Annotated in this window: 104 protein-coding genes, 8 tRNA genes and 1 pseudogene (2 of these 113 only partly in view); 59 read left to right on the plus strand and 54 right to left on the minus strand. The window is 27.9% G+C overall.

Annotated features, from left to right (window positions below):
* The 7 genes in view from ACNI3D_RS03800 to ACNI3D_RS03830 are tightly spaced (at most 14 nt apart) and all read left to right on the plus strand, a layout consistent with a single transcriptional unit that may run on beyond the window.
* Nucleotides 1–281, plus strand: partial view of an NADH-quinone oxidoreductase subunit D-related protein gene (locus ACNI3D_RS03800; protein ID WP_419768307.1) — the 3' end only. The gene continues 1459 nt to the left of window position 1, outside the view; 281 of the gene's 1740 nt are visible here — the last part of the coding sequence; its start codon lies off the left edge, out of view; its stop codon occupies nucleotides 279–281.
* A 9-nt stretch (nucleotides 282–290) separates the two neighbouring features.
* The gene (locus ACNI3D_RS03805) at nucleotides 291–827 is read left to right on the plus strand and encodes a formate hydrogenlyase complex iron-sulfur subunit (RefSeq protein ID WP_419768308.1); all 537 of its coding nucleotides are present in this window, start codon (nucleotides 291–293) and stop codon (nucleotides 825–827) included.
* A complete protein-coding gene (locus ACNI3D_RS03810; RefSeq protein ID WP_129100054.1) occupies nucleotides 824–1639 on the plus strand; it encodes an NADH-quinone oxidoreductase subunit B family protein in 816 nt (271 codons plus the stop codon). The genes ACNI3D_RS03805 and ACNI3D_RS03810 overlap by 4 nt, the downstream gene beginning before the upstream one ends.
* A 10-nt stretch (nucleotides 1640–1649) precedes the next feature.
* Nucleotides 1650–1997, plus strand: a complete 348-nt coding sequence (locus ACNI3D_RS03815; protein ID WP_013134548.1) for a formate hydrogenlyase maturation HycH family protein — start codon at nucleotides 1650–1652, stop codon at nucleotides 1995–1997.
* Entirely contained in the window at nucleotides 1994–2446 is a 453-nt protein-coding gene (locus ACNI3D_RS03820) for a hydrogenase maturation protease (RefSeq protein WP_419768309.1), read from the plus strand. The genes ACNI3D_RS03815 and ACNI3D_RS03820 overlap by 4 nt, the downstream gene beginning before the upstream one ends.
* 14 nt (nucleotides 2447–2460) lie before the next feature.
* Complete coding sequence (locus ACNI3D_RS03825) at nucleotides 2461–3315, plus strand: formate/nitrite transporter family protein (RefSeq protein WP_129100056.1); 855 nt, start codon at nucleotides 2461–2463, stop codon at nucleotides 3313–3315.
* Nucleotides 3316–3328: 13 nt separating this feature from the next.
* Nucleotides 3329–5578 (plus strand): molybdopterin oxidoreductase family protein, encoded by a 2250-nt coding sequence (locus ACNI3D_RS03830; protein ID WP_419768310.1) that lies wholly within the window; start codon nucleotides 3329–3331, stop codon nucleotides 5576–5578.
* A gap of 113 nt (nucleotides 5579–5691) precedes the next feature.
* Here ACNI3D_RS03830 and ACNI3D_RS03835 read toward each other — a convergent pair whose 3' ends face one another.
* Entirely contained in the window at nucleotides 5692–5865 is a 174-nt protein-coding gene (locus ACNI3D_RS03835) for a hypothetical protein (protein WP_164969735.1), read from the minus strand.
* A gap of 224 nt (nucleotides 5866–6089) precedes the next feature.
* On the opposite strand from ACNI3D_RS03835, the gene ACNI3D_RS03840 reads away from it, so the two are divergent.
* Complete coding sequence (locus ACNI3D_RS03840; RefSeq protein WP_419768311.1) at nucleotides 6090–6686, plus strand: UCP032817 domain-containing protein; 597 nt, start codon at nucleotides 6090–6092, stop codon at nucleotides 6684–6686.
* 148 nt (nucleotides 6687–6834) lie between these two features.
* Here ACNI3D_RS03840 and lepA read toward each other — a convergent pair whose 3' ends face one another.
* From lepA to ACNI3D_RS03875, 7 genes are all read right to left on the minus strand, one after another.
* Nucleotides 6835–8622 carry a translation elongation factor 4 gene (gene lepA / locus ACNI3D_RS03845; protein WP_375722941.1) on the minus strand — a complete coding sequence of 596 codons (1788 nt, stop codon included), beginning with the start codon at nucleotides 8620–8622 and terminating at the stop codon, nucleotides 6835–6837.
* A 113-nt stretch (nucleotides 8623–8735) separates the two neighbouring features.
* On the minus strand, nucleotides 8736–9767 hold the full coding sequence (locus tag ACNI3D_RS03850) for an OmpA family protein (RefSeq protein WP_419768312.1): 1032 nt from the start codon (nucleotides 9765–9767) through the stop codon (nucleotides 8736–8738).
* A gap of 30 nt (nucleotides 9768–9797) precedes the next feature.
* The gene (locus ACNI3D_RS03855; protein WP_419768313.1) at nucleotides 9798–10733 is read right to left on the minus strand and encodes a ribose-phosphate pyrophosphokinase; all 936 of its coding nucleotides are present in this window, start codon (nucleotides 10731–10733) and stop codon (nucleotides 9798–9800) included.
* Nucleotides 10734–10806: 73 nt separating this feature from the next.
* Nucleotides 10807–11847 (minus strand): tRNA 2-thiouridine(34) synthase MnmA, encoded by a 1041-nt coding sequence (gene mnmA / locus ACNI3D_RS03860; RefSeq protein WP_419768314.1) that lies wholly within the window; start codon nucleotides 11845–11847, stop codon nucleotides 10807–10809.
* An 8-nt stretch (nucleotides 11848–11855) separates the two neighbouring features.
* Nucleotides 11856–12986, minus strand: a complete 1131-nt coding sequence (gene mnmA / locus ACNI3D_RS03865; protein ID WP_419768315.1) for a tRNA 2-thiouridine(34) synthase MnmA — start codon at nucleotides 12984–12986, stop codon at nucleotides 11856–11858.
* A 66-nt stretch (nucleotides 12987–13052) separates the two neighbouring features.
* On the minus strand, nucleotides 13053–13556 hold the full coding sequence (gene folK, locus ACNI3D_RS03870) for a 2-amino-4-hydroxy-6-hydroxymethyldihydropteridine diphosphokinase (protein ID WP_419768316.1): 504 nt from the start codon (nucleotides 13554–13556) through the stop codon (nucleotides 13053–13055).
* A gap of 90 nt (nucleotides 13557–13646) precedes the next feature.
* On the minus strand, nucleotides 13647–14669 hold the full coding sequence (locus ACNI3D_RS03875) for a M24 family metallopeptidase (protein WP_419768317.1): 1023 nt from the start codon (nucleotides 14667–14669) through the stop codon (nucleotides 13647–13649).
* A 63-nt stretch (nucleotides 14670–14732) separates the two neighbouring features.
* On the opposite strand from ACNI3D_RS03875, the gene aroQ reads away from it, so the two are divergent.
* From aroQ to ACNI3D_RS03895, 4 genes are all read left to right on the plus strand, one after another.
* Nucleotides 14733–15212, plus strand: a complete 480-nt coding sequence (gene aroQ, locus ACNI3D_RS03880; protein WP_419768318.1) for a type II 3-dehydroquinate dehydratase — start codon at nucleotides 14733–14735, stop codon at nucleotides 15210–15212.
* A gap of 2 nt (nucleotides 15213–15214) precedes the next feature.
* A complete protein-coding gene (gene mqnF / locus ACNI3D_RS03885; RefSeq protein ID WP_419768319.1) occupies nucleotides 15215–16441 on the plus strand; it encodes an aminofutalosine deaminase family hydrolase in 1227 nt (408 codons plus the stop codon).
* On the plus strand, nucleotides 16434–17321 hold the full coding sequence (sppA, locus tag ACNI3D_RS03890) for a signal peptide peptidase SppA (RefSeq protein ID WP_419768320.1): 888 nt from the start codon (nucleotides 16434–16436) through the stop codon (nucleotides 17319–17321). The genes mqnF and sppA overlap by 8 nt, the downstream gene beginning before the upstream one ends.
* A gap of 239 nt (nucleotides 17322–17560) precedes the next feature.
* Nucleotides 17561–21880 (plus strand): TIR domain-containing protein, encoded by a 4320-nt coding sequence (locus ACNI3D_RS03895; RefSeq protein ID WP_419768321.1) that lies wholly within the window; start codon nucleotides 17561–17563, stop codon nucleotides 21878–21880.
* A gap of 91 nt (nucleotides 21881–21971) precedes the next feature.
* Here ACNI3D_RS03895 and ACNI3D_RS03900 read toward each other — a convergent pair whose 3' ends face one another.
* The 3 genes from ACNI3D_RS03900 to cowN form a co-directional block, all read right to left on the minus strand.
* Nucleotides 21972–23171, minus strand: a complete 1200-nt coding sequence (locus ACNI3D_RS03900; RefSeq protein WP_419768322.1) for an acetate/propionate family kinase — start codon at nucleotides 23169–23171, stop codon at nucleotides 21972–21974.
* A 28-nt stretch (nucleotides 23172–23199) separates the two neighbouring features.
* The gene (gene pta, locus ACNI3D_RS03905) at nucleotides 23200–24198 is read right to left on the minus strand and encodes a phosphate acetyltransferase (RefSeq protein ID WP_419768323.1); all 999 of its coding nucleotides are present in this window, start codon (nucleotides 24196–24198) and stop codon (nucleotides 23200–23202) included.
* Between the two features lie 232 nt (nucleotides 24199–24430).
* Nucleotides 24431–24745: a N(2)-fixation sustaining protein CowN gene (gene cowN, locus ACNI3D_RS03910; protein ID WP_419768324.1), complete on the minus strand. Its 315-nt coding sequence runs from the start codon at nucleotides 24743–24745 to the stop codon at nucleotides 24431–24433.
* 99 nt (nucleotides 24746–24844) lie between these two features.
* Between cowN and ACNI3D_RS03915 the strand changes: the two genes are divergently transcribed.
* Complete coding sequence (locus ACNI3D_RS03915; RefSeq protein ID WP_419768325.1) at nucleotides 24845–25846, plus strand: AraC family transcriptional regulator; 1002 nt, start codon at nucleotides 24845–24847, stop codon at nucleotides 25844–25846.
* On the opposite strand, the gene ACNI3D_RS03920 is transcribed toward ACNI3D_RS03915, so the two are convergent.
* The 17 genes from ACNI3D_RS03920 to ACNI3D_RS04000 all read right to left on the minus strand — a co-directional run bounded on the left by ACNI3D_RS03920 (nucleotide 25843) and on the right by ACNI3D_RS04000 (nucleotide 37002).
* Nucleotides 25843–27039, minus strand: a complete 1197-nt coding sequence (locus ACNI3D_RS03920) for an acetate/propionate family kinase (protein WP_419768326.1) — start codon at nucleotides 27037–27039, stop codon at nucleotides 25843–25845. The genes ACNI3D_RS03915 and ACNI3D_RS03920 overlap by 4 nt on opposite strands.
* Nucleotides 27040–27126: 87 nt before the next feature.
* Nucleotides 27127–27756 carry a 3'-5' exonuclease gene (locus tag ACNI3D_RS03925; RefSeq protein ID WP_419768327.1) on the minus strand — a complete coding sequence of 210 codons (630 nt, stop codon included), beginning with the start codon at nucleotides 27754–27756 and terminating at the stop codon, nucleotides 27127–27129.
* Nucleotides 27756–29573 carry a putative nucleotidyltransferase substrate binding domain-containing protein gene (locus tag ACNI3D_RS03930; protein ID WP_419768328.1) on the minus strand — a complete coding sequence of 606 codons (1818 nt, stop codon included), beginning with the start codon at nucleotides 29571–29573 and terminating at the stop codon, nucleotides 27756–27758. Before ACNI3D_RS03930 ends, ACNI3D_RS03925 begins: the two co-directional genes overlap by 1 nt.
* A gap of 121 nt (nucleotides 29574–29694) precedes the next feature.
* Complete coding sequence (locus ACNI3D_RS03935) at nucleotides 29695–31548, minus strand: sodium:solute symporter family protein (protein WP_129100075.1); 1854 nt, start codon at nucleotides 31546–31548, stop codon at nucleotides 29695–29697.
* A gap of 12 nt (nucleotides 31549–31560) precedes the next feature.
* Nucleotides 31561–31815, minus strand: a complete 255-nt coding sequence (locus ACNI3D_RS03940) for a DUF4212 domain-containing protein (RefSeq protein WP_129100076.1) — start codon at nucleotides 31813–31815, stop codon at nucleotides 31561–31563.
* Nucleotides 31816–31990: 175 nt separating this feature from the next.
* Nucleotides 31991–32653: a response regulator transcription factor gene (locus ACNI3D_RS03945; protein ID WP_129100077.1), complete on the minus strand. Its 663-nt coding sequence runs from the start codon at nucleotides 32651–32653 to the stop codon at nucleotides 31991–31993.
* The gene (locus tag ACNI3D_RS03950) at nucleotides 32634–34214 is read right to left on the minus strand and encodes a sensor histidine kinase (protein WP_419768329.1); all 1581 of its coding nucleotides are present in this window, start codon (nucleotides 34212–34214) and stop codon (nucleotides 32634–32636) included. Before ACNI3D_RS03950 ends, ACNI3D_RS03945 begins: the two co-directional genes overlap by 20 nt.
* 72 nt (nucleotides 34215–34286) lie before the next feature.
* Nucleotides 34287–34363 (minus strand) — tRNA-Asp (locus ACNI3D_RS03955).
* Between the two features lie 18 nt (nucleotides 34364–34381).
* Nucleotides 34382–34457, minus strand: a tRNA-Val gene (locus ACNI3D_RS03960).
* A gap of 3 nt (nucleotides 34458–34460) precedes the next feature.
* A tRNA-Glu gene (locus ACNI3D_RS03965) sits at nucleotides 34461–34535 on the minus strand.
* A gap of 33 nt (nucleotides 34536–34568) precedes the next feature.
* Nucleotides 34569–34644 (minus strand) — tRNA-Lys (locus tag ACNI3D_RS03970).
* A gap of 8 nt (nucleotides 34645–34652) precedes the next feature.
* Nucleotides 34653–34729: transfer RNA gene (locus tag ACNI3D_RS03975), tRNA-Asp, on the minus strand.
* 21 nt (nucleotides 34730–34750) lie between these two features.
* A tRNA-Val gene (locus ACNI3D_RS03980) sits at nucleotides 34751–34826 on the minus strand.
* Between the two features lie 3 nt (nucleotides 34827–34829).
* Nucleotides 34830–34904 (minus strand) — tRNA-Glu (locus ACNI3D_RS03985).
* Between the two features lie 53 nt (nucleotides 34905–34957).
* Nucleotides 34958–35033 (minus strand) — tRNA-Lys (locus ACNI3D_RS03990).
* A 40-nt stretch (nucleotides 35034–35073) separates the two neighbouring features.
* Entirely contained in the window at nucleotides 35074–35580 is a 507-nt protein-coding gene (locus ACNI3D_RS03995) for a CinA family protein (protein ID WP_129100079.1), read from the minus strand.
* Between the two features lie 69 nt (nucleotides 35581–35649).
* Nucleotides 35650–37002, minus strand: coding sequence for an FAD-dependent oxidoreductase (locus ACNI3D_RS04000; protein WP_419768330.1), 1353 nt, complete (start codon nucleotides 37000–37002; stop codon nucleotides 35650–35652).
* Between the two features lie 329 nt (nucleotides 37003–37331).
* On the opposite strand from ACNI3D_RS04000, the gene ileS reads away from it, so the two are divergent.
* The 4 genes from ileS to ACNI3D_RS04020 all read left to right on the plus strand — a co-directional run bounded on the left by ileS (nucleotide 37332) and on the right by ACNI3D_RS04020 (nucleotide 42315).
* The gene (ileS, locus tag ACNI3D_RS04005) at nucleotides 37332–40058 is read left to right on the plus strand and encodes an isoleucine--tRNA ligase (protein WP_419768331.1); all 2727 of its coding nucleotides are present in this window, start codon (nucleotides 37332–37334) and stop codon (nucleotides 40056–40058) included.
* A gap of 127 nt (nucleotides 40059–40185) precedes the next feature.
* Entirely contained in the window at nucleotides 40186–40464 is a 279-nt protein-coding gene (locus tag ACNI3D_RS04010; protein WP_375722965.1) for a NifU family protein, read from the plus strand.
* The gene (locus ACNI3D_RS04015; protein ID WP_129100083.1) at nucleotides 40464–41057 is read left to right on the plus strand and encodes a hypothetical protein; all 594 of its coding nucleotides are present in this window, start codon (nucleotides 40464–40466) and stop codon (nucleotides 41055–41057) included. Before ACNI3D_RS04010 ends, ACNI3D_RS04015 begins: the two co-directional genes overlap by 1 nt.
* The gene (locus ACNI3D_RS04020; RefSeq protein WP_419768332.1) at nucleotides 41038–42315 is read left to right on the plus strand and encodes a UDP-N-acetylmuramoyl-L-alanyl-D-glutamate--2,6-diaminopimelate ligase; all 1278 of its coding nucleotides are present in this window, start codon (nucleotides 41038–41040) and stop codon (nucleotides 42313–42315) included. Before ACNI3D_RS04015 ends, ACNI3D_RS04020 begins: the two co-directional genes overlap by 20 nt.
* Here ACNI3D_RS04020 and ACNI3D_RS04025 read toward each other — a convergent pair.
* From ACNI3D_RS04025 to ACNI3D_RS04045, 5 genes are read right to left on the minus strand one after another with little or no spacing between them, the layout of a single operon-like run.
* The gene (locus ACNI3D_RS04025; RefSeq protein WP_419768333.1) at nucleotides 42306–43115 is read right to left on the minus strand and encodes a hypothetical protein; all 810 of its coding nucleotides are present in this window, start codon (nucleotides 43113–43115) and stop codon (nucleotides 42306–42308) included. The genes ACNI3D_RS04020 and ACNI3D_RS04025 overlap by 10 nt on opposite strands.
* Nucleotides 43116–43169: 54 nt before the next feature.
* Nucleotides 43170–44075 carry a VWA domain-containing protein gene (locus ACNI3D_RS04030; RefSeq protein ID WP_419768334.1) on the minus strand — a complete coding sequence of 302 codons (906 nt, stop codon included), beginning with the start codon at nucleotides 44073–44075 and terminating at the stop codon, nucleotides 43170–43172.
* Entirely contained in the window at nucleotides 44068–44451 is a 384-nt protein-coding gene (locus ACNI3D_RS04035; protein ID WP_419768335.1) for a hypothetical protein, read from the minus strand. Before ACNI3D_RS04035 ends, ACNI3D_RS04030 begins: the two co-directional genes overlap by 8 nt.
* Nucleotides 44452–45288, minus strand: a complete 837-nt coding sequence (locus ACNI3D_RS04040) for a DUF58 domain-containing protein (protein WP_419768336.1) — start codon at nucleotides 45286–45288, stop codon at nucleotides 44452–44454. It abuts the gene before it with no gap.
* Nucleotides 45289–45291: 3 nt separating this feature from the next.
* Nucleotides 45292–46242, minus strand: coding sequence for an AAA family ATPase (locus tag ACNI3D_RS04045; RefSeq protein WP_013134585.1), 951 nt, complete (start codon nucleotides 46240–46242; stop codon nucleotides 45292–45294).
* A 287-nt stretch (nucleotides 46243–46529) separates the two neighbouring features.
* Here ACNI3D_RS04045 and ACNI3D_RS04050 point away from each other — a divergent pair, with 287 nt between their 5' ends.
* From ACNI3D_RS04050 to gmk, 7 genes and pseudogenes are all read left to right on the plus strand, one after another.
* Entirely contained in the window at nucleotides 46530–47105 is a 576-nt protein-coding gene (locus tag ACNI3D_RS04050) for an SCO family protein (protein WP_419768337.1), read from the plus strand.
* A gap of 1024 nt (nucleotides 47106–48129) precedes the next feature.
* Nucleotides 48130–48912: pseudogene (locus ACNI3D_RS04055) on the plus strand (methyl-accepting chemotaxis protein); the annotation flags it as partial.
* A 254-nt stretch (nucleotides 48913–49166) separates the two neighbouring features.
* The gene (gene rpsB, locus ACNI3D_RS04060; protein WP_419768338.1) at nucleotides 49167–49967 is read left to right on the plus strand and encodes a 30S ribosomal protein S2; all 801 of its coding nucleotides are present in this window, start codon (nucleotides 49167–49169) and stop codon (nucleotides 49965–49967) included.
* 1 nt (nucleotide 49968) lies between these two features.
* Nucleotides 49969–51015, plus strand: a complete 1047-nt coding sequence (gene tsf, locus ACNI3D_RS04065; RefSeq protein ID WP_419768339.1) for a translation elongation factor Ts — start codon at nucleotides 49969–49971, stop codon at nucleotides 51013–51015.
* A 65-nt stretch (nucleotides 51016–51080) separates the two neighbouring features.
* Nucleotides 51081–51734, plus strand: a complete 654-nt coding sequence (locus ACNI3D_RS04070; protein ID WP_419768340.1) for an ABC transporter ATP-binding protein — start codon at nucleotides 51081–51083, stop codon at nucleotides 51732–51734.
* Nucleotides 51731–52519 carry a hypothetical protein gene (locus ACNI3D_RS04075; RefSeq protein WP_419768341.1) on the plus strand — a complete coding sequence of 263 codons (789 nt, stop codon included), beginning with the start codon at nucleotides 51731–51733 and terminating at the stop codon, nucleotides 52517–52519. Before ACNI3D_RS04070 ends, ACNI3D_RS04075 begins: the two co-directional genes overlap by 4 nt.
* A gap of 9 nt (nucleotides 52520–52528) precedes the next feature.
* The gene (gene gmk, locus ACNI3D_RS04080) at nucleotides 52529–53146 is read left to right on the plus strand and encodes a guanylate kinase (RefSeq protein WP_129100093.1); all 618 of its coding nucleotides are present in this window, start codon (nucleotides 52529–52531) and stop codon (nucleotides 53144–53146) included.
* Here gmk and ACNI3D_RS04085 read toward each other — a convergent pair.
* Complete coding sequence (locus ACNI3D_RS04085) at nucleotides 53143–54762, minus strand: EAL domain-containing response regulator (protein ID WP_419768342.1); 1620 nt, start codon at nucleotides 54760–54762, stop codon at nucleotides 53143–53145. The two genes, gmk and ACNI3D_RS04085, sit on opposite strands and share 4 nt — an antisense overlap.
* Before the next feature lie 106 nt (nucleotides 54763–54868).
* On the opposite strand from ACNI3D_RS04085, the gene ACNI3D_RS04090 reads away from it, so the two are divergent.
* Both ACNI3D_RS04090 and ccoS read left to right on the plus strand, forming a co-directional pair.
* Nucleotides 54869–57307 carry a heavy metal translocating P-type ATPase gene (locus ACNI3D_RS04090; protein ID WP_419768343.1) on the plus strand — a complete coding sequence of 813 codons (2439 nt, stop codon included), beginning with the start codon at nucleotides 54869–54871 and terminating at the stop codon, nucleotides 57305–57307.
* The gene (ccoS, locus tag ACNI3D_RS04095; protein WP_129100096.1) at nucleotides 57308–57535 is read left to right on the plus strand and encodes a cbb3-type cytochrome oxidase assembly protein CcoS; all 228 of its coding nucleotides are present in this window, start codon (nucleotides 57308–57310) and stop codon (nucleotides 57533–57535) included.
* A 26-nt stretch (nucleotides 57536–57561) separates the two neighbouring features.
* On the opposite strand, the gene ACNI3D_RS04100 is transcribed toward ccoS, so the two are convergent.
* Nucleotides 57562–57843: a c-type cytochrome gene (locus tag ACNI3D_RS04100; RefSeq protein WP_129100097.1), complete on the minus strand. Its 282-nt coding sequence runs from the start codon at nucleotides 57841–57843 to the stop codon at nucleotides 57562–57564.
* A gap of 130 nt (nucleotides 57844–57973) precedes the next feature.
* Between ACNI3D_RS04100 and ACNI3D_RS04105 the strand changes: the two genes are divergently transcribed.
* The 10 genes from ACNI3D_RS04105 (at nucleotide 57974) to ACNI3D_RS04150 (ending at nucleotide 65845) form a co-directional block, all read left to right on the plus strand.
* Nucleotides 57974–58573, plus strand: a complete 600-nt coding sequence (locus ACNI3D_RS04105; protein ID WP_129100098.1) for an ATP-binding cassette domain-containing protein — start codon at nucleotides 57974–57976, stop codon at nucleotides 58571–58573.
* Complete coding sequence (gene hemH, locus ACNI3D_RS04110; protein ID WP_419768344.1) at nucleotides 58566–59495, plus strand: ferrochelatase; 930 nt, start codon at nucleotides 58566–58568, stop codon at nucleotides 59493–59495. The genes ACNI3D_RS04105 and hemH overlap by 8 nt, the downstream gene beginning before the upstream one ends.
* 9 nt (nucleotides 59496–59504) lie before the next feature.
* Complete coding sequence (gene amrA / locus ACNI3D_RS04115) at nucleotides 59505–60050, plus strand: AmmeMemoRadiSam system protein A (RefSeq protein ID WP_129100100.1); 546 nt, start codon at nucleotides 59505–59507, stop codon at nucleotides 60048–60050.
* On the plus strand, nucleotides 60047–60844 hold the full coding sequence (gene amrB / locus ACNI3D_RS04120; protein WP_419768345.1) for an AmmeMemoRadiSam system protein B: 798 nt from the start codon (nucleotides 60047–60049) through the stop codon (nucleotides 60842–60844). The genes amrA and amrB overlap by 4 nt, the downstream gene beginning before the upstream one ends.
* Complete coding sequence (locus ACNI3D_RS04125; protein ID WP_419768346.1) at nucleotides 60834–61538, plus strand: YdcF family protein; 705 nt, start codon at nucleotides 60834–60836, stop codon at nucleotides 61536–61538. Before amrB ends, ACNI3D_RS04125 begins: the two co-directional genes overlap by 11 nt.
* A gap of 41 nt (nucleotides 61539–61579) precedes the next feature.
* Nucleotides 61580–62428 carry a CvfB family protein gene (locus ACNI3D_RS04130; protein ID WP_419768347.1) on the plus strand — a complete coding sequence of 283 codons (849 nt, stop codon included), beginning with the start codon at nucleotides 61580–61582 and terminating at the stop codon, nucleotides 62426–62428.
* 88 nt (nucleotides 62429–62516) lie between these two features.
* Entirely contained in the window at nucleotides 62517–63041 is a 525-nt protein-coding gene (gene prx-suh / locus ACNI3D_RS04135) for a thiol peroxidase Prx-SUH (protein ID WP_129100104.1), read from the plus strand.
* 60 nt (nucleotides 63042–63101) lie between these two features.
* Nucleotides 63102–64292, plus strand: coding sequence for an NnrS family protein (locus tag ACNI3D_RS04140; protein WP_419768348.1), 1191 nt, complete (start codon nucleotides 63102–63104; stop codon nucleotides 64290–64292).
* Nucleotides 64293–64361: 69 nt separating this feature from the next.
* Entirely contained in the window at nucleotides 64362–65303 is a 942-nt protein-coding gene (gene msrP / locus ACNI3D_RS04145) for a protein-methionine-sulfoxide reductase catalytic subunit MsrP (RefSeq protein WP_419768349.1), read from the plus strand.
* Nucleotides 65303–65845 (plus strand): protein-methionine-sulfoxide reductase heme-binding subunit MsrQ, encoded by a 543-nt coding sequence (locus ACNI3D_RS04150; RefSeq protein WP_419768350.1) that lies wholly within the window; start codon nucleotides 65303–65305, stop codon nucleotides 65843–65845. The genes msrP and ACNI3D_RS04150 overlap by 1 nt, the downstream gene beginning before the upstream one ends.
* On the opposite strand, the gene ACNI3D_RS04155 is transcribed toward ACNI3D_RS04150, so the two are convergent.
* Entirely contained in the window at nucleotides 65837–67486 is a 1650-nt protein-coding gene (locus ACNI3D_RS04155) for a GMC family oxidoreductase (RefSeq protein ID WP_419768351.1), read from the minus strand. The two genes, ACNI3D_RS04150 and ACNI3D_RS04155, sit on opposite strands and share 9 nt — an antisense overlap.
* Nucleotides 67476–67970, minus strand: a complete 495-nt coding sequence (locus tag ACNI3D_RS04160) for a gluconate 2-dehydrogenase subunit 3 family protein (RefSeq protein ID WP_129100109.1) — start codon at nucleotides 67968–67970, stop codon at nucleotides 67476–67478. The genes ACNI3D_RS04155 and ACNI3D_RS04160 overlap by 11 nt, the downstream gene beginning before the upstream one ends.
* A 130-nt stretch (nucleotides 67971–68100) precedes the next feature.
* Here ACNI3D_RS04160 and ACNI3D_RS04165 point away from each other — a divergent pair, with 130 nt between their 5' ends.
* Nucleotides 68101–70143, plus strand: a complete 2043-nt coding sequence (locus tag ACNI3D_RS04165) for an ATP-dependent helicase (protein ID WP_129100110.1) — start codon at nucleotides 68101–68103, stop codon at nucleotides 70141–70143.
* A gap of 131 nt (nucleotides 70144–70274) precedes the next feature.
* On the plus strand, nucleotides 70275–72992 hold the full coding sequence (locus tag ACNI3D_RS04170) for a sensor domain-containing diguanylate cyclase (RefSeq protein WP_129100111.1): 2718 nt from the start codon (nucleotides 70275–70277) through the stop codon (nucleotides 72990–72992).
* Here ACNI3D_RS04170 and ACNI3D_RS04175 read toward each other — a convergent pair.
* Nucleotides 72989–74089 (minus strand): GGDEF domain-containing protein, encoded by a 1101-nt coding sequence (locus ACNI3D_RS04175; RefSeq protein ID WP_419768352.1) that lies wholly within the window; start codon nucleotides 74087–74089, stop codon nucleotides 72989–72991. The two genes, ACNI3D_RS04170 and ACNI3D_RS04175, sit on opposite strands and share 4 nt — an antisense overlap.
* A 128-nt stretch (nucleotides 74090–74217) precedes the next feature.
* Between ACNI3D_RS04175 and ACNI3D_RS04180 the strand changes: the two genes are divergently transcribed.
* Nucleotides 74218–76866 (plus strand): valine--tRNA ligase, encoded by a 2649-nt coding sequence (locus ACNI3D_RS04180; protein WP_419768353.1) that lies wholly within the window; start codon nucleotides 74218–74220, stop codon nucleotides 76864–76866.
* 185 nt (nucleotides 76867–77051) lie between these two features.
* A complete protein-coding gene (locus ACNI3D_RS04185) occupies nucleotides 77052–79025 on the plus strand; it encodes an EAL domain-containing protein (protein WP_129100114.1) in 1974 nt (657 codons plus the stop codon).
* Nucleotides 79026–79087: 62 nt separating this feature from the next.
* On the opposite strand, the gene ACNI3D_RS04190 is transcribed toward ACNI3D_RS04185, so the two are convergent.
* Together ACNI3D_RS04190 and ACNI3D_RS04195 are read right to left on the minus strand one after the other, a co-directional pair.
* Nucleotides 79088–79240 (minus strand): hypothetical protein, encoded by a 153-nt coding sequence (locus ACNI3D_RS04190; protein ID WP_164969736.1) that lies wholly within the window; start codon nucleotides 79238–79240, stop codon nucleotides 79088–79090.
* 16 nt (nucleotides 79241–79256) lie between these two features.
* Complete coding sequence (locus tag ACNI3D_RS04195; RefSeq protein WP_419768354.1) at nucleotides 79257–80720, minus strand: NAD(P)/FAD-dependent oxidoreductase; 1464 nt, start codon at nucleotides 80718–80720, stop codon at nucleotides 79257–79259.
* Between the two features lie 159 nt (nucleotides 80721–80879).
* Here ACNI3D_RS04195 and ACNI3D_RS04200 point away from each other — a divergent pair, with 159 nt between their 5' ends.
* Genes ACNI3D_RS04200 through ACNI3D_RS04210 form a run of 3 tightly spaced genes read left to right on the plus strand, consistent with a single transcriptional unit; the run spans nucleotide 80880 to nucleotide 84884 of the window.
* Nucleotides 80880–81692 carry an efflux RND transporter periplasmic adaptor subunit gene (locus ACNI3D_RS04200; protein WP_129100116.1) on the plus strand — a complete coding sequence of 271 codons (813 nt, stop codon included), beginning with the start codon at nucleotides 80880–80882 and terminating at the stop codon, nucleotides 81690–81692.
* A gap of 1 nt (nucleotide 81693) precedes the next feature.
* Entirely contained in the window at nucleotides 81694–83241 is a 1548-nt protein-coding gene (locus ACNI3D_RS04205) for an efflux RND transporter permease subunit (protein ID WP_129100227.1), read from the plus strand.
* Nucleotides 83241–84884, plus strand: a complete 1644-nt coding sequence (locus tag ACNI3D_RS04210; RefSeq protein ID WP_419768355.1) for an efflux RND transporter permease subunit — start codon at nucleotides 83241–83243, stop codon at nucleotides 84882–84884. Before ACNI3D_RS04205 ends, ACNI3D_RS04210 begins: the two co-directional genes overlap by 1 nt.
* A 36-nt stretch (nucleotides 84885–84920) precedes the next feature.
* On the opposite strand, the gene ACNI3D_RS04215 is transcribed toward ACNI3D_RS04210, so the two are convergent.
* Nucleotides 84921–85265, minus strand: coding sequence for a winged helix-turn-helix transcriptional regulator (locus ACNI3D_RS04215; protein WP_419768356.1), 345 nt, complete (start codon nucleotides 85263–85265; stop codon nucleotides 84921–84923).
* 94 nt (nucleotides 85266–85359) lie between these two features.
* On the opposite strand from ACNI3D_RS04215, the gene ACNI3D_RS04220 reads away from it, so the two are divergent.
* The 4 genes from ACNI3D_RS04220 (at nucleotide 85360) to ACNI3D_RS04235 (ending at nucleotide 87716) form a co-directional block, all read left to right on the plus strand.
* Nucleotides 85360–86424 carry an oxidoreductase gene (locus ACNI3D_RS04220; RefSeq protein ID WP_419768357.1) on the plus strand — a complete coding sequence of 355 codons (1065 nt, stop codon included), beginning with the start codon at nucleotides 85360–85362 and terminating at the stop codon, nucleotides 86422–86424.
* Between the two features lie 72 nt (nucleotides 86425–86496).
* The gene (locus ACNI3D_RS04225; protein ID WP_419768358.1) at nucleotides 86497–86802 is read left to right on the plus strand and encodes an NIPSNAP family protein; all 306 of its coding nucleotides are present in this window, start codon (nucleotides 86497–86499) and stop codon (nucleotides 86800–86802) included.
* 22 nt (nucleotides 86803–86824) lie between these two features.
* Nucleotides 86825–87463, plus strand: a complete 639-nt coding sequence (locus tag ACNI3D_RS04230; RefSeq protein ID WP_129100121.1) for an alanine--tRNA ligase-related protein — start codon at nucleotides 86825–86827, stop codon at nucleotides 87461–87463.
* A gap of 85 nt (nucleotides 87464–87548) precedes the next feature.
* Nucleotides 87549–87716: a hypothetical protein gene (locus ACNI3D_RS04235; protein WP_419768359.1), complete on the plus strand. Its 168-nt coding sequence runs from the start codon at nucleotides 87549–87551 to the stop codon at nucleotides 87714–87716.
* An 88-nt stretch (nucleotides 87717–87804) separates the two neighbouring features.
* Here the strand turns inward: ACNI3D_RS04235 and ACNI3D_RS04240 are convergent, their stop codons facing one another.
* The gene (locus ACNI3D_RS04240; protein ID WP_419768360.1) at nucleotides 87805–88344 is read right to left on the minus strand and encodes a TetR/AcrR family transcriptional regulator; all 540 of its coding nucleotides are present in this window, start codon (nucleotides 88342–88344) and stop codon (nucleotides 87805–87807) included.
* 103 nt (nucleotides 88345–88447) lie between these two features.
* Between ACNI3D_RS04240 and ACNI3D_RS04245 the strand changes: the two genes are divergently transcribed.
* The 3 genes from ACNI3D_RS04245 to ACNI3D_RS04255 are packed head-to-tail and all read left to right on the plus strand — an operon-like array spanning nucleotide 88448 to nucleotide 94117.
* Complete coding sequence (locus ACNI3D_RS04245) at nucleotides 88448–89602, plus strand: efflux RND transporter periplasmic adaptor subunit (RefSeq protein WP_419768361.1); 1155 nt, start codon at nucleotides 88448–88450, stop codon at nucleotides 89600–89602.
* Complete coding sequence (locus ACNI3D_RS04250) at nucleotides 89599–92736, plus strand: efflux RND transporter permease subunit (protein WP_419768362.1); 3138 nt, start codon at nucleotides 89599–89601, stop codon at nucleotides 92734–92736. The genes ACNI3D_RS04245 and ACNI3D_RS04250 overlap by 4 nt, the downstream gene beginning before the upstream one ends.
* Nucleotides 92729–94117 (plus strand): efflux transporter outer membrane subunit, encoded by a 1389-nt coding sequence (locus tag ACNI3D_RS04255; RefSeq protein WP_419768363.1) that lies wholly within the window; start codon nucleotides 92729–92731, stop codon nucleotides 94115–94117. The genes ACNI3D_RS04250 and ACNI3D_RS04255 overlap by 8 nt, the downstream gene beginning before the upstream one ends.
* A gap of 23 nt (nucleotides 94118–94140) precedes the next feature.
* Here the strand turns inward: ACNI3D_RS04255 and metA are convergent, their stop codons facing one another.
* Nucleotides 94141–95049, minus strand: a complete 909-nt coding sequence (gene metA / locus ACNI3D_RS04260; protein ID WP_419768364.1) for a homoserine O-acetyltransferase MetA — start codon at nucleotides 95047–95049, stop codon at nucleotides 94141–94143.
* Between the two features lie 146 nt (nucleotides 95050–95195).
* On the opposite strand from metA, the gene ACNI3D_RS04265 reads away from it, so the two are divergent.
* Nucleotides 95196–95972, plus strand: a complete 777-nt coding sequence (locus tag ACNI3D_RS04265; RefSeq protein WP_419768365.1) for a hypothetical protein — start codon at nucleotides 95196–95198, stop codon at nucleotides 95970–95972.
* A 2-nt stretch (nucleotides 95973–95974) separates the two neighbouring features.
* Here the strand turns inward: ACNI3D_RS04265 and ACNI3D_RS04270 are convergent, their stop codons facing one another.
* From ACNI3D_RS04270 to ACNI3D_RS04285, 4 genes are all read right to left on the minus strand, one after another.
* Nucleotides 95975–99061 carry an efflux RND transporter permease subunit gene (locus tag ACNI3D_RS04270; protein ID WP_419768366.1) on the minus strand — a complete coding sequence of 1029 codons (3087 nt, stop codon included), beginning with the start codon at nucleotides 99059–99061 and terminating at the stop codon, nucleotides 95975–95977.
* 81 nt (nucleotides 99062–99142) lie between these two features.
* Nucleotides 99143–101368, minus strand: a complete 2226-nt coding sequence (locus ACNI3D_RS04275) for a bifunctional diguanylate cyclase/phosphodiesterase (RefSeq protein ID WP_419768367.1) — start codon at nucleotides 101366–101368, stop codon at nucleotides 99143–99145.
* 12 nt (nucleotides 101369–101380) lie between these two features.
* Nucleotides 101381–102028 (minus strand): transglutaminase-like cysteine peptidase, encoded by a 648-nt coding sequence (locus ACNI3D_RS04280; protein WP_419768368.1) that lies wholly within the window; start codon nucleotides 102026–102028, stop codon nucleotides 101381–101383.
* Nucleotide 102029: 1 nt separating this feature from the next.
* Complete coding sequence (locus ACNI3D_RS04285) at nucleotides 102030–103343, minus strand: MFS transporter (RefSeq protein WP_129100131.1); 1314 nt, start codon at nucleotides 103341–103343, stop codon at nucleotides 102030–102032.
* 76 nt (nucleotides 103344–103419) lie between these two features.
* Between ACNI3D_RS04285 and rdgB the strand changes: the two genes are divergently transcribed.
* The gene (gene rdgB, locus ACNI3D_RS04290; RefSeq protein WP_419768369.1) at nucleotides 103420–104010 is read left to right on the plus strand and encodes an RdgB/HAM1 family non-canonical purine NTP pyrophosphatase; all 591 of its coding nucleotides are present in this window, start codon (nucleotides 103420–103422) and stop codon (nucleotides 104008–104010) included.
* Here rdgB and ACNI3D_RS04295 read toward each other — a convergent pair.
* The 4 genes from ACNI3D_RS04295 to ACNI3D_RS04310 are packed head-to-tail and all read right to left on the minus strand — an operon-like array spanning nucleotide 104005 to nucleotide 105736.
* Entirely contained in the window at nucleotides 104005–104367 is a 363-nt protein-coding gene (locus tag ACNI3D_RS04295) for a hypothetical protein (RefSeq protein WP_419768370.1), read from the minus strand. The two genes, rdgB and ACNI3D_RS04295, sit on opposite strands and share 6 nt — an antisense overlap.
* Nucleotides 104364–104714, minus strand: coding sequence for a type II secretion system protein (locus ACNI3D_RS04300; protein ID WP_419768371.1), 351 nt, complete (start codon nucleotides 104712–104714; stop codon nucleotides 104364–104366). Before ACNI3D_RS04300 ends, ACNI3D_RS04295 begins: the two co-directional genes overlap by 4 nt.
* A complete protein-coding gene (locus tag ACNI3D_RS04305) occupies nucleotides 104698–104991 on the minus strand; it encodes a hypothetical protein (RefSeq protein WP_129100135.1) in 294 nt (97 codons plus the stop codon). Before ACNI3D_RS04305 ends, ACNI3D_RS04300 begins: the two co-directional genes overlap by 17 nt.
* On the minus strand, nucleotides 104972–105736 hold the full coding sequence (locus tag ACNI3D_RS04310) for a pyrroline-5-carboxylate reductase (protein ID WP_129100136.1): 765 nt from the start codon (nucleotides 105734–105736) through the stop codon (nucleotides 104972–104974). The genes ACNI3D_RS04305 and ACNI3D_RS04310 overlap by 20 nt, the downstream gene beginning before the upstream one ends.
* 91 nt (nucleotides 105737–105827) lie before the next feature.
* Between ACNI3D_RS04310 and ACNI3D_RS04315 the strand changes: the two genes are divergently transcribed.
* From ACNI3D_RS04315 to ACNI3D_RS04345, 7 genes are all read left to right on the plus strand, one after another.
* The gene (locus tag ACNI3D_RS04315) at nucleotides 105828–106496 is read left to right on the plus strand and encodes an outer membrane protein assembly factor BamD (RefSeq protein ID WP_419768372.1); all 669 of its coding nucleotides are present in this window, start codon (nucleotides 105828–105830) and stop codon (nucleotides 106494–106496) included.
* Nucleotides 106497–106524: 28 nt separating this feature from the next.
* Nucleotides 106525–108942, plus strand: a complete 2418-nt coding sequence (gene lon / locus ACNI3D_RS04320) for an endopeptidase La (RefSeq protein ID WP_419768373.1) — start codon at nucleotides 106525–106527, stop codon at nucleotides 108940–108942.
* A gap of 4 nt (nucleotides 108943–108946) precedes the next feature.
* Entirely contained in the window at nucleotides 108947–109528 is a 582-nt protein-coding gene (locus ACNI3D_RS04325) for a hypothetical protein (RefSeq protein ID WP_419768374.1), read from the plus strand.
* Entirely contained in the window at nucleotides 109518–110045 is a 528-nt protein-coding gene (locus ACNI3D_RS04330; protein WP_419768375.1) for a rhomboid family intramembrane serine protease, read from the plus strand. Before ACNI3D_RS04325 ends, ACNI3D_RS04330 begins: the two co-directional genes overlap by 11 nt.
* A gap of 266 nt (nucleotides 110046–110311) precedes the next feature.
* The gene (locus ACNI3D_RS04335) at nucleotides 110312–111577 is read left to right on the plus strand and encodes a Y-family DNA polymerase (protein WP_419768376.1); all 1266 of its coding nucleotides are present in this window, start codon (nucleotides 110312–110314) and stop codon (nucleotides 111575–111577) included.
* Nucleotides 111578–111642: 65 nt separating this feature from the next.
* Nucleotides 111643–112044: an ester cyclase gene (locus tag ACNI3D_RS04340; RefSeq protein ID WP_129100142.1), complete on the plus strand. Its 402-nt coding sequence runs from the start codon at nucleotides 111643–111645 to the stop codon at nucleotides 112042–112044.
* Nucleotides 112044–112820 (plus strand): CorA family divalent cation transporter, encoded by a 777-nt coding sequence (locus ACNI3D_RS04345; protein WP_419768377.1) that lies wholly within the window; start codon nucleotides 112044–112046, stop codon nucleotides 112818–112820. The genes ACNI3D_RS04340 and ACNI3D_RS04345 overlap by 1 nt, the downstream gene beginning before the upstream one ends.
* A gap of 6 nt (nucleotides 112821–112826) precedes the next feature.
* Here the strand turns inward: ACNI3D_RS04345 and ACNI3D_RS04350 are convergent, their stop codons facing one another.
* The 3 genes in view from ACNI3D_RS04350 to rimK are tightly spaced (at most 5 nt apart) and all read right to left on the minus strand, a layout consistent with a single transcriptional unit that may run on beyond the window.
* Nucleotides 112827–113873: a zinc-binding metallopeptidase family protein gene (locus ACNI3D_RS04350; protein ID WP_419768378.1), complete on the minus strand. Its 1047-nt coding sequence runs from the start codon at nucleotides 113871–113873 to the stop codon at nucleotides 112827–112829.
* Nucleotide 113874: 1 nt separating this feature from the next.
* Nucleotides 113875–114921 (minus strand): succinylglutamate desuccinylase/aspartoacylase family protein, encoded by a 1047-nt coding sequence (locus ACNI3D_RS04355; protein ID WP_419768379.1) that lies wholly within the window; start codon nucleotides 114919–114921, stop codon nucleotides 113875–113877.
* A gap of 5 nt (nucleotides 114922–114926) precedes the next feature.
* Nucleotides 114927–115343, minus strand: the 3' end of a protein-coding gene (gene rimK, locus ACNI3D_RS04360; protein WP_129100145.1) for a 30S ribosomal protein S6--L-glutamate ligase. It continues 516 nt past the right edge of the window; only the last 417 of its 933 coding nucleotides appear in the window; the start codon falls outside the window, past its right edge; the stop codon is at nucleotides 114927–114929.

Below are 115343 nucleotides of genomic sequence, written 5' to 3' on the forward strand. Positions count from 1 at the left end.
GTGAAAATATCCATTGGATTATGCATGGAAATGCACAAAAAGTATATAGATGGAGATGTCGAGCTGCGACATATAACAATTGGACATCTTTAAGATATCAGTTTAGAGGAAATACTATTGCTGATGCTGCACTTATTGTTTGTTCTTTAGATCCATGTTATTCTTGTACAGAAAGAGTAACTGTTGTTGATATTAATAGTAAAAAAACAAAAATATTAACTTATCAAGATTTGAAAAGATATTCACAATCTTCGAAAAATCATCCATTGAAAAATATGTAGGAGTAAGAGATGAAACTACTAGATATGACAAAAAAATATGGGAAAGCAACTTATAAATATCCTTTAGAACATTATGAAGTATCTGAAGGATTTAGAGGAAAACCATCATATACATATGATAACTGTATAGGTTGTACAGCTTGTGGGGTTGCTTGTCCATCAAATGCAATAAATGTAAAACTAAATGAAGATAAAACAAAACTTGTATGGGAATTTGATGCTGCGAGATGTATTTTTTGTGGTAGATGCGATGAGGTTTGTCCTACTGGTGCAATTGTTCTTTCTCAAGAGTTTGAATTAGCTGTTAAGTTTGATAAAAATAACTTGAAGGAAAGAGGAGAGCTTGATGTTGAATATTGTGAAGTTTGCAATAAACCATTTACAACTAAAAGATTAATCTCTTACATCTTACATAGATTAGAAAAAGTTGGTTGGGACAAAGAAACTTTAGGTGAAAAAGTAAAATATGCAAAAACTTGTCCTACTTGTAAAAGAGAAGAAAAAGTTGAAGTTATAACAAAATATTTAAAAAGGGGTACAAAATGAGTAAAACATATGTAGTACCAACAGAAATAGAAAATTCAAATACTCTTGAAGCCAAACTTGAACATTTAAAAAATATTAAAAGAAGTTTCAATGTATATAGGGTGGATTGTGGCTCATGTAATGGTTGTGAAATTGAAGTGTTTGCAGCTATTACACCAATGTGGGATCCAGAAAGATTGGGATTTAAACTAGTAGCTAGTCCAAGACATGCAGATATTTTACTTTGTTCAGGACCAGTTACTAGACAAATGTATTATCCACTCTTAAGAGCATATGAAGCAACTCCAGATCCAAAAGTAGTAGTAGCAATTGGTGCTTGTGGTTCTAGTGGAGGAATATTTCATGATGCTTATAGTGTTTGGGGTGGAATTGACAAAGTTATACCTGTAGATGTTTATATTCCAGGATGTCCTCCTCATCCTGCAACTATTATACATGGATTGGCTTCTGCTCTTGGAATTTTAGATCAAAAACTACAATTCAAGGAGCATACACAAGATAGCGATGAAGCAATTCTTGTAGAAGATTCATTAATAGGAAATATTCTTTTTGAAAGAGATATTTTAATCGAATCAAAAAGACTGATGAGTTATTTTTTTGGAAGAAAACTTTATGAAAAATATATAAGTGCACTAAAAAAATCAACTGATATTAAAAATATTAAAAAAACTAAGGAGGTAATTGAAATATATAGTAGTGAAGAAGAAGATTCAAGATATGAAGAGTGTATGAAAAGACTTCATAATAATGTTTATTTGAGATATATGAAACAGTTTGCACCCATAAAAGACGATTATAAATTTATAATATAAGAAGTTTAAGATGATTGAAATATGTAAATTAACAAAAAGAAGAGTGGAACCCACATCAAATGAGTTACCTCAAAAATATGAACAAGTGAAAATTTTTTCTATGTCTGTTGGCCATGGTGTTGGCACAATTGATTTTATGGAATGTATAGAAGAGATAAAAGAAGAAGATTACAAAAAACTTATAGAACAATGTGAGGATTATGCACAGTTTAAATTAGGAAATTTAACTAAATATTTTGAAGTTGAAATTTTCCCAGAACATGCACAGAAATTAATTCCCCAAATGCCAGATTGTTCTTTAAAAGATATTTTTTCTTCTTTAGAAGAAGGTTTTATTGTTATAAGGAAAAGTATATGAAAAAAGCAATTCTTACAATAGGAAATACCTTAAGAGGTGATGATGGGATTACTTCATATTTAGGAAAATTAATTGAAGGTGAAGATTCTTTAGATTGGAAGATATTTTATGGTGAAGATGTTCCAGAGAGTCAATTCCATAAAATTAGAGAATATGAACCCGATTTAGTTGTTGTTGCCGATGCAATGACAGGAATGAAAATAGGACAAGTGGAAGTTATTGATATTAGCAATGAAAGAGATTATATGTATTCAACACATAATCTTCCAGCACCAATATTAATGAGTTATTTAAAAGGATTTTGTAAAAGCGTTCTTTTTTTAGGTCTTACAGTAGATTTAGAAAATGTATTAGAGATTAATGAGAATATTTCAAAAGAAGCTGAATTTACAGCTAGAAATGCATTGAAAAAAGTTTTTGAAATTGATTCAATTTTTGATAATAATTAAAAAAGGAATAAATTATGTTATCACCAGCAGATACAGCACAGTCGTTATTTAGTGGGATGAGTCATAAAGCAAAAATGCCAATAGTAAGTATTATATTCTTATCTATTATGGCAGGTGGCTCAATAGCAATGGGTGACATTTTTTGGGCCCATTCAACAGTTGGCGTTGCCAAAGCATCTTCTCCTGGAATTGCAAACTTTATTGGAGGAGTTGCCTTTTCAGTAGGACTTATGATGGTTGTTTTTTTTGGAGGACATTTATTTACAAGTTCTTTGATGACAGGAGTTTCAACAATAGACCATAAATTGACATTTTCAAAAATGATTGCTTATTGGGTTATTGTTTGGATTTTCAATTTTATTGGAGCTGCAGTAGTTGCTTATATGTATTATAGGTCACAACTGCCACTTAAATATGATGGAGAGATATTACATCACTTCCTTGTATTAGGTGTGGGAAAAAATAGTTTGTCATTTGAAGCAGCATTTATAAGAGGAATATTTTGTAATGTTTTTGTATGTATGGCAGTTTGGGCTGCGACTGGTGCTTCTGATGCTGCTGGTAAAGTTTTATCAATATTGTTTATCATTGCGGCATTTGTAGGTTCAGGTTATGAACACGTTGTGGCAAATATGTTTATTTTTACAGAAGCATTATTGGCAAAAGCACATTATTTACATGAAGTAGGAGGAACAATTCAGGCCTTGTCAGAACATATGAATATCTCTGTAGAGAAATTGGAAGCATTGAGTTTTACAAAAATCTTCCCTAATAATTTATTACCAGTTACTTTGGGAAATATTGTTGGTGGATTGTTTTTTGTTGGTGTAATAGGATTTATGTCTCATAAGACAGATATGAAAAAATAAAAAGGTGAATATTATGAAAGAAACAAATGTTATTTGTCCATATTGTGGAACAGGATGCGGAATTAAATTAACTTCGCATGATAATAAAATTGTAAAAATAGAGGGTGTTAAAGAAAATCCAGTAAATGAAGGACATTTATGTCTTAAAGGATTATATGGATGGGATTATGTTGAGTCAAAAGATAGATTAACAAAACCTTTAATTAGAAAAAAAGATGGTGTTTTCTCTAAAGAAGGAACTTTTGAAGAATCTTCATGGGATGAAGCATTATCATTAGTTGTTTCAAAAATGAAAGAAGCTAAAGAAACATATGGTGCAGATTCAATAGTTGGAAATTTTTCAGCTAGATGTACTTTAGAAGAAAATTATTTAGCACAAAAATTTATGAGAGCAATCATTGGTACAAATAATGTAGATCATTGTGCCAGAGTTTGTCATGCACCTACAGTAGCCGGTCTGGCTAAAACAATAGGTAATGGTACAGCAACAAACAGTTTCACTGAATTTGAAGATCATACAAATTGTATTATGATGATAGGTTCAAATCCTGAAAATGCACATCCCATTGCAGCTATGTATATACAAAGAGCTATTAATAGAGGAGCAAAACTTATAGTAATAGATCCTATTAGAACAGAATTTGCACAAAAAGCAGATGTATTTATTCAATTACCTCCTGAATATAATATTCCAATTATAAATGCATTGATTAATCATATTATTGCAAAAGATTTGTATGATAGAGAGTTTGTAGAAAATTATACTCATGGTTTTGAATATTTAAAAGAAGCAGTAAAAGATTACACTCCTCAAAAAGTTTCTGAAATGACAGGAGTTGATGCTAAATTATTAATCAAAGCAGCAGAATTATATGCAACTGTAAGTCCAGCTGCAATCACTCATGGTATGGGTGTTACTCATTTTAATCATGGTGTTGGTAATGTTTGTGATATTTCGAATATTATGTTAATAACTGGAAATATTGGAAAAGTGGGAGCAGGGGATTTACCACTTAGAGGTCAACAAAATGTTCAAGGTGCCTGTGATATGGGTGTATTACCAAATATATATCCAAACTTGAAACTTGTTACTAGTTTAAAAGAAAAAGCATTCTTTGAAGAATTTTGGGACTGTAAACAACCTTTAAGTACAAAAATTGGTATTCATAAAACAGAAGTTCCTGATGCAATTATGGATGGAAGAGTAAAAGTCTTTTATACAATAGGTGAAAATCCTGTTATGTCAGAACCAAATACAAATCACTTCTTAAAAGGTATATCAAAACTTGATTTTTATGTTGTTCAAGATATTTTTATGACAGAAACTGCACTTAAAGCAGATGTTGTTTTTCCAGCAGTTAGTGTGGGAGAAAAACAAGGATGTTATTTAAATGCTGAAAGAAGAGTTCAACTAAATGATAAAACATTAGATCCAAAAGGTGAGGCTAAACAAGATTGGGAAATCATTTGTGAATTAGCAAAAAGATTTGGTGCTACTGATTTTGAGTATGAAAAACCTGAAGATATTTGGAATGAGGTAAGAAAAGCAGATCCTGTAAGATTTGGTGGTATTAGTTATGCAAGACTACAAGGAAAAGAAGGTATTGCATGGCCATGTCCAACTGAAGATCATCCTGGAACACCAAGTTTATATATGGATAAAAAGTTTTTTACTAAAGACACAAAAGCAAATCTGGTACCTGTAATATTTGTTGATGATAAAGAAAATATGATTGATGCAGAAACTGAATTAAGAAAAAAACTTGATCTTCCAGAAAACTATCCTTGTATGATAGGTTCTGTTGATGAAAAAGTAGATGAAATGTATCCTATATCATTATTAACAACAAGAAAAGTATATCAATATACTGTTGGAACAATGACAAGACGATCAAAAGTTATTGAATACGGTGGTGATTCACATGGACCATCAGCAGAAATACATCCTGATTTAGCAAAAAGATATAATCTTAAAAATCATGACTTTATAAAAGTTGAGAGTAGATATGGTTATATTGCACTATTAGTAGAAATAACAGAAGTAGTTCCAAATAATATTATGCAAATGGCATTTCATTATTGGGAAGGATTATGTAATGAGCTAACAAGTGGTGGTTGGGACTATACAACAAAAACACCAACTTATAAAGCAGCTGTAAGAATGGAAAAAATTACTCAAGAAGAGTATAGTACTATTATGGGTCTTAAAAAAATGAAATTTAAAACTTCAAAAATAATTTATGACGATTATCATCATGAATAAGTAAAAAAGAGGACTCCCTCTTTTTTACTATTACTTAATTAATGATTCTTTTGTTTAGATTGATATTTATTACAAATAATTTAGTATGAAAGTTTTTACAAACTAATTAAAAATTAATTAGTTTTATCTATACAAAATACTTTATCTACTCTTTCCCCTGTTCTATAATTTAGAACATTTTCTATTTTATATTTTTTGTTTAATTTTGTACAATCCTCGATTGTAGTTTCATTAGATGTACACGAAATAAAAAGTACAGAATAAAATAATAATATTAATAATTTCATTAGGTTTCCTATATAATAGGATTATTATAGCATATAATTTATTAAATAATAAAATATAACAACAATGAAACTGATAATATATATTAATATAGATAATTTTTTAATAATATTTGATTTTAAATTGAAGCTTCTCCTTAAACTTATAAAAAATAGAATATCTCTTAAAAGTTTTTGCCTTTATTATATAAATCTGTTAAAATATTTATTAAAAATTTGGAGTAAAAATGACAAAAGAAATGTATTATATATTAATATCTAGTTTAATAATTATTCTAATGATATATATCTTTTATGTAGAATATCTTAAACGAAATAGAGCAAAGTTAATTGATACTTATATTTTTCCAAGTAAAATCACTGATACTATAAAATCTACATATCCCCATTTAACTGATAATGAGATTAATTTGGTTTTAGATGGATTAAAGGAATATTTTTATGTATGTAATGATGTAGGGGTAAAAATGACAGCAATGCCTTCTAAAGTAATAGGTGTTGCTTGGCATAGTTTTAGTTTGCTTACAAATGAATATGGTGATTTTTGTAATAAAGCATTTCCTGATTATTTATATTATTCACCAGCTGAGTGTATGAAAAGTTACTCATTTGCACAAGAAAGTCTTCAAAAAACTTGGACATTCGCATGTTTACGTGAAAATATTAAACCCAATACACCTCATAAAATTCCATTATTATTTCAACTTGATAAAGATTTAAAAATTAGTGATGGCTTTTTTTATTCTTTAGAGTGTAATAAAGAGGGAGAATATTGTGTTAAAAATATTGGTTTTTACAGATCTGATTATGCAGGAAATGATTAATAATGGAAAACTTGAAATTTTAAATCTAGAGTAGTTAGATTTTGAGTGAAGTTCAAGGCAAAAAGAGAGTTTAAAACGGAGCGTACAACGAAGGTACGTGAGTATTTAAATTCTCTTTTTAACGCAGAAATACGCCAAAAGATGACTGCTATATCTTTAAAACTGCCATGAATGCTTCTTGTGGAACATTAACCTTTCCTATAGCTTTCATTCTTTTCTTCCCTGCTTTTTGTTTCTCAAGCAATTTTCTTTTTCTCGTAATATCCCCACCATAACATTTAGCAGTTACATTTTTACCTGTAGATTTTACAGTCTCTCTTGCAATGATATTAGATCCAATAGACGCTTGTATTGCTACTTCGAATAGTTGTCTTGGGATTAACTCTTTTAAGGCTTTGATAAACTCTCTACCTTTACTAAGGGCTTTATTTTCTGGAACTATGATTGATAAGGCATCAACAATTTCCCCTGCTACTTTTATATCAAGTTTTTGTAAAACACCTGGTCTAAAACCTATTGGTTCATAATCAAAAGATGCATAACCTTTTGTTGTTGATTTTAATTTATCGTAAAAATCCATAACGATTTCATTCATAGGTAAATCATAATCAAGTAATACTCTAGCACCAATATAGTCCATTTTATTTTGAATACCTCTTTTATCATTTAGAAGTTTTATTACATTTCCTAAAAATTCATCTGGTACTAAAATTGTAGCTTTTACATATGGTTCAAATATTGTTTTTACTTGACTTGGTTCTGGAAGTTCAGAAGGATTTCTAATAACTATCATTTCCCCATTTGTTTTTTCAATCTCATAAATAACTGTTGGTGCTGTTGCTATTAAATCAAGATTAAACTCTCTTTCAAGTCTCTCTTTGATAACTTCCATGTGAAGCATTCCTAGAAAACCTGCTCTAAATCCACTTCCTAGTGCAGCAGAACTCTCTGGTTCAAAAGAGATAGATGAGTCATTTAATTGAAGTTTTGTAAGAGCCTCTCTTAAATCTTCAAATTTATCAGTTTCGATTGGATAAATACCAGCAAATACGAAAGGTTTTGCAGGCTCAAATCCATCAATGATTTCAGCTGTTGGATTTTTAGCATCAGTCATAGTATCACCAACTGCAATACCATCTAATGTTTTAAGTCCAAGAACTACGATACCGATTTCACCTGTTTTGATTTCATTTGTATTTTGTCTTTTTAACGGATGAGGATACATAAGATTTAAAACAGAATGTTCAACTTTTGTATTCATCATTCTAAGCATTTGACCTTTTTTGATACTTCCATCATAAACTCTTACAAGAGCCAAAGCACCAAGATAGTTATCAAACCATGAATCATAAATAAGTGCTTTTGTTGGAGCTTCTTCATCACCTTTTGGACAAGGAACTCTATCAACTATAGAATCAATTAATTCTCTTACCCCAAGACCTGTTTTTGCACTAATTAAATTATGATATGTACAATCAAGTCCAATAGCCTCTTCAACTTCTTCTAAAACTCTATCTGGATCAGCACTTGGAAGGTCGATTTTATTTACAACTGGAAGAAGTTCTAAATCGTTATCCATAGCAATATATACATTTGCAATAGTTTGTGCTTCAACACCTTGAGTTGAATCTACAATTAAAAGTGCACCCTCTGATGATGCTAAAGAACGGCTAACTTCATATGAAAAGTCCACATGACCTGGAGTGTCAATTAGATTTAAAACATAGTGTTGACCATCTTTTACATAATCTAGTCTTACACTTTGAGCTTTGATTGTAATACCACGCTCTTTTTCTATATCCATTGTATCCATCATTTGAGCAGACATATCTCTATCTGCTACTGAACCACACTCTTGTATAATTCTATCAGCTAGAGTTGACTTCCCATGGTCAATATGAGCGATAATTGAAAAGTTTCTTATATTTGCTTGCAAAATAAATCCTATGTTTATATTAATGTTCGCGATTATATCTAAAAAATTGTAATGATAATGTTAAGAGAGTAAAAAGTAGTGATTTTAGGCAAAAAGCCTAAAATCATGTGTGATTATTTTGAGACAGTAGCTTCAATTCTTCTATTTTGAGCTCTTCCCTCTTTAGTTTTATTAGTTGCTTTTGGTCTTGTTTCACCATATCCAATAGTTTTTAATCTAGCAGGATCAACATCATATTTTTTCAATGCTTCAAATGCAGAATTTGCTCTTCTTTTTGATAACCATAAATTATATTTTTCAGTACCAGTGTAGTCAGTGTGACCTTCAATAGTAGCTTTTAATTTTGGATGTTTATTTAAGAATTCTGCAAATTCTTTGATTCTATGTTTATATTTCTCATCTATGATTGAAGAATCAATTGGGAAATGAACTTCTAAATCAAGCATAACAATACAACCATTTTTATCAACATTTGCACCTCTCATAGTATCAGGACATTGGTCTAATGAGTCAATAACACCATCATTGTCTGAATCTAGAACTTTAGGTTCTTCTACTTTTTTAGGTTCTTCAATTACAACAGGCTTAGGCTCTTCTTTCATGATAGGAGCAGGAGCTGCTTTTTTACCAAAAGGAATTGCTAATCCAATTGTATAAAGTAAATTGTTATTACCATTATCAAATGATACTAAATGTCTTACATCAGCTTTAATAGCCATATCATTATCTAGTTTATATTTATATCCAAACCCATAATTTGCAAATGGTCCAGTTTCATTACCAAATTGTTCATTATCATAAACTTCAACACCAAGACCAGCTAAGGCATAAAGTGATGATTTAGCATTTAAACTATACTCTTTAATAACATTTGTAAAAACTCTTGTTACTGCTGTATCTTGATTACTATTTTTGTAATCAACATCATCAAGTGTTCTAAGAATTCCTAATTCAATTTGATCAAACATCGAGTCATCTAAATTAAATCCTAAAGAAATACCTGCATTTGCATAATTTCTATCTAAGTCTAAGTTACCTTCTGTAATTGCACCTGAAATCATAGGAGTAACTTCATATTTATATTCACTATTTGCAGCGAATAAAACTGACGAACATACTAAACTTGTCATTAATAGTTTTTTCATTTTTTCTCCTTCTTCTTTTTAATATAACATTTATTTCACAAATATACTATTAACTGATTCATTATTGTGAATTCTTCTAATTGTTTCACCAATAATATTAGAAGCAGTCAACACTGTAATCTTATCATGTTTTTGTTTTAAAGGAATTGTATCAGAAACAACTAACTCATCTAAAGCATCACCTTTATCAAGTCTTTCATAAGCTGGACCACTCAATACACCGTGTGTACAGCATGCCATTACCGAATTTGCACCTTTTCCTTTTAATACTTCAGCTGCTTTTACTAAAGTACCTGCTGTATCTACCATATCATCTACTAAAATTATATCTTTACCACTTACATCACCTATGATATTCATAACTTCTGATTCGTTTGCTTTTTCTCTTCTTTTATCAACTATTACTAAATCATAGTTTAACTTTTCTGCATAAGATCTAGCTCGTGCTACTCCACCAATATCTGGACTTGCAATAATTGGATTAGCAAATTTCTTTGATTTTATATAATCAAGAAACATGATTGAACCAAAAAGGTTATCAGCTGGAATATTAAAAAATCCTTGAATTTGTGCTGCATGTAAATCTATTGTAATTACTCTAGAAATACCAGCTGCTTCTAATAAGTCTGCAACTAATTTCGCAGTAATTGGAACTCTTGGCGCTGCTTTTCTATCTTGTCTTGCATATCCATAATATGGAATAACAGCAGAAATAGATTTTGCACTTGATCTTTTTAATGCATCTACCATAATTAATAATTCCATTAAATTGTCATTTGTTGGAGCACATGTTGGTTGGATAATGAATACATCCATTCCTCTTACACTTTCTGTAATTTTAACAGAAATTTCTCCATCACTAAATTTTGTTAGTTTTGCTGGACTTATTTCGATATTTAGATATTTTGCAACTTTATTAGCAAATTCAGGGTTAGCTGAACCCGTGAATAGTCTGTATCCTCTCATGATTTTCCTTAGGTTTATGTTTATAATTTTTTTGGATTATATCTAAAAGTTTATAAAAATTACTTAGTGCGGATTAATTTGTTTCTTTTATCCATGCACTACCAATAACTTTTTGTTTATCATAAAATACAGCCAATTGACCAGTGGCTACTCCAAAAACAGGTTCTTTCAATGATATATTTACTTTGTCATCTTCAATCTTTATTTCACAAGGTGTTGAAGCTGTTCTATATCTTAGTTTTACTGTGCAATCAAGTTCTTTATCGTCAATAAACATGTTTAGATTATCTGCTATTACATTATTAACTTCTAGGGCTTCTTTTTTACCCACGACAATAGTATTATCTTTTGGATTTAATTTAGTTACAAAGTGAGGTTCATGTGCACCGTTAACTGTAAAACCTCTTCTTTTACCTATGGTATAGTGTGCATAACCTTTATGAACACCCACAACATTTCCTTTTTCATCTAAAACTTTTCCAGGTAGGTCTATTTTTGCATGTTTTTTTACAACATCTGTATAAACAGTTTCTACAAAACAAATCTCTTGTGATTCGTTTTTTTCTGTAATTCTTTTATAAGCAGAATCTAATTGTGCTCCAAATTTAATAATATCTTCTTTTTTATAAGTACTTAATGGAAACATCATATATGGAAGTGCTTCTTTTGGTACTTGTGATAAGAAATAACTTTGATCTTTTGTTTTATCATCAGCTTCATAAAAAAATTCACCATCTGTTTTGGCATAGTGACCAGTTGCTAAATAGTTTGCTCCATGTTCTTTTGCAAAATCTAACATTGCACCAAATTTGATTTGTCTATTACATTTGACACAAGGGTTAGGAGTAGTTCCTTCTAAGTATGAATCTACAAAATAATCATAAACTTCAGCCGTGAATTTATCGGTTAAATCTAAAATGTGATATTTTAAGCTCAAGAAATCAGCTACATCTTTTATATAAGCTAAGTTTTTTTCGTGATATCCGTCAGTTCTATTATGAAGTTTTAAGTATACACCTTCAACTTCATAACCATCTTTTTGCAACATGTAAGCTGTAACTGAAGAGTCAATTCCTCCACTCATGCCTACCATTACTTTTTTAATTTCACTCATATTTTGTCCTATGCATAGTAATTACTTATAAATCCTCCACCAAGACAATAATTACCCTCATATAAAACAAGACTTTGTCCTAAAGTTACAGCTCTTTGTGGCTTGTCAAATTGTACGAGAACTTTGTCTGCATTAACTTCTGTTACAGTACAAGCTTGTTTTTGTTGACGATAACGAATTTGTGCCATCAATTTATCCCCAACTTTAGGTGGCTGTTCTAATACCCAATGCATATGACTAGCTTCAACATTTTGGTTCATAAGTAAGGGGTGATTTGTATCTTGCACAACTACTAAGGTATTATCTTCCATATTTTTTTTTGCTGCATACCATGGATTATGGATGTGACCATCTGATTCAGTCTCTTTAATACCACCAATCCCAATGCCTTTTCTTTGACCTAAGGTATAACAAATAAGACCTTTATGTTTCCCTAGTACTTTCCCATTTTCATCTACTATATTACCTGGAATTGCTTTTAAATGTTGGGTAATAAATTCATCAAATTTTTGTTCGCCAATAAAACATATTCCTGTGCTATCTTTTTTATCACTAACTGGAAGATTGTGTTTTCTTGCTATTTCTCTAACTTCTTTTTTTGTTAAATCTCCAAGGGGAAACATAGCATGAGATAGTTGAACACTAGATAGCGCATGTAAAAAATAACTTTGGTCTTTTGTATTATCTTTTGGAGTATCAAGTACATAGTGGTCTTTGTATTTAGCTATTTTTGCATAATGCCCAGTTGCAATCATATCAGCGCCCATTTTTTTTGCTTCATTTAAAAATACATTGAATTTAATCTCACGATTACAAAGTATATCTGGATTTGGAGTAAGACCTTTTTTTAAACCTTCTAAAAATACATCAAATACTTTTGTTCTGTATTCTTCAACAAAGTCTTTACCAATTACCTCTATGCCAATTAATTCACCTACTTTTTTTGCATCTTCAAATTCAATACGATTAGGGCATTGGCTACCTTTGATTCCATACTCCCAATTACGCATGAATAGGCCTACTACATCATAGCCTTGTTGTTTTAACAGTAAAGCTGTTACTGAAGAGTCAACGCCACCAGACATTCCTACAACTATTTTCTTTTTACCTGCAGGCAGGATTTCATTTTTTTCCATCATTATCTTCCTTAAAAAAGTTCCTTTTTAAAGGAACTATATATTTAATACTTCTTTTAGAAACAAACTCTAAAAGGAACAACGAGTTGTTCTTTTATTCATATATTTTAAAGGAATAATCACTGATTCTCTATTTGCCCAGTCTTTATGAGGAATAATAAGTTTTTCTGTATTTATTTTTTTATTATCAAAAAATATTATATCAATATCTAAGGTTCTAGGCGCATCTTGAAAGGACCGCTTTCTTCCAAATTTTTTTTCATATCTTTGCATAATTTTTAATAAATCATTAGCACAAAGATTTGATTTAAGTCGAATTATACCATTTAAAAAATATTTTTGCTGTAAATAACCAAAAGGAGGATTCAAAAGTAGGGGAGAAGTTTCTAATAAATCAAACCTAGAATCTTTTAATAGACACAAAAACAATTTATCAAATAGTTGTTTTGTATTTCCTATATTTCCCCCAATACCTATGGTTATTAAGTGTCTTTTATTGGAAGTATTTTTTATAAATCTAGGATAATTGGGGGTGTAAAAAAGTGTTAAATCTTTATTTATAGTTTTTTTCATAATTTCCTTAAATAATCTTTACTAAAATACTCAAGAAATAACTAAATTATGAATAAAATAAGTTAATATAATCTTGAGCAATTTTGAAGCTTATAGTATTACAGCTTTTCCATTTTTCATTACAATCGTATCTTCAATTCTTACTCCAAATTCATTTGGAAGGTAAATTCCAGGTTCAATTGTAAAAACCATATTATCTTCAATAACTACATCAGATTTAGAGTTAATATATGGATGTTCATGGATATCAAGTCCTACTCCATGTCCAGTGCTGTGAATAAAATATTTTCCAAAACCAGCTTTTTCAATAACACTTCTTGTTAAATTATCTATATCTTTAGCTTTCATTCCTACTTTTGCATTTTCTATTGCATTTAGTTGGGCTTTATAAACTAAGTCATAGATTTTTTGTTGTTTTTTTGATTTGAATTTTTGTTTTCTAGAAAAACTTAATTCACCACCAAAAGATGCAGTACAAGTTCTATCAGAACAATATCTTTTGTATTTCACTCCAGCATCAACTAAAAGTAAATCATTTTTTTGTAACTTTTTATTTGTAGGAAGAGCGTGTGGTTTTGCTGCATTTTCATTAATAGCAATAATTGGATCAAAACTTAAGTCATATTTTCCCATATTTTTATATGCTTCTACTGCTTTAAAATGAAGCAAGGTCTCTTTTTTATTTAGACCATTTTTATTGATATATTTTGCAAGTCTTTCAAAACCATTTCTTCCAATTTTGGCAGCTTTTTTTAAAATAGCAATCTCATCATCTGTTTTAATAACTCTTTTTAGATGGGAAAAGTTTACTTGGTTTGTAAAGTTTACTTTTAAATTTTCTGTTAATTTGTTAAATTTATTATATGTAAAATCATTGCCATCAAAGATTATCTCTTTTATTTTCTCTTTTTTTAATATCTCTTGTGCACTTTTTATTAAGTCACTACTTTCTATTACTTCTGTATTTTTAACTTTCTCTTTTGCTTCTATTGTATATCTTGCATCTGTGATAAAAAAAGATTCATTTCCCAGTTTTATAAAAATCACATTATCGCAAGAGTAGTTGCATTCATAATAAATTGCATTTTCATTTGTTAGTATATAATTGCTCACTTATTTAGCCTTAACTATAATTTGAATATAATCATAGCTAAATTTTACACAAGGAAAAATAATATGAAAATTGCGGTAATTCAAGGTCCAAACATAAATATGCTAGGTGTAAGAGAACAACATATATATGGACCTATGACTTTAGACCAAATTCATCAAGGTATGAAAGATCAAGCTTCTCAAAATGGAATAGAATTAGAATTTTTTCAATCAAACTTAGAAGGTGAAATCGTAGATAAAATTCAAGAGTGTTTAGGTGAAACTGATGGTATTATTATAAATCCAGCAGCTTATACTCATACTTCAATTGCTATTGCTGATGCTCTATCAGCTGTAAATTTACCAACAGTTGAAGTACATATTTCAAATATATATAAAAGAGAAGAGTTTAGACAAAAGTCAATTACTGCTGCTAGTAGCACAGGTGTTATAGCTGGGTTTGGACCATTTGGTTATCACTTAGCACTTATTTCATTAGGTCAAATTATTAGTGAAGTAAAAGCTATGGAAAAAGCAAGAGCAGAACAAGCTGTTAAAGCGTAAGCATGAAAATATTAAAAGCCTCTTGGCTTATATGTGTCGATGAAAATAGCACTATCATAAAAGATGGTGCTATTTTATTTGATGAAAAAATTAAAGATTTTGGAGAAATAGAGTCTTTAAAAGCTAAATATAAAGACTTAGAAGTAGAAGATTTAGGTGATAATACAGTTTTAATGCCAGGTCTTATTAACTCACATATTCATTTAGAATTCTCTTCAAATAGCACAAGTCTATCTTATGGAAATTTTATGTCATGGTTAAACTCTGTTATTATAAATAGAGAAGCTTTGATAGAAAAAAGTAGTACAAATCTTATAAATACAAAACTTGAAGAAATGTTAAAAGGTGGGACTACTACAATAGGTGCTATTAGTTCTTATGGTTTTGAAATAGAAGCTTGTACAAAAACACCAATAAATACTGTTTTATTTTCTGAGGTAATTGGAAGTAAAGCAGATATGATTGATACACTTTTTTCTGATTTTAAAGCTAGATTAGAAAGTGTTAAAAAAAATAGTTCCGAAAATTTTATACCAGCTATTGCTATACATTCACCTTATTCTGTACATCCTTTTTTAGTTAGAGAAGCTTTAAGACTTGCAAGAGAAGAGAATCTATGTGTTAGTGCACATTTTTTAGAATCAGTTGAAGAGTTTGATTGGTTACATAAAGATGAAGGAAGTTTTTTAGAGTTTTTTAAAAACTTTTTAGGACAAGAAAAAAGTGCAACAAAACCTATGGAATTTTTACGACAATTTTCTGGCATAAAAAATTTATCTTTTACACATTGTGTGGAAGCTAGCAATGATGATTTAGCAAAAATTAAAGAACTAGGTGCTGTGATTAATCACTGCCCCACCTCAAATAGAGTTTTGAATAACAAAAGACTTAAAATAGAAAGTTTAGATGGAATAGATTATTCTATTGGAACTGATGGACTTAGTTCAAATAACTCTTTACAAATGTTTGATGAACTTAGAAATGCTCTTATGATACATACGAATTTAAATATAAATGAACTATCCGCTGATTTAATAAAAGCTGCAACATTAAATGGTGCAAAAGCTTTAGGGTTAAATAAAGGTAGAATAAAACAGGGCAGTGATGCAGATATAATTGTATGCAAACTTCCAGATGAAGTTAAAAATGAAAAAGAACTTTGTACACAAGTTATTTTACATACAAAAGAAGTACAAGATGTCTATATAAATGGAGAAAAACATGTTTAATTTTTTTAAGACGATTTTTACACCAATAATTGCTATTTTAGATTTTATAACAAAATATTTTAAAACAATAGTATTTTTAACTATTATTTACTTTATTGTAAGTTCAAATAGTACATCGGGATTAAGTTCAGTTGAAGATAATACAAACTTACAAAAAATAGAATTAGCTGGTCCAATTTTAAATGTTGATAAAGTTTTAGATGAAATAAATAAAGCTAAAACAAATCCAAACATAAAAGGGGTTTTATTAGTAGTTAATTCTCCTGGTGGCTCAGTAGCTCCTTCTGTTGAGTTAGCTTATGCAATAAAAGAGCTAAGAGCAGTGAAACCAGTAGTTGCTTATGCAAGTGGTGTGATGGCTAGTGGAAGTTATTATGCATCTATTTGGGCGAATAAAATTATTGCAAATCCTGGAAGTATGGTTGGATCTATTGGAGTTATATTCCAAGGTGCAAATGTTGAAGAACTAATGAATAAAATTGGTGTTTCTACTCAAACTATCAAAGCTGGAAAATATAAAGAAGCTGGTACTTTCTCAAGAGAATGGAATGAAAATGAAAAAGAGGAATTAGAATCAGTTATATCAGATACTTATGATATGTTTATAACAGATGTTGCAAATGCTAGAAAACTAAAAAAACAAGATAATGAAAAATATGCAAATGCACATATTTTTACAGCAAGACAAGCTAAGAAAGTAGGGCTAATTGATGAGGTTGGAACTATTAGTATTGCTAAAAATGAACTTTATAAAATATCAAAAGTTAGAAATCCTATTTGGAATAAACAAGATAAATTTGATAAATTCATTGATAGAATAGTTAGTGAAACTGTGACAAACTTTTCATTGAAGTTCAATGACGGTTTAAAAGCCTATTAAAAAAACAAATTTAGTTCTTTAACCTGTTTCATAACTCAGCCTTAGAGAACTAAATTTACTCAGTCACATACTCTTTGTATGCTCCTTCCTAAATTTATCTCTCTGCCTTGATTTCTTTGTAATTTAAATTCTAAATTTGTTTTATATTATTTTGGATTAATTTTACAATTTTTACATTTGTAAAATATTAAGTAAATGTTAAGTTATTCTATATATAATTCTTAATTTAGGAGTATATTATGAGTAATTTAGTTAATGCATTTAAACTTTTTTTAGATACTAACGAACTTGGCGCAACAGATACAAGAAAATTGAATTCTATTTTAGAAAAACTTGATGATGAAAATAAGATTTCTAAAGAAGATGTACTTTTTGTAATAGCAAAAAGTAGTAAAGATAAAGATGGTTCATATAGAAATTTTGTATCAAGAATAATACAAGCAATTAGTTTAATAAAAGAAGAGGCAACGGAAGACATAAAAGATGTAGTTAATACCCTTAATATCGAAAAAATAAAAAGAGATAATAAGGATTATTTAAAGTTTTATGGAGAGTTTCCTCAATTACCTAATACTGTAATTTCAAATATTAACTATGCTGAAGATAAATATATTCAAGCGCTTGGAACTGATGAAAGACTAAATATTTTTATTAGTTATTCAAAAAGAGATGAAAATAAAGTAAATTTATTTCAAGAAACTTTAAAAAGTGTTGCAAAAAGTAAAGTAATTACTTGGACTATGGTTGAATTAGTTCATGGTATTGATTTTGATAAGCAGATAAAGAATAAGCTTAACTCGTGTGACTATGGCTTTGCTATGGTGTCTGAAAACTTTTTAGATAGTGAATATATAAAGGAAGTTGAACTTAAAAAATTACTTGAAGATAATATACTTTTCCCAATTTTATTAGAGGGTAAATTTAGTGAATTAAGAAAAAAATATGATGATGAAATAATTCAAAAATTGTTTGATAGTCATATATTTTATTTAGGAGATAGAGGAAGAATAGATTCTTTTAGTGACATGCATAACAATGAATCTCGTAAGCATTTTATTGATGAAGTTATTAATGCATTAGAAAAGAGAAAAGTATATGATTTGGAACAAGAAAATGTATCCAGAGAAAATCATTTGAATTATATTAATAGTAGAAAAGAGTATAACTCATTGTTATATATAAATTCGCAATGTTCTCTTCAACATATTGAAACATCTCTAGAAAAAACACTAAACGATACAAAAGGATTAGAGAGAAAAATAAATTTACAAGAAGATATGGTTGCATGGTTAAAAGAAAAAAATACACCTATATATGCATTACTTGGTGAATATGGAGTAGGAAAAACATTTAATACAAGAATGTTTGCTTCAAAATTACAAGAATTAAGAAAAAAAAATATTATAGTACCGTATTCAATATATATTGATTTAAGAGATACGCCTACCTTTATAGAAAAAAATGGCTCAAAGCGACAAGTAACTCTAGAAGAGCTTATTTCAGAGATTTTAAGACTATCAAATAATAAAGAACTATGTGCAGAAAAAATTGTTGAAGATAGTAAGAATGGAAAGGCAATTATAATTTTTGATGGATTGGATGAAAAGTTAGTACATTATTCTAAAGATATGAAAAATAAGTTTTTAAGAGAAATAATAAATATAATTGATGTAGATAAATTCAATACAACAAATCAAAAAATAGTAATTTCTTGTAGAACACATTATTTTGAAAGTATAAAAGAACAAAATTCATTTTTAAGAGATAATGAAAGATTTGATTTGGGAAAGATAAATTATCGTGCAGTTGAAGTTCTTCCTTTTTCTTTAGAACAAATAAAATCCTATATTAAGAATATATTTCCTAGTAAAGATATTCCAAAATTGATGGGTTTTATATCGAGTGATCAATATTTAGAATCAATTATTAAAAAACCGTTAATGTTAAATAAATTATCTGCAATTTTACCTAAATTAGTAGAAGAAAAGAAAAGGAATAGAAGAATAACATCTAGATTATTTTATAGTGCATTAATTGATGATACTTTAGCTAGAGATAATGAAAAACACACAATTAGCATAAGAGATAAAAAAAGACTCTTGAAAGAGATATCTTTTATGTTTTATACAAAAGGAATACAAAGTATTGATATTGATAAGTTAAATGATTGGCTTAATACATTTATATATGACACAAAAGTATTCAAGAAATATCAAAATAAAGATTTTGACTTATTAGAATTAGATTTGAGAAATTCTACATTATTGGTAAGATTTGGCGAAAAACAATTTGGTTTTTCACATACATCATTTTATGAATATTTTATCAGTGAATATATAATTGAACATTGGGAGAAGTTTGAGTTTTCTAATTCAATTTCTCAATTGACAAAAGAATTTGTTATTGAAGGAATTCAAGAACGAGATGACTATGATAGAAATGAATTAATTGAAAAAATACTAATAACATTAGAAAAAGAGACAACTAAAAATAAAAGATTTGCTTTAGATATTTTTGCACAATTAGAAGTTTCTACAAAAAAAATATACTTAGATTCTCAAGTTTTAGATTATTACAAATTTGAGAAATTTAATTGTAAAGAGTTTAAAATATTTAATTCTTCACTCTATTCTGCTGAATTTAGTGAATTAGAAATTGAAAAATTAATAATTAAAAACTCTAATTTAAATGAATCAATGTTTGACAAATGTAATATAAAAAATATCAGTAAAGATGAGAAAAGTTTTATGAATTATATTACTGATACAGAAAATATATTTAAAAATAATTTAGATGTTAATAATTTACATAATTTTCCAATGGATAATCAAATAAAAATAGAATCAGTTAATATCCATCCAAGTAAATTCCTTGAAGTAAAAGAGAATAAAGATAGATTATATACTGTTTCAAAAGATTGTATACAAATATTGGAAAAAGATACTTTTTATTGTGAAAAAAGTATCTATTGTAATCAGATAAAAACAATAGATATAGATGATAACTACATATATTGTGGTTGTCATGACGGATTAAAGATTTTATCAAAAAAAGATTATAAATTAAGAAAATCTTTTTTAAAAACTACCTCAGTTCAATTAATTGCAAATTCAGAAAAAAATATATATGAGTATTCTCATGAAGGGATTAAAATATTTGATAAAAAAAGTTTTGATTTAAAAATGACATTTTATGAAAATAATGTAAATGCAATTCAGATTATTGATAACGAAATATATTGTTGTTCAGAAAATACAATTAAAATTTGGAATGAATCAAGTTTTGAGATGATTAATGAGCTAACATATGGTATTCATAAAGGAATGGTTGTAGATAGTGAATATATGTATGTTTTAACAAATGAAAGGCTATATAAAATTTCTAGAAGTGAATATAAAGTAGATAAATATATTTATTCATTTAATCATATTGTTCATGATGATAAGTATTTATATGTCTGTAATGAATCGTCAATTTCAATACTTGATAAAAATAATTTGAATATTGTTTATTCTATGTCAATAGTTGATGAGATAAAGAAGATATATTTATATCATAAAAATTTATATTTAATAAGAAATAGAGGAGTATATATTTTTAATACAAAAGATAAAATAATTAAAAAAAGTTTACTAAATACAAGAATAAATAGTTTATTTCATGATGAAAGTAGTATATATAGTATTTCAGAATATGGTTTTAAAGTTTGGAATAAAATTAATTTTAATTATGTAAATACTTTGTTTAGATTTAATATTAATACTATTAATAGTGATGAAAAGTATATATATTTAGGATTTAATAATTATGTAGAAATATTAAATAAGAATGATTATACTCATTTCTGTAATTTGGATGAGTATTCTGTAAAGTCAATATGTGTTGATGAATATATTTATATAGGAACTAATAATGGTGTAAAAGTATATAATAAAGACGAATTTAAGTTAATTGCACAATTAGATATGAATTGGGTTAATGAAGTAGAATATGATGAAAATTTTATTTATGCAATATCTAATTCTTACATGCAAATTTGGGATAAAAAAACATTTAAAAAGGTATGGAATATCAAGATTAATAATTTAAATTGTATTAAAATAAATAATAAATATATATTTTTAGCTTCTTTTGATAACTTATATTTAATTGATAAAATAAATTTTAAAATAGAACATACATTATCTTTCAATAAAATTCTTAACTTTGAAGTAAAAGATAATTATGTGTATATTTGTACTAATAATCACTTGAAAATTTTAGATATTGATAATGATTTATTAGAAAAAGTTGATTTATTATATGAACATTCTCAATATGTATCACAAGACTCTGATTATATTTATATAATAACAGATAGATTACTTGTTTTAGATAAGGATACTAATGATATTGAGTTTACAATTATTGATTGTTTAGGAAAAGATTATATATTATTTAATCATAAAAATAATTTATTATGTGGTACTAAAAAATCTTGGATGTATTCTAATGTTGTTAATTCTAATAAAGTTTATAGTTTGGATAGTTTAAAGAACTTTAAACTTTTAAATAAGTGATAAATTCTAAATTTATTTTTAATATAAAATTGTAAGAAATAAAAAAAGGTAAGAATTTATATTCTTACCTTTTTATTTTAACTCTAAATTATTATCTAGATTCAGTAACTACTTTAAATGTATCATTTGCTATTACATACTCTTCATTTGTAGGAATTACAAAGATTCTTGAAGCTGAACCATTTGTTGCTATATCTCTAGCTGTTTTTGATCTTTTGTTGTTTTTAACAGGGTCTAAAACTAATCCCATAGCATCAAGACCTGCACAAACTTTTTCTCTGATTAGTGCTGCATTTTCACCAATACCACCTGTGAAGCATAAAGCATCAACACCATCAAGTGCCGCAACATAAGAACCTACATATTTTTTGATATTATAAGCAACCATGTCAACAGCTAGTCTACATCTTTCGTCACCATTTTGCATACCTTCAAGTACTTCTCTAAGATCTGATGATTTTCCAGAAATTCCTAAAATACCTGATTTTTTGTTCATAATGTCTAAGGCTTCTTCTATTGTCATACCCTCTTGATGCATCATATATTGTAAAGCTCCAGCACCAACATCTCCAGATCTAGTACCCATCATAAGACCTTGAACGGGAGTTAGTCCCATAGAAGTATCAATACATTTACCATCATGAACAGCAGAAACAGAAGAACCATTTCCTAAATGACATACGATAATTCTAGTGTTATGTTTTCTATCTAACATTTGTCTCGCTTCATTTGATACAAAGAAGTGACTAGTACCATGGAAACCATATTTTCTAATACCATGTTTAGTATATTGGTCATAAGGAAGAGCATACATATACGCATAATCTGGCATTGTTTGGTGGAATGCTGTATCAAATACTGCAACATTTGGTTTACCAGGCATAAGTTCTTGACAAATCTCCATACCCAAAATATTTGCAGGATTATGTAATGGAGCAAGAGGGATAAGTTTTTTCATTGTCTCAATTACTCTATCATTTACTAAAATTGAAGCTGAGAATTCTTCTCCACCATGTACTGCTCTATGTCCTATTGCTTCAATATCATTGATTGAATCAATAACTTTACCTTCCCCCGAAGTTAAAGTTGATAAAACAGCTTCAATAGCCTCTTTATGTGTTGGCATAGAAATATCTAATTTTAATTCTTTATCTTCACCAAATTCATGTGTTAAAACTCCATCGATACCTATTCTTTCGCAAATACCAGATGCAAAAACTTTTTTAATAATTGGATTCATTAATTGATACTTTAATGATGAACTTCCTGCGTTTAAGATGAATACTAACATAAATAAAACTCCTTTGTTTGATTGTTAATTATTTTACTACTTGAGTTGCTGTAATAGCTACTAAATTTGAAATATCTTCAATAGAACAACCTCTTGAAAGGTCATTTACTGGTTTGTTTAGACCTTGAACAATAGGTCCATGTGCTGCAGCCCCTGCAAATCTTTGTACTAGTTTATATCCTATATTTCCAGATTGTAAATCAGGGAATACTAAAACATTAGCTTTCCCTGCTACTTTTGATCCTGGTGCTTTTGAAGCCCCCACCGCTTCAATTATTGCAGCATCTGCTTGCATTTCACCATCAAAAGAGAAGTCAACATTTCTCTCTTCTAAAATCTCACAAGCAAATTGAACTTTATCAACTAAAGGATGTTTTGCACTTCCTTTTGTAGAAAAAGACAACATTGCAACTCTTGGTTCTAATCCAACAACACTTTTTGCAGTTGCTGCTGTTGCACTGGCAATATCTGCTAGTTGTTCAGCATTTGGCTCTGGATTTACAGCACAATCTGCAAATAAAATAAGTCCATTATCTCCAAATTTACCATCGGCAGTTTCCATAATAAATGTAGAAGAAACAGTGTTTATTCCTGGTGCTGTTTTAATAACTTGTATTGCAGCTCTTAAAACATCTGCTGTAGGTGAACTTGAACCCGCAACTAAACCATCAGCATCTCCAAGTCTTACCATCATACATCCAAAGAATCTAGGTTCAGTTGTCATGATTTCTCTAGCTTCTTCTTCTGTTAATCCCTTAGCTTTTCTAAGTTGAACTAATTCATCTACATATTTATCTAAATCCTTAAAAGATTTTGGATTTATTATAGAGGCCCCATCAATATTTGCATCGCATGCTTTTGCATCTGCTTTGATTTTCTCTTCATCTCCAATTAAAATTATATTCGCAGTTTTATCTTTTAAAACTTGCTGTGTTGCTTTTAAAACTCTTTCATCTTCAGATTCTGGAAGAACGATAGTCCTTAGTTCCTTTTTGGCTTTTGACTTAATATTCTCAATTAGACCCATAGAATTAACCCTTTCTGCTTAATTTGTATTTAGATTATATTTTACTAAGATAGCATTAATATAGCAAGAATGTATAATCTAAAAAGTACATATTTATTTTATGAAATGTATTACCAAAAGATACATAATTTGTACATATTTTAATTTAAAATAAAAATATGGGAAGAAAAGTAATATAAAAGTAGGTTTATAAAATTTATTTTAATAGTAGTTGTGTTTCAAGAGTGTATTATTAACAACACTCTTGTTCACATTTATTTAATGCATTAATTGCTTGTTCATCTTCTGCTTTTTCAAAAAGTTCATCTAAATAGAAGCTATTAGAACATACTAAATATAATAGTTCTTCTTTTGTATCAGATTTTGGATCTCTATCATAATATGCTTTAGGAATCATTGGCACAATTTTTTTCCAATAAATATTCATATTTTTGGGATCTTCAAGTACTCTTAACATATTGTCAATAACCACACAAGCATTTTCAAAACAATCAATATTTTTAAAACTTTCATAGCTTTCGTTTACTCTTATTTCAAAATTAGACATTTTTTCTCCTAGATATTGTTTAAAAATTATACAGTTTAATATATAATTTGATATGCTATGAAATGAAAAAATATTGACATTTTACGAAAATGGAGTTGTATGGCACAGGTTTCTTCTATTACATTTCACTATATACTCAAAGCACTAGAAAAAAGTACTTTGATATTAATTGATGAAATGTTAAATCAAGTTAATTTATCAAAAAACATTTTACTAAAAGAAGATAGTAAAATAGATAGTTCAAAGTTATCTGATATTTTTAATTATTGTATGAAAAAAAGTGGTGATTATACTTTGTCTTTAAAAATAGGCAGTTCTATTACTTATCATTCTTTAGGAATTTTAGGCTATTTATTACTAAATGCCAAAAACTTAAAAGAGGTGATTGAAAAATTTGATTATTATCAAAAAATTATTAGTGGATTTATAAAATTTCATTTAATAAAAGATGAACAATATTATAAAATACTTATATATATAAATGAAAATCCAATGATACCAGTACCAAACTTTCATGCTGAAGTTCATTTAAGTGCAATAATGGCAATTTTAAATCAAATTATTGGTTATAAAATCACTCCTGATTTAACAAGTTTTTCAATAGGTGGTTTGGAAAATATTGAAAAATATAAAGATATATTTGGTGAAAATATTATTTTTAGTAAAAGTGAAAATGCAATTATATTTAAAATGGATAAATTAAATATAGAAATAAATAATTCAAACCCAGTAATGTTAGAACATTTTGAATCACAAGCAAATAATATACTTGAAACTATGCAAGTAAGTACTTGTTATTCAAAAGTAAAAAGAGAAATTTTAAAGAATATTGGAGAAAATGATATAAGTATTGAATTTATAGCAAATAGACTACATGTTAGTATTAGAACATTACAATATAACTTAAAATCTGAAAATAAAAAATTTAGAGATGCCCTGTTAAGTGTTAAGATGCAATTAGCAAATCATTATATAAAAAATACAAAAATGGATTTTGGAAGTATCGCTATTTTATTAGGATATAAAGAGTCTAGCTCATTTTTTAGAGCTTATAAAAAGTATTATAATCAAACTCCTAAGAGTTTCGAAGTAAAGGGTTAGTTACCCTTTACTAGCTTATATGTATCTTGTGCTATTACTAGTTCTTCATTTGTAGGAATTACAAATATTCTTGTATTCGAATCTTCTGCACTTATTTCTCTATTTTCTTTTGATCTAATTTTATTTTTTTCTTTATCTAGTACTATACCCATAAAGTCCAAATCAGAACAGGCATTTTCTCTTATTAAATCTGAATTTTCACCAATACCAGCTGTAAAACAAATAGCATCAACTCCACCCATTAATCCTGCATATGAACAGATAAATCTTTTGATTTTATTACATAACATTGTGATTGTAACTTTTGCTCTTTTATCTCCATCATTGGCAGCTTTTATTACTTCTCTTAAATCAGAACTGATACCAGATAGTCCTAAAATACCAGATTTTTTATTTAGATAATCAATTATTTGATGTGGATCCATATTCTTTTTCCCCATTAAATATGGAATAACACCAGCGTCAATATCTCCACATCTAGTTCCCATAATTAAACCTTCTAGTGGAGTTAATCCCATAGTTGTAGATAATGATTTTCCATCTTTAACTGCACAAAGTGAAGAGCCATTTCCTAAATGACAAACAATAATTCTAGTATCTTTTTTGTTTCCTAAAAGTTTTATTGCTTCTTTTGAAACATAACTGTGACTTGTCCCATGAAAGCCATATTTTCTTAATTTAAATTTTGTATAATCTTCATGTGGAACAGCATATAAATAGTTTTCAGGTGGCATTGTTTGATGAAATGCTGTATCAAATACAGCAACATTTGGTTTTCCTGGTATTAATTCTTGACAAATTCTCATACCTAAAATATGAGCAGGATTATGTAAAGGTGCTAAAGGTATTAGCTCTTCTATTTGTTTGATTATTTTTTCTGTGATTATTACTGATGATTTAAAGTGCTCCCCACCATGAACAACTCTGTGCCCAATAGCATCAATTTCATCAATAGAATCAATAACTTTTGTTTCATAAATAGTTAATGTTTTTAAAACAAGTTCTATTGCTTCTTTATGTGTTGGCATCTCTATTTCAAAAGTTAATTTCTTATTTACACCAACTTCATGTTTAAGTATTCCATCAATTCCAATTCTTTCAACCAATCCACTAGCTATTGCTTCCCCTGTTTTAGTATCCACTAGTTGATATTTTAAAGAAGAACTCCCCGCATTTAATACAAGTACTAACATATATAACTCCCTTCGTTATAATTTAAGGTAAAGATTATAGTAGTATTTTTTGGAAATACTTATTAAGTTATTATTTAAATTTGTTTGTTAAGTATAAAATGTTGATTTGGCAGCTGGTAAGCCTTTTAGTTTTAGAAAAATCATAGAAGTCATTATTGCATCATTTAGAGCATCGTGTTTTCCCAATAGTGGTATATCTAGTTCTTTCATTATTGTATCAAATTTTAAATCAACAAATTCATAGTCACTTCTTCTTTTTTTAGTTTTATAATACATAGAAGATACTTCAATTGATGAGTTTGGAAGTTTTATTCCAATATATTTTTTTGTGTATTTTGAAATAATTGCCATATCAAATTTTATGTAATATCCAACAATAACTCTAGAACCTATGAATTTAATAAGTTCATAAATAGCTTCTTCTGGGTCAATTGCATTTTCTAAATCTATTGGTCTTATTCTATGAATAAGAATTGATTGCGTAGATATTTTATCAGATGGTTTTACATATATGTTAAATGTTTTGCTCATTAGCACTTTATTTTCTTTAATAATAACTGCACCAATAGATAAAATTTCATCTTTTTTGGGATTTAGACCTGTGGTTTCACAATCTAAGCAAACATATTCATTTTTTGGTTCTTCATCAAAAAGATATTCAAACTCTTTTTTTATGAGTTTTTTCTTTTGCAGATTTCTAAAAAAGTTTCTGAACATTATGAAATCTTATCTATTCTAAATGTATATGTAATGAATTTCTTGAAGTCAATTACAATTTTAAAACTATCTTTTAATAAATCCCTTTCTATTTTTCCCAAAGAATGAGTATCTATTTCATTATTTATTTTTTTATTTTCTTGAAGTTTTAAAAGTTGTGATTTTAATCTTAAGGTACAAAGTACATCAAATGCTTCCAATAACTCATTTGCCATACTTGGTTCTAAAACTTTTTTTCTCTCTAAAATTTTGATTCTTTTTACTGTTGTTGTTTCTCTAATTCTTTCTCTTAGTGCAAGACTTCTTACTCCTTGTACAATTGGGAAAATACCTGTTTTCTTTATATCAATATAGTGAGTTTTTGTCATAAAATTTGCAATAATATTTGGTGTATCAAAGGCTAGGGTTGCCTTTGCAAAATATGCCATAAAAACATCTTTGTCATGTAGTTTATTAAATAAATCATCTTTTAATTTGATTAATAACTCTTTATCCCCTGCAACTGCAAAAGAGTCAAAAAATATTGCTAAATCCATATAATTTTGCATATCAGGTGCTTCAATCCATTTTTTTGTTTCATCTGTGTATGCTTGAAAACTTTTACACCAAAATGGATTAGAAACCATTATATTACCTTCACAAGGTGGATAACCAAAATCTATTAATGTTCTTGTTATCTCTTCCATATATGGTCTATATTGCTCAACATCAACTCCATCTTTTATAATTAAAGCATTATCTTGGTCAGTTTTTATGATTTGTTCATTTCTTCCTTCACTACCCATAACAACCAAACAAGCACTGTTTAGTAACTCTTTTGGCATAATTAAACTATATAGTTTTTTATAAACTTTTGTATTTAATTGACCAATTAAATTTGATATATGATTTACTTTTACACCTTTTGCATTTAAAATTGTAATTGTATTGATTAACTCAATACTTGCTTGTTTTAAATCTTTTATATTTGAGGCTTTTTTTATTTTTGAATCTACTACGTAAGTATGATTTGCAAAGTGTGATAAAACATCAATTTGTTCTAAAATGCCTATCATATTTCCACTATTATCTACAACACCAACTCTTTTTATATTTTTCTTTATTAGTATTGAAAAGGCATCGAATAAATAGTCATCTTTATTTACAGTTAAAAGCGGGAAAATCGCAATATCATCTACTGGAATTGTCAATGTTCGTCCCTCTAATAGAACTTTCATTTTTAATAATGAGTCTGTTATAATCCCATACTTTCCATCTTTTTGAACAATGATAGTTGAAGTATTAAATTTTATAGAATTTTCAATTGCATCAATTAGTTTTGTCCCACTTTGAACAATACAAGGTTCGTGAGTAACTGTATCAGATACTTTAGCAATCATGAAAGATGATAGTTCTGAAGTATATTTTTTTTCTTTTAAATTTTGTAATTTGCTTACTAAATTATTTAAGAAAAACTCTTTAAACTTAGCATTATTTTCAATTAGAGTAAGAAAAGTCTTTTTTTCTAATTCATAACAAATTAAATCTTCTTTCACTATAAAATTGTTTTTACATTCACCATAAATTAATGAATTTGCATCAAATGAATCTTCTTGATGAAAATCCATGACCAATTGCTCTTCACTTGTAATTTCATGAACAGTACCTTTTATTATGATAAAAAAATGAGTCGAAACTTTTTCAGGACTTAATATCGTTGTATCTTTGGGATAATAGGCAATATCCATATTTCTAATACAAAGTTTCATTTCTTCTTCATTTAAAACTTCAAAGGGATGAATATTTGATAAGAAAGATTCTTGGTCTCTTAAACTCATTTAAAACCTTTTTTAAAGTATTGTACTCTCTTATTTATACTCTTCTAATAAATAAAGTAGAAATAAAAAAGTAAAAAAAAAGTATACCCGAAGGTATACTTTTTAGTAACTAATCCTAAGATTAGTGATCTACAGCGTCACCCGCACCTGAAGGAATTCTAATTCTTTCAACAAGATCTTGAATCTCTTGTGGTGGTGGAGGAGTCATTCTTGATACAATCATTGCAACAATTAAGTGTAAGATTGTTCCTATTGTTCCAATACCAGTTGGATCAATTCCTAAGAAATAATTTGCTTTATCTCCACCTAAAAATACGAAGTAAACAATGTATCCAAAAGTAAAGATAAGACCAGTTAAAATACCAGCAATAGCACCTTCTTTATTCATTCTCTTATCAAATACCCCAAGAATAATTGTAGGGAAGAATGCAGCAGCAGCAAGTCCAAATGCAAATGCAACAACTTGTGCAACAAATCCTGGAGGGTGAATCCCTAAGTAACCAGCAATACAAATTGCAACTACCGCAGAGATTCTAGCCCACATTAACTCAGTTTTTTCATTTAATGTTGATTTACCAGTATCTTTATCTTTGAAAATAACTTGCCCCATTAAGTCATGAGAAATTGCAGAAGCAATTACAAGTAATAAACCAGCAGCAGTTGATAATGCAGCAGCAAGACCCCCAGCAGCAATGAATGCAATTACCCAATTAGGTAAGTTAGCAATTTCAGGATTAGCAAGAACCATGATATCTCTATCAACATATAACTCATTTTCTATTTTCCCACTATTTGCAGCAGGAACAGCATTTGTAGTTATTCTTTCCCCATATTCTCCAGTTTTAGTACCATCGAATGCAGGTTTACCTTTAAATGCAGCATCCGGAGCATATTGAATTTTACCATCACCATTTCTATCTGTCCATGCTAATAATCCACCATGTTCCCATGTTTTAAACCATTTACCATTATTACCTTCAATCTCACCATTAACGAAAGCTTTATATTCAACATTTTGAACATTTTTAATTAAGTTAACTCTTGAGAATGCAGCAACTGAAGAAATCGTTGTATACATAATCGCAATAAATACTAATGCCCAACCAGCAGATACTCTAGCATCTTTAACAGTTGGTACTGTAAAGAATCTAACGATAACGTGTGGTAAACCAGCTGTTCCTAACATAAGAGCAGTAGTTAACATAAATACATTTTTTAAGTTACCTGATTCAGTATATGCTTTAAAGCCTAAGTCAGTAACTGCAGTGTCTAATGCATGTAGTAAATATGTACCTTCTGGAATAACTCTAACACCATCATCAAATGCAAATGTTGTAGTATTAAAAATACCTAATTGTGGTAAAAATGTATCAGTTACTTGTAACGATAAGAAAATTGCAGGAATCATATATGCAAAAATCATAACAACATATTGAGCAACTTGTGTATATGTGATACCTTTCATACCCCCAAGAACAGAATAGAAGAATACAATACCCATACCAATAAGCACCCCAGTATTAACATCAACTTGTAAGAATCTTGAGAAAACGATACCAACACCTCTCATTTGTCCAGCAACATATGTGAACGAAACGAAAATAACACCAATAACAGCAACTAATCTTGCTGTATCTGAATAATATCTGTCACCAACGAAGTCAGGAACAGTAAATTTACCAAATTTTCTTAAATATGGAGCAAGTAACATAGCAAGTAGAACATATCCCCCTGTCCAACCCATTAAGTAAGCACTTCCATCAGAACCTTTGAACGATATGATACCTGCAAGCGAAATAAAAGATGCCGCTGACATCCAATCTGCTGCTGTTGCCATACCATTTGCAACTGGGTGAACCCCCCCACCAGCTACATAGAAATCCTTAGTAGAACCAGCTTTTGCCCAAAGAGCAATACCAATATAAATTGCGAATGAGATACCTACGAATAGATAAATTAATGATTGTAATTCCATACTCTATTTCTCCTATTCGTGAACGCCATATTTTTCGTCAATGCTACTCATTAATTTAACATAAACGAAAATAAGAACAACAAACACATATATTGCACCTTGTTGTGCAAACCAAAATCCAAGTTTAACACCACTGATTTCTATAGCATTTAATTCATTAATGAATATAATACCACATCCGTAAGAAACAACAAACCAAACTATAAGAAGTTTAAAGATTGTTGAAATATTTTCTTTCCAATAAGCCTGAGCTTTTTCTGGACTCATAGGTTCTCCTTTTTTGAATTTATCAAAAGAAAAAGTTTCTCTTTTAATAATTAACAATGTAATTGTAATAAGGGTAAATAGCAAAAGGGTAGCAATCGAATGATTTTCTGAAGAAATTTTGAAATTTATGTAAACTTTATGTAAATAGGATCATAAAGTACCAAATAAAGGTACTTTATGATGAATAGTATCTTTCTACTTTATATCCAAGTCCTCTAATATTTTTAATAAAGTCTTCTTTTAGTGCTTTTTTTAATCTTGAAATTTCTGCTCTAATTGTAGGATTATCTATATCTTCTGCATCCCAAACATCAACTCTAAATCTTTCAAAATCTACAATCATATTTATATTAAGTGCAAGTATATGGATTATTTCTAATTGTTTTTTAGTTAAATTTTGAGCTTCATTATTAAAATATAAAATTTTATCAGTTTTTGAATATGAATAGTTTTCAGAAAATTTTATATGAGAAGTAGTTTGTTTGTCTTTTTTCAAAATTTGATTAATTTTAATACCAAGCTCCTCTAAGTGAAAAGGTTTTTTTATATACTCTCTACACCCAAGTTTGTATGCTTTTGTTATGTCTTCTATATCTATAAGTGCAGTAATGAATATTGTAGGTACAAATGTATTTTTTTTATTTAATGTATCTAGAATATCAAAACCATTTATAGTAGGGACATTTACATCTAATATCAATAAATCATAAGATGTATCTACATTGTCTAAAACATCTTGACCATCAGTAAAACTAGTGACTCTATGTCCAATATTAGATAAGTATTCACTTATGGCATTATTTAACATCATTTCATCTTCAAGAAGTAGTATTTTCATTTGTTGTAAACCTATATGTAAATTTTGTATTCTCATTTGTTGAATCTAAGTTAATTATAACCTTATTCTTATCACAAATTTCTTTTACGATTCTAAGACCCAATCCAAAGCCACCTCTAGCATCATTTTCCCTATAGAAATCATTAAATATTTTTTCAGTATTTTCTATTCTTTTTGAAATTGTTTTAACTTCAAAAATTATTCCTAAGTCATCTTTTAGTAATTTAATATAAATAGGGGAGTCTTTAAAAGAGTATTTTATTGCATTGGAAATATTATTATCTAAAATTCTTTGTAATAGAGTTTTATTAAAGTTTATAAAAATAGGGTCTTGAATATTGGTAACAAAAAATAGTGAATTTGAAGTACAAATATCATCAAAGAAGTCTAATCTATTTTTTAAATATTCTGAAAAATTAAAAAATTCTTTTTCATAGTTTACCCTATCTTTTTTTATCATAAAAGACAAATCATCAAAAATATATTGGATAGTTTTTGCTCCACTTTCTATGTTTCTTATGTATTTGTTAGTTGGATTACTCATTTTATATAAATCAAGATTTGTTTGAATAATAGATAAAGGTGTATTTATTTCATGAACAGAGTTTTTAATAAACTTTTTCTGTTTTTCAATTAATTGAGTTAGTTGCTTTGTTTGTTTTGTAACAGTTGTTTCTAAGTGAGTATTTAAATCACTTAACATATTGTTTTTGCCTTTAATACTATGCATTGCATCATAGGCATAGTTAGCAATAATTTTAAACTCACCAAAAATGATTTTATTTTGATTTATAGGATTATCATTGTTTTGTGAGTCCTTAAAATACTTTCCTATAGCTTTTACATCATTGACAATAAGAATAGTTGCATTTTTGTATATAAAAATAGAATATAGAACTAACATAATAGTTAAAGATAAAATTTGAAGAGTATAATTTGAAATCTTTTCATCGTATTCAAATTGCTTCTGGGCAACTATTTTATCCAAGTCAGTTAAATATACACCAGTTCCTACTGTCCAGTTCCATGGTTCATAAGACAAGGCATATGAGATCTTTTTTACTTCCTTTTTGTCTTTATGTTTAATCCATAAATATTCAACATATCCTCCTGCATTATCTTTTGAAACATTGATAAGTTCTTTAACTAATTTTTTGCCTGTTTTATCAGTATAATTAAGAAGATTTTTTCCAACTAATTGTTTTGATGCAGGATTGTAAATTGCTGTTCCAGAATAATTATAAATAAATAAGTAATTGTCTTTTTTATTTTTATCTCTCATATTTTCAATTGCTTCTAAAATATCTTTTTGAAGTTCTTTTTGAGATTTTGCATTTTTATATTTTTTGTCGTAAAAGTCTATAAAATTAATTACATTTTCTATTTCATTTTTCATTTTATATTTTTGTTTATTTGCATAATCAGTTTTTATTATTTCTATTTTTTCTTGAAAGTCATCAAATGCATTTTCTATTATTATAAAAGTAAAAAAAGATATTAGAATAATTATAAAAATAATACTGTAAAGAATTAAGTGATAAAGAGATTTTGCTTTAATCATATTTTGTCCTATTTGAGATAAAAGAGGATATCAAATTTTAGATGATAAAATGATTATGTGAGATTTTAATAGTGGCGCGGCTGAAGGGACTCGAACCCTCGACCTCCTGCGTGACAGGCAGGCGTTCTAACCAACTAAACTACAGCCGCACTATTATTTTAAAAAAATGGTGGTCGATATAAGACTCGAACTTATGACATCTACCTTGTAAGGGTAGCGCTCTACCAACTGAGCTAATCGACCGATTGGTGACCCCTAGGAGACTCGAACTCCTGTGATTGGAATGAAAATCCAAGATCCTAACCGCTAGATGAAGGGGCCAATCGAAATATTTGAAAAGTTTACTTTTAAAAGTGGTGACCCGTAATGGATTCGAACCATTGGCCCCCTCATTAAAAGTGAGATGCTCTACCAACTGAGCTAACGGGTCATAAATAGTGGCGCGGCTGAAGGGACTCGAACCCTCGACCTCCTGCGTGACAGGCAGGCGTTCTAACCAACTAAACTACAGCCGCACTAATTTATAACACTTAAAATGGTGGTCGATATAAGACTCGAACTTATGACATCTACCTTGTAAGGGTAGCGCTCTACCAACTGAGCTAATCGACCGATTGGTGACCCCTAGGAGACTCGAACTCCTGTGATTGGAATGAAAATCCAAGATCCTAACCGCTAGATGAAGGGGCCAATCGAAATAATGTGTATTAAAAATAAACATGAAAATAAATCATTTTAATTAATGGTGACCCGTAATGGATTCGAACCATTGGCCCCCTCATTAAAAGTGAGATGCTCTACCAACTGAGCTAACGGGTCGTCTTAATTAAAATGGAGTGGAATTATAAGAAAAATTTTTTTATTTGTCAAGGGTTTTTTGCAAAAATTTTGAAATTTTAAATAATGAACTTTTTGCAGCTTGAAATTGTACTTCTTCTCTGTTACCAAAAAATTGAAATATATCTATTTCTTGATAACCATCATCTCCCATTATTCCGATGATTACATGACCTACAGGCTTAGTTTTTGTACCGCCATTAGGTCCTGCAACTCCAGAAATTGCTATTGCATAATTTGCATCAAATTTTTTTATTACTCCACTTAACATTTCCTTAACTGTTTCTTTGGAAACTGCTCCAAATTTTTCTAAGGTTTTATTTTGTACATTTAGTTCTTGATTTTTTATTTTATTTGAATATGAAACTATACTTCCATTAAAAATATTTGAAGATCCAGATATCTTAGTTATAAGTGAAGCAACTAATCCTCCTGTACAAGATTCAGCACAAGTAATACTCTTATTATGTTTAAGTAATAAGTTTTGCATATCAATCATATCTTGTTCATTAAATATCTCATTAAACATGTTATTCCTTTAATATAAAAAAAGGGTATGAGAAGCTCCCATACCCTTTTAAATAGTTATAAAACAATATTATTCAGTTAAATCTGCTAAAAATTGTTTTTCATCAAATTCTAGGCCTAAATAATCAACAATATATCTTATATCTCTTTCTGCATTTCCTAAACATGAAGTTGCACCGGGGCTTGGAGTCATATTAAAAATAATTCCATTACCTGGATTTATTGATGCTTCACCTAACATAAGTTTTTTCTCTGTTTTATTTAAAACTTGAGGTCTAACTCCTCCAAATCCTTTTGCATACTCTAAATCATCTTTACTTAATGAAGGAACAATTTTTCTTGCATCTTTTACAAAAAGACCTTTATTGATTCCTGGTACTTCAAATAAGAAGTTTTTAAATACATAGTTTCTAATTTCACTATCTTTTACTAAGTCCCACATAATTTTCATAATGCTTCCATCGAAATTCATAGTTTTTATGCATTGGAAGAATGATTTTAGGCCTTTATATCTTTCAAGTACTAATAGTGCAAGTGCTGTTGGTCCAAATCTAGTTTTACCATCACATAAAATATCAGGGTCACCATGAAGTGCAGCAAATGGTAATTTTGGATTTTGCACCATATAAACTTTTCCATTTAAGAATTTATCATTTGTAAGGTAAAAGCTTCCTGCCATTGATAAAGAACCCATATCTTGTCCATATCCCATTTTATGAGCTAAAAACAATGAATGGGCTCCTGCATTAACTACAACAAAGTCTGCTGTATAGACTGAACCACCTATTGTACTAACTTTAAATTTATCACCAATTTTTTCAATAAATTCAACTTCAGAGTTATAATATATGTCAGTAATTTTTTCAGGATCAGCTTTTTGCCCAGCTTTTGCTAATTCTTCTGTCATTAATCCATATTCAACAGTTGTATATTGGTCATTTGCACCCATAGCAATAATTGGTTCTGGTCTTTCTACTTTTCTATCTTTATCAGCATAAACTAATAAAGGTTCTAATTCTTTTAATTTTTCCTTATCCCACAATTCTAAATATGGAAAAACTTCTTTAAATTCGTTATATCTATTTTTGATAAATTCGACTTCTTTTTCTCCAACACCTAAAGCCATCTTTTGATGTTTAAACATAACTTTATCTTGTAAGTTATATTGAAGACAGAACTTCTCAATCATTTTTGCAGTTCTTTTTGTGATTTTTGCTTTGTCTAAAGTATAGTTAGTCTCTATATCACCAACATGAATTGTTTGTGAGTTACTTGTACCTTTTGAGTTTAAAGTTGCCAAACTTTCATATTTTTCAAGCATACATATGCTTTTAATATTTGTATATTTCGCAAATTCATAGAATGTCGCAGCACCCGAAATTCCACCACCTACAACTAAAATGTCATAATGTTTATTACTCATTGTTCAAATTCCTAAAATAAAATATAGCAAAATAATAGCATAGATAATAAAAATTAATCTGAAATTTAATGTAAATTTATGGGCAAGTACAAAAATATTCTATTTAGTAACATTATATAGATTATAGTTTTGTTATAATTGTGTACATTAGAAACATTATATAAAGTATTTTGTATAGAAAGTGGACTATGCTGTACAATTATTGTACAAGCTATTTTGTATCTAATAATTTAAAAAAAGATTATTTATCTTGTTTTTATCATGATAACTTTATATTAAATTATCTTTGGATATAATCACCCAATTTTAAGAATAAGGTAATTATAAAAATGGATTACAAAGATAGTATATTACTTCCAAAAACAGATTTCCCAATGAGAGGGAATCTTCCTCAAAATGAACCATTAAGATATGAAAAATGGGATAAGCAAAAAGTTTATGACAGAATGAAAGAGAATAGAAAAGGTGCTCAATCTTTTACATTACATGATGGACCTCCTTATGCAAATGGGCATATTCACATAGGTCATGCACTAAATAAAATTTTAAAAGATATGATTAATAAGTTTCATTATTTTGATGGAAAATCAATTAGATATGTTCCGGGTTGGGATTGTCATGGTTTACCAATTGAGCAAAAAGTTGAAGAAAAAATTGGAAGCACTAAGAAAAAAGAACTTCCAAAATCAAAATTAAGACAACTTTGTCGTGATCATGCTTCAAAATTTGTAGATATTCAAAGGGAAGAATTTAAACAATTAGGTGTTATCGCTGATTGGGATAAGCCTTATTTGACTATGGATTTTAAATTTGAAGCAAATATTTATAGAGAACTTTGTGCTATTGCAAAACAAGGTTTATTGGTACAAAGATCTAAACCTGTTTACTGGTCTTGGGCTGCTCAAACAGCACTAGCTGAAGCTGAAGTTGAATATGAAGATAAAACTTCACCTTCTATTTATGTTGCATTTAAACATGAAACTATGGATGCTAGCGTAATTATTTGGACTACAACTCCTTGGACACTTCCTGCAAATACAGGTATTTCACTTAATGGTGAAGAAGAGTATGTACTTACAAGTGATAAATTTATAGTTGCTAAAAAACTTTATAATTCACTTGTAGAAAATGAAGTAATTTCTGGGAAAGTTGTAGAAACAGTTAATCCAAAAGATTTAGAAAATAGCTTTGCAATCAATCCATTAAATGATAGAAAATCTAAAATCATTCTAGGTGAACATGTAATGATGGATAGTGGTTCAGGAGCTGTTCATACTGCACCTGGGCATGGTGAAGATGACTACAAAGTAGGTCTTCTTTATGACCTTGAAGTTATTATGCCTGTTGATGCATATGGAAAATATGATGAAACAATAATTAGAGAAAAACTATTTAAGGATACTGAAAAATATTTAGGCTTAAATGTATTTAAAGCAAATGAATTAATTCTTGAAGAATTAGGTGATGCCTTATTAAAAAGAGTAGATATAAGACACTCTTATCCACATTGTTGGAGAACACATACACCAATTATCTTTAGAGCAACAAAACAATGGTTTATATCAATAGATGATAAATATGGAAAGGAGAATAAAACTTTAAGAGAAAATGCTTTAAATGTGGTAGAAAATCTTAAATTTTATCCTGAGTGGGGAAGAAATAGATTAAAATCAATGCTTGATGGAAGACCTGATTGGTGTATTTCAAGACAAAGAGATTGGGGTGTTCCAATTGCCTTTTTTAGAAATAAAAAAACAGATGAAATTGTTTTTGATGAAAAAGTAATGAATTACACTGCAATGATTTTTGAACAAAAAGGTTGTGATGCTTGGTATGATTTAGAAATTAGTGAATTATTATATCCAGGTAGTGGACTAAATCCTGATGATTTAGAAAAAACAGTCGATATTTTAGATGTTTGGTTTGATTCTGGTTCTACTCAAAATGCAGTACTAAGATCGAGAAATTATGATGCAGGAACATTTCCAGCTGATGTATATTTAGAAGGAAGTGATCAACATAGAGGTTGGTTTCAATCTTCTTTACTTACTACTTTAGCATCAAGTGAAGTTGCTCCTTATAAAGCTTTAGTTACTCATGGGTTTACTATGGATGAAAAAGGCGAAAAAATGTCTAAGTCTAAGGGTAATGTAATTGATCCTGCAAAAATCATGAAACAGTATGGTTCTGAGATACTTAGATTATGGGTTGCAATGAGTGATTATCAAAATGACCAAAAGATTTCAGATAATATTCTAAAACAAAATGCAGAACTTTATAGAAAAATAAGAAATACAGCTAGATTTTTATTAGCAAATATTAGTGATTTAGAAAAATTAGTTGATGTAAAAGATTTTGGTGTTTTAGACAAATGGATTATGAGCAAATCAAAAAAAGTTTTTGATGAAATTGATGCTTCGTTTAGTGTTTATGAATTCTCAAAAGGCTTAAATAAATTAAATAACTTTTTAGTTGTGGATTTATCTGGTATTTATTTAGATATTTGTAAAGATAGATTATATTGTGATGATAAAAATGATGTTCACAGAACGGCAGCTCAAAGTGCAATGGCTTTAATTGCTAAAAAACTTTTACTAGTGTTAGCACCAATTCTTACATATACTGTTGATGAATTATTAGAGTATGCACCCGCAATTTTAAAAGATGATGTTAATGATGTATTTGATTTAAATAAATTTGACTTCCCTGAAGTTGAAAGTAAACTTAATGAAGAATATTTAATAAAAGTTAAAGAGAAGTTTTCTGAATCAGTTGATAAACTAAAAAAAGATAAAATAATAAAATCTACATTAGAACTTGATATTTATACAAATTCTGATGATGTTCTTTCTTTAGAAGCTATTGAAGCTGAAGATTGGTTCTTAGTTAGTGATATCTTAAGTACTAAACAAGAAGAAGCATTAATCAGTTTTGAAATTGATGGAAAACTTTTTGAAGCATATAAAGCAAAAAATGCAAAATGTCCTAGATGTTGGAAATTTAAATCACAAAGTGAAGATGAACTTTGCCCAAGATGTGACGAAGTTATAGGATAATTTTTATGTTTACACAAGAAGTAACACTTTTTACAATTTTTACAACAATAGCTATAATAATAGTTTTTATGGCTATTGGAATATTTTTTGTAAAGAATAAAAAGATAGAAGATTAAAGGTTGAAACGATGATGCCATTTAGTGATGAGGATTTATTTCCTGTTGTAAAAAATATAATTGATAGTAAAATAGCACCAATGCTTGCACAAGATGGCGGTGCTATGTCTTTATTAGATGTTAAAAATGGAAAGGTATTTGTACAGTTAAATGGTGCATGTGTTGGTTGCAGTGCCAGTGGAAGTACATTAAAATATGTTGTTGAAAAAGAATTAAAAGCTGCAATTCATCCTGAATTGATTATAATTAATGTAGAAATTGGTATGGAAAATAGATTAGAGGAGTTGTAATGGTAAATGAAAAAAAATTATTAAATGATGCAAATAGCTATTTTTTAGATAAAGAATTTGACAAAGCTATGTTTATTTACGCTCAATTATCATCGATTTTTAAATACAATAAAGAGTATCCAATTTATGCACTATTTTGTGATATAGCAAATGATGATGAAAATAAAGCCTTATCATTATTTGACTATTTTACAGTTGCAAAAGATAAAGATATTGATGAAGCCATCGCTTATGTACATAATGTAATTGATGCATATGATGGGGATATTGATAAAATGATGGATATGTTAAAAGATTTGACTACTTCTACAGTTGACTCTTTGGATGCTATTAAATATGATGATTTTAAAACTTTAATTGAATCAAGAGGTTCTTTTAGAGTAGCCTTTGAAGACATAATGTTTTCTACTAAAGTTGCAATTGATTCAAAAGATGATTTTTTTGATTTTGTAACAAAATTAATAGAAAATGATTTTAACACAACTGCATATTCATACCTTGAAGGGTTTAATGAATATTTTGCATATGATTCAAAAATAGAAGAACTATATAAAATGCTAGAAGAAAAAAAAATTGCAACTTCACATAAATAATAAAACATATACAGATAATTCTAAAGAGGCAGATGAAAATTCTGCCTTTGTTTATTCTAAACAAAATGAAAAATTCATTGATGATGCCAAAAAAAATGGTTCTGTTGAGATTATAAAAGCTGAAGATTTAAAAAATCATTGTGACTTTTCTTCTATTAAAATCATAGGAATAACTGGAACAAATGGTAAAACTACAACAGCAGCGGCTATTTATTCTATTCTTTTGGATTTGGGTTATAAAGTTGCTCTTCAAGGAACAAGAGGTTTTTTTATTAATGAACAAAGAGTTGAAGAATATTCTTTAACTACTCCTGTTCAACTTGGTAATTTTGCACACATTCAAAAAGCTATAGAAAATGGCTGTGATTTTTTTGTAATGGAAGTTAGTTCCCACGCAATTGAGCAAAAACGAATAGAGGGCTTAAATTTTGAGCTTAAAATTCTTACAAATATTACAAGAGATCATATTGATTATCATAAGAGTATTGAAGAGTATATAAATGTAAAAAACTCTTTTTTTAGTGATGATAGTAAAAAACTTATAAATAAAGATGAAAAAAAAGCAAAATTTAATCCTAAAAACTGTTTAACTTATGGACTTGATTCTCCAAGTACTTATAAAGTTCAGGCATACTCATTTAAAGATGGGATGAATGTTGCTTTACAGAATTTTGAAAAAGTAGAGAGTTTTACTTCTATGATGATGGGTCTGTTTAATATATACAATTTAACAGCTGCAATAGCTGCTGTTCACATGACTACAAATAAGTCATTAAATGAAATTTGTGAAGCTGTAGAGAACTTTGCAGGAGTTTCTGGAAGAATGGAAACACTTAGTTTAAATCCTTATATTATTGTTGATTTTGCTCACACACCTGATGGAATGAAAGAGGTATTACAGAGTTTTGGACACAAGGATATTATTGTAGTTTTTGGGGCAGGGGGAAATAGAGATAAACAAAAGCGTCCACTTATGGGAAAAATTGCACAAAACTATGCAAAACACATTATAGTAACTAGTGATAATCCAAGATTTGAAGATCCTGATTTAATTATTAATGATATCTTAGAAGGGATTAGTGATAAATCAAAAGTTGAAGTTGAGATAAATAGAAAACTTGCTATAAAAAAAGCTATAGATTTATTTGAAGAAAATAGTGTGATTTTAATTTTGGGAAAAGGTGATGAAGAGTATCAAATCATTTATGACCAAAAGCTAGCCTTTAGTGATAAAGAGGTTATAAACTCTTATCTATAAGCTCTTATAGTAAAACCTCTTTTATCAGCAGTATCAGCAATATAATTTACATAAGTAATAATTGCTTCTTTCCCTAGTCTTTTTTTAACATGCCATGATGCTTCTAATACTCGTTTTCTTGATAATCCTTCCATTAAATAGTCTTTTAAAGGTTTTTTATCAATTTTTGTATCTTTTATATTCTCAATTATATTATTTATATAAAGTCTATCTTTTGCATCAGTAACAGGGATTATTTGAAAAGAAGTTGCATCTTTGTTTTCATCTAAAAATTTATTAATTCTTTCTAAACAAGAAGGATAAAAAACAAAAGTACCTTCTTGTTCATCATAACAACCTGTAGCATCATATTTTTTTGATCTATATTTTTGAGCATCTACTCTTATTTCATTTTTTTCAATATTTGCTAATTCAAATTTTTCATTTAAAATAGAAAGCTCTTCTTTTAAGTGCTTAACTTTTATATTTAGCTCATCTTCTTTTGCTTGAACACTATTTTGTAAGGTGTCTTTTGATACATAAATAGCTTGTACATTAGAAGGTAAATCATCAAAAGTTAGTGGAGTCGTTCCATTGTTTGTATTTTTATTTTTATTGATAAATAAAAAAGCTCCTACAATAATTAAGGCAAGGATTATATAAAAAAAACTAAAACTACTTTTTTTCTTTTCTTCTTTTTCAATTTTTATTTTTTTTGTAGTTGTTTTTTCTTTTGGAATTTCTTCTTCAATTGTGCTTGTTTCATTTAAACTCTCTTTTGAACTTTTCTCTAACAAGTCAATTAATTCTTTTTTATTCATTTATCTTCTTTAGTAATTTTTATTATTATAAGCAAAAATCATTTAAATATCAAGTCAATCTCTATTTTTTAGGTAAATATAAAAAATTAAAAAAATTATTCCTATAAAAAGTGGGTAAAAAAATAGATAATCTTTTAAGATCAAAGTATTTTTATCAATATCTGATTTCTCTAATTTGTTTATTGTATTATAAACTTCCACTAAATCATCTTTAGAGTTAGCAAGAAAAGATTTTGCTGCAGTTTCTTGTGCAATTGCACTTAAAATTTGTCTATTTGATTCACCAATACCAATTGTATATATTTTTATTTTATATTTCATTGCAAGCTTTAGTACGATTTGAGGAGGTATTTTACTTGCGTTATCTTCCCCATCTGTTAAGAGAATAATAATATTTGATTTTGCTTTACTGTTTTTTAATATATTTATTGAAGTTGCAAGGGAGTCAAACATTGCTGTTTGTTCGCCAACAATTCCAATATCTATATATTTTATAATCTCTTTTTGTGAATTTTTATCAAAGCTTAAAGGAGAGGCTGTTAATACCGAACTTCCAAAAACTACTAATCCAATATTATCATTTACTCTTTTTTCAATAAAATCTTGAACTACATTATTTACAACATTCCATCTATTTTGTTGTATATCATTTGGATTAAAACCACGCTCTCTCATAGAACCACTTGTATCTAAATCCAAAATGATGTTTATACCATCTTTTTTTATAAGTTGGTTATCTGAAATTTTAACAGGTGAGGCAAGGGCAACTAGAGTTAAGATGATAGTTATATATTTGCACACATAAATAATGGCATTTGTGTTATAACTTAGTTGGTTAAATATTTTGAGATGTACAAAGTAATAAGAAGAGTTTTTTGCTTTACAATACATATCACAAAATATAAAAATAAATATAAGAACTAAAACCCAAGGATATTCAAAAGAAAAATTACTAAACATCTATTGTTTCCATAAAAAGTTCATACTTTTGGATAATATTATTTTCAAACTTTTTCACATCTTTTTTATATTTATACTCTTCTAATAAAGATATTAATTCTTCTGATATTTTTATTTCTCTTTCATTCTTTGCTAGTTTTCTGGTATAGAATGTTATCTGATATGCTGCATTTTTAGTATCATTTAAATCTATATTTTTAATTATCTCATAATATTTTTTTCTTGGATTTTTTTTGTTTTTAAAAAAACTATAAATTAAAAACCCTAAAAAGCCAATAATAACTATGCCTAAAACAATAAGAAGTATTAAAATATAAAAAGAGATATCAGGAATACTTACTAAATCTTTTATATCATTTATTTTTAATTCATTCATTTATTTATTCACCAATGTGATTATTTTTGAAGCTGCTTCTTCATGGGTATATATTTTTGTAAATCTTACATTACACTTTTGTAAATGATAAAATAAATCATGGTCATTTTTTTTGATATAAGCTTTATAGTCATTGATTGAATATTTATCAATGATTCCTTCAAATTTTAATCCATTACTTGTATCAACTAAACTTGCATTTCCTAATTCTTGTGGTTTCTCTTCAAATATATCCCTAACTATTATTACAAATATTTCATGCTTTTGTGATAATAGTTTTAAATCAAAGCCTTCTATTCCAATGAAGTCTCCAATTAAAAACAGAATTGATTTCATTTTTATTAATTTAAAAGATTCATTACACAAAAGTTTATAATTAACCTCTTTTCCTATTGGATTATAGTTAAAAATGGAATCGCTCATATTTGCTACACTTGCAAGTTTTTTACTTCTTTTTGTGATACTTTCAAATTTTTCATTTACTACAAAAGAAGAGAATGGATCCCCTTGTTTTATACTTGAATAAGCTAAAAGTGAACAAATTTCAGTTACTAAATCTTGTTTTATTTTTTTAGTCCCAAAAATCATACTTCCACTTAATATTGGCAATATATTTATATTGAGCTCTTTTTGTGCATGAAAAACTTTCACATAAGGAGTATTCATTTTAGCACTTATAGTCCAGTCAATATTTTTAATATCTTCACCAGCTTCATATTCTCTTAATTCTAAGAAATCATAACCTTCACCTTTTAGATTAGAACTATTATTTCCAGAGATTTCTGTAAAGACTTGTTTTTTTGTTTTAATTAAAATTTTTTTTAAATTTTTATTCATATCTTATGGAATTTCAACTTTTTCAATTACTTTTTGTAAAATATAATCACTAGTTATATCCATAGCTTGTGCTTCATAAGATAAAACAATTCTATGCCTTACTATATCTTTAAATATCAAAGCAATATCTATTGGAGTTACATGGTCATTACCTCTTATAAAGGCATTTGCTTTAGCAGCTTTAAACATATCTATTGTTGCTCTTGGACTTGCTCCAAATTGAATATAATCTTTAATCTCTTGTAATCCATAATTTTCAGGTTCTCTTGTCGCAAAAATAAGATTTACAATATATTTTTCAACTTCTTCATCTATATGTACATTTACAACTGCTTTTTTTAACTCAATTAGATCTTCATGAGAAGCTACTTTATTTGGAGTTTCAAATGAGTTTAAAGTTACACTTTTAGCTATTTTAAATTCTTCTTCTTTTGAATTATAATCAATCAAAATCTTAAACATAAATCTATCAAGTTGAGCTTCAGGAAGTTCATAAGCTCCTTGTGATTCAATTGGATTTTGAGTAGCAAGAACTAAAAATGGAAGTTCCAAAGAGTATGTTTCATCTGCAATTGTCACTTGTTTTTCTTGCATAACTTCTAATAGGGCTGATTGAACTTTTGCTGGTGCTCTATTTATCTCATCTGCTAACAAAAGATTTGTAAAAATTGGACCTCTTTTTATTTTGAAATCACCACTTTTCATATCATAAATTTGTGCACCGATAATATCACTAGGAAGTAAATCAGGAGTAAATTGAACCCTTTTAAATCTTAAATCAATTACATCTGCGACAGCTTTTACTGTTGTTGTTTTTGCAAGTCCAGGTACCCCTTCTATAAGAATATGACCATTTGTTAATAGTCCTATTAAGATAGAATTAACCATATCTTCTTGACCAATAACAACTTTAGATATTTCATTTTTAATTTCTGTGATTTTTGTGTATAACATTTAGCTCTTCTTTAATATAAGTAAAATTTTGCGATATTTTATCAAAAGAAAGGTTTTAACAGCTTAAATCAAACTCTTAAAATAAATTTGATAAATACTTATAAAGGATAGTTATAAGTAGGTTTAGGTTGAAATTTTACTGTTTAAATTTAGATAATAAACCCTTGAACATATTGCTTTAAAGTTTTAAATTTTATAATATTAGAAGAATATTACAATTTTATTTTAATACTCTTTTAATAATTTAACTAATAAAGTATTGATACGAAGTTTTAAGGGAATAAATAATGTCAAAGAAAAAGAAATTTTTTGGTTTAATTATAATTATTATTCTTATAGCAACTATTTTTTCAACAGCTTTACCAATACTTTATTCTAATGATAAAGCAGGAAAGGTAAATAAAGAGATTCAAAATATCCATTTTGATTTTTTAAAAGATGAAACTAAAGAGTATGTACTCCTATTTTTTGGTTATGCGGGTTGTGATAATATTTGTCCTCCAGCATTAAATGAAATAAGTCAAATATATAATAAATTAGATAAAAAACAATTCAGTTTTTATTTTATAAATCTACAACCTAATATATTTAAGGATGAGGTTGATCCATTTGCGAAGGCTTTTAATAAAGACTTCAAAGGAATCTATTTAGACAATAAAAAACTAATTGACATTACAACAAAATTTCAAGTAAAATATTCACCAATGAATAAAGTTGATATAGACCATACAGGTTTTTTATATCTATTAGAAAAAAGTGCTAATAATATGTACAAACAAAAATTTATATACACGGCAAGACCATTTGATATTGAATATATATCAAATGATTTAAATACATTAAATAGGGGTAACAATGATTAAAGTACTTTTCCCATTTTTAGATAAAAGTTTATCTAAGGAGATTCAAGAAAGTTTAGTTAAAGAGTATGAAAATGCAGATAAAATGATGCTTATAGTATCAATAGTAAGTTTTTTCATTGTCGCATTAATAACTTCATATTCTAATGAAGCTTATAAACTTGGTATTATAGGTGGAGGTATAACTTTAGCATCTACTATCATAGCTTTCACAATGTTTAAAGGAACTGTACTTTCACGTATTATTTTTGGTACAGCCTTTACTGTTTACCCAGCTATTATGGTTGCTCAACAACTTGGTATGATAGAGATGCACTTTTTCTTTTTTGTTTTTGTTGCAGCTCTTGTAGTGTATAAAGATCTTACAGCAATTTTAGCAATGACTGTAGTAACCGGTATACACCACTTAGTATTCACATATTTACAATTAAATGGTGCTTCTATTATGGGGAACGAAATTATACTGATGAGTACTAACTGTAGTTGGTTATTTACTTTTATACATATTATTGTATTTGTTTTTGAAGAAATAGTTCTTATTTATATTGTTTATTCAGTAATAAAACAGTTTATTGAAGCTAAAACACTTCAACTAGAAGCAACAGCTTCGTTTGAAAAGTTACAAAAAGAGACTTTACTAAATAAAAGTATTATAGATGAAACTATTGAAGTAGCAAATAGTGTTAATGAAGGGAAACTAACAAAAAGAGTTCACTCAGATACTACAGATGAGAATATCAAGTCACTAAAAGAGATCATAAATAATATGATGGATAATTTAGAAAATAAAATTGCAGATGATATTAATAAAATCTCAATTGTATTGGAAAACTTCACAAATTATAATTTCACTACAAAGGTTGATTCAAAAGGTGAAACTGCTGAAAATCTAAATAAATTAGCAGATGGTATTACTAAAATTCTAATAGAAGATAAACAAAATGGACTTGTTATTCAAAATAGTGCTATGATATTATCTTCAACTGTAAAAACACTAAATGATTCATCAAATCAAGCTGCAGCTTCACTTGAAGAAACTGCAGCTGCAGTGGAAGAGATAACATCTATTATCAAATCAAGTAATGAAAACATAAACAAAATGTTTACCCTTGCAAATAATTTAAATACCTCTGCACAAGAGGGTGAGAACTTAGCAACAAAAACAACTACAGCTATGGAAGATATAAATAGACAAGTTCAAGCTATTAATGAATCAATCACAGTGATTGATCAAATAGCTTTCCAAACAAATATTCTTTCATTAAATGCTGCTGTTGAAGCAGCTACTGCAGGAGAAGCAGGCAAAGGATTTGCAGTTGTTGCACAAGAGGTAAGAAATCTTGCATCACGTTCAGCTGAAGCTGCTAAAGAGATAAAAGATTTAGTAGAAAATGCCACAATAAAAGCAAATGAAGGTAAAACAATTGCTTCTGATATGATAGGAGGATATAGTAATTTAACTAGTAAAATTACTGAAACAATTGAATTAATCACAAATGTAACAAATGCAAGTAAAGAGCAAGAAACAGGAATTGTACAAATTAATGATGCAATTAACTCTTTAGATAAACAAACTCAACAAAATGCTTCGGTAGCAAATCAAACAAATGATATAGCAATTCAAACTCAACAAATTGCAGAAACAATTTTGAAAAGTGCTGATGAGAAAGAGTTTATAGGTAAAGAAACTGTTCAAGCAACAAAACTTGAAAAAGTAAATACTGTTAAACCTGAAAAGAAAAAAGAGCAAGTAGAAGTAAAGGCAAAAACTACAGTAGATTCAAATAATGATGAGTGGGAGAACTTTTAAATATAAAAGTTCTCCCCTAACTATAATTGAAAGTTTCATTTTTTTTAATATATTTGTAAAAAGTATTATTATAATTTTTGATAAAAAATATACACTTCAAGAAAGATTAAAGTTAACTTAGATAAAATCACGGTTCTATTTTTATAGAAACCTCACATGTGTCAATCCTGGTCTGGGTTGTGACAAATTAGTTTTAATTTGACATTAAGGGGCACAGAGGCTAAACCCAAATAAACATAAAACAAGGAAAAAACATGGTTACAATGAAAGACCTATTAGAATGTGGTGTACACTTCGGACACCAAACGAGAAGATGGAATCCAAAAATGAAAAAATATATTTTTGGTGTAAGAAAAAATATCTATATTATAGATTTACAAAAAACTTTAAGATACTTCAGATATACATATACTCTTATTAGAGATGCTGCTGCTGAAGGTCAAACAATGATGTTTGTTGGTACTAAAAAACAAGCTAGTCAAGCGGTTAAAGATGCTGCTATCTCTTGTGGTATGCCTTACGTTAACCATAGATGGTTAGGTGGGATGTTAACAAACTACGGAACAATTAAAAAATCAATTAGAAAATTAGAAATTATTAAAAAAATGAGAGAAGAAGGTCAACTAGATCTTTTAACTAAAAAAGAAGCTTTAATGCTTTCAAGAAAAGAAGAAAAATTAGAATTATATCTTGGTGGTATCAAAGATATGACAAAACTACCTGATATGATGTTTGTACTTGATGCAGTTAAAGAAAAAATTGCTATTGCAGAAGCTAGAAGATTAGGAATTACAGTTGTTGCTCCTTTAGATACAAATTGTGACCCAGATGTAGTTGATTGGCCAATTCCAGGAAATGATGATGCGATTAGATCAATTCAATTATTTTGTAGTGAAATGGCTGCTGCTATGAATGAAGGTAAAGCTGCATACGCTGAAGCAAATGGTGAAGTTGTTGAAGAAACTGTACCTGCATCAAGTGAAGAAGTTGCTGAAGTAGTTGCAGAAGCAGTTGCTGAAGGTGAATCAGAAGTAGTAGAAACAGAGGAAGTATAAGATGGCTGGCGCAACTCCTAAATTAATAAAAGAATTAAGAGAAAAATCTGGTGCAGGTATGCTTGATTGTAAAACTGCTTTAAATGAGTGTGATGGTAACTTAGATGAAGCAATGAAATACTTAAGAGAATCTGGTTTAGCAAAAGCTGCTAAAAAAGCTGGAAATGTTGCAGCTGAGGGATTAATTACTATTTTAGTAAATGATGATTCTACAAAAGCTACTATGGTTGAAATCAATTCTCAAACTGACTTCGTTGCTAAAAATGATCAATTCATTGCTTTAACAAACGAAGTTACTGCTCATGTACAAGCTGAGGGTTGTTCTGAGAAAGAAGAACTATTAAAAACTACTATCAATGGTGTAAACTTTGAAGAGTATTTAAATAGTAAAATTGCAACAATTGGTGAAAATATCGTAACTAGAAAAATGACAACAATATCTTCTGATAATGGCGTTGTTAATGGTTATGTTCACTTAGGTAAAGTTGGAGTTATTTTAGCTGCTACTTGTGCTGATAGTGCAAAAGATAAAACTAAAGATATATTAAAAAAAGTTGCTATGCATGCAGCTTCTATGAAACCAACAGTTATCTCTTATAAAGATTTAGATGCTGATTTTATTGAGTCTGAAAACAAAGCAATAATTGCTGATATCGAAAAATTAAATGAAGAATTAGTAAGACTTGGTAAACCTCTTAAAAATATTCCTGAATTTGTTTCTCAAGTTCAATTAACTACTGAAGCTATTGCAGCTGCTGAAGCTAAAATGAAAGAAGAATTAATTGCAGAGGGTAAACCTGAGAAAATTATTGGAAACATCGTTAAAGGTAAAATTGCTAGATGGATTGAAGATAATACTCAATTAGATAAAACTTATGCTTTATTATCTCAAACTTATGTTATGGATGATTCAATGACAGTTGAGCAAGCTATTAAAGCTTGTGATGAGTCAATTGAAATCGTTGAATATGTAAGATTTGAACTTGGTGAAGGTATCGAGAAAAAAGAAGAAGATTTCGCAGCTGAAGTTGCTGCTCAAATGGCTTAATAAAAATTATTAAGAAATTACTAAAAAGAGGTTTTTTACCTCTTTTTATCTAAGACTGGAGAAAAATGAACGACCAGCCTATACTACAAGCAAAAAACATCTCTCATAAATTTGATTATGAACTTTTTAATAATATAAATCTCTCATTAAATGAAAAAGAATCAATTGCTATTATTGGAAAAAGTGGAAGTGGAAAATCAACTCTACTTAATATTATATCATCACTTTTAAAGCCATTTCAAGGTGAAGTAATTTTCCAAAATCAAAATATTTATACAATAAAGAATAAAAAGCTTTTAAACATAAGAAGAGAAGATTTTGGTATAATATTTCAAGCACATTATCTTTTTAGAGGTTTTACAGCAAATGAAAACTTACAAATTGCACAATTTTTAAGTAAAAAAGAAGTTGATGAGAATCTTTTAAAGAGTTTAGATATAAAGCATGTATTGCATCAAGGTATTGGTGAATTAAGTGGTGGTCAACAGCAAAGATTATCTATTGCTAGGGTTTTAACAAAAAAACCAAAAATAATTTTTGCTGATGAACCAACAGGAAATTTAGATAAAGATACTGCACATGATGTAATGAATACTTTATTTGAATATATAAAGTCTAATAATGCTGGATTAGTTCTTGTAACACATGAAGAAGATATTGCTTTTAAGTGTGACAAGGTTTATAAACTAGTTGATTTGGAACTACAGGAGATTAAGTGACTTTATTGTTGATAACAAAAACAAATATGATTGTCAAAATTTTTGATTTGATATGTACAAAACTTGATATTAGACTTTTTGTTCAAGAGAGTTCAAATGTTAGTAAGAATTATGATTTTGTAATTGTTGATCAAGATTTAATAGACGATAAATTTAATGCCATTAAGCAATTTACTTCCAAAATTGGTGCAATTTCAAATGAAGAATTACCCTTTGATAAGTCAAGGGATTTTTTAATTTCAAGACCTTTTTTACCCCATGAATTATTTTCAATTTTAAATGAACAAATTGCAATAATTAATGAAGAAGCAAAAGTACAAAGAGAAAATAAAAATAAGTATTCCCATGATGAAGCTGATGATGTTTCTGAGTACATAGAAACTTTAGCAGATGATATAGCATATGATATTGAAGATGAGAGTGATGAGAGTATTATATCAATTGCAGCACTTAAATCAGGTGGTATTTTAGATGTTGGTGAACTTGGAAAAATTAATAGTATTTTAAATGATGATGATTTACAAAAGAGATTTGAAAAAGAGTTTGCAGATGAGTCAGAAATGAGTGAAACTGATTGGAAAGATCTTTCTCAAATTATTGATGATGCCTTAGGTGAAGTAAAAGAATATGAGTTCGATTTAGATCATAAAGAACCATATGAATTGATTTTAAGTAAATATAATATAGATGAATTAAGACCATTATTGACTAAATGCAATCAATCAATAATAGATAGACTATCTCAAGGTGAGATTGTTGATTTAAAATTATCAATAAGTAAGTAAGGGTAAAAGTTGGTAAATGAAAAAAAAGGTGCGATATTAATCATATCAGGGCCAAGTGGTTGTGGAAAATCAACTTTATTAAAAGAAGTATATAAAGATATCGATGATTATTATTTCTCTATTTCTTCAACTACAAGAGCTCCAAGAGTTGGAGAAAAAGATGGAGTTGATTATTTCTTTATTAGTAAAGAAGAGTTTTTAAAAGATATAGAAGCTGGTTATTTCTTAGAATGGGCAGAAGTTCATGGAAACTATTATGGAACATCTTTAAAGCCTGTAATGAAAGCTGTAAATGAAGGAAAGTTGGCAATCTTTGATATTGATGTTCAAGGTCATGAAATTGCTAGGGAAAAATTAGATAACATAATTACTTCTGTTTTTATAACAACACCAAATTTGAGTGAATTAGAAAATAGGTTAAATAATAGAGCAACTGATAGTAAAGAAATTATTGAAAATAGAATTATAAATGCAAAAGAGGAGATAAAGTATTTCCAAGAGTATGATTATTTTATAGTTAATGATGACTTACAAAAGGCTAGTAAAGAGCTTGTAAGTATTGCAAATGTAACTAGAATCAAAAGTAAACTTTTTGATTCAAAATTACCTGAGAGTTGGATAGATTAAATTTTATCTTTACTTTCAGGTCTTCCAAAATAATACCCTTGACAATAATCAATATCTAATTCTTTAATCTTTTCATAAATTTCTTCTGATGATACAAATTCTGCAACAGTTTTAAATCCAAATTTCTTAGAGAAATCAGCAATTGTTTCAACAATTATTTGTTGATTTTTAGATGTATCAATATTTTTTATTAATGAACCATCAATTTTTACAAAGTCAATATTTAAATTTGTAAGCATGTTAAAGTTAGAATAACCAGCCCCAAAATCATCAACTCCTACACTACAACCTAAAGATTTAACTTTATCAATAAATGTAGTAACTGTCGCAAAGTTATTTATCTCTTCTGATTCTAGTATCTCAAACTCTAAAAGATGAACATGTTCTTTATTCTCTTCAAGTGTATCATAGATCTTTTTAGTTGTTTTTGTATTTGTAATATCATCAAATGAGATATTAACTGCAACTCTTTTTTTCTGTTCTTTTATTAAAGAAATTGCTTCAAGAAGCATTATTTCTATAATATAAGAATATAGTTTTGCTTTTTTTGCTATATCTAAAAATTTAATAGGTGCAATTACTTCGCCTTGTTCATTTATGTACCTAATTAGAGCTTCATATTTATAAATTTCTTGGGTTTGTGTATTTACAATTGGTTGATAAAAGGCTACAAATAAACCCTCTTTTAAACCTTTCTTAACTTCTTTTACCCATTTGATATTATCTTCAAAAGATTCTTGAATATTAAAAGAATTATCATAAACTAAGATTTGTTCAAATCTTTTTCTTGCATAGTTTATAACTCTCTCTGTATATTTGTAAGCTAATTTATTGTCAGCACAAGCAATTCCTATAGTAACATTTAAATCAATCTCATTTTCATCAATAAAAATTGCATTTTCTTCAATATGATTTGCAAATTTTTCACAAAGAGATTCAAACTCTTTTATATCCATTGCATAATCTTTTGCAACAACTGCAAATTTATCAGACTCTATTCTATATACTCTATAATCATCAGAAGAGAAAAATTGTTTTATTATCATTGAGAATTGAATTAATAATTTATTTCCATTATCTTCACCAAAAAGGTCATTGATAGTTGAAAATTTATCGATATTAATAAGTGCCATTAAATCTTGTGCTGTTAAGTCTAAGTCTTTTTTTAATTTATTTCTGTTTGGTAGTCTTGTTAGTTTATCAACATACAAATCTTTTAATTCATGGTAAAGTAGTGATTGGCTCATCACTTGCAAAAGTTTCTTCATATCAATTGGTTTTAATATATATTTATCAACTCCAATATCAATAGCTTCTAATAGATATTCAGTATTTGAAAAAGCAGTTGCTACAATAATAGAAATATTTGGATTTATCTTTTTAATCTCTTTAATCATATCTAGGCCATTCATTTGTGGCATATTTACATCTGTAATAATTAAATCGATTTCTTCTTCATGTTTTTTAAATAGTTCTAAGCCTTCAAGGCCATTTTCTGCAACAAATTGCTTATTTGTAAACCCTTTTAGTATATTTAGAGTTATGTCCCTAAGAGATTTTTCATCTTCTGCGTACAAAATTGTAATATTTTTTAAAATTGAAATATTATTAATCATTAACCTAAACTCCAAAACTAATAAGATATAATATGAATTGCATTATATCTAAATAGTAGCATAAATAAATTAAATAAGTAAATAAAATTGAATTTTAGGAATATTAGTGTCAAAAGTTAAGTGTAATCATTGTCATTTAGAATTTAATGATAATGTGATGATAAAAGAAGAAGAGTTAAACTTTTGTTGTAAAGGTTGCCAAGGAGTTTACCACCTCTTACAAGATCAAAATCTTGATTCATTTTATGATAAATTAGGTAACAAAACTATTGAACCACCCCTTGAAGCAAATAGTGATTTAAATAAATTTGATACTCAAAGTTTTGAAAAAATCTATGTAACTCTTGATGAAGATGGATATAAAAAAGTTGATTTAATTATTGAAGGAATTCATTGTGCCGCTTGTATTTGGCTTAATGAAAAAGTTCTTTATAATACAGATGGAATAATTGATGCAAGCATTAATTTTACAAATAATAAAGCAAAAATAGTTTGGAATAGTAAAAAAATAGCTTTATCCCAAATAATAGAAAAAATAAGAAGCATAGGATATAACGCTTTTGCTTATAATTCTAAAATAGCTGATGAAAAGGCATCTTTAGCAAAAAGAGACTATTTTATTAGAATGATGGTAGCAGTTTTTGCAACAATGAATATAATGATGCTTTCCGTTGCAAAATATACCGGATTTTTTACAGGAATTACTCCTGAAGTTAAACATTTAATTCATTTAGGTGAATTTATATTAGCTACACCTGTAATTTTTTATAGTGGATGGATTTTTTACAGAGGTGCATATTATGGCTTAAAAAACCGTATATTAAATATGGACTTTTTAGTAAGTGCAGGTGCCACATTTAGTTATATTTACTCTGTTTTTATACTTTTTGGACTAAAAGGTGAGAGCTATTTTGACTCTGTAAGTATGATTATTACTTTTGTATTAGTTGGTAAATATCTTGAAGTACTTGGAAAAAAATCTGCAGTTGATACCCTTGATACGATTAAAAGTCAAATACCTTTAGAAACGACACTTATAAAAGAGGGTAAAAAAGTAGAAGTATCTGTAGAAGATATACAAATAGGTGATATAGTAGAATTAAAAACAGGGGATAAAGCAAGTGTTGATGGAATAATTACTAAAGGTGAGAGCTCTTTTGATGAGTCCTCAATTTCTGGTGAATCATTACCTATTTATAAAAAAGTTAATGATGTAATTTATTCAGGAACATTAAATCAAGATTCTCTCGTGCAATATAGAGTAACAAAAACTTTTAAAGATTCGACTTTAAACTCTATTGTTACCTTATTAGAGGATTCACTTGCTTCAAAACCGAAAATAGAACATAAAGCAAATGAGATATCAAAAGGCTTTTCTTTAATGATTTTAACTTTGTCAATTCTTACTTTTTTTGTTTGGTACTATTTTGGTATTGATTTAGGCTTTAATTATGATGGCGTTAATCATTTTGAAAAATCATTTATTGTAGCAATTTCAGTTATTGTAATAGCTTGTCCTTGTGCTTTAGCCCTTGCTACTCCAATTGCAAGTTTAATTGGAATATCAGAGTTAGCAAAAAAAGGTTTACTTTTTAAGGAAGCAAAATTTATTGAAGAATTAGCCCGAACTACTAAGTTAGTCGTTGATAAAACAGGAACAATTACCAATGGGAAATTGTCTATTGTAAAAGCACAAATTTTAGATGATAATATTCACAAATTGGATTTATTATATTCTTTATTAGACAGTTCTACTCATCCTATTAGTATTTCAATAAAAGATTATTTAAAAAACCATTATAAAAATTTGAGTTTGAAAAACTTAAATAATGTGAAAACATTACAAGCAAAAGGTTTGAAAGCAATTTATAAAAATTTGGAAGACAAAGAGTTTGAAATTCTTGGTGGAAATCAAAAACTTATGGAAGAGTTTGGAATAAAATATAAGTTTGATTCACAAAACTCTGTATATATTTTTGCTATAAATAAAAAAGTAATTGCTACTTTTGAATTAAAAGATGAGATAAAAGATTTTGCAAAAGAATTTGTAAGTAACTCTTTAAAAAATAATATTGATGTTATAATGTTAACTGGTGATAATCAAAATGTAGCAAATTATGTTGCGAAAGAAGTTGGAATTAAAACTGTTGTTGCAAATATAAATCCAATACAAAAAGCAAAATATATTAATAAGTTAAAAGAAGAAGGTCATATAGTTGTAATGGCAGGAGATGGAGTTAATGATTCAGTAGCACTAAGTAGTGCAAATGTTTCGATTGCCATGGGAAATGGTGCTGATATTTCTATTGCTGTATCAGATATTGTTTTATTGAATAACTCTTTGGAAAGTCTAAATCAAGCTTTTATTATCTCTAGAAAAACATATAAATTTATAAAACAAAATTTAGCAATATCTTTGATATATAATTTAGTTACGATTCCTTTAGCCATGGCAGGATTTGTAATGCCACTTGTTGCTGCATTATCAATGAGTTTAAGTTCATTAATAGTTGTTGCAAACTCACTTAGAATAAAAGGAAAATAGATGATAGGAAGTACACTTTTGTTGATGTTAGTTGTTGGATTAGTTGTTTCATTCGCAATTTTAGGCATGTTTATTTGGGGTGCAAAAACAGGACAATTTGATGATAGTAATAAAATGATGGATGGATTGCTTTTTGATTCGCAAGAAGATTTAAATGAGGCAATTAATAGAAAAAATAAAAAAGAACAAGATAAAGAAGATCAAAAAAAAAGTAAGTCAAAAAATTGACTTACTTTAACAAAGTTTAAAAATGATTATAATTTAGAAATTTTTTCAGCGATTTCTTTTATGTCAGCATCAGAAAGTCTTGCAACTTGACCTTTCATAACACCTTTCATAGCACCACCATAAGTCCCAGCTTTATAACCTTTTAAAGCTTCTTCTACTTTTGCAGCAGGCCAACCTTTAATAATTTGAGATTTTCCCAATGCAGGTTTTTCAAAGTTTGCACCATGGCATCCAGCACATGCAGCTGTATTTGCAGCTGCAAAAAGTGATGCTGTCGCAATCACTGTTCCTAAAACTATTTTTTTCATTTGTTCTCCTTGAAATTTGAAGCTTAATTTTACCTATAATTTCTTTTTATTAGCTTATATTATTTGCTAAATAACTTTATGTAAAGTCTATTTATAATATAGTTAATAAATTATTAATATTAGGCATAAAATGGATAATAATGAGTTTGTTCTTCAAATAAAAGAGTTAAATTTTGGCTATAAAAAAGACAAATTAATTTATAATAATTTTTCCTTAAATTTAAAAAAATCAGAAGTTAAATCAATAGTTGGTGCTAGTGGAAGTGGTAAAAGTACCCTTTTTGAACTAATTACAAAATCACTAAAGCCTTTAAAAGGGCATATAATCTCATCAAAAATAGCTTCAATTTATCAAGACCCTTACAGTTCATTTCATCCTACATATTCAATACTTGATCAAATAAATGATGTAGTTCCTAATATAAATAAAGAAGAATTAAATTCTTTATTAGAAGAATTAAGTTTAGATTATGACTTGATATTAAATAAACCACATAAATTGAGTGGTGGACAACTTCAAAGATGTTCAATACTTCGTGCTCTTTTGATGAAACCAGAACTTTTGTTAGTTGATGAAGCAACTTCTGCTTTAGATAATATAATTGCCCTTGATGTTATGAAGTTAGTATTGAAATTTTTGCCTAATTATGGAATACTTCTAATAACTCATGATATGCATTTAGCATCTTGGTGTAGTGATGAAATAATAAAATTGGATATTTATGAATGAAAATAAAAAAGCTTTAGTTCTTTTAAATATGGGTGGACCAAGAGATAAAGACGAATTAGAGATGTTTTTACGAAATATGTTTAATGATAAAAATATTATTACTGTAAAAAGTGATATTCTAAGATCTTTTATAGCCAGTATGATAGTTTTAAGTAGAAAAAACTCTGCTTGGAAAAATTATGAAGCTATTGGTGGTTCTTCTCCAATCAATAAATTAACTGAAGAGTTAGTTTCTAAATTAAATAGAACCTTTGAAGATTTTGAAGTATTTCAAGTGATGAGATATACTCCTCCTTTTGCGGCTAAATGTATACATCAACTAAAGCAAAAAAACATAGAAGAAGTTGTACTTCTACCTTTATATCCTCAATACTCAACTACAACTACAAAATCTTCTGTGGAAGACTTTATGGATATTGCAAAGAGTGATTTTAAAATAAAAGTAATAGAACCTTTTTATAAAAATGAAAAATTTAATGATAAAGTTACTGAAGACATAATAAGTAGTGTTGAAGATACTAAATTATACAATTTAATTTTTTCAGCACATGGATTGCCTCAAAAAATAGTAGACGCTGGGGATCCATATGAAAAACAAGTAAATGAGCATGTAAAAATTTTATCTGAAATATTTAAAAATAAAGAAATAGAATTTGAATCAATTTCTTTAGCATATCAATCTAAAGTTGGACCACTGAAATGGTTAACTCCATCTTTAGAAGATAGATTAAAAGAACTAAAAGATAAAAATGTACTTATTTATCCAATTGCTTTTATTGTGGATAATTCTGAAACTATGTTTGAACTTCATATTGAGTATGAAGAGATAGCAAAAGAGTTAGGAATAAACAAGTACAAAGTAGTTAGTTGTGTAAATGATAGTGATGAATTTATTAATGTAATAGAAGAGTTGATAAGATAAGGGGTAATAATGTCTAATTCCATAATTTTAGAAATAGCAAAAGATGCGATTGAAGAAGAACTTTTTGATAAGTCAAAGATTGATAGGGTTGATTTAGAAGCAAGTTTTGATTTTTTGAATGAACAAAGAGCTTGTTTTGTGACACTTTATTATGATGAAAGACTGAGGGGATGTATTGGTTCTTTATTTCCTACTCGAAAACTAATAGATGATATAATAGTAAATGCCCAAAATGCAGCTTTTAGAGACTTTAGATTTCAACCTTTGTCAAAAAAAGAGTTTGATAAGGTAGAAATAGAAGTATCTTTATTAACTATTCCTAAAATTGTAATTTATGATTCAATTGAAGAACTAAAAGAAAAAATTAGACCAAATATCGATGGTGTAATTTTAAAACAAGAACAAAATCAAGCAACTTTTTTACCTCAAGTATGGGAAGAATTACCTACTTTTGATGAGTTTTTTGAAAATCTTAGTTTAAAAGCTGGCTTAGATATTGGTTCACTTACTCACTTCCCTGAAATCTTTACATATCAAGTAGAAAAGGTAAAATGATAAAAAACAAAATGAATTTTTCTGGCACATTTTATCCTGATGATAAAAAAGAGCTTTTAAAATATTTTGAAGTTTTTACTGCAAATGAAGAAAAAATCAAATTAGATATTAATCCAAGAGCTATTATTGTGCCCCATGCAGGATATGTTTATTCTGGAAGTGTTGCAAATGTAGCATATAATTTATCAAAAGATATAAAGTCAAAAAGAGTAATAGTTATTGGTCCTTCCCATCGGTATTTTTTGCAAGGTGCCTCTATCTCGCAGTTTGACTCCTATGAAACACCTTTAGGTGATTTGCTTATTGATAAGGAGTTTGGCTCAAAGTTAATTGATAAATATGATTTTTTGCATTTTGATGAAGATGCTCATATGGAGCACTCAACTGAGACTCAAATACCTTTTGTAAAAAACTATTTTGATGTAAAAGTTTTAGAAATAGTATATGGCAAAATTGATGCTAAAGAATTGTCTTTATTAGTATTAGAACTTTTAAAAGATAAAGATAACTTTTTAGTAATAAGTACGGATTTAAGTCATTATTATATTTTGGATGAAGCAAATATTTTAGATGGAATTTGTATAGATGCTATTAAAAATCAAGATATAGAAAAATTGACTAAGGATTGTGAAGCTTGTGGGAAAGAGGGTGTTAAAGCACTTTTACAAACAGCTAAAGTATCTGATTACAAAGTGAAGTTTTTAGATTATAAAACAAGTTATGAAATAACAAAGGACAAATCAAAAGTTGTAGGTTATGCTTCTTTTTTAGTAGGAGAGAGTATTGCTATTTAATTTGAAAAAATTTGTTTCATTTTTTTTAGAGCCTTTTACTTTTGGATTTTTAGTATTATTATTAGCCTTTATATTTTTACTTTTTAATAGTTATAAAAAAGCAAAGGTGAGTCTGTTTTTAGGTTTAGCTTTTATATTTTTGATTTCAAATTCTTTGTTTTCTAATTTTTTAATATCACCTTTAGAAAATCAATATAAAGATCAAAAAAATATTGATATTTCAAAAGTAGAATATATTTTATTATTAGGTGGAGATTTTGAATCAAGGGCTTATGAAGTACTAAAATTAAGTTTAAAATTAAAAGATGCCAAAATAATAACATCTGGTTACGCTGGTAAAAAATTGATATCTGATGCTTTATATGCAAAAAATGAGTTAATAAGCTTAGGAGTAAATGAAAATAGAATAATTATGCAAGATAAACCTAAAGATACTATTGAAGAGGCTATTTCAATAAAAAAACTTATAAATGATAAACCTTTTATTTTAGTAACCAGTGCTTATCATATGCCAAGGGCAATAAAGATATTTCAAAAACAAGGCTTAAATCCAATAGCAATGTCCACTGACTTTACTGTAAAAAAACAGAAATCAAATAGTTATTTGAGTATAAAAGAATTAAAAAAAGTTACTATGGCCATTCATGAATACATAGGACTTGTATGGTTAACGATAAAAGAGATTTTTAATTAAATAATTTTGGTATAATAAATATAAATTAATAAAGAGACGGAATGACTAAATTAAATGAAAAAATAGAACTTGGAGTAATAAATACTCTAAAAGTAAATAGATTAACAGAACCTGGAATATATTTAGAAGCTTTAGATGAAGAAGTTGTACTATTACCAAATGCGTATATAAGAAGTGATATGGAAATAGGGTCTTTAGTAGATGTATTTATATATACAGATTCAGAAGATAGATTAGTAGCAACTACATTAAAACCATATGCAATGAAGAATGAATATGCTTGCTTAGAAGTTGTAGATACTGCTAGATTTGGAGCTTTTGTTGACATTGGACTTCCAAAAGATTTACTTGTCCCTATAAATAGACAAACTTCAACTTACAATGTTGGAGCTAGAAAAGTTTTAAGAGTAATTGAAGATGAAAAAACACAAAGATTAATTGCAACAGAAAAATTCACTAAATTTTTATCAAAAGATATAATTGGCTTAGAAAAAAATGATGAGGTAATGATTCTTTTATATTCAAAAACACCATTAGGTTATAAAGTAATAGTAAATAATTTATATGAGGGAATGATTTTTCACACAGAGATTTTTGAAAATATCAATGTGGGTGATTTAAAAAAAGCCTATATAAAAAATATAAGAGATGATGGTAAACTTGATTTATCCTTACAAAAAATAGGTCAAAAAAAGTCTGGAGATAATTCCCAAAAAGTTTTAGAAGTTTTAAAAGAAAATAATGGAAAAATGAACTTTACATATAAAAGTGAAGCTGAAGATATTATGAAAGTGTTTGCTATGAGCAAAAAAGCTTTTAAAACAGCACTTACTCAGTTGATATCAAAAGAAAAAATTAAATTAGAAGATAGTTATATACAGGTGAAATAAAAAATTAAATTGGATTTGGAAAATCTAATTAAGATAATTTTTATCCTAATTAAATATAATTACATCAAAAATTTAAAGAAGGATTAATATGGCAACAACAAAATTACAAGGTAATACAATAAATTTGTTAGGTAATGAAGTAAATGTTGGAGATAAAGCTCCAGTTGTTAATGTTGTTGGACAAGATTTAAAAGACATTGAAGTTGGTAATAAAGCACAAATTATAATCATTGTTCCATCACTAGATACTCCTGTGTGTGCAGCAGAAACTAGAAAATTTAATGAAGAAGCTGTAAAAACTGAAGCAGAAGCTATAGTTGTGTCAATGGATTTACCATTTGCAATGGGAAGATTTTGTACAACTGAAGGAATTGAAAACTTAAAAGTTGCATCTGATTTTAGAAACAAAGATTTGGCAAATGCTTATGGTGTATTAATAGGTGATGGTCCATTAGCTGGAATTACATGTAGAGCGGTATTTGTGATCGATGCAAATGGAATTGTAAGATATAAAGAAATTTGTGAAGATATAAGTGATGAACCAAATTATGATGCAGCACTTAATGCTGTAAAAGAAGTAACAGAAACTTCTTGTTGTGGAACTTGTCACTAATCAATGATTTAACTTAAAAAAACTTATACAATCTTTTAATTAATCTTAGGAGATTGTATTATGAAAAACTGGTATAACAAATTTATATCTCAACCCCATCAACCTTTTTTTACAAGTGGTATTCTTTTTTTACTACTTTTTATTTTAACTATTTTTTTAAACTATTCAAATCTTGTTACTATTAAAGTACCTTTATTAGTATTTCATGCATATGCTTTACTTTTTGTAGTATTTATACAACTATTTTTAGGCTTTTTATTTGTTGTATTTCCAAAATTTTTAGTGCAAGCAGACATTAAAAAAGAAGTTTATTCAAAACAAGCAATTTTATATTTTATTGGTTCTTTAATATTTTTTATATCAATATTTACAAGTGAAGTCTTAAATATATTTTCAATATTTTTTCTATTTTGTGTTCAATTGAGTAGTTTCAAGATTTTATACAATATTCATATAAAATCAACTGTAAAAATTAAGAAAGATACTTTATGGGTACTTATATCATTTGCTTGTGGACTTATTGCAAATTTACTATTTATTTTTTCTTTTATTCCTTCAAATTATGCAGAATTTTTGAGACAACTATCTATAAATAGTGGATTTTATCTTTTTATATTTATGTTAATTTTTGCTATTGCACAAAGAATGGTGCCTTTTTTTTCTTCAGCTAAAATTGAAGGATATGTAATAAATAAGTCAAAATATATTTTGGAAACAGTGTTTGTTCTTTTAGTTTTAAAAGTAATTATTTTAACTTTTTTACCAAGTACTTATAATCTAATCAGTGATATTCCTCTTTTTATAATATTTACAAAAGAATTAATAAAATGGAAAATATCACTCAAAAAAGTAAGTTCTATTATGTGGATTTTGTATATTTCTTTATATTGGATTCCAATTGGATTTTTTCTTTCAAGTATTCAATCACTAATAAATATTTTTGATAGTTCAATTGTTTTTGAACAAAGTATTATTCATATATTTGCTTTAGGATATTTTTGTACTATTTTATTAGGATTTGGAACAAGAGTTACTTTAGGACATTCTGGATCTATTCCTACCGCCAATAGATTTACAGTTATTTTATATCTTATTTTTCAAGTAGTTGTATTATTGCGACTATTTGCAGCATATAGTATAAATTTTGATTTTGATTATTTATTTTTTATAAACCTAAGTGCTTTATTATTTTTAATTGTCTTTATTTTATGGTCATCAAAATATATTGTAATACTTCTAAAAGGAAAATAGTAATTTTTTAAACTACACATTTTCTTAACATATTTAAAATAAAATAAAAAATGAAATAAAGGATATGTTATGAAAATAAATGAAAATGAAATAACTCCAAAAGAACTATTTGAAGATAGAAGAAAGTTTTTAAAACTAGGTGCTGCCTCAGTAGTAGCTAGTTCAACTTTGATGGAACTAATGGCAAAAGAGAGTTTACCAACACCAAATTTAACTTATAAAAAAGATATAAATGCTAATAATCTAAAATTAAATAGTTTTGAGCAAATCACTTCTTACAATAATTTTTATGAATTTACAACTTCAAAAAAAGATGTAAAATATATGGCTCATACTTTGAAACCAAATCCTTGGACTATTGAGATTGATGGACTTGTTGAAAAGCCATTTACAATTGACATAAAAGATTTGATTAGTTCAAATTCTTTAGAAGAGAGAATTTATAGATTTAGATGTGTTGAGGGCTGGTCTATGGTTGTTCCATGGATTGGTTTTGAACTTGCTACATTAATAAAAAAATGTAAACCTTTAAGTGATGCAAAATATGTAAGGTTTGAAACTAAATATGACCAAGAGATGTTCCCTGACCAAGAAAGGAGTGTTGTTTTTGCAAATATTAAAAACTATCCTTATGTGGAAGGTCTTAGAATGGATGAAGCTATGAATTCTCTTACTCTTTTAGCTGTGGGACTTTATGGAAAGACTTTAGAAAATCAAAATGGTGCACCATTAAGATTGGTTGTACCTTGGAAATATGGATTTAAATCAATAAAATCAATTGCAAAAATATCGTTTGTAAAAGAACAGCCTTTAAATACTTGGCAAGATATAGCTTCAAATGAGTATGGATTTTATGCAAATGTAAATCCCAAAGTTGATCATCCAAGATGGAGCCAAGCAAGGGAAAGAGTTTTAGGTAAATTTCTAAAACAAGATACTTTGATGTTTAATGGTTATGAAAAAGAAGTTGCTTATATGTATAAAGGAATGGATTTAAGAAAGAACTTTTAATGAAAGTGTTTATTTTTATACTATTAATTTTGCCATCATTTATTTTGGGATATGAAGTCTTTATAGCACAAGATCTTATTGATCCAATAAAATATATCTATACTGTAACAGGTTCAATTGCAATGGTTTTACTCTTTTTTTCAACAACTATTTCACTTATACGAAAAAGAGTAAATCTAATCTCTTATAGGAAAATGATAGGACTCTTTGGATTTTATTATGTATTTTTGCATTTTTTAAATTTTGTAATCTTGGATATGGAAGTTGATTTTACAAAAGTGATAAATGAGACTTTAGAAAAACCATTTATTTATCTAGGAATGATATCTTTTGTTCTTTTAATATTTATGGCTCTTACATCATTTGGAAAGCTTTTTAAACTATATTTTAAATATCATAAAGTCATATATATAGTGTTAATACTTTCTACCATACATTTTGTTATGGCTCAAAAAGCTTTATCTATTCCTCAGATGGGATATTTACTGATTATGATTATAATTGGATTTTTAAAATTAAAACAAAGAGTAAAGTTAAATTAACTTACTCTTTTTAATATAATCAGCCACTCTAAATGAGTTTGCATATATTGTCCAAGTATAAGGAACACTTCCTCCTGTTGGCATAAAACTTCCATCTGTGACAAAAAGGTTTTCTATGTCATGGCTTTGGCAATATTTGTTTAAGACAGATTTTTTTGGGTCATTACCAAATCTACATCCACCAGCTTGTAAGTTAGCAGAGGGAAGTGGTGAAATATCACTTTTAATATCACTAGCTCCCATTTGTTTTAAAACAACTATTGCTTTTTGTGCTAAAAAATTACCAACTTTTACATCTTGTGGATGGGCTCCAATTCTAATTGTTGCAACGGGAACTCCATATTTATCTTTGTATTTTTCATCAATACTTACAAAACAATTATCATTTGGCATCCAGTCTGTAAAAACTTCAAAATTTAGTATTCTTGATTTTGTAAAGTTTTTGTATATCTTATCTTGTAATTCTTCTCCAAATAAAAGATTTCCATTGTCATCAGACTTTAATCTTAGTGCTTTTCGTATAGGATTTGCATGGTCAAATAAGAAATCTATAGTTCCACCTTTAAACTCTTTTGTAAAATACCAATCTTGAAGACCTCTATTCACAAAAAAACCAGTTTCAAATAACTTATCTTTTTTTAATATTTTTGTATCAATGATAGCACTACCTTGTCCACCACCTGTAAAAAGCATATTTTTACCAACTTGTCCAGATGAGTTTGCTAAACCATTTGGAAAATCACTATTTTTTGAGTTTAAAAGAAGTCTTGAACTCTCAACTGCTTGAGTTGCTACAACAAAAAGTTTTGCTTCAACTGTTTTTTCTATCTTTTCTTTTGTGTAATATACAGCTTTTTCGATTTTTTTATTTTTATTTGTAAGAAGTTTAAAGACAAAGGCATTTGGTATTATTGTAATATCTGTATTATTTAAAATAGGTTGTATTAAAGAGGCTCTTGAACTTCCTTTTGCTCCACTTGAACAATTGTACGAACCACAATAGTTCGAATAATAACAGGCATTTCTTTTATCTTTATTTTGTGAGATAATTGCTCGTGGAACTTTATATGATACATAATCTAGTTTTTCACAGGCTTTATCTATTAAATCAACTATTGGGTGTTCTTTTAATCTTGAATATGCATAGTTTTTACTACTTCGGGGCTCCGCATGTTCGTATTTTGTATATTCCCCTGATACTCCAATGACTTTTTCGACCATATCATAATAGGGTTCCAACTCATCATAAGAGATTGGCCAATCAACAACATTGGCACCTTTATATTTGCCAAAAGTTGATTTTAATTTAAAATCTTTTGGCTTAAGTCTATGAAAATATCCACTCATAAAATTTGATGAACCACCTAATATATTCCCATTCCAAAAACTCCAACCAGTTTCATATGTAGGAAATTTATACCATTTGCCATCGATTTTTTCTTCTATTACATGGTATTCATCTTTTAGGTTTGGAGTAAATATATCTCTTCTTGAATAGGCTATTTCATCTTTTGAAAAGTCCTTTTCTGTGTATATATCACCTTTTTCTAAGATTAATACTTTTTTGCCTTCTTTTGCAAGGGTATAAGCTATTGGTCCAGCACCAGCTCCACTTCCTATAATACATACATCATATATCAATTTTTGCTCCATATTTTCTTTTTGGTCTTGGAATTCCAGGCTTATGACTTAATGCCATCCAACCTGATTGAAATTTATTCCCACCATAAATTGGGTCACTTAGCATGGCTTCAATTCCATAATAAACTAAAATATTAATCCATGAGTTTCCATATTCACTTGAATTTGCTTGTTTTATGATTTCTAGTTTTTCTTCTTTTGTTGCTTTAAAGAATTCTGGAAAAGTCTCTTTGAAAACTTGAGCTGCATTTAAAATAAGTTCTAAATCATCTTTATCAAAACTATAGTGGTCGATATTTTGTTTTAGATATGTAACACTACCAAACTCTTTTGCACTAGGCATTTTTGAAGTTTTTGGTAGAAGTATATTTTGTACTTCTAAAATAGTTGTCCAAATTTTATCATCAACATCTTTTGCCATCATGTAACTATTTACAATAATAGGTGTAAGGGAGCTTAGTTTTATAAATGTTCTTCTTTTCATAGTTTTATCTTATATAAATTTTGTAAATCTTTTGTGTAGTAATTATTATATCATAGCTTTAATTTTTACTATTTAATAAAGCACTTTATGATACTATTCGCAAATGACAAATAAAATGAATATATACTAAATGCCTTTATCTAATCTAAACGAAGAACAATTATCAGCTGCTACATGTAAACCAGGCTTTAACCTTATTATTGCAAGTGCAGGGACTGGAAAAACATCTACAATTGTTGGAAGAATTGCTACCTTAATTAATGGTGGAGTTAAACCTTCTGAAATAATACTTTTGACTTTTACAAATAAAGCTGCCCAAGAGATGGTACAAAGGGTTTCTAAATTTTTTGGTAAAGACACAGCTGGTGCTATCATGGCTGGAACTTTTCACAGTGTAAGTTATAAATTAATAAAACAATTACAAGTAAATATTACACTTAAACAACCAAATGAGTTGAAAACACTTTTTAAATCTATTTATGAAAAAAGAGTTTTTTTTGAAAGAGATGATTCAACAAGTCCATATGATGGAGGCTATTTATATGATATTTATTCTTTATATTTAAACTCTAAAAATAATGAAGAGTTTGGGGATTGGATAGTTGAAAAAAATGCTGGACATGAGATTTATACTGCTATTTATGAAGATGTAATCAAAGAGTTTCATACATTAAAAAAAGAGTACGGTTATGCCAATTTTGATGATTTATTAACTATTATGCTTGAACTTCTTGAGACAAATGATTTTGATTTTAAAGAAATTCTTGTAGATGAATATCAAGATACAAATCCTTTACAGGGAAAATTATTAGAAGCTTTTAAACCAAAATCACTTTTTTGTGTAGGTGATTATGACCAAAGTATTTATGCTTTTAATGGCTCTGACATTGGGATTATTTCTACCTTTGCTGATAGGTATGAGGGTGCAAAAGTTTTTACTTTAAGAAAAAACTATCGTTCAACTAGACCAATTTTACAACTTGCAACAAAAGTGATTGAACACAATGAAAGAATTTATGATAAAAATCTTGAAGTAGTAAGACAAGATGCAGAACATTCTCCTAGACTATTAACTTTTAATGAACTTTTTGATCAATATGAGCATATCTCAAAACTAATTTCACAAAGTACCACACCACATATAGATATAGCGATAATATTTAGAAATAATTCAAGTGCAGATGGTATAGAAGCAAACTTAAGAGAATTTTCAATACCAGCAAAAAGAAAAGGCGGAAAGAGTTTTTTTGAAGCTGCTGAGGTAAAATTTGTATTAGATATTATTACTTTACTGAAAAGTCATAATGATATGATGGCAGCTATTCATATTTTGGAGTATGGAAAAGGAATAGGAAAAGCTATAGCAAAAGATATATTTGATGCTTTGATGAAGTTAGGGCATGGAGATTTATTTCAAGGTTTATTTAATCCAGACCCAAATATAAAAAGTCCATATGTATCAACAAAAACAAAGAATATACAGTTAGGGCTTTTTGATGATTTTGCAGAATTAGGTTCTGTTTCTAAATTCAAAGATTGTGGTTTTGATGATAAATTTTTAGGAAATCCAATCTTAAAACATCCAAAACTTTGTGTTGAAGGTGGAGAGTTTTTATTTGAATTTTATTTGATAGTAAAAGATTTAAAAAGAATAAAAAACCCAAGAAGTGCTATTGATCATATTTTCAAATCAAATTTATATGACCATTTAATTGAAATGCTTTCTAACAAAAGAGCTACAAGAAAAGATGGACAAATTGACCCTGCTATGAAACAAACTTCAATTGTAAGAATAAATAGAAAAATAACTTTATTGAAATCTTTATCTTATAATTATAGCGATATAGAAAAATTTATAAATGCCATGGTTTTAGGTGGTAGTGAGATGAGTGAAGGTGATGGTGTAAATTTACTATCTGTTCATGCATCTAAGGGCTTAGAGTTTAAAGAAGTTTATGTAATAGATTTGATGAATGGAAGGTTTCCAAATCAAAAATTAATCGCAAAAGGTGGAAGTATAGAGGAAGAAAGACGGCTGTTTTATGTGGCAGTTACTAGAGCAAAAGATATTTTGTATCTCTCTTATGCAAAGTATGATAAAGTTAAAAAATTAAGTTTTGTGCATTCTCAGTTTTTAAAAGAAGCTGGACTTATAAAAGATGAAAGTGAGTAATTAAAAGCTTCGGTAAATAAATTATTTTTAAGACTAAGTTAATAATTAGTTAATTAATAATAACATATTGAAGATAGAATAGACCTATCTAAATAAAGAGAAATGCTTTTAATTCTTTTGAGGTATACAATATGAAACTCACTCTTTCAAAAATAAATTTCTTAAATATTTTTTCAATAATAGTTATTTTTTCAATTATACTGGGCTTTTTTATTTATGAATTTAATCAAGACTTATATGAAAAAAAAGTGATCTCACTAGAAAAAAGTTATTATTTAAAAAATAAAGCAATAATCAAAAATGAAATACAAAGAGCTATAAGAAGAATAGAAGTAATAAATAATTTGATTTATGAAAAGAATGAATCTATTTTAAAGGAAAAGGTAAATTTTGTCAAAAATTTATTTGATTCTAATGATGACAAAAATTTCGATGTCATTTTGACTAAATATAAAAAAGAACTAAATTTATTAAAATGGGATAATGGAACAGGTTATTTTTATATATTTGATAAAAATGGAAAAATTTTATACCATGGTGGCAATAAAAAATATATAAATACTAATATATTTGAATCAGCTAAAACAAATGATAGTTTATATCAATTTTTAAAAGAGACTTTAGTTTTAGATGAAAACTATGGTTCTTATAAATGGTACAAACCAAATGAAAGTCCAAAGGAAATTTACAAAAAATATGTATATATAAAAAGAGATGAAAAACATGATATTTTTATAGCAGCTGGTGTTTACAAAAAAGAAATAGATAAAAAGATACAAGAATTAGTTTTTAATGATTTTAGAAAAGATAAATTTGGTGATAACAAATATGGCTATTTTTGGATATTAGGATTAGACAAAGTTATGAAAATGCATGCACTTAATCCTGAAATTGAAGGTAGAATAAATGATGATGTACTTTCTACAGATGGAAGAATTCTCAATGACATTAGTATAAAAATGGCTTTAAACGGTGGAGGGTATGTAAATTACAAATGGATAAGGCCAGACACAAAAAAAGAAGATGAAAAATTTTCTTATGTAAAATTAATACCTAATTGGAATTTTATCATTGGTGCAGGATTTTATGTTACAGAACTACAAAATATATTAAAAGAAGAAAAAAAATCTCTAAAAGAGTTATCTGATGAATATTTGATAAAAGTTTTTATTGTTCTTACTATTTTGATTTCTATATCTTTGATGATAGCAAGATATCTTTCTTTAAAAATTCATAATGTTGAAATAGAAAGAGAAGATCAAATGAATATTCTAGAACAATATAAGTTATTGTTAGATAGAAGTGCTGTTGTTTCTAAGACAGATAAAGATGGGATTATTACTTATGTAAATGGTAGCTTTGAAAAAATAAGTGGATTTAATAAGAATGAACTTATAGGAGTGACACATAAACTAATTGCTCACCCAGATACTCCAAGAAGTCAATCTAAAAAATTATGGGATACTATTTTAAAAGGGAAGATTTGGAAAGGTATTCTTAAAAATAAAAGAAAAGATGGTGATAGTTATTATAATAGTATTACTATTATTCCAATAAAAGATTCCCAAGGTAATATTCAAGAGTTTATATCAGCAGGTACAATAGTTACTGAACTAATAGAAAATCGATCAAAACTTAAAAATCTATTTAAAACTGATGCCTTAACAGGTTTAGCAAATAGAGTAAGTTTGATAGACCAAATTTCTAAGCAAAAAAGTGGAACTTTAGCATTAATTAATATTGATAGATTTAAAGAAATAAATGATAGTTATAGTCACATTATTGGTGATGAGGTAATAAAAACATTTGCTGATAGATTATTTAAATATTTTAATGAAAAAGGGTATGAATTATATAGATTGCAATCTGATATTTTTGCACTTACTATAAATAATAAAGATAACATAATTGTTGATATAAAGAATTTTATGAATACATTAGGAAAAGAACCTTATTTATTTGAAAAAAATAAATTCATGCTTACATATACTTGTGGAATAGCATCTAATAGTGAGAATTTATTAACTTATGCAGATATTGCACTAAGCGAAGCTAAAAATAAAAAAGTAAAAATAAAAGAGTATAACCCTTCTATGAAAAATGTTGAAGAGTTTAAAAATAACTTATTGTGGGTAGAAAGACTACACCTTGCAATAAAAGAAAATAGAATCTTTCCCCATTATCAACCTATATATAACTATAAAACTGGGAAAATCGATAAATATGAAGCTTTAATGAGATTAGAATTAGATGGAAAAATCATATATCCAAATGAGTACTTAGATATTGCTAAAAAAACAAAGTTATACTCAGAATTAACATATAAGATGGTGGAAAAGGTAATAAGTAAATTTGCAACTAATAATTATGAATTTTCACTTAATTTATGTATTGAAGATCTGATGAATGAAGAACTGATGATATATGTGTTTGATTATGCAGAACAAAAAGGTGTATTTGATAGGATGGTTTTAGAAATCGTTGAATCAGAAGAGATAGATGATAGTGATTATATAAATAAACTTCTTAGAAAATTTAAAAATGAAGGTGTAAAAATAGCAATAGATGATTTTGGTAGCGGTTATTCAAATTATGACTATTTGATTAAGTTACAAGCTGATTATCTAAAAATTGATGGTTCAATCATAAAATTAATCGAAAATGATAGTAGGACACAAGATGTTGTAAAATCAATTTTTGAGTTTGCTCAAAAGTCTAATATAAAAGTTATTGCAGAGTTTGTAAGTAATGAAAATATAGATAAGATATTAAGAGAAATAGGCATAGATTATGCACAAGGTTTTTATTATGGAAAGCCAGAAGCTAAATTAATTGATGAAATAAATTAAGATATTCTTCCTCTTACTCTATTTTTTCCTTTATTTTTTGCATCATAAAGCATATCATCTGCATTTTTGATTATTTCATCGATTGTATTTGTATTAGTGGAATCACTGACTCCAAAACTAGCCGTAATAAATAGGTCTGAATAAGGTACTCTTATTACTAAGGTTTCAATCATTTTTCTAATGTCTTCTGCAATAGTTATTGCTATATCAATTTTTTCATTGGGAATAGCAATAATAAATTCTTCTCCACCTAGTCTTCCAAATATAGTATCTTCACTTAAATAATTATTTATAGTACCTGCAAATAGTTTTAGAACTTTATCTCCCATTTCATGGCCATATGTATCATTAAATTTCTTAAAGTTATCTATATCTATCATTATTATACTCATAGGTTTATTTGATTTCTTTTGATTTTGGAACATTGAATTTGCATGCAAAAAGAAACTTCTTCTATTTTTTATTTGGGTCAAATAATCTGTATGTGCTAAATCAAAAAGTTTAAGGTTAACTTTTTCCAATTCTTTTAAAGTGTGAGTAATTTGACTTGTTCGTTCATTTACTTTAGTTTCTAAATTATCATTAACTATTAAAATGTGTTTTTGATATGTGCTTGTAATTATAATGGTTAATATTAAAAAGATAATTGATAAAGAAGAAAAAATTTGAATTGAGTTTTTACTTGCGATTATTATATTTTGCTTTGATTTTGTTTTGATGTGTAAGATAAGTTTATTCTTCATATCAAGAAAATGAAAGTCATTAATTAAAAATAAATTCAATTTATAAGTATCTACTTTAATATTTTCTTTATTAATTCTTTTACTGTGTATAGTTGTTTTTATTAAACATTCGTCAAAGTGATTCTCACATATTCTTTTTACTTCTTGATAGTAAGACTTTTCTTTTAAATTTGTTTTTTGAGTAGAAATATTTAATACATAAATAAAGTTTTTTATATCTTTATTATTTTGGGTTTGTTCAATTTCTTTATATATACCCATAGAGTAATTGTAACAAATATAGAGGAATAAAAAAGTAATAATCACCAATGGTAACAAAAATACAATAGTCTTATCATCAAATAATTTTTTCATGTTATCCTTACAATTTAAAAATAATTATTATACTACTTTTGTGTTTAAAAAAACTTTTTTTTGCCATTAATCTTTTATATACACAAAATTAGGTATAATCGCGTAATTTTAGATAAATAGGATAATTTATGAGCGAAAAGTATGAACCTTCAATTGTAGAAGATAAATTTTATAAAATATGGGAAGATAGAGGTTACTTTGAAATAGATGGTAACAAAAACATACAAGAAGATGGGAAGAATTTCTCAATAATGATGCCACCACCAAATGTAACAGGAAGTTTGCATATTGGTCATGCTTTGACATTTACATTACAAGATGTTATAACTAGATATAAAAGAATGGATGGCTATAAAACATTATGGCAACCAGGAACTGACCATGCAGGAATTGCAACACAAAATGTTGTTGAAAAACAATTGTTAGCAGAAGGTACGACAAAAGAAGAAATTGGAAGAGAAAAATTCTTAGAACGAGCTTGGAAACAAAAAGAGACAAGTGGTGGAAACATAGTTCACCAAATGAGAAAACTAGGAGTTACTCCTGCTTGGAAGCGTGAACGATTTACTATGGATGAGGGTTTACAAGAAGCAGTTAAAGAGGCTTTCGTATCTTTATACAATGAAGGACATATCACTCAAAATAACTACATGGTAAACTGGTGTACTCATGATGGTGCGTTATCAGATATTGAAGTTGAGCACGAAGAAGTAAATGGTAAGTTTTATCATATGATTTACAAGTTTGCAGATGGTTCTGGAGAGTTACAAGTTGCAACTACAAGACCAGAAACATACTTTGGAGATACGGCAATAATGGTTCATCCTGATGATTCAAGATATACAGGTATTGTAGGAAAAGAAGTTTTACTTCCACTTACAAATAGAGTTATTAAAGTAATTACAGACTCTTATGTTGATATGGAATTTGGAACAGGTGTCGTTAAAGTTACTCCAGCTCACGATCAAAATGACTACGAAGTAGGTAAAAGACACGATTTAGAGTTTATCAAAGTATTTGATGAAAAAGGTATTTTAAATGAATACTGTGGAGAATTTGCTGGACTTGAAAGATTGGAAGCTAGAAAACCAATCGTAGAAAAACTACAAGCTGAAGGTTATATAGTAAAAATAGATGAACATGTTCACCAAGTAGGGCATTGTTATAGATGTAAAAATATTGTTGAGCCCTTTATCTCTCAACAATGGTTTTTAAGCTCAGATATGGCTCAAGAGTCTATTAGAAAGACAAAAGAGACTACAAAAGAGAGAGCAAAAAGCGGTGAGCATAATGGAACATTATTTCACCCAGCACATTGGATAAACTCATATACAGCATGGATGGATGAGTTAAGACCTTGGTGTATCTCTAGACAACTTTGGTGGGGACATAGAATCCCTGTATTTACATGTGATGATTGTGGACATCAATGGGCTGATAAAGCAGATGAGCCAGAAGAATGTCCAAAGTGTAAAAGTAAAAAATTAACTCAAGACCCAGATGTACTTGATACTTGGTTTTCTTCAGCGCTATGGGCAATGTCACCTTTAGGTTGGGGAAATAATGGAAAACTAGAAGATTTATATAACTCTACTGATGAAGCAGATTTTTATCCAAATTCTTTGCTAATCACTGGTTTTGATATTATGTTCTTTTGGGTAGCTAGAATGATGATGATGGGTGAACACTTTAAAAAAGAGTTACCATTTGAAGATATTTATATGCATGCTCTTGTAAGGGATGAACATGGTGCAAAGATGTCAAAATCAAAAGGTAATGTAATTGACCCACTTGATATGGTTGAAGAGCACTCTGCTGATATTATTAGATTTACTTTAGCATATTTAGCAGTTCAAGGAAGAGATATAAAATTAGGAGCTAAAAACTTAGAGCAGTTTAGAAACTTCACAAATAAACTTTACAATGCTTCAAACTTTTTACAACTAAATGTTGATACTTTCCCTGATTTAAAAGATATAGAAATCAAAACACCACTTGGTATTTATATGCAAAGCAGATTAAGTGATGCAGTTGATGAAGTAAGAGCTACACTTGATACTTTCAAATTCAATGAAGCAGCTTCTATTCTTTATAAATTTGTATGGAATGAGTTTTGTGATTGGGGTATTGAGTATGCAAAAGCTAGCAAAGATTCAGTTGTAGAACTTGGAGCAATATTTAAAGAAACACTAAAAATGGTAAGTCCATTTATGCCATTTATTTCTGACTTTTTATATCACAAATTAAGTGGAACTTCTTTAGAAGAGGGGGAATCTTTGATGATAACAAACTTCCCTAAAGAAATAGCAAAAAATCAAGAAATGGAAGATATGTTTGCTATCATCGAAGAAGCAATTGTTGCAATAAGAAGAGCAAAAGTTATCATAGATATGGGTAATAGTAAAATTGCAAAAGCTTATATCAAACTTGATAAAACTATTGATAAAGATGTAGCAAAACCATTTATAGAAAAACTTAGCAAGTGTGAAAATATAGAGTTCGTAGATGCAAAACAAGAAAACTCTATAACAGATGTATCTGATAACCTAGAAGTTTACTTACCAACTGGTGAGATCGATATGACTCCTATTATTAATAAACTTTCTAAACAAAAAGAAAAATTAGAAAAAGAGATAGCAAAATTATCTGGAATGTTATCAAATGAAAGATTTGTAGCTAATGCTCCTTCTAATGTTATAGAAGAGAACAAGGCTGGATTATCTTTGGCTGAAGAAAAGCTTGTTAAAGTTGAGGCTGAATTGAAGTCTTTGAGTTAATTACTTTTAATGAAGACCTTTATTGGTCTTCTCTTCCTTAAAATAATAATTTTTATGCTAAAATTAAACAATTATTAGAAATATATTATAAAAATAAGAAGAATGATAAACTTAAGATATAAAAATTATATGCAGAATATTATCCTAAAAGTTTATAAATTTTTACAACGAAAGATAAACTAACTATGTCTAAAAAGAGTACAAGCTACAATCAAATTACCGCAAAAATGATATTTATTATTTTATTAATAACTTTGGGACTTGCACTTGCATATATTGAATATATCAAAAGAGATGTTATTGTTAACCTTGCAAAAGTAGATGCAAAGAAAACAAGCAGATTAGTATTTGAATCAATGTATTCAGCTATGCAAAAAGGGTGGAACAAAGATGATATTCAAGAGATTGTTCATAGACTTAACAAAGTAGATAAAAATCTTGAAATTCTTATATATAGAGGAAAAATAGTTGCTAGTATTTTTGGAGATATTGAAAATGATAAACTAGTAAGAACTACAGATAGTAGTGTTAAAAATGCTTTTAAAGGAACTGAATCCTTAGATATAATCAACTCAGATCTTATTAAATATTATTTCCCTGTAATTGCGAATGATAAGTGTAAATCTTGTCATACCAATTCCGTTTCAGGTGATGTATTAGGTGTTATAAATATAAATTATCCTATAACTGATTTGAAAATATCTTTTAATGATATGATTGATATATTTTTTATTTTTATTATTGGTTTTACAATTATAATCTTTATACTACTGTTTTTAAATTTTAATAAATATTTACTTTCACCTATTAATAATTTTATTAAAACTGCGAATATTATCAAAAAAAGTAGTGATATAAAACAAAGAGTAACAGTAGATTATGATATTAATGAGATACAATCAATGCAAGTTATTTTTAATGAAATGCTTGATTCAATTGAGCATCAATTTTATTATGATCATTTGACAGGACTAAAAAACAGAAGAGCTTTATTGGAAGACTTAGATAATAAAAAAGATTTATTATTTATGATAATCAATATAGATAAATTTGAGCAAATAAATAATCTTTATGGTGATGAAATTGGTGATAAAATACTTTTAAAATACAAAGAAAAATTCAAAGAACTTCTTCCCTCTACTTCAATTTTATACAAAATGCATGCGGATGAATTTGGTGTAATATCACATGGCTCAATTGACTTAGAAGAGTTTGAAAATATTGCTTCATATATCATAAGTCAACTAGGTAAGTATGAATTTAAAATATCTGATGAAAAAACTATTTTTATCAATCTTACTATTGGTATATCTCATGGATCAACTCTTCTTCTTCCAAATGCTGATATGGCACTTAAACTTGCTAAAAAGAATAAGAAAAACTATCTTATTTATACTGATGATATGAGAACTTTAAAAGAGTATGAAAATAGATTAAGTTGGACACAAAGACTTATGAGAGCAATTGAAGAAGATAAAATTGTGCCACTATTTCAACCTATTGTTGATTGTACCACTTTAGAAGTTATTAAGTATGAAGCTCTTATGAGAATAAAAAGTGATGAAGATGATTATATTGTTCCGATACATTTTTTAAATATCTCAAAAGAAAACAAAATATATTTTAAATTGACCTTGATAATGTTACAAAAAACTTTTGATATTTGTAAGAAAACAAATTATAAATTTTCAATAAATTTGACTAAAGATGATATGTTAAATGATGAAATTATTAGATTTATAGAAAATGAATTTAAATCATCTGATATTGCTAACAAAATTACATTTGAGATACTTGAGTCTGAAGGTATTGAAAACTATAATGAAATAATAAATTTTATAACAATTGTAAAAAAATATGGAGCAACAATATCTATAGATGATTTTGGAACAGGATATTCAAATTTTGAATATCTAATAAAATTAAATTTTGACTATCTAAAAATAGATGCTAGTATGATAAAAAATATTGACAAAGATGAAAAGGCACAATTAGTAACGAAAACAATAGTTGACTTTGCTCAAAAAATTGGTGTGAAGACAATCGCTGAGTTTGTTTCTAGTAAAGATATCTTATCAAAAGTACAAGAATTGGGTATAGACTATGCTCAAGGGTATTATTTAGGGGAACCAACTTCTATAAAAGCTCTAAATAAGTAATTAGAAACGAAGAATAAACTCTTTAAGGGAGTATAATAAAGAAGATTTAACTTCTTTATTAACTAGTGCGATTTTCTTACAACCAATATCATCTTAATATTAATTACAATAAATCTAATGATTTGCCATAAGATACAAGTTCTCATAAATCTTACAAATCTACTTGGTTTTGGTGGATAGTATGCTTGCTCATAAGGTTTAGTATTTTTATTCATAATTATATTTCTCCTATTATTCTGGGATTAAAGTCCAGCCCGGTTTTAGTTGAGCTTTATATATAAACATATGATGTAACAAATGTTTAATCCAATGTCCTGCTGTTCCTACTTCTCCAAAAGTTGAGTCTTGGTCTCTTCCTGTTTCTGGATATTTTTCATAGTCTGGAACTACGGGATAAACTGTCATTGCAGCAGCTGTTCCTGTAAAGAAACCTTTACCCGTACTTGCAACACAAGCAGCACCCATACTACTCATGCTTGCTGTATGTGTAGGAGTAGTTGATTTTCCAGTAATCATATCGCAAATAGAATGTGCAACTGCTTTTCCCATGATACCACTTGGCATACCCGTTCTTGGTGGTGTTGGAGTTATCATTGTACCATTTGGTGATTTTTGTGGTTTTGAAATAGGGTGAGGAGGTGCAAAAGCAATACCAACTGCAAAAATATTTTTATAAGTTGGATTTTGTAATGTTTTTGGCCAATCACTAGCTTTCCAATCTTCATATGCTTTTGGAGTATAATCAGCATCAACTTTTAAAAATCCATTTGGTGCAAAAATTGTATCAGTGATATCACTTCCATCTTTACCATATGCTTTTAATCCAACTCCAGCAAATGGTGGAATCAACATAGCTAAATCAAACTCTTGAGAATGGTATTCTCCATTTAATAGTTCGTAATGAGCTAAGCCTTTTTCTATTTTATTTACATGAGCACCTGTAATCCAACTAAGTCCTCTTTCTGCATAAATTGATTCAGTAAATACTCTTGAATGTGTTAGGTATCCACCTCTATTGATATGCATTCCTCCCATACCAAAGTCACCCAAAGTCTCTTCATTTGATATCCAGACTAGATTGGCATGTTCTCTAACACCTCTTTTTTTAAGAATATGTTCGATATTAAAAATATATTCAAAAGCAGCACCTTGACAAGTACACATTCCATGTCCTGTCCCTACTAAGATAGTTTGTTTTTCACCTTTTGACATTTTTTCAATGCATTTTTCTAATTCATGATATGCATGGACAGCATGATCTGCTGTACAAACTGAAACTGTATTTCCATCAACTTCAGGATCCAATCCAGGTGTTGCAGCAAAATTTAGTTTTGGACCAGTTGCATTAATCAAATAATCATAAGTAAGTTCTTCTATTTGTGAAGCTTTATCTTCACTGGTATATTCAATAGTTACATAGGGCTTAAAATTTTCAGTTTTTCCATCAGGATGAATAGATAAGGCTTTTGCTTGTTTATATGTAATACCAGCTTTTTTATATATAGGTGCTAAATCAAAAGTTACATCTTCTTTACCCATTTCTCCTACTCCAACCCAAATATTTGATGGTATCCAATTCCATTTTGAATTTGGTGTAACAACTACAACTTCATGGGATTTCCCAAGCCATTTTGCTGCAAATGATGCAGCAGTATGTCCAGATACCCCTCCTCCTAAAACGACAACTCTTGCCATAATCTATCCTTATTATAGTATAATGACAAATTCTATATCTTTATAAATTATATAAAGCTTAAATTATAAGAATATCTTATTTTAAAATAATTTAATATTTATATAATTTTTAAAAATGTATAATTATAAATACTTATAATTAATTGGAGTAAAATATTAATGAAAACATCTCTTTTAAGTCATCTATTGAAGGTCTTTATACTTTCAATAATCTCTACAAACCTATATAGTGAGCCTTTAGAATTATCTAGTTTTATTGTTAGTGATAATCAAAAGACAATTTCAAGTAAATATAATGGATATATAGAAAAAATCTATATTAGTGAAGGTGAATATATTAAAAAAGGAAAACTTCTTTTGAAAATAGATTCAAAAGAAATGTCAACTTCAAAATCTCAAACTTTGCTTAGTATTGAACAAGCCAAGTTAAATTTTAATATTGCAAAAAATGATTTAGATAAAGCTACAATTGATTTTGATAGATACAAAAGACTTTTTGAAAAACAGATGATTTCAAAAAATGATTTTGAAAATTTTGAACTTAAAAAAAATAATCTAGATAAAAATCTACAAATAGCAAAAAAATCTATAAAACAAAGTGAAGATAAACTTCAAGAGATAAATAAAAATCTCAAATATCTAAATATAAGAGCTTCAAGCGATGGTTTAATAATCAAAAAAAATATCAATGAAGGGGAATTGGCAACAGCTGGTACACCACTTTTAACAATAAGTGATGTTGATAATTTAAATCTTTATTTAGATGTAGCTGAGAGTGATTTATCAAAATTTAGAGAAAAAGAGAATTTAGATATCTATATTGAATCTCTTAATATAAATCAAAAAGCAATAGTAGTAGCGATATTGCCAAGTGTTGATTCTGGGATTAATAGTTTTAGAGTAAAGCTAAGTTTTAAAAGAACAGATAAAAGAGTACTTCCTGGAATGTATGCAAAAGTGAGAGTTGAATAAGATGGATTACAAATCTATAAAAGTACACAATATTGGTGGACTACTTTCTAAAACTTTTCTACATAACTCTTTAACTCCCGTAATTGCGGTTTTTATTTTGATTTTAGGATATATAGCACTTACTTTTATGCCAAGGGAAGAAAATCCACAAATGATTGTTTCTGGTGGGAATATTATAGTTTCACTTCCTGGTGCAACACCTCAAGAAGTGGAAAATGTTATTGTAAAACCAATTGAGAGAAAGATGAAAGAGGTTTTAGGAGTTGAGCATGTTCAAGGAATAGCAAGACAAGATGTGGGAATAATAAATGTCATGTTTTTTATTGGAGAAGATAAAGAGCAATCAAATCTAAAAATGTATGATAAGATGATGCAAAACTTAGATATATTACCACTGGGAGCTAGTCAACCGCTTATAAAACCTCTTGATATTGATACTGATATTCCTATTTACTCTATTGCTTTTTATTCTAAAAATAATAAAATTAGTCAAGCAGATTTATATGAAAAAGTAAAACAGTTACAACAAAAATTTAATGCTATAGAAAATATAGCACAAGCTAATATTATTGGTGGACATAAAAAACAATTTAATATTTTACTTGATACCAATAAACTAAATCGTTACAATTTAACAATCAATGACGTAAAACAAGCCCTTAGTGCTATTATAATTAATTCTCCCCAGTTAAAAAAAGCTAGGGGAAATGAGATAAGAATTGGAAGTATAAAAAATGTACTTCAATCTATAAATGATGTTCAAAATATAATTATTCCCGCAAGTAATACAATTGTATATTTAAAAGATATAGCTACTATAAGTGATGGGGTTGACTTTCAAAACTATAAAAAAGTAGAAATAAATCTAAAAGATAAAAATCTTTATCCACAAGTTACACTAACCCTATCTAAATTAAAAGGTTCAAATGCCGTTGTAATAGCTGATGAAGTAACTGAAAGATTATCTGAAATGAGAAGTGAATTTGAAAAAGAGGGAATAAATTACACTATTACAAGAAATGATGGTGAGAGAGCAAATGATGCTGTAACTGAACTTATGTTTCACCTTTTGATTTCAGTTGTTATTATTATTTTATTATTGATATTTGTGCTTGGTTGGAAAGAGGCTATGATTGTAACTTTTACCATTCCTGCTATTTTTGCGATTACTCTTTTTGTAGCATATTTAGGTGATCAGACAATAAATAGAATTACTCTGTTTGCTTTTCTTTTATCCCTTGGACTTTTAGTTGATGATGCTATTGTTGTGGTAGAAAATATTCATAGACATTTTCATAAAGAAGATAGTAAAAATAAAACAAATGAAGAGATTATGGTAGAAGCAACTGATGAAATTGGAGCTTCTACAAATATAGCAACAATAGCAATTATTCTAACAATGGTACCTATGGCATTTGTAGGACAAATGATGGGACAATTTATGAGACCAATTCCTCTAAATGTACCAGTAGCGATGGCTGCTTCACTTATAATAGCATATATTTTTACCCCATATTTTGCAAATAAAATATTAAAAAGAGGAAAATAATGAATAGTATTAATAATCTGGTTCATTTATGTATAAAAAATAAAAAAAATAAAACAATAATACTTTTGGTAACTCTATTTGCCTTTTTATTTTCTGTATATTTACTTCCTTTAGAAGTTGTAAAAGCAAAAATGCTTCCAGGAAAAGATTCAAATACTTTTACGGTATATGTAGATTTACCAACAGGAAGTTCAATCTATCAGACAAAAAAAGTAACTGATGGTGTTGTTGGTGTATTACAAAAAGAAAAAGAAGTTTTAGACTCAGAAGTTTTTTTAGGAACTTCATCTCCCCTTGATTTTGCAGGACTTGTTAAAATGAGTGGATTAAAAAGTGGAGAGAACTTTGCAGAAATAGTTGTAAATATTTTAAAAAAGCATGATAGGGAAGAACCTTCATTTCTTATGGCTCAAAGATTAAGAATAGAGATAAATAAAGTTGTTGAAAAAATCAATCCAAAGGCTACTATAAAAATGGTAGAACCACCAGCTGGTCCTCCTGTATTAGCAGCAATCGTTGCAGAAATTTATGGAGATAATTATAACTCTATAGAAAAACTTGCAAGAAAAGTTGAAAAAGTTTTCAAAAAAACTGATGGCTTAGTTGATATTGATATTATTGGGGATGATGATTATGAAAAGTATGAGTATATCCTTGATTATGAAAAAATAAAAAGACTTGGAATAAGAGTAAATAGTGTAACTGACTTACTTGAAACAGCATTTAATGGTAAAGTTGTAAATACTAAAAATTCATCAAAATATTCTACTCAAATTGATTTATTTATGAGAACAAAACAAAGAGATTTTGATGTGAATAATGCCTTATCATCTTTAAAAGTAAAAAGCTCAAATGGTAATTTAGTGCCTTTAGTAAGTATTGTAAAAGTAAAAAAAGTAAAAAATGAAAAAACGATATATTCAAAAGATTTGAAAACTATGTTAAATGTAGTGGCAGAAACAGATATGGTATCTCAAATCTATCCACTACTTGATGCTAGAACTTTTATAAAAGAGAATTTTGGTGATGAATATAAAGTGACAAGTGCAAATATGTTAAACCTTTGGCTTACAGATAAAAAGACAGGTGAAAAATTAAAGCTTGTTTGGGATGGAGAATTAAAAGTAACATTAGATACTTTTAGGGATTTAGGTGGGGCTTTTATAGCAGCACTTGTTCTTATATTTTTACTTATGGTTGTTTATTATAAAAACTTTGCTTTAAGTGGAATTGTATTGTTATCAAGCTTCTTATCAATCATTGGTGTGATTTTTGGACATCTATTTGTAGATATAGTTACAACCCACACTTTCTTTTTAACAGCAACTTCTCTTATAGGTTTTATTGCTCTAATTGGTATTAGTTCAAGAAATGCACTTTTACTAATAGATTTTACAAAACATTTAGTTGCAACTGGAATAGAGAAGAAAGAAGCAATAGCAACATCTGCATCAATAAGAGCAAAACCAATTATTCTAACAGCTGCCTCGATTATCCTAGCTTCATTATTACTAGCAAACGATGCAGTTTTTGGAGGTCTTGGTGTCTCGTTAATCTTTGGAACAATAGCAGCAGTAATTGCATCAATTTTTGTTGTTCCTGTATTGATTGATAATATTGATGAAAGTGTTTTAAAAGCTTAAAATAACTGAAGAGTATAAATAAGTAATAGAATTGATTTACTTATTTATCTCTCCATACTCTTCTGCCATTTCATCTCCCCATTTTGATAATTGATAAAAAATCGGTATAAGTTTTTCACCATTTTTTGTTATTGTATATTCTACTTTTGGTGGTATGACTGGATAAACTTTTCTTGATATAAGGTTATGTTTTTCCAAATCCCTAAGGGTTTGAGTCAACATTTTTTGTGTTATCTTTCCTAAAATTTTATGAATTTCATTATATCTCATAGTTCCCTTACTAAGATGCCAAAGAACAAGTCCTTTCCACTTCCCAGATACGATATCTAGGACAAACTCAAATGAACATGTATAATCTTTTTCTTTGTATTTTATCTGCATTAGTATCCTTTTGGTATGTATATACCTCTTGAGGTAGTTCTTGACAATATAACATATAAAAGTTAAAGTTTCGAAAAAATAAAAGGAAATAGTTATGAAAGAAAATTCAATTTTATTCTCTCCTATTACTTTAGGAAATTTAACTTTAAAAAATCGTATTGTAATGGCACCAATGACAAGAACACAAGCTAAAAATAATATACCAACAGAAGATATGATAAGTTATTATGATAGAAGAGCAAAAGGTGGCACAGCATTAATTATAAGTGAAGGAACATTTGTAAATCATGAAGTTGCAAATGGTAATTTTGATGCTCCTGCATTTTATGGTGATGCTTTAATTATGTGGAAAAAACTAGTGGATAAAGTTCACGCTTCTGGGGCAAAAATAATGCCACAACTTTGGCATGCAGGAAACACAAGAAAACTAGGAGTATCTCCAAATGAAAATATGCTAAGTATTGGTCCAATGAATGAATATATTGAAGGTAAACAAACTGTAAGAGCTATGAGTCAAAATGATATAGATGAAGTAATTAAAGCATTTACAAAAGCTGTCCTTGATGCAAAGGAGTTGAATTTTGATGGAGTAGAACTTCTTGCTGCCCATGGATATTTGATAGATCAATTTTTTTGGGAAAAAACAAATCAAAGAACAGATAAATATGGAGGATCATTTACTAATAGATTGCGTTTTGCAAGTGAATTAGTAAAGTCAATAAAAAAAGCAGTAGGAAAAGATTTTCCCGTAGTATTTCGTTTTTCACAATGGAAAACTGGATATTATGATGCAAAAATTGCTAAAAATAAAGAAGAATTAAAAGAGCTTCTTTTATCACTAGTTGAAGCAGGGGTTGATATTTTTCATGTTAGTGAGAGAAGATTTTGGATGCCAACTTTTAAAGAATCACCACTTACTCTTGCTGCATATGTTAAGAAAATAACAAATAAACCAGTAATAACAGTTGGAAATATTGGACTTGATGAAGATTTGGAAACTATTAAATTAGTAGAAAAAAAACTACATGATAATGAGTTTGATATGGTTGCTGTAGGAAGAGCTTTGTTAGCTGATGCTAATTGGGTAAATAAAATAAAAGATAATAGAATAAATGAAATCATTCCTTTTAATGAAGATTGTTTAAAAGTACTGTATTAAAATCAATGACATACTTGTTAATTTAAGAGCAAAGTAGTTAGAATTTTGCAAAATAAATATTAGGAATATACTATGATAACATGTTATTTAAATTATATAATTGATGTAAATAAAATAAAAGAGTTTGAACATTATGCAAAATTATGGATTCCTTTAGTAAATAAGTTTGGAGGAACACATCATGGATATTTTCTTCCATCAGAAGGAAAAAACAATGTTGCTTTAGCTTTATTTACATTTCCAAGTTTAGCTACTTATGAAAAATATAGAAATGAATCTTTTGAAGATAAAGAGTGTATAGCTGCCTTTAAATATGCAGAAGATACAAATTGCATTATCAGTTATGAAAGAAGCTTTTTTAGACCAGTTTTTAGTTAATAAGAAAATAAAAAGAATTAAAATGAGTAATAAAGTATTTTGGAAAAATCCATATCAGACTGAATTACATACAAGAATAAAATCAATTGATGATAATAAGGTTGAATTAGAAGAGACAATCTTTTATGCTGAATCAGGTGGTCAAGAAAGTGATAAGGGAACAATCAATGGCTTTGAAGTAATTAAGGCAGAGAAATCTGGTAAGTCAATTTTTTATACACTTGAATCAGCCTCTAATTTTGTTATTGGACAAGATGTATTAGTTAAAATTGATTGGACTCGACGGTATAAACTTATGAAATTACACTTTGCGGCTGAAGTTGTATTAGAATTATTTTACAAGAGATTTACTAATCTCGAAAAAATAGGTGCCCACATATCTGAAAATAAAAGTCGAATAGATTTTGAATTGAATGAAAGCATATCTTCTTTGCTTTCTGAAGTTCAAGCAGAAGCACAAAGTTTAATTGATGCAGATTTATTTATTGAAAGTGCTTATTCAGATGAGAAAAACGAACGAAGGTATTGGAAAGTTGAAGATTTTGCACAAGTAGCATGTGGAGGTACTCACTTGAAAAAAACATCAGAAGTAGGGCAATTGATTTTAAAAAGGAAAAATATTGGTAAAGGTAAAGAGAGAGTAGAGATTTATATTAATTAATATATAAGTTTAAATTCTAACTTTTCTCTCATGAATACCTAACGATTTTCGCTTCTTCACTTTTTGGTGGCAAAAAGTAAAACCTGTGTTTTCACTCTCTTTGATAAAAAGCCACCAACCGTATCAAAGCCCATTAGCTTTAATGATTATTGCACTATCAAGAAGTTTTATTTTTTTAGTAATACCAATTGCAGAAGCGGTTACTTTTGTGATTGCAAGTGTGTTATTTAGAAAAGTTAGACAAAAAAAATAGCTTGAGAATATATGTGTAAAAAGTGATATACTAGAAATTAAATACTTTTTGAGTTATAAATATCATGAAAAATAAAACTAAATCATTTTTATAATAGAAAAGTTTTCAAATCTTCGAAAATTTCTTTTTGTTCTTTCTCTGATAGATTGATGTATTTTAAAGTCATAGAAGTAAACATTGCTTCTGAAAACAAGAAAGCTAATCTTAACTTTTTACCTTCATCTGTATTTGTATCAATTGATCCTAAAGCACTGCTATGCCAATCTTGTAATCCTTCGAAAACAGATTTGTCTTGCAAAAGCACAGTAATAACTTTAGATATCTTATCCAATTCTTCGTTGCTATTGTACTTTGAAATATATTCAATATGTGCTTTTAATTCGGAATATTTTGAATTCGTATCTTTTGACAAAATTTTTATTTGATGGTTATAATCATCATCATTCTTTTCAAAAACTGCTTTTATCATGGCCTCTTTATTTCCAAAAATATATTGAACACCACCTATTGAAATATTTGCTTTTTTAGCTACCTTTCTAATACTTAAACCAGAAATACCTTCATTCAAAATAATATCTTCAATAATACTTATTAAATAATTTTTATCTATTTTATTTTTTGTACCCAAACGCTTCCTTTTTTCATATCATATTATTTAATAAAAAATTAAGACTACTTTAAATAGTATTCATGCCATTAAATACATACGTATGTATTGTAAAGGTTAATTAATGAAATTTTGCTTAAAAGGTTTATTTTTATTACTACTTACGATTCTTTTATTAGGATGTGGTAATCAAAAAAAGAATGACTTTTCGGAAGAAAAACAAAAAATTGAAGTTGGATATATAACACTAAATAAACAAGAAGTTCCTTTTCAACAAGAGTTATCAGGAAGAATCAAAGCTATTTACAAATCTGAAGTTAGACCACAAATTGATGGTATTATAAAAAAACGACTTTTTAAAGAAGGAAGTTATGTAAAAAAAGATGATATTTTATATGTAATCGATCCCGATTCATATCAAGCTACTTATGAAGAAGCATTAGCAACATTAAAAAGTTCAGAAGCAAATTTAATTACACTAAAATTAAAGAATGAGAGATATAAAGAATCTGTAAAGTTTAATGTGATATCTAAACAAGAAGCAGATGATGCCAAAGCTGCTTATTTACAAGCAATTGCTTTGGTTGAACAAAATAAAGCTTTGGTAAAAAGTGCTAAAATTAATTTAGATAGAACAAAAATAAAAGCACAAATCTCAGGCTTTATTGGAATATCTAATTACACTGTTGGTGCCTTAGTCTCGCAAAATCAAGCAAATGCATTAACTACAATACGAGATACAAATAAAGTATATGTAGATTTAAGTCAATCTAACAATCAACTATTTAAATTAAAAAAATTAAATAAAGATAGAATAAAAGAAGATAAAATAAATGTAAATATCATTTTGCCAGATGACACCGTGTATAAACATACTGGAAAACTCAAACTTCAAGAAATATCAGTTGATGAAGATACTGGATATGTAACTTTAAGAGCAGAATTCCCAAATCCAGATGGAGAATTATTAGATAATATGTTTGTAAATACGGTAATTGAGAGTGGTAGTTCTAGTGCTTTTTTAGTTCCCCAACAAGCCGTTACTTTAGATGCAAAATCTAATTATATTGTTACTACCATTCAAAAAAATAATACTACTGAAACAAAAATAATAACCGTAATAAGAGCAATAGGCAATAAATGGCTTGTAACAGATGGTATTTCTCAAACAGATAAAATTATAATTGAGGGTCTAAATAAAATCAATGAAAAAAGTATTGTTATTCCAAAAGATCTTAACAATTTATATGTAGATAACTCAAAAGCAGAAGTAAAATGATAGCTCGTTTTTTTATTAATCATCCTATTTTTGCATGGGTAATATCTTTACTTATAATGTTATTAGGATTACTTTCTATAAAAAATTTACCAGTAGAACAGTATCCAGATATTGCTCCTCCTACAATTAATATTCAAGCAACATACGCTGGAGCAACAGCTAAGACTATTGAAAATAGTATCACTCAACTTATAGAAGAAGAATTAACTGGATTAGATGGATTATTGTATTTTTCTTCAACTAGTCAAACAGGAAGTTCAAGTATAAATGTTGTATTTGAAAAGGGTATAGATCCAGATATTGCTCAAGTTAAAGTAAATAATAAGATTCAACAAGTACTTCCAAGACTTCCAGAAGATGTTAGAAAAGAAGGGGTTAGTGTTGTAAAATCACAAGATGATTTTCTTATGATACTTAGTATGCATGATGAATCAGGAAAATCAAGTGAAAATGATATTTCAGATTATTTAATCACCAATATAAAAGATGGACTTTCTAGAATAAATGGTGTTGGTGGAGTTGAACTTTTTGGTTCAGAATATGCAATGAGAGTTTGGATAGATCCCAAAAAACTTAAATCTTATAATCTAATGCCTTCAGATATTAATAATGCAATTTTAAAACAAAATGCACAAGTATCTGCAGGAAGTATTGGAGCAAGACCACAGGTAAAAGGTCAAGAGTTAAATGCAGATGTTGTATCAAGAAGTAAATTAGAAAATGCAAAAGAGTTTGAAAATATTGTAATAAAAAGTAATAAAAATGGTGCAGATGTTCTTTTAAAAGATGTTGCAAAAGTTGTATTAGGTAGCAATGATTACTCTTTTATATCAAAAAATAATGGATATCAAGCAAGTGGTATAGGTATAAAATTATCTTCTGGTGCAAATGCTGTTGATGTAGCAAAAAGAGTTAGAGAATATTTGTCATCATTTGAGAACTCTTTACCAAGTGGATACATAATTTCATATCCTTATGATACAACTATTTTTATTGAAGAATCTATAAAAGAAGTTGTAAAAACACTCTTTGAAGCTGTGTTTTTGGTGGTTGTTGTAATGTTTGTTTTTCTAAATAGTTGGCGTGCGACTATAATCCCTGCTATTGCAGTACCCGTGGTACTGCTTGGTACCTTTGCTATTTTGAATTTTTTAGGATTTACAATAAACTCTTTAACTATGTTTGCAATGGTATTATCCATAGGTTTATTGGTTGATGATGCTATTGTTGTTGTTGAAAATGTAGAAAGGAATATGAGAGAAAAAAAGCTTTGTGCTAAAGAAGCAACTATTATAGCAATGGATGAAATCACGAGTGCTTTAATTGGAGTTGCAACTGTACTTTCTGTAGTATTTTTACCAATGATATTTTTTACAGGTTCTACTGGAATTATATATAAACAATTTGCAGTTACAATTATATCTTCTATGGTTTTATCCGTTGTTGTAGCATTGACACTATCTCCTGCTATTTGTGCTACCTTTTTAAAACCTCATAATCCAAATAAAAAGAGTAATGATGTACTTGATTGGTTTAATAGAAAATTCAGTAATTTAACAAAAAAATATAAATCAGGAATTTTTAAATTTATTAATGCTCCTATCAAATCACTTGTTGCTTATATTGCAATAATAGCTGTAAGTATTTTATTTTTTATAAAATTACCTACGGGATTTATACCACCTGAAGATCAAGGTGATTTGATGATTCAATTTACCCTTCCAGCTGGTGCAAGTACAACACGTTCTGAAAATACTGAAAAAATAATAAGAGATTATTTTTTAACAGAAGAAAAAAGTAATATAAATTCTATTTTTTCAATTGTTGGTTTTACTTTTTCAGGAAATGGACAAAATGGAGGATTAGGATTTGTTGAGTTAAAAAATTGGGATCAAAGAGCTGGTATAGAAAATAGTGCAGATTCCATTGCTAATAGAGCAATGATGAAGTTTACAGATAATAAGTCAAAATATTTTATAAGAGATGCGCAAGTATTTGTAATGAATCCATCTTCTGTTCCTGGTTTAGGTAATACAGATGGCTTTGAATTTCAATTGCAAGCTGGTGCTAAAATGACAAGAGATGATTTATCAGTAGCAAAAAATTCTTTACTAAAAGAAGTAAATTCAAATAAACTGATAGTAAATGCAAGAGTTGAAGGAACTGAAGAGACACCAAAATTAAAACTTGATTATGATAAGAAAAAAATCTTTTCATTGGGATTATCTTATGATGATATTGATAATACCCTAAATACAGCTTGGGCAGGTTCTTATGTTAATGATTTTATTGATAAATCAAGAATAAAAAGAGTCTATGTACAAGCTGATGCAAAATATCGATCTAAACCTGAAGATTTATATCAATGGAATGTTAGAAATAATGAAAATAAAATGGTCTCTTTTGAAGAGTTTACTAATATCTCTTGGAAAAAATCTGAGAAATCATTGACAAGATATAATGGCTTAGCTTCTTATTTAATTCAAGGTGAAGCTGCTTCTGGCGTAAGTTCTGGAGTTGCAATGGATGAGATGGAAAGATTAGCAAAACTTAATAATAAAGATACTAAATATGCATGGAGTGGCTTATCTTATCAAGAAAGATTGTCAAGCGGTCAAGCTATATATTTATACGCATTATCTTTAGTTGTTATATTTTTATGTTTAGCTGCTTTATATGAGAGTTGGAGTATTCCTTTTTCTGTTTTATTAGCTGTACCATTAGGAGTTGTTGGAGCCGTTATTGCAGTATATTTTAGAGGATTGAACAATGATATATATTTTCAAGTTGCACTTTTAACAACAATTGGATTGGTCTCTAAAAATGCAATATTGATAGTTGAGTTTGTTGAAAATGCTTATAAAAAAGGTGAATCATTAACAGTTGCAGCAGTAGAAGGAGCAACTTTGAGATTTAGACCAATAATTATGACTTCATTAGCTTTTATTGCTGGTATTATTCCTTTAGCAATTTCAACAGGGGCAGGAGCAAATAGTAGGATTTCAATAGGTACAGGAATTATTGGTGGTACATTAACAGCCACACTCTTAGTAATATTTTATGTTCCTCTTTTATTCATTTTAATAAAAAAAGTATTTGAAAAAAAAGAGATAAAAGGGACAAAAGATGTTTAAATTTTTATTTATTATAATAAATATTCTTATATTTACAGGATGTAGCTTAAAGCCAGAAATTGCATATAATAACTCCATAATACCACCTAAATTTAAGAATGCAGTAGATAAAAATACTAAGGTAGAATATATACAACCAAAGTGGGAAGATTTTGTAAAAAATGATAAATTAAAGAAATTGATTAAATTGGCTCTTGAAAATAATAGAGATTTGAAAATAGCAATTTTAAATATAGAATCAGCAAGAGCTACATATAGAATAGAAAAATCAAAATATTTTCCTTCTATTGAAGCAAAAGCCAATAATACAAACTCAAGAAACATTACATCAAATAATAATACAGAGATATCTCGTACATATTCTTCAAAGTTTGGAGCTTCTTATGAGCTTGATTTATTTGGGAAAATTAGAAATTCAAATGATTTTGCATTACAAAGTTATTTAGCTACAAAATATGCAACAACAGCAACAAAAATTAGTTTAATCTCTGAAGTTATTAATAGTTGGAATACTCTTTGTGCAAATATTGAACAGTTGAAAATATTAGAAAAAAGTATTGAAAATTTAACTTTATCATATGAATTAACACAAAAAAAATTTGATATGGGTATTAGCTTAATTGATGATGCTCTTAGTGCAAAAACGAGTTTAAAAGAAGCAGAAGTAAGCCTTTTAAATCAGAAAACAATTATAGAAAAAAATAAGAATACGTTAGAACTCTTGGTATCAACAACAATTCCTAAAAATTTAATACCAAGTGGTTTTGAAGAAAATGAAAAAAGTCTTATGCTAATTCAAGCTGGAATTTCATCAAAAGTTTTATTTTCACGCCCTGATATTATTCAAGCTGAATACAATTTAAAAGCAAAAAATGCAAATATAGGTGTTGCAAGAGCTGCATTTTTCCCTTCTATTAGTTTAACAGCAGATTATGGTCTTGCAAGTAATTCTTTGAGTTCATTATTTAATGGAAATTCAAAAACTGTATGGTCTTTTATACCAAGTATCAATTTACCTATTTTTAAAGGAGGTGAAAATATGGCAAATTTGGATTATGCAAAAGCTCAACAAAAAATAGCTCTTGCTCAATATGAAAAAACTATACAGTCTGCATTTAGAGATGTATCTGATGCATTGAGTGAAAGGTCGAATATAACTAAACAGCTCAAGGCACAAAAAGATTTAGTAAATACAGCAAAAAAAAGTTATGACATATCTTTAAATTCTTATAAGTATGGATTAGGGAACTATTTAAATGTTTTAATTTCACAAAAAAAGTTTTTTGATTCAAAAAGAGCTTTAATCGATACGAAATTAAGTGAGTTAATAAATAGAGTAAATTTATATACTTCTTTAGGTGGTAATGAGAAAATAGATTAAATCTATTTTCTTTTTTATATTTTTTATTTTAACTCAAAAGGCGTTTCTTGATAAACGAAATAATTTAACCAATTAGCAAATAATAAATGTGCAGCTGAACGCCATTTTACTTTTGGGTCTTTTGTTGGGTCATTATTTTTAAAATAGTTTTTAGGCACATCTATCTCAAGTCCTTTTTCTACATCTCTTAAATACTCTTTTTGTAAAGAATCAAAATCATACTCAACATGTCCACTCATAAATACATGTTTTCTATCCTTTGAAGCTACTAGACAAACACCTGAATCTTCTGAATATAGAAGTAATTCTAAATCATCAACCTTATCAATATCTTCTTTTAAAACAGTTGTATATCTTGAGTGTGGAATATAAGCTTCATCATCAAAACCTCTTAAAAGAGGGTTTGTTTTATTAAATAAATCATGTTCAAAAACACCAAATGTTTTTTTGTTTTGTTCATATTTTTGAATACCATGGTGATAATAAAGCCCTGCTTGTGAACCCCAACAAATATGCAATGTAGACGTAATATTTGTCTTTGAGTATTCCATGATTTCTTTTAATTCTTCCCAATAAGAAACCTCTTCAAAAGGCATAGTCTCTATTGGAGCCCCTGTTATTATTAGTCCATCAAAATTGTGTTCTTTTATCTCTTCAAAGGTTTTATAAAAACTTTCTAAATGATCTTCTGAAGTATTTTTTGATTGATATGTTGCCGTTTTCAAAAGGGTAATCTCTGTTTGTAGGGGAGTATTCCCTAAAAGTCTTAATAATTGAGTTTCTGTTTCTACTTTATTTGGCATCAAATTTAGTATTAAAATTTTTAGAGGTCGAATATCTTGTTTCATAGCTTTCTTATCATTCATGATAAAAATATTCTCTTTTTGTAAAATTTTAACAGCTGGGAGTTTTTTGGGAATAACAATAGGCATATTAACCTCCTTAATAATTTTTGGAAATTATAACATTAAAGTAATAAAAAGAGCAGATTGTATTATTTTTGCTAGATAAAATAAAATAGTTTTTATGTATCAATATGCTAGAATAGAAACCAATTTATTAATAAAAAGGACAAAGATTGCCATATTATTTGAAAAATATAATATTACTTGTAATAACAGTATCATTTTTTACTGGATGTGTTTCCATAAAAAAAGAGAATGTTCAAGAGATGTTTCAATCAAACAATGCTGTTGAGATAAAAAGTGATTATAAAAAAATCAGTAAATTAGTTATTAGATTAAAAGAAAAACTTGATAAACGAAATCCAAGAGCTTATGATGAAAATTTAGCAAGTAAAATTTATACTGAAATTGACAATTTACAAGATACTGTAAACTTAAAATTTAAAAATAATGAGGTAAGCTCGTATAAAAGTTATTTACAAATTGCTTTTAGTAAAGATGATATTAAAAATAGAAATGATTATTTGATACTTGGCTTATATAAAAACATTTATGATGCATATGATATGTCTAGTAGTTATAAGATAACTGCTTTTTCATATGATAAAGAGAAGCTTTTAAAACTTTACAATAATTTGCAAATATTAGCTTGGAAAATTAAAGTTGAAAAAGATTTAAGCAATAATTACCTTTTTTTAACTTGGCAAAATAATTGGCAAATAGAATTAGAAAAAAAAGTTAAAGCTGGATTAAAACCAACTTGGAAAGATTTTGAAAATCTTGCTTTTATTAAAAATGGACAAGAGAGTATTTTTGGATATTCAAATTTATCATTTGAACATATTCTTTTACAAATGAAAGCTAGAGTAGGTACTACTTTAGAAAGACTAGGAACTGAACCTACCCAAATGAGTTTAAATACTATAAAATCATTATTTATCTTTTTATAGGATTAAAAACTCTTTCTTAGTTTGTGTGTAATTGTAAACAAAACTGGTAGATAAATAAGATTTAAAATTGTTCCCCATAAAAGCCCAAAGCCAAGTCCTATGGCTATGGGTTGAAATATAACTGCTTGCCCTGATGGAAAAAATATCAACGAACTCATACCTATTAGTGTTGTAATTGTTGTAATGAAAATTGGTCTAAATCTTTTTGTTGCTCTAGAAAAAATCTCATCTATATTTTTTGCCTTTTTTAAATATGTCATCATAATAATTCCATCATTTATGACAACTCCTGCTAACCCAAGTGCTCCAATAAGTGAAGGCATAGAAAGATTTAAGCCCATAATATTATGACCTATTAAAACTCCTAATAATGAGAAAGGGATAACACTCATCAAAATAAAAGTTTCCCTAAAAGAATTAAATAAGTACAACATTGACAACATAATTAAAACAAAAGTTAATGCAGAAGCAAATAACATATCACTTCTTAAGCTTGCTTGTTTCTCTGCTTCACCTTTTAGAACTAATTTAATCCCTTCATTTTTAAACCTATCTAAAATAGGTTTTATCTTTTCTAAGGCTTCACTTGCAGTTAGAATTTCAGGATCAACATTTGCATAAACATAAAAATTCTTTTCTCCATCTTCTTTCATAAGTTGTTCAAACCCTTTTATTATATTAAAATCTGTAACTTCGTATAAACTAACAAAAGTTCCATCACTTAGTGGGATTTGTGTATTTTTAAAAGCTTCAAAATTGTCTTTGTTTAAGCTTTGTATTTTTATATCAAGCATATCAGTAGTATCAAAACTAACAGCTTTTTTCTTTAAAAGATAAAGATTAGACAAATATGAACCAAGACTTGACTCATCCAAACCAAGATACTCTCCATAAGTGTTTACCTTTAGTTTTATTTCGTCAATTCCAAACTTCAGAGTATTTGAGGCATTTTTTATACCATTTAATTGTTGGAGAGAACTTTGTAGTTCATTGACTGCTTTTATTATCTTTTTATTATCATTTGATATAAGTCCGATTTTAATATCAGACTTTATAGGTCCTACTCTTTTTTCTAGAACTGATATTTCTGATAGTTTATATTTAGATTTGTAATCTTGTTTTATTAAGAATTGTTTTAATTGTTTTGCAATCTCTTTTGATTTTAATTCTCTTGTCCTATTTTTATCATCATAATAAAAACTCAAATAAGGAGTTACATATTTATCCAAAAAGTTTGCTTCTTTTGGTTTTTGAAGTTCTAGTGTCATATACATAACATAAGAAAATCTTTCAGTATTATTTGCTGTATCTCTTCTATATCCTGCAACTGAATCAATACTTTTAATATAAAAATCATCTTTTTTAGCTATTAAGTCTTTTTCTATATCTTGTACTATTTTAAAGGCATCTTCAAGTTTTGTATTTTGGTTGGCTTTAATTGTTATTTTAACATCCGTAGCATCAAATTTTGGAAACATCTGAAATTTTGAATTTTTTACAAGAAGAACAGTAAAAAGTGGAACAAGTATAATAAAAATAGTTAAAAATGTTTTTTTCCAATTCATAAAAAAATGAAGAGTTTTATTATAAAGAACATTTACCCTTTCCCAAGAAGTAACCTTTGAATCACTTTTAAGAGTGTGTGCTGCATGTATTGGTAAGAATAAAAATGATTCTATTAATGAGGCAACAACTAAGGCAGAAAGGGCTATGGGAATAAGTTTCATAACTTCACCCAAGGTTCCACTTATCATTAAAATTGGTAAAAATGAAAATAGTGTTGTAATTGAAGCAATAGTTACAGGTTCTACCATCTCTTTTGCACCCAATACTGCTGCTTCTTTTGGGGCATATCCTTCTTCAATATATTGTTGAATATTTTCACTTACAACAATTGCATCATCAACAACTATACCAATGGCTATCAAAACTCCAACAAGGGAAATCATGTTTATTGAATAACCAGATAAGTAAAAATATATTGCAGCTATTACAAATGAAGTTGGAATACCAAGGGCAATAATAAAAGACATTCTAGCATTGATTAAAAGCATAACTATTATTGTAATTAGAATAATACCAAGCATGATATTTGAAATGACAATATTTAATCTATCTCGTATCCTCTCGCTATTATCATCTGCTATTACAATATTTACATCTTTATTTTGTTTATTTAGTTTTGGCAAAAGTTTTTCAATATCTTTTGTTATAACCAAAGCATCTGCGGTATCGTTTTGTTCTACTTTTAAAGATAAGGCATTTTTGCCATTAAAGGAGTAAAGAGTTGAAGAGTCTTCATACTTCTTTTTAACAGTTGCAATATCACTTAAATAAACTGTTTGATTTCCTATTTTTATAACACTTTTTGCAAATTCTTGGGCATTTTTTGCACCATTGTATGTTGATATATAATAGTGTTTTTTCCCTTCTATTTTACCTATTGGGAAAATATATGAAAGTGTTGATATGGCATTAAATATTTCGGTCTTATTTAATTTAAGGGCTTCTATTTTATTATCATCTAGTGATATTTCATAAAATTTATCAGAATCACCAAATATGGTTATTTCATTTATGCCACTTATTGTCATTAATTGGCTTTTAATATCATCAGCTAAAGGTTTTAATTCATCAAGAGTGTATTTTGAAGAGGTTAACGAGATGTCCATTAAAGTTCTAGTTCTATCTACTACTTTAACAGTTGGTTCGTCCATATCAGAGGGAAGATCTTTTTTTACAGAAGTAATTATATCTTTTACTTTATCTGATTCGTTGTACCTATCTTTTCCTTTCTTTAACTCTAAGATAATAGAAAATTTACCTGGACTAATAACAGTAGTTATTGTATCCACGCTATCAAGATTTTTTAAGTCATCTTCTATTTCATTTACAACCATTTTATCAAGAATATCAACTGATGCCCCTGTATAAGAGCCACTGATTGAAATCATTTCAAGTTCAAAGGTAGGGAAAATTTCTTTTGGAGTTTTATTATATGCCCATATTCCAATTGCAAAAATCATGAAAAAAAGAGTGTAGTTTATTCTTGAATTTTCTACAAAAAACTTTAAAATTTTTTCAAACATATTTTGCCTAAGTTTAGTATTTATATGAAATTATAGATAGTAATTATTAATTTTTGATTAATAATTACTAATATGAGTTTTTTATCTACTTGCTGCGTGTAATCCTATCTCTTTTACTTTTTCTAAGTCTTCATCTGATTTAACATTTTCAGCCATTACTTTTATATTAACAAGATTACATAAATCTTGCATAGATTCTACAAAGGCATGTTTACCTGAATCAGAAGATATTCCATTTGTATAATCCCTTGCAAGTCTTATAAAGTCAAGATTTAAATCTTTTATACTTCCTAGTGGTATAAATTTAGACTCAAATCTTTTTACAATAATTCTAGCATGATATTGATTTACAACTTTTGCGAAAACTTTAAAGTGTTCTATATCTTTAGCAACTCCATATGCTGTAATTGAGAAGACTAATTTACTAGCAATTGAATTGTTATTTTGAAGGGTCATTGTCAACCAATCAATAAAGTTTGAATCAACAATAGAATCAAGAGATAGATTTATAGAAATATTATGTTCTAATGTATTTTCTTTAATATGTTTGATTACATTACTTACAACAGCTTTATCAAAATCCACAACTTTTTCATATTTTTCAGCAATAGAAATAAATGTACCAATTGGTATTTGTTCACCATCTTTATCATAGGCAGAAGTGAAAGCTTCTTGCATGATAAGTTTACCTTCATTTTCTCCTGTTAAAATATATTCATTATTAATATACTTAACATCAAATTTTGAGTTATCAATAATGTCAAATATCAACTCTCTCCATGACTCCATATCTCTTGCTAAATCATTTGCATCTCTGATAACTGCTTCATTTGGACCAATTTGTTTTGCACTTTCTCTTGCTTCTATTGCAGCACTCAACATCTCAGGAATTGTTCCTATTTGGTTAAACATTGTTACCCCAATATTAGAAATATTTGTTAAATTTACTTCTTTTGAAAAATCATCAAATTTTACTTTTAAATATTGGCTTAAATTTTTAATTTCTTCTTCAGAACAGTTTTTAGCAATTAAGGTAAACTCTGAACCAAAAAATCTAAAGGCTTTTATTTCAAACTCAAATGATTCATTTGAGTTTTGTAAAATATTTGCAAAATCTTTAATAAATTTATCAACTGCACTATTTGAATTGTTTTTAGCAAATTCAGCTAAAGATTCGATTTTTAAACTCATTACATAACCATCAGTTTTAGTAATAAACATATTTTTCATATCTGTTTCAAATGTTTGTCTCAGTTCTAATTTAGTAAGTCCATCTTGGGAGATTTTTTTAGTAACATTTTCAATATTTGCATTAAGTTTTTTTATAATTCCTTCAATTTTACTTGACATATCATTCATAGCAATTGCTACATTTTTTATCTCAGTTGTTACAGGTAACTTATTTATTTTCCCAAATTTACCATGGGCAATATTTACTGCTAATTTTTCTATATTTTTCAAAGGTTTCAATATAAGTTGTAAAAATAGAACTAAAATAATAAAAGAGATAAAAAAGGCAATAAGAGAATATATAATAGCTCCTCTTGCTTGTTCATATAGTTTTGCATATGCATCGCCTGCATTTGAACTTACAAAAATAGTTGCTACTTTTTTCCAACCATCACTTATTTCACTAGATTTTTCTTGCATATTTAATTGGATTAGATTTATAAACCATTGAGGCACATAGTCAAATTTCTCTTCTCTATACTCTTTTACTAAAATTTTATTTAGATTTATTTGAGATTTGGCATTTACTAATTTATTATTAATTTTTACTTTAAATGAAACTTCAAAATCACCACCATCTTTATATTCTTCTGTTGGTGTAAAAATATATTTAGTATTTGTTTTAACATCATTAGCTACTACTTCATTATTAGAAACAGAATCAAGAGAGTCTAAAGCATTTTCAAAATAAGAGTCATTGGTATCTTTTTCTATTTTCCCATATTTAGGGTCAATTTTAACATCGTCAATAGTGCTATATTTATTTATATTCATATCTTCGATATTTTTGATTAAATCATCATTTGTAAATGAAATTTCAACATCTTCAAGTCTTATTTCTTTATAAAATCCTCTATTTGCAATTGCCTTTATTGTACTTTCTATTTCGGGGTCATGTTTATCGCCAATAAGTGATTTAAGACTTATTCCCAGTGCAGTTGCAGTATCTTGTGCTTTATTTGCTGATTCTATTTCTAAATACTCTTTTGTATTATTGACACTAATAATAAAATTACCCACAAATATTGCAAAAAATATTACAGATATTATTAAATAAAGTTGTTTAGATAAAGACATATTTTTCCTTTGTTAAATTCTACTCATTAAATCTTTCCAAGATTTTAAGTTATTTTTCCCCACAAGTTGTGAAGTCTTACCTTTATTTTTCGCTTCCCATAATCCTTGGGCATTGAAACTATAAACTGGTTTTAAGTCTGGTCTTTTACTGGCTAGTTTTAATATTTTATTTACATTATCTAAGACTACAGGTGTAGAGCTTGGTGTATGATAATATGTCAAAACCATGTGAGCTTGTTCATATTTTGTTCCCCTTTGAAGTAACTTTACATAGGTTATTCGTAATTTATCTTCAGGAACACCTAGCTTTCTTAGGGTAAAGTATTTAGCAATTGCATAATCTTCACAATCACCAGCTCCTGTACCCATAAATTCAAAAGGAGCTGCCCAATAATCTTTTTTATTCCAATGGCTTTGGTCTGTTGCATATCTTATTTTATTGAAAAAGTCATTTACATCTTTTAGTTTGTGTAGAATATCTTTTGATTTAGCATTTTCAACCATCTCATCCCAAACTAAAACTCTTATTCTAGCTTTTTCGCCATATTTTTGCGTAAATTTATCTAATTTTTCCTGAGAAATATTAAATGTCTTTACACTAAAGGCAAAGCTTATTAAAGTAATAATAAGAAGAAAAGAGATGATTGGTTTTTTTCTCATATCATTTTAAAGTGCTTTTTAGCTCATCCTCACTTATTTTATCTTTATCATATTTTACTATTAAAAGATTTTCTGTATCATTTACATACCATTCATCAATTATATCACTATTTTCAAAATTTGAAAACTTTGATTTGTCATAGTCATCTAAATTTAAATAAGCAGTTTGTTTTTTTAATGGATTTGGAAGTGTAAAAATCATAATTGCCCAAGCAATACAAATTGCTGCTATTGCTATTACTATATCAAAAAGATTTACTTTTTCAAAAAATACTCCACCTAGCAATCCACCAATAAAAGTTCCAAAATAACCATAAGAGTTAAAGACTCCTAATACAAAACCTCTTTGGTGAACTTTTGCATATTTTGAAGCAAGTGATTGCATAATTGGCTCATGTACATTAAATCCTATAAAAAATAGAACTACACCAATTGCAAAAATAGTGGCACTAGATGATGTTCCAATTACTAGGTATGAAATAGCAAAGAAAATAATTCCAGCGATTAGCACTTCTTTATATTTTCCTTTTTTCTCAGCTAATATAGCAGCTGGTCCCATAGCAAGCACTCCAAATATTGTAGCTGGCATATATACTTTCCATAAATCTGACATTGACCATTCAAAATGTTTTATTAAAACCATAGGAATAATCATAAAAGCAAAAGTCATAAAACCTTTTTGTAAAAAGTTTGTAAGGTTCATTTTTAATAAGTTTTTATTGAATAATACAGATGTAACAGCACCTTTTTTATTATAAGTGTGAGTTATTTTTGGAGGATTTGGAACTGCTTTTATTAAAACAAAAATTGAAGCAAAGGCAATAACAGCAGTAATAATAAATAAAGACTGAACTCCTAACCAAGAACCTAGTGTTGGTCCTAAAATCATAGCAAAAGCAAATGCCATAGCAATACTTCCACCCATTAAAGCCATCGCTTTAGGTCGTTGTTCTTCTTTTACTAAGTCACTTATAGTTGCAGTTACAACTGCTCCAATAGCTCCTGCACCTTGCATCAATCTTCCAAGTAATAAAGTCAAGATATCATTTGAAACAGAACAAATTATTGATCCTAAACCAAATAAAATAAGTCCTAGAATGATAGTTCCTTTTCTACCAAGTTTATCACTCATAATTCCAAAAGGAACTTGAAAAATCATTTGAGTTAGAGCGTATCCTCCAACTATAATTCCAACAATAGTAGTTGTTGCACCTTGTAAGTTCATTGCATATACAGAGATAACTGGTAATACAATAAATAATCCGAAAAATCTTAGTGAAATAATAACACTTAATGGCATAATAGATTTAATCATTTATAATCCTGAAGTTTGATAAAATAAGAAAAAATTATATACTAAATATATTAATATAACATAAATAAGGAAAGCAATGAAAATAGTTTTAGCTACATCAAACAAAGGAAAAATAGGGGAGTTCAAAAAGCTTCTACCAAATGAAGAGGTATATACTTTCAAAGAGCTAATTGGAGATATGAAAATAATTGAGGATGCCAATAGTTTTAAAGGCAATGCAATAATAAAAGCAAAAGCAATATATGATAAATTAAATAGTGAAGAATACATTGTAATATCAGATGATAGTGGAATCACAGTTCCTGCAATTAATAATGAACCTGGAATTTATTCAGCTCGTTACGCAGGTGAGGGTGCTAGTGATAAAGAAAATAATGCAAAATTAATCTCAAAATTAGAAGAAAAGAACTTGCAAATAACGCCAGCTCATTATACAGCTTGTATATGTATTATTTATAAAGGTGAAGTTTCAACTGTACATGGTTGGATGTATGGTAATGTGATTCCAAAAGAGATAGGGACTGAAGGCTTTGGATATGATCCTATGTTTATTCCAAAAGGTTATGATAAAACTTTAGGTGAATTAATGCATGAAGCAAAAAATAAATTTTCACATAGAAGTAAGGCTTTAAAATTAGCAAAAAAAGTTTTAGAAGTTATTTTATAACTTTTTTATTAGTTGTTTATGTAGATTTATTTCATTGTTTAATGTTTTTGCATTTACAAAAATATCAATAGTAACATTTTGCGGAAGAGCTTCTAAGCACCCTTTTTCAAATGTTACAATTGCATTTAACTTATAAATATCATCATTAAAAGATAACTTCTCGATGTAATTAGATTTTAAATCTAGAGTATTTATATAATCTTTGAAAAAATCCATATGTAGTTTTGCTTGAGTTTGTAAATATGAATTTGTTAGATTTGAAATAGATAATGATTTTGTTTGAAGAATAAGTACAGTAAAAAATGAAAATATTGATATCAAAATTAAAGTAATAAGCAAAGAAAAAGAGTTTTTCATTTTATAATAACCACTTCTTGACAAAGTCTATTTTCTATACAGATATTTATTGAGGCATATTTATTATTTACTGTTAGGTTATACTTATTTACATCTTTTAAAAGTAAAGAGTTTTCATAATAGAGATTTTTATTTTTGTATGTTAATTTATCAAAACCTAAATTTTTCTCTAAAAAAAGTTTGAAATTTAAAAGTTCAAGTTTCGTTTTTTCTTCTTGAAAAGTTTGTTCATTTTTTACAAAAATTTCTTTATAAAAATAGATTGAATAAATAGAAATAAGTGAAACTATAAAAATACAAACAATAAGTTCTATTAAAGAAAATGCTTTTTTATTTGATAAGTTCATATTTGTATAACTTTATTTCATCACTATTTGTAGTAATCTTTTTCACTAGTAATTCTTTTCCTACACCATTTTCTAAAATAGTAATCTCTTCTTGAGAACTTTGCATATTTGAATAATCTGACTTTTTAAGTTTATTTGAGAGTGTATTTAATTTTTGGAATTTTTTATTTGTATTATTATCGTAACTTAATTTAAAAAATATAGCTACGATAATAGATACAACTATTAAAGAAACAATCGTTTCTAAAAAGATAAAACTATTTTTTTGAGATTTCAACGGCTTTTTCGTGAGCTGCTTGGATTGCTTTAATCATAGCATCTCTTACACCTTTTTCTTCTAAGGATGCAACTCCTGCGATTGTTGTTCCCCCAGGACTTGTAACTGAGTCTTTTAAAACAGCAGGATGGTTTTTTTCTAATAATCCAGCAACTCCTTCAAAAAGGCCTTGTACTAAATAAGTGCTAAATTCTCGCTCTAATCCTGCTTTTACAGCACCATCTGCAATACCTTCTGCAACTAAAGCCAAAAATGCAGGACCACTTCCCGCAACTGCTGTTGCAATGTCAAGTTGTGCTTCTGTATTTACCCATAAAGTTTTACCAATTGAATTAAATAGTTCAAGTGCTATATTTTTTGCTTCTCTATCACCTGTGATTGTAGTCATAGATTTTCTAATTGAAGCTGCAACATTTGGCATAACTCTAATATATGTTTTTGATAATATATGTTTTTTTAGACTTTCAATTTTTGTACCGGCTAAAATTGATATAAATAAGTTTGCTTTTCCTTCAAGTCTTACTGCTACACTTTGTAAGGCGTAAGGCTTAACACAAAAAATTATATTTTTATTTGTAATATCTTCAATATCATCTAAAACTTTTACTTCAACTTCTGGTATTAATTCTTTTAATTTCTCTAATTTAACTTGGTCTCTTCCCAAAATTTCGACTTCATGACTTTCTATTAAACCTTTTGCTAAGGCTCTTGCCATCATTCCATTACCTATTAATGTGATTTTCATATTTTACCTTAATATTGTTTTTTAGATTATATCAAATATTTCCTAAGCTTGGATTAGTTAAAATACTTCTTTTTACAAAAGGATAGTAATAATGATTGGTTTAAGCACAATAGCAAAGAAGAGTTTGAGTTTGGTAATAATTGCAGGGTTTGCAATGACTCTTATATCTTGTTCATCAAAAAAAGGACCTAAAGAGTATGGTCAGCCTGCTATTTATTGGTATAATAAAATAACTGATGACATAGCAACTAGTGATTTAGAAGGTGCAGATGATGCTTATATTTCTTTAGAGAGTGAACATAAAAACTCACCTTTATTAGCAACAGCATTAGAAATTTTGGTTAATGCACACATTGAAGAAGAAGAGTATGCCTTAGCAAATTTTTATATTGATGAATATACTAAAAGATTTGGGGTGAGTAAAAGTATTGATTATTTTAGATACTTAAAAATTAAAGCAAACTTTTTATCTTTTTCTTCTGAGTTTAGAGAACAAAATTTGATTACAGAAACACAAAAAGAGATAAATGAGTTTATTATCAAGTTCCCAAATTCTCCTTATATGCCTCTAGTAGGAACAATAAATGCAAGATTAGCTATGGCAAAAGCTTCTTTTGATAAAGAGATTGCAGATTTATACACAAGAATTGATAAACCAAAAGCTGCAAAATTTTATGAAGAAAAAGTAAGTAAAAATTGGGTTGACCCCAAAGAGATAAAAGAAGTAAATGTTCCATGGTATAGAGCAATCTTCGAATAATACAAATATATTTTAGGAGTTAATTTTAATGGATTTAACTAATTATGATGAATTTCCACAGGAATTACCATTAATTATTGAAGATGAGGTATTTTTATACCCATTTATGATTGCACCACTTTTTTTAAACAATAAGACTAATATAAGTGCAGTTGAAAAAGCAATAAATGAAAATAAGCTAGTAATAGTTGCTGTTAGTAAAGATGGGCAAGAGAGCCAAGAAAGAACTGATGGTCAATTTTATGATGTTGGTGTAATAGGTAACATTATGAGAAAAGTATCTTTACCCGATGGTAAAATAAAAGTACTTTTTCAAGGTTTAGCAAAAGGGCGAATTAGTCAATTTAAACTTGATAACCCAGATGTTTGCCAAGTAGAATTAATACAAACAAAACCATATTCACTAGAAAGTGTTACTTCTATTTTAAATATTCTTAGAGAAAATGTAGGAAAATTATCAAAAATCAATACAAAATTTCCAGTTGATTTGATAAAAACAATAGATGAAAATAATGATGCAGTTAGAATTGCAGATTTAATATCTTCTGTTTTAAAGGTGACTAAATCACAAGCTTATAAATTATTTTCTCAAACAGATATTGAAGCTAGATTAGTTTCAATTATAGAAATAATACAAAAAGAGATAGAAAATTTTAAAATTCAAAAAGATATTACTCAAAAAGTAAATTCTAAAATTGAAAAAACACACAAAGATTATTTCTTAAAAGAACAAATAAAAGCAATACAACAAGAACTTGGAACTGGAAATAAAAAAGATGAAGAGGTAAAATCATATTCTAAAAGGCTAAAAAAACTTAAGCCTTTTATGGGGAAAGATGCTTTTAAAGAGACAAAAAAACAAATTGAAAAGCTTTCTCGTATGCATCAAGATTCACCTGATGCTTCACTTTTACAAACATATGTGGAACAAGTTTTAGATATACCATTTGGACAATACTCTGATGAAAAGATATCTGTAGATGCAGTCGAAAAACAATTAAATAAAGATCACTATTCCCTAGAAAAAGCAAAAGAGAGAATCTCTGAATATTTTGCAGTAAAACAACTTTTAGAACAAAGGGGAGTTGAAAATGCCAAATCAAGAGGAACTGTACTTTGTTTTGTTGGACCTCCAGGTGTTGGTAAAACTTCTTTAGCAAACTCTATATCAAAGGCACTAAAAAGACCACTTGTAAGAGTTGCTTTAGGTGGGATGGAAGATGTTAATGAATTAAGAGGTCATAGAAGAACTTATGTTGGAGCGATGCCAGGAAGACTTGTAAAAGGTTTGGTTGATGCTAAAAAAATGAATCCAGTAATGGTTCTTGATGAAATAGATAAATTAGGAGCAAATAACAGAGGTGATCCAACAGCTGTTATGCTTGAAGTTTTAGATCCTGAACAAAATAATGAATTTAGAGATTTATATTTAAATTTTGCAATAGATTTATCACAAGTGATTTTTGTATCAACTGCAAATGATGCTAGAAGAATACCAGCAGCACTTAGAGATAGAATGGAATTTATTGAAATATCTTCATATACTCCAAATGAAAAGTATCATATCGCAAAAGATTATTTGATACCTCAAGAGTTAGAAAAACATGGACTGAAAAAAACTGAAATAAGTATGAGTCAAACAACAATTGAAACAATTATTTCAAAATATACAAGAGAAGCAGGGGTTAGAAATCTTAGACGAGTTTTTTCTAAACTATTTAGAAAAGCTGCAAAGAAAATATTATCAAAAGATGAATCGAAAGTTTTAATCAATACTAAGAATATAAAAGAGTTCTTAGATAATCCTATTTTTGAAATAGACCCAGCAGATAAAAAAAATATGGTTGGTGTTGCTAATGGCTTAGCTTGGACAGCTGTTGGTGGAGATGTATTAAAAATCGAAGCTATAAAACTAAAAGGAAAAGGTAGCTTAGTTGTTACAGGGAATCTAGGTGATGTAATGAAAGAGTCATCAAGAATTTCATATTCAGTTGTAAAAGTTTTAATTGATGAAGGCAAAGTAAAAATTGATCAAAACCTTATTCCTAAGTCTTTAAAAGAAAAAGATGAAAATGTAGTTTTAGAATCAAGTGAAGTTTACAAAAGATATGATATTCACTTACATATTCCTGAAGGTGCAACTCCAAAAGATGGACCAAGTGCTGGTATTACAATGGCTTTAACTATTGCTTCTATTTTAAGTAATAAAGAAATCAAGTCTGATATTTGTATGACTGGAGAGTTAACGCTTACAGGAAAAGTTTTACCTATAGGTGGATTAAAAGAAAAACTGATTGCTGCATTTAAAGCAAAAATGAAAAAAGCTTTAATTCCTAGAAAAAATTATGAAAGAGATTTAGAAGAGATTCCACAAGAAGTTAAAAATGCTTTAGAAATAAAACCAGTAGACAAGATTGAAGATGTACTAAAAGAGGGTTTAATTTAATTTTATGAGCGCAAGCCAAAAAAGAGCAAGTCAAATAGTAAATAACTTTTTTACTTTGGCTTCTATTATTATGATTTCTGTAGTAATAACTCTTTATTCTAAATATGGACCAAAAGTGAAAAAAGAAGTTAGGGTGAACTCTAATTTAGAGTGTCAAAAACAAACTTTCACTTTTGATTCTATCACAAGACCTGAACTCTTAAAAGATGCAAGTTATTTTTTTAAAAATGGTTTGTATGTTTTAAGTGGAGGTTTTACAAAACCTCGATTTGGGAAATTTTATTTAAAAGATAAAATTTCTGTAGATGAAGCAGATAGTTTTTTTAGAAGTTCAATTGCTTTTGCTCAAAGAGAAAATCCAGTAAAATACTTAAAAATAAAATATGAAATCATAGAAAACGATAAAAATGACCCTAGAAAAAAAGATGAAAAAAGTAAATCTTTTGCTGGGACTATATTAAGCTCTTTTAGAATAAATGGAAAAGAAGTCTTTATGATGGAAACAAACTTTTTACATTATGATAAAAATGAGATTAAAAATAGAATAGAATGTACAATAAAGGCTTTTAAACACAATGCAAAATGAAAAACTAATAACTGTCACAAATATAATTATTTTTATAACTGTTGTAATGTACCTAATTCAAATAAATATGAATAATGGTTCTTTATATTTAGGACTAAATATGTTCTTTCTTGAGGGACTTTGGTATCAACCTTTATCTACAATGTTTGCTCATGGTGGAGTAGGTCATATCTTGATGAATATGTTTATACTTTTTCAATTTGGAAATATGATAGAAAAATATAGAGGTGTAAAAGCCTTATTAGTTCTTTATTTCATTGGGGGAATAATAACTTCATTATTAAGTTTTTATTTTATGCAAGCAATTGGTATGAATAATAATTTAGTAGGTGCATCAGGGGCAATTTGTGTGCTTTTAGGTTATATTGCACTAATTGATACTTATCAAAGAAAAGGTATCATTACTTGGATTTTAATTATCTCTGTTGCACCTGTTTTAATAGGTCTTCCAGTAGCTTGGTATGCTCATCTTATTGGTTTGGCTGTTGGTTTTGTTATGGGTAAATTTTTTAAATAAATTAATTTACAAAATAAGTAACTATACTCATAACAGCTATTACGAAAAAAATTCCAATAAAAATCTCTTTTAATTTAATAGTAGGGTTTAAAATCCCACAATAGGGACATTGTCTTAGCTTTGGTTCTATTTGGCTTTTACAGTTTCTACAAGGTTCTATTTTTTATCCTTTAAAATTGAAAATATACAGCAATATTTTTTTAAAGTCAAATATTACATTATGCCATTTTATATCAAATTGTAATAAAATATTGTATAATAGCTTTATGATTATACACCTAGATATCGATTCATTTTTTGTATCTGCCCATAGAACACTAGACAGTACACTATTAGGCAAAGCAGTTGCTGTTGGAGGAAGAAGTAATACCTCAATATTTGATAATAAATCAAATGATAAAAAAGTATTAAGTGAAAGTAATGGTGCTTTTGTAAGTTCGATTTTAACAAAAAATAGTAAGAGTTCTGATGAGTATTACAAAGATCAAAATGGACGAATAAGAGGAATAATTACAACATCTTCATATGAAGCTAGAAGATATGGAGTAAAAACTGCTATGAGTGTAAATGAAGCTTTGATGCTTTGTCCTCACTTGATAATGATTTCCCCTGATTATTCTTTGTATCATGATTTATCCCAAAGACTTAACAAGTATTTATACACAAAAACTCCCCATGTGGAGCAATCTAGTATTGATGAATTTTTTATAGATTTAAGTGGATATATTGAAGATCATGATATTGAGAATTTTGCAAAAGATTTAAAAAATGAAGTTTTTGAAAAGTTTAAATTACCAATATCTATAGGTATTGCAAATACAAAATATATAGCAAAACTTGCGACAAATGGTGCAAAACCAGATGGTATAAAAATAGTCCAACAAGATGAAGTTTATGATTTTATAAAAGATAAAGCAATCTCAGAATTCCCAGGAATAGGAAAAGGTACTGAAAAAAAATTATTAGCACATGGAATTAGAAGACTAGGTCAAATAAGAGATAAAAAAGAGCTTTTTTATTCGTGGAAAAAATCTGGAATACAACTTTATAATAGAGTATTAGGATTAGACAAAGAAAAAACACAAACAAAAACTACTAAAAAATCAATAGGAATAGGGCGAACCTTTGATCCTGTACAAGATAGAGTTGAGATAAATAGAAGGCTTGTTATTTTATGTAGGTATCTTAGTTTTTTAGTATTTAAAGAAAAAGTTACTCCCCAAACATTCTTTTTACAAATAAGTTATGACTATAAAAACAAATCAAAAGATTATATAAATACAAATAGACTTTTCAATGAAACATACTTTAAAAACTCGATTTTAGAACTTTTTAAAACTATAGATATTCATCCAACTCATTATATTGTTCAATTGAATTTATCTGTATCAAATTTTATAGAAAATAAAAATCACAGTTTTAACCTTTTTGAGTATGAAAAGGACAAAAAGAATTTAGAATTAACTAATAAATTAAATAAGTTAAGGGACAAGTATGGAATTGATATAATTAAAAATGCAACAGAACTTTAATATAAATAATCGAAAAAAAAAGAAAAAAAGTAGTATAATTTTTAAAATTTCAATAAAGAGAGAAAATGAACAGAAATAAAGAAATCGTAAAATCTTATTATGAGAACCTTTGGAATAAAAAAGATAAATCATATATTGATAAACTATTTCATGATGATATACTTTTTAGAGGTACATTAGATGTAGAAACACATGGTAAAAAAGAGTTTGAAGAGTACTTTGATATGATTTTGCATGCCCTTCCAAATTTATATCATGGGGTTGAACTTATGATTGCAGAAAACAATTTGGTAAGTGCAAGAGCCATATATAATGGAACGCATTTAGGAAAACTTTTTGATATAGAAGCGACTAATAGAAGAATAAGATATAACGGAGCTTCATTCTTTAGAATAGAAGATGACAAAATAAAAGAAATTTGGGTTTTAGGTGACTTAAATTCATTATATAAACAATTAAGCAAATAATGAAATTAAATACAATAGATGATTTTCACCTAACTGATATTGATAATGAAGCCCACCCTTCAATATTTTTCAAAGATGAAAATTATGATTTATTTATAATTAGAATTCCTAAAATTACAAACAATAGAGTAGTTCCAGTAAGTAAAGCTTTTATAATTACAGATAATTCTTATTTTTATTATGATAGAAAAAATAGAAATTTTGTTGATTTAAAAAATATTGATGGATTTTATGAATTCTTAAATAAAGATATTGATTCAATATTGAACATGGTAAGTAATTACATAAATGAAATAGAAAATATTGAAGATAGCTTTTATGAAAACAAAATAGATAAAAATTTTAATAAAAAATGGTTTTCTTACAAAAATGATTTTATTAAAATGAATAGAGTATTATTTAAATGTGTTGAAGTTATTGGAGTATTGATAAATGATTATAAGAAAGATGACGACTATTTAAAAAGTAACTTTGAAGATATGCAAGAACATTTAAGCAGAGCACATAGAAACTCTGGAATGCTCTTAGAAAAGCTTGATGCTTTGCATAACTCATATATAGTAGAAAATAATGAGCAGATGAATAGAACTGTTTATATTTTGACTTTACTATCAGGAATATTTCTACCATTAAATTTAATTGTTGGATTTTTTGGTATGAATACTACTTCTTTACCTTTTACTCAAGGAATTGGTGGTACTCAATTTGTAATAAATATACTTCTTTTTTCAGCCATTGTATCAATTCTTTTAGTATTTTTTATTAAAAAAAGATAACTGTTTTTAGTTATCTTTTTTCTCAATATAAAGTTTTGATAAAATTAAAACCATTGTATCTATGGATTTTTTAGTAGTAGTTTCCCTTACTGTATGATATCCAATAGTTGGAATTTGAAGAGTTGTACCTTGAATCTCACCATCTGTTGCATCAATTATTCTTCCTAGTTCTGTAACTCCCACTGAACCTTTTGTTCCTGCACTTAACATTTGATTTTCTAAATAAGCATCTTTGTAGTGGTAATTTATATTATTTTCAATAACTATTTTTTTAAGTTTTTCTTCTAAAGGTGATTTGAAAACAGCATTTTCATCTCTATTTCTCAACACAATATCTAAATTTGTAATATGATCTACACTACTGTATGGACTTGTATCTAAAACAAGAAGTTCATCTGTTGTTAAATTAAATCTCCTAAAATATTCAAGTAAAAATCTCCAACTTTTTCCAGCTTCTTCACTTGCTGTAAAAAATGCAGTTCCTTGATATCCAAGGTGATATAGATAAATAATCATAGCAATAGAAATAACATTGTCAAGTTGAGCAGAAACTAAGCCATTCTCATCTATGTTCAGTGTATCCATAAATGCTATAGCAGTTCCGGGTAGAAGATGTTTAAGACCATCAATTTTAAAAATAATATTTTTTCTTCTATCACAAAGAAAGGCATCTTTAATAACTCCCATTCCCAAATAACTTCCAGACCATGGCTCATATGATTGAACTTTATGATCCATAAATCTCATTTCAAAGTTTTTTAAAAGTTTTTCAGAGTTTGAATTCCCTCTTAAGTCAGCTTGATTTTTTGCAATAAAAGCAGCATATTGGAACTCATTATGTCCTGTACAAATCAAACCATGTCTATCTGCATGGGCAGAAATATATCCCTCTTGTGGGTTATTTCCTTTTGCAACTAAAACACCATCATAGTATTCAACATTTAAATCTAATTCTTCAAGCTCTCTTTTCACTCTCATAAAAAAAGGATGTTCTGCTCCCACAACACTTGGTGTTCTAATTAGCTGTTTTAAAATATCGTAAAATTTTTCCATGTTATTCTATTATCTCTTCATTATTTAATTCGTAAAATTCACTTTGTTTTATGGCATCTTCATTGAAGTATTCCATTTTGTTTTCGGCAATATTTAAGTTACCAAATTTTGCTATGTGAAAAACCGCATCACCTTCTTGAGCAAGGGGAATTTGAGATTTCCCTATAATGATTCCATCAAAGGGTGCTAATATTTCAAAACTATTATCATCCAATGGTTCATCAATATAAGCAATAACTTCATTCTCTTTTACAATATCGCCCAAGGCTTTTATTGTTCTTATCATTCCACTTTCACTGGCTCTTATCCATTTACTAATTCTTGAAGTTATTGGAGTCTTACTTCCTTTTCGTATTACTTTGGGAAGCATGGCATTTTCTCTTAAGACGTTAATAATACCTTTTACTCCGATTCTTATACACGTTTCATCAAAACGCAATGCTTCACCTGCTTCATAAAGAAGTATTGGTATACCACTTTCTTCACCTTCAGCTCTTAGTGACCCATCTCTTAATTCAGAGTGTAAGATAACAGGTGCACCAAAAGCACGAGCTAGTTTTAGAGTATATTCGTTATCCATATTTGTTCTTATTTGTGGTAAGTTTGATTTGTGAATAGAGGCTGTATGTAAGTCAATTCCTAAGTCACATTTTGAAACTATCTCTTCAAAAAAGATTTTTGCAATTCTACTGGCAATAGAGCCTTTACCACTTCCTGGAAAACTTCTATTTAAATCTCTTCTATCAGGAAGATATCTAGATAGTGTCATAACTCCATAAACATTTACAATGGGTGCAAAGATTATAGTTCCATGTAGTTTTTTTAAAATATTTAGTTTTCTGATTCTTCTAATAATCTCTATACCATTTAATTCATCCCCATGAATTGCTGCACTAATAAAAACTATCGGTCCTGCTTTTTTACCTCGTATTACTCTTATTGGCAAATTTGTAGGAGTATTATAAAGTTTTGGTAACTCTAAATTTATCTTTACTTCTTTTCCCCTTGGTACAACAATACCACCAATTACCAAATCACTACTTTGCATCTAGTTTAAGCTCCAATATTATCTTTTTTTATTTTTCTTTTTTTAGTACTTTTTTCTGATGCTGGAGTTACACTTTTTTCAATATAATCCATGATTTTACTTGCAATATCTAGATTTGTCGATTTTTCAATTCCTTCTAATCCAGGACTTGAATTTACTTCCATAACAAGTGGTCCTCTAGATGAGGGTATCATATCCACTCCACAAACTCCAAGACCCATAGCTTTGGCAGCTGCTATTGCAGTTGATTTTTCTTTTCTTGTTAGTTTATGTGCTGTAGCACTTCCACCTTGGTGAAGATTTGATCTAAAATCGCCTTCTGCACCTTGTCTTTTCATGGCTCCTACAACTTCCCCATTTACAACTAATACTCTAATATCAGCTCCTCCTGCTTCTTCAATATACTCTTGAACAAGTAAGTT

It is taken from the genome of Arcobacter siniprincipis (SeqCode), assembly GCF_048571125.1.
In the GTDB taxonomy this organism is placed as follows: Bacteria; Campylobacterota; Campylobacteria; order Campylobacterales; family Arcobacteraceae; genus Arcobacter; species Arcobacter siniprincipis.

Bases quoted from the DNA above. Each gene is read 5' to 3' on its own strand.
- aroQ (WP_419768318.1), top strand. From the start codon at position 14,733: ATGAAAATTGCGGTAATTCAAGGTCCAAACATAAATATGCTAGGTGTA.
- tsf (WP_419768339.1), top strand. From the start codon at position 49,969: ATGGCTGGCGCAACTCCTAAATTAATAAAAGAATTAAGAGAAAAATCT.
- ACNI3D_RS03820 (WP_419768309.1), top strand. From the start codon at position 1,994: ATGAAAAAAGCAATTCTTACAATAGGAAATACCTTAAGAGGTGATGAT.
- ACNI3D_RS04105 (WP_129100098.1), top strand. From the start codon at position 57,974: ATGGATAATAATGAGTTTGTTCTTCAAATAAAAGAGTTAAATTTTGGC.
- ACNI3D_RS04295 (WP_419768370.1), bottom strand. From the start codon at position 104,367: ATGAAAAACTCTTTTTCTTTGCTTATTACTTTAATTTTGATATCAATA.
- prx-suh (WP_129100104.1), top strand. From the start codon at position 62,517: ATGGCAACAACAAAATTACAAGGTAATACAATAAATTTGTTAGGTAAT.
- ACNI3D_RS04210 (WP_419768355.1), top strand. From the start codon at position 83,241: ATGAATAGTATTAATAATCTGGTTCATTTATGTATAAAAAATAAAAAA.
- ACNI3D_RS04195 (WP_419768354.1), bottom strand. From the start codon at position 80,720: ATGGCAAGAGTTGTCGTTTTAGGAGGAGGGGTATCTGGACATACTGCT.
- mnmA (WP_419768315.1), bottom strand. From the start codon at position 12,986: ATGATGGAAAAAAATGAAATCCTGCCTGCAGGTAAAAAGAAAATAGTT.
- ACNI3D_RS03920 (WP_419768326.1), bottom strand. From the start codon at position 27,039: ATGTTAGTACTTGTATTAAATGCGGGGAGTTCTTCTTTAAAATATCAA.
- msrP (WP_419768349.1), top strand. From the start codon at position 64,362: ATGAAAATAAATGAAAATGAAATAACTCCAAAAGAACTATTTGAAGAT.
- ACNI3D_RS04150 (WP_419768350.1), top strand. From the start codon at position 65,303: ATGAAAGTGTTTATTTTTATACTATTAATTTTGCCATCATTTATTTTG.
- folK (WP_419768316.1), bottom strand. From the start codon at position 13,556: ATGAAAAAAACTATAAATAAAGATTTAACACTTTTTTACACCCCCAAT.
- ACNI3D_RS03830 (WP_419768310.1), top strand. From the start codon at position 3,329: ATGAAAGAAACAAATGTTATTTGTCCATATTGTGGAACAGGATGCGGA.
- ACNI3D_RS04045 (WP_013134585.1), bottom strand. From the start codon at position 46,242: ATGTTATACACAAAAATCACAGAAATTAAAAATGAAATATCTAAAGTT.
- ACNI3D_RS03850 (WP_419768312.1), bottom strand. From the start codon at position 9,767: ATGAAAAAACTATTAATGACAAGTTTAGTATGTTCGTCAGTTTTATTC.
- ACNI3D_RS04100 (WP_129100097.1), bottom strand. From the start codon at position 57,843: ATGAAAAAAATAGTTTTAGGAACAGTGATTGCGACAGCATCACTTTTT.
- ACNI3D_RS03925 (WP_419768327.1), bottom strand. From the start codon at position 27,756: ATGTTCAGAAACTTTTTTAGAAATCTGCAAAAGAAAAAACTCATAAAA.
- ACNI3D_RS04180 (WP_419768353.1), top strand. From the start codon at position 74,218: ATGAGCGAAAAGTATGAACCTTCAATTGTAGAAGATAAATTTTATAAA.
- amrB (WP_419768345.1), top strand. From the start codon at position 60,047: ATGATAAAAAACAAAATGAATTTTTCTGGCACATTTTATCCTGATGAT.
- ACNI3D_RS04280 (WP_419768368.1), bottom strand. From the start codon at position 102,028: ATGAGAAAAAAACCAATCATCTCTTTTCTTCTTATTATTACTTTAATA.
- ACNI3D_RS04355 (WP_419768379.1), bottom strand. From the start codon at position 114,921: ATGCAAAGTAGTGATTTGGTAATTGGTGGTATTGTTGTACCAAGGGGA.
- mnmA (WP_419768314.1), bottom strand. From the start codon at position 11,847: ATGAGTGAAATTAAAAAAGTAATGGTAGGCATGAGTGGAGGAATTGAC.
- ACNI3D_RS04185 (WP_129100114.1), top strand. From the start codon at position 77,052: ATGTCTAAAAAGAGTACAAGCTACAATCAAATTACCGCAAAAATGATA.
- pta (WP_419768323.1), bottom strand. From the start codon at position 24,198: ATGGGTCTAATTGAGAATATTAAGTCAAAAGCCAAAAAGGAACTAAGG.
- ACNI3D_RS04170 (WP_129100111.1), top strand. From the start codon at position 70,275: ATGAAACTCACTCTTTCAAAAATAAATTTCTTAAATATTTTTTCAATA.
- lon (WP_419768373.1), top strand. From the start codon at position 106,525: ATGGATTTAACTAATTATGATGAATTTCCACAGGAATTACCATTAATT.
- metA (WP_419768364.1), bottom strand. From the start codon at position 95,049: ATGCCTATTGTTATTCCCAAAAAACTCCCAGCTGTTAAAATTTTACAA.
- ACNI3D_RS03945 (WP_129100077.1), bottom strand. From the start codon at position 32,653: ATGAAAATACTACTTCTTGAAGATGAAATGATGTTAAATAATGCCATA.
- ACNI3D_RS04030 (WP_419768334.1), bottom strand. From the start codon at position 44,075: ATGTTTAGTAATTTTTCTTTTGAATATCCTTGGGTTTTAGTTCTTATA.
- ACNI3D_RS04010 (WP_375722965.1), top strand. From the start codon at position 40,186: ATGATGCCATTTAGTGATGAGGATTTATTTCCTGTTGTAAAAAATATA.
- ACNI3D_RS03825 (WP_129100056.1), top strand. From the start codon at position 2,461: ATGTTATCACCAGCAGATACAGCACAGTCGTTATTTAGTGGGATGAGT.
- ACNI3D_RS04070 (WP_419768340.1), top strand. From the start codon at position 51,081: ATGAACGACCAGCCTATACTACAAGCAAAAAACATCTCTCATAAATTT.
- ACNI3D_RS03900 (WP_419768322.1), bottom strand. From the start codon at position 23,171: ATGTTAGTATTCATCTTAAACGCAGGAAGTTCATCATTAAAGTATCAA.
- ACNI3D_RS04220 (WP_419768357.1), top strand. From the start codon at position 85,360: ATGAAAGAAAATTCAATTTTATTCTCTCCTATTACTTTAGGAAATTTA.
- ACNI3D_RS03935 (WP_129100075.1), bottom strand. From the start codon at position 31,548: ATGGAATTACAATCATTAATTTATCTATTCGTAGGTATCTCATTCGCA.
- ACNI3D_RS04035 (WP_419768335.1), bottom strand. From the start codon at position 44,451: ATGAATGAATTAAAAATAAATGATATAAAAGATTTAGTAAGTATTCCT.
- ACNI3D_RS04255 (WP_419768363.1), top strand. From the start codon at position 92,729: ATGTTTAAATTTTTATTTATTATAATAAATATTCTTATATTTACAGGA.
- ACNI3D_RS04215 (WP_419768356.1), bottom strand. From the start codon at position 85,265: ATGCAGATAAAATACAAAGAAAAAGATTATACATGTTCATTTGAGTTT.
- ACNI3D_RS03840 (WP_419768311.1), top strand. From the start codon at position 6,090: ATGACAAAAGAAATGTATTATATATTAATATCTAGTTTAATAATTATT.
- ACNI3D_RS04350 (WP_419768378.1), bottom strand. From the start codon at position 113,873: ATGGAAAAATTTTACGATATTTTAAAACAGCTAATTAGAACACCAAGT.
- ACNI3D_RS04245 (WP_419768361.1), top strand. From the start codon at position 88,448: ATGAAATTTTGCTTAAAAGGTTTATTTTTATTACTACTTACGATTCTT.
- ACNI3D_RS04285 (WP_129100131.1), bottom strand. From the start codon at position 103,343: ATGATTAAATCTATTATGCCATTAAGTGTTATTATTTCACTAAGATTT.
- ccoS (WP_129100096.1), top strand. From the start codon at position 57,308: ATGATAGGAAGTACACTTTTGTTGATGTTAGTTGTTGGATTAGTTGTT.
- ACNI3D_RS04190 (WP_164969736.1), bottom strand. From the start codon at position 79,240: ATGAATAAAAATACTAAACCTTATGAGCAAGCATACTATCCACCAAAA.
- ACNI3D_RS04165 (WP_129100110.1), top strand. From the start codon at position 68,101: ATGCCTTTATCTAATCTAAACGAAGAACAATTATCAGCTGCTACATGT.
- ACNI3D_RS04250 (WP_419768362.1), top strand. From the start codon at position 89,599: ATGATAGCTCGTTTTTTTATTAATCATCCTATTTTTGCATGGGTAATA.
- ileS (WP_419768331.1), top strand. From the start codon at position 37,332: ATGGATTACAAAGATAGTATATTACTTCCAAAAACAGATTTCCCAATG.
- ACNI3D_RS04315 (WP_419768372.1), top strand. From the start codon at position 105,828: ATGATTGGTTTAAGCACAATAGCAAAGAAGAGTTTGAGTTTGGTAATA.
- ACNI3D_RS04130 (WP_419768347.1), top strand. From the start codon at position 61,580: ATGACTAAATTAAATGAAAAAATAGAACTTGGAGTAATAAATACTCTA.
- ACNI3D_RS04140 (WP_419768348.1), top strand. From the start codon at position 63,102: ATGAAAAACTGGTATAACAAATTTATATCTCAACCCCATCAACCTTTT.
- mqnF (WP_419768319.1), top strand. From the start codon at position 15,215: ATGAAAATATTAAAAGCCTCTTGGCTTATATGTGTCGATGAAAATAGC.
- ACNI3D_RS04340 (WP_129100142.1), top strand. From the start codon at position 111,643: ATGAACAGAAATAAAGAAATCGTAAAATCTTATTATGAGAACCTTTGG.
- ACNI3D_RS03815 (WP_013134548.1), top strand. From the start codon at position 1,650: ATGATTGAAATATGTAAATTAACAAAAAGAAGAGTGGAACCCACATCA.
- hemH (WP_419768344.1), top strand. From the start codon at position 58,566: ATGAATGAAAATAAAAAAGCTTTAGTTCTTTTAAATATGGGTGGACCA.
- ACNI3D_RS04230 (WP_129100121.1), top strand. From the start codon at position 86,825: ATGAGTAATAAAGTATTTTGGAAAAATCCATATCAGACTGAATTACAT.
- ACNI3D_RS04160 (WP_129100109.1), bottom strand. From the start codon at position 67,970: ATGAAAAGAAGAACATTTATAAAACTAAGCTCCCTTACACCTATTATT.
- ACNI3D_RS03940 (WP_129100076.1), bottom strand. From the start codon at position 31,815: ATGAGTCCAGAAAAAGCTCAGGCTTATTGGAAAGAAAATATTTCAACA.
- ACNI3D_RS03995 (WP_129100079.1), bottom strand. From the start codon at position 35,580: ATGTTTAATGAGATATTTAATGAACAAGATATGATTGATATGCAAAAC.
- rpsB (WP_419768338.1), top strand. From the start codon at position 49,167: ATGGTTACAATGAAAGACCTATTAGAATGTGGTGTACACTTCGGACAC.
- ACNI3D_RS03835 (WP_164969735.1), bottom strand. From the start codon at position 5,865: ATGAAATTATTAATATTATTATTTTATTCTGTACTTTTTATTTCGTGT.
- ACNI3D_RS04040 (WP_419768336.1), bottom strand. From the start codon at position 45,288: ATGAATAAAAATTTAAAAAAAATTTTAATTAAAACAAAAAAACAAGTC.
- ACNI3D_RS04275 (WP_419768367.1), bottom strand. From the start codon at position 101,368: ATGTCTTTATCTAAACAACTTTATTTAATAATATCTGTAATATTTTTT.
- ACNI3D_RS03855 (WP_419768313.1), bottom strand. From the start codon at position 10,733: ATGAGAGGATACAGACTATTCACGGGTTCAGCTAACCCTGAATTTGCT.
- ACNI3D_RS03805 (WP_419768308.1), top strand. From the start codon at position 291: ATGAAACTACTAGATATGACAAAAAAATATGGGAAAGCAACTTATAAA.
- cowN (WP_419768324.1), bottom strand. From the start codon at position 24,745: ATGTCTAATTTTGAAATAAGAGTAAACGAAAGCTATGAAAGTTTTAAA.
- ACNI3D_RS04025 (WP_419768333.1), bottom strand. From the start codon at position 43,115: ATGAATAAAAAAGAATTAATTGACTTGTTAGAGAAAAGTTCAAAAGAG.
- ACNI3D_RS03810 (WP_129100054.1), top strand. From the start codon at position 824: ATGAGTAAAACATATGTAGTACCAACAGAAATAGAAAATTCAAATACT.
- amrA (WP_129100100.1), top strand. From the start codon at position 59,505: ATGTCTAATTCCATAATTTTAGAAATAGCAAAAGATGCGATTGAAGAA.
- ACNI3D_RS04270 (WP_419768366.1), bottom strand. From the start codon at position 99,061: ATGTTTGAAAAAATTTTAAAGTTTTTTGTAGAAAATTCAAGAATAAAC.
- ACNI3D_RS04325 (WP_419768374.1), top strand. From the start codon at position 108,947: ATGAGCGCAAGCCAAAAAAGAGCAAGTCAAATAGTAAATAACTTTTTT.
- rdgB (WP_419768369.1), top strand. From the start codon at position 103,420: ATGAAAATAGTTTTAGCTACATCAAACAAAGGAAAAATAGGGGAGTTC.
- ACNI3D_RS03895 (WP_419768321.1), top strand. From the start codon at position 17,561: ATGAGTAATTTAGTTAATGCATTTAAACTTTTTTTAGATACTAACGAA.
- ACNI3D_RS04345 (WP_419768377.1), top strand. From the start codon at position 112,044: ATGAAATTAAATACAATAGATGATTTTCACCTAACTGATATTGATAAT.
- ACNI3D_RS03915 (WP_419768325.1), top strand. From the start codon at position 24,845: ATGGCACAGGTTTCTTCTATTACATTTCACTATATACTCAAAGCACTA.
- ACNI3D_RS04310 (WP_129100136.1), bottom strand. From the start codon at position 105,736: ATGAAAATCACATTAATAGGTAATGGAATGATGGCAAGAGCCTTAGCA.
- ACNI3D_RS04300 (WP_419768371.1), bottom strand. From the start codon at position 104,714: ATGAACTTATCAAATAAAAAAGCATTTTCTTTAATAGAACTTATTGTT.
- ACNI3D_RS04335 (WP_419768376.1), top strand. From the start codon at position 110,312: ATGATTATACACCTAGATATCGATTCATTTTTTGTATCTGCCCATAGA.
- ACNI3D_RS03950 (WP_419768329.1), bottom strand. From the start codon at position 34,214: ATGATTAAAGCAAAATCTCTTTATCACTTAATTCTTTACAGTATTATT.
- ACNI3D_RS03930 (WP_419768328.1), bottom strand. From the start codon at position 29,573: ATGAGTTTAAGAGACCAAGAATCTTTCTTATCAAATATTCATCCCTTT.
- ACNI3D_RS04085 (WP_419768342.1), bottom strand. From the start codon at position 54,762: ATGATTAATAATATTTCAATTTTAAAAAATATTACAATTTTGTACGCA.
- ACNI3D_RS04205 (WP_129100227.1), top strand. From the start codon at position 81,694: ATGGATTACAAATCTATAAAAGTACACAATATTGGTGGACTACTTTCT.
- ACNI3D_RS04015 (WP_129100083.1), top strand. From the start codon at position 40,464: ATGGTAAATGAAAAAAAATTATTAAATGATGCAAATAGCTATTTTTTA.
- ACNI3D_RS04175 (WP_419768352.1), bottom strand. From the start codon at position 74,089: ATGAAAAAATTATTTGATGATAAGACTATTGTATTTTTGTTACCATTG.
- ACNI3D_RS04200 (WP_129100116.1), top strand. From the start codon at position 80,880: ATGAAAACATCTCTTTTAAGTCATCTATTGAAGGTCTTTATACTTTCA.
- ACNI3D_RS04050 (WP_419768337.1), top strand. From the start codon at position 46,530: ATGTCAAAGAAAAAGAAATTTTTTGGTTTAATTATAATTATTATTCTT.
- ACNI3D_RS04000 (WP_419768330.1), bottom strand. From the start codon at position 37,002: ATGAGTAATAAACATTATGACATTTTAGTTGTAGGTGGTGGAATTTCG.
- ACNI3D_RS04330 (WP_419768375.1), top strand. From the start codon at position 109,518: ATGCAAAATGAAAAACTAATAACTGTCACAAATATAATTATTTTTATA.
- sppA (WP_419768320.1), top strand. From the start codon at position 16,434: ATGTTTAATTTTTTTAAGACGATTTTTACACCAATAATTGCTATTTTA.
- ACNI3D_RS04225 (WP_419768358.1), top strand. From the start codon at position 86,497: ATGATAACATGTTATTTAAATTATATAATTGATGTAAATAAAATAAAA.